This is a genomic window from Streptomyces sp. 1331.2, assembly GCF_900199205.1.
GTDB lineage: Bacteria > Actinomycetota > Actinomycetes > Streptomycetales > Streptomycetaceae > Kitasatospora.
In genome coordinates this window covers 1915822-2028769 of the sequence record NZ_OBMJ01000001.1, presented here as the reverse complement: position 1 = coordinate 2028769, position 112948 = coordinate 1915822, and the positions used below count along the sequence as shown (strand labels likewise).

The following is a 112948-nucleotide window of genomic DNA, read 5'->3' as shown; positions in this document are numbered from 1 at the left end:
CCCCGCCGGGTCGCCGCGCAACCCGTCACCGATGATCAACTGGGGGGAGAATCCGGCCGTCTTGACCGCCGATGCCGCTGCCGCGCCGACGGTGGGGTCGTACTCGATGCTGGTGAGGTTGGCGTCCCCGAGGCGGTGCGCGCCGAGGGCGGTCGAGTACCCGGTTCCGGTGCCGATCTCCAGCACGCGGTGCCCGGCCTCCGTGTCGAGTTGCTGCCACATGCGCAGCACCACGGACGGGAGGGTGGATGAGGATGACGGGATGCCCGTCACCGCTTCCCCGTTCACGTCCTCAGGCCTGATGCGGCCGTCGAGTTGGGTGACCAGCGTCTGATCGGCGTAGATCCCCTCCAGCCACCCGGGATCGCCCTCGCGGACGGGCCGGTAGCTGGTCGGAACGCTGCCGGCGACCGGAGTGAAGTAGGTTCCGACGAAGAGCTCTCGCGGAACGGCCCTCGCAGCGCTGTCCCACTCGCGTTCGGTCAGCGTGCCGTCCTCGGTGAGTCTGTCGGCCAGAGCGGTACGGAGTTCAGCCGGTGTGCTCATGCGTCACGGCCTTTCTGTAGCTGGTCGGCGAGGGCGTGGGCGATCACCTCGGTGGTCTCGGCCGGCTGCCACGCCCACTGGCCGTTCGGGTTGCATTCAAGGAAGTACCAGGCGCCCGAGGCGGTCACCGCGAAGTCGAACGCGCCGTAGACCAAACGGAATTGATCGAGGTAGGCGTTGACCGAGCGTGCGACCGGCTCGGGTACGTCGATCGGCGTGCACGTCATCCGGTCCTGGCGGCGCCGCCAGTCGAGGTCGGGGCTGTCGATCCGCACGCCGAACAGGCGGTTGCCGACGGCCGTCACCCGCGCGTCGAACACCTTCGGCACCTTCGCCTGGAAGAGGTGCGGGCAGGCGGACACGGCGTCGGTGATGTCGGCCGGATCGACCTCGCGCACCCACACGGCGTGCGGCCGTCCGTCGACCGCGTACGGGGTGTTCCACAGCGGCTTGTACACCGCCCCGGCGGTTTGGGCCGCCACGAACTCCCGTGCCTCGTCCGCGCGATTCGTGATCACCGTGTCCGGGACCGTGAACTCGAAGCGCTGCGCGGCCGCCAGCTGTGCCGGCTTGTGCTCGGCGGCGCGGTCGCGAAGGAACGGCTTGCAGGGATCGAGCACCGGAGCGTTGTCGAGGCCGTCCAGCAGACCGTTGAACGGGTCGTGGTTCTCCCTCGCCAGCCACCGGACCGTGCCGGGGTCGATCCGGTGAATTCGGGCGGTCACCCGCGCGCTGGTGGCGGGGTCGTGTCGCTCGCGGCCGGGGAGACGCCAGAAGGTGACGGCGCGGCCGCCTCCGGTCAGGGCGTCCGGGTAGCGCGGGGTGACGACGGGTACCCGGTGGCGTTCCAGCAACTGAGCGCTCCTGAGCAGCGCGCGTGCCTCGGCGACGTCCGTGTGGACGAGGACGAGCGCGTTCGAGCGGGGGAGCTCCCAGGCGTGTGTCGGGTGCTCGCTGACCAGTTCGGCCTCGACGGCGTCGTCGGCGGTGGCGACGCAGACCTGGGTCAGGGCCGAGTAGGAGGCCGTGATCGCTTGCCGGCGTGCCGTGCTGGTGGCCTTGAGCAGTGTTCTGGTGCGCGGTCCGGTGCTCACGGGCAGGGTCCTCAGCTACGGAGTCGATGGGAGGGCGGACGGCACAGGGGTGCTGGGTGTCCCCGTGCGTCAGGTGAGTCGGAGGCTGGCGTGGACGGTCTTGCCGCAGGCCTCCGGGACGATGCCCCAGCTGCCCCGGGTCAGTTTGTGGACCAGCCCGAGGCCGCGGTGGCACTCGTCGGCCTCGTCCGCCTGGAGCAGCACCGGCATGGCGCGGGAGCCGTCACGGACCGAGATGCGGATCGTCCGGGGGGTGACGCACTGGAGCCTCACGGTCATGTGCGTGAGGCAGCCGGTCTTGCAGGCGTTGGTGACCAACTCGCTGATGATCACGGCGGCGTCGTCCGACAGGTCGTCCAGCCCCCACTCCCGCAGCTGCGCGCCGACGAACCGGCGCGCAGCTGCCACCGATTCCGGCTGGTAGGGCAGCAGCAGGCTGGCGACCGGCACCGGGCTGGCGTGCGGAGGCGCATGAGCCTCCAGCAACGGATGCGGCATGGCAACTCCCTTGTGAACTGGCCCGTCCGGCCACGGGTCGAGTACCTGAGTCGGCTGAGGATCCGGGCTTTCGAGGCCGCATGCTGCTTCGTCGGAACTACGATTTCCGAGCGACATCGCGACCCCGCTTCGTATTCACGACGCTACGCCGCGTGACGCATCGTTCCGACGGACCGCCAGTACGAGTTACCCGGCCGATCAAGGCCAGGGGGAGTGCCGATGGCTGCTCAATCGCCGATCAGGCGAGAAACAACACTGACTGGGAGTCGGCCTTCGCCTGAGCGAGAACCGGAAGTGCCATCGCCGGCTATCTCTTCAAGGTCATTCGCGAGCAGATCCCGCGAACTCAGGAGGAGTTGGCGGAGGAGCTTGGCGTGGACAAGAGCACTCTTCAGGGATGGGAGTCCGGACGGCGTCCGCTGTCGTCCACCAGAGCAGGCAACCTCGTGGCGATGCGCCGCAAACTGATCCTTCTCGGTGCTCCGCCGGGCTTGGTGGACATGCTTTCCACTGCGATGGACGCTGACCTCCTCCTGGGCGAGATTCTCAGAGCGGAGCCGATCAGGGACCGACTTCTTGAACATCCGCTCGCAGGATGGGTTCTTACGCGAGACGCCACGCACATGATCGGTTGGGCGGTGAGCGGAGTCCTCCCCGGAGTGGTCGCCGCGCACTCGCAGATTCCGGCCGCGCGACGGGGGCCGGTCTCGTCGTCGCCGCTACTCGAACCGGGATTGCGGGAGCGGTTCTTCCATAGGGTTCGGACTGCCTCGGACATGGCAGGGACGGCTGGAGCGGAAGCGGCTCTTCTGCGTCGACAAGCCTGGTACCTCGCGTCGTACGACCGGCAATGGGATGCTGCGAATTGGTTTGATGCGCTGCGCCGCAAGGGTGCGTTGACTGCGAATCTCGATGGTTGGTCTCCACGGTGGGCCGAAGCGAGATCGGTGGCGGCATCGTTGGCTCGTCAGGGTGACGCGTCCTTGCTGAGGGACTTCATCAACAGATCCATCGCCGACCACGACCAGGCAGAGGCGGCCAACCTGAACTACTGGGCGCATTGGCTCGGCCTCGACCGCCGCCCTCAGACGGACGACTGCTTCATGGCTGAGCGCGACCGACCGGCCTGGGACGCCTCGGCGCTCCTACGAGAGCTCGCGGTGCGGCTCGACCGGGCCGTTGAGTACACCGATTTGTACGTTCATTCCATCTGGGCCCTGATCCTTTCTCGCCGAAACCTGCTCGACTCCGATCCCTATGTGGCACAGGAATTGGCTGGAAGAGTTGGTGTTCTGCTCGACGATGGAACTCTGTCTTCCGAGTCCCGGCGCAAGTTGGAATCTGTGTACTACGGTCTCCGGACAAGCGGTTGCGGCGTTTGAGAGAGGTCGGCCATGGCAGAGAACGGGCAGGCGAAGGGCACTGCGGGGTACCTGTTCGAAGCGGGGATGCTCAAGCGGGCGAAGCGGTCGGGCTGGTGGATCGCCGGGGTGAAGGACCCCGAGACGATCGCTGAACACTCCTTCCGCACCGGTGTTGTGGGTGCAGTCCTCGCGATGATGGAGGGTGCCGACCCGGCGAAGGTCGCCCTGCTGTGCCTCTTCCACGACACGCAGGAGACCCGCATCGGGGACATTCCGCACATCGGCCGGCGATACCTGACCGCAGCCTCAAACGAGCGAGTGACTGCCGACCAGGTCAGCGCCGCCCACCCCGCTGTCGTAACCGGGGTCAACGCCGTCATCTCCGAGTACGAGAACGGTGAGAGCCTGGAGGTGGTTGTCGCGCACGACGCCGACAAGCTCGAATGCCTCCTTCAAGCCGTCGAGTACCGGGAGCAGGGCTACCAGAACGTCCAGCCCTGGATCGACAGCAGCCTCGGCAGCCTGAAGACCGACTCCGCCCGGGAACTGGCCGAGGCAGCTCTCACGATGACCTCGCTGGCGTGGCAGAAGGTCTACCTCGGGTCTTCCGTGCATGAGTGACAGTCCCGGAGCTATCACGCCGCTCAACTCGGGCCCGTCGCTGGCGTGGTTGTGCGCGAGGCCGGGCGGGTGCTGGCGATCCGGCGGGCTGACAAGGGGAGGCGGGAGCCTCCGGGCGGCGCGACAACTGCTGTGACACGGCGAAGGCCCCCATCCAGCGGATGGGGGCCTTCGCTGAGGGTCAGACGGCGGCAGTTTGTGGGGCCTGGGTGGGCAACTTCTCGGGGGTGTCCTCGGCCTTGCGGGTGCGCAGGGCGAGGGGGATGCGGAGCGCGGCGATCCAGGTCAGGCTGGCTCCCAGCATGTGGAGGCCGACCATGAGCTCGGGGGCATCCGTGAAGTACTGGATGAAGCCGAGGACGCCCTGGAGGAGCAGCACCGCGAGGAGTTCCTTGGTGCGGGACTTGGCGGGCTGGGGGGCCTTGATCGCGGCGAAGACGAAGATCATCGCAATGGTCAGGCCGACCGAAATGAATGCGAAGTCGGCGTGGAACTGCGCCAGGCGGTCGTAGTCCAGCGGGATGCGGGGGACGATCTTGTTGTCCCTCGGGGTGCCCGGGTGGTGGCCGGCGCCGGTGACCAGGGTGCCGGCTGCGACCAGCAGGCCGATGACCGTGACCAGGACGTAGGAGAGCTGGTGGATCGGGCGGGCCACCGCGAGCTTCGGCGCGGCGTCGCCCTCCTTCGCCCGCTCCCACATCAGCAGGGCGACCCAGACCAGGGCCATCGCGGCGATCATGTGCAGCGCCACGGTGTACGGGTTGAGGCCGGTCAGCACGGTGATGCCGCCGAGGACGGCGTTGCTCATCACCAGCCAGAACTGCGCCCAGCCGAGCTTCGTCAGGCTGCGCCGCCACGGCCGGTGGCAGCGGGCGGCCAGGATGGCCCAGCCGACGGCTGCGCTCAGCACGTAGGTGAGCATCCGGTTGGTGAACTCGACGATGCCGTAGTAGCCCATCTCGGGCGTCGGCGTCAGGCTTTCCGGGGTGCAGCGGGGCCAGGTGGAACAGCCGAGGCCGGAGGCGGTGAGCCGGACGGCGCCGCCGGTGACGACGATCACCACGCTCATCACCAGCGCGGCGAACGTGGCGCGCCGGACCATTGCGGCGGAGGGCTGCCAGCGCTCGGCGAGCAGGGAGAAGGGGGTACGCACGGGGTCAATCGTAGGTGGCCTTACAGGCGATCTTGGGGCGGGGCGCGGGCGGGGGCGGCCGGGACGTAAACGGATTGTTCGGACACGCCGGTCAATGGTCTTGACCAATTGCCCGTCTGGCCGAAAGAGTGCGGATTGGTCCATACCTGTTCTGGGGCCGCTTCCACTCCTCCCGCAAGCGGAGATCCTGCACATGCGCATATCCACTTCCGCCGCCGCGCTCGCGGTCGGCGGTTCGCTCGCCCTGGCCGGCCTCGTCGCGCCGGCCGCTCAGGCCGTCGGTGCCAATCAGGAGTGCCGCGGCCTCGGGGTCGCCAACCTCTACGGCGAGTTCATCGAGGGCGACGACACCCACACCCCCGACGCCGAGGGTGCGGTCGCGGTCGGCGGCAACGCCGACTTCACCGGTGGCTTCTCGGTCGGCCAGGAACTCACCCCCGCCGAGGTCGACGCGCTGCCCGGCAAGAACGCGCTGGTCGTGGCCGGCCGCATCACCGGCCACAACACCCAGGTGATGAAGGGCAACGGCGTCTACGGCTCCAAGGCCGACGGCGCGGTCGTCCAGGCGCACGCCGGCACCGTCAGCCAGGGTGCCTCGCCGATCGACTTCAAGGCGGAGTTCGCCAAGCTGCGCGTCGCCGCCACCTCGCTGGCCGCCGTGCCGCAGACGGTCGGTGCCACCGTCCAGGCCCAGGGCCCCAAGCTGACGTTCACCGGCGGGGACGCGAAGTACAACAGCTTCACCGTCGACGCGGCGACTCTGCAGGGCGCCAAGGAGGTGTACCTCAAGGTGCCGGCCGGCGCCGTGACCGTGGTCAACGTGACCGGTGGCTCGTACGACATGGCGGCAGCCGGGACCAGTGGATTCTTCCTCTGGGACGCGGGCAAGTCGGCCTTCGTGCTGGACGACAAGGCGCAGAGCGCATCCGGCGGGGCGATCAGGGCCAGGCTGCTCTGGAACTTCCCGACCGCGACGAAGGTCGTGAAGAAGAGCGACGCCGCCTGGGCCGGCACCGTGCTCGCGCCGAACGCCGCCTTCGACCTGGGTAGCGGCGGCCCGGTCAACGGCTCGGTGATCGCGGCCTCGCTGACCGGCAAGGGCGGCGCGGAGACGCACCACTACCCGTTCACCGGCTGCCTGCCGGGCACCGTCGTCCCGACGCCGAACCCGACGCCGACCGGTACGCCGACCGTTCCGCCGGTGGTGACGCCGAGCGGTTCGGCGAGCCCGTCGGTGACGCCGAGCGGAAAGCCCAGTGCGAGTGGTTCGGCGAGCCCGTCCGCCTCCGCCTCCGCCTCGACGGCGGCGCCGGTGGCCTCCGGCTCGGCGAGCCCGTCCGCCACGGCGAACGGCGGCGGGAACCTGGCGCACACCGGCTCGGGCCCCGTGGTGCCGCTGGCGGTCGGCGGTGCGGTGGTGATCGCGGCTGGTGGCGGGATCGTGGTGGCTGCGCGGCGTAAGGCGGCCAAGAAGGCCTGACGGGAGGCCTGAATGGTCGGGAAGCGCTAATGATCGATGCGGCGCCCCGGGTGATTGAACCTGATCACCAGGGGCGCCGTTCTGTCTGAAAGGTGACGAAGTTCATTCAAGTCTGCCGAATCCGCATTCTGCGAGGTGGCGACTGTGATGGGCTGGTCATGCACATCGGAGAACGGACGGACAGACGAAATCCGGTCGTACGGCGGGGTGTGGCGGGATGCGGGAGTGCCGGTAGAGTCCCCCGGACAGTTCGTAGCGGGCCACCGCGATCCACTCAACACGCCTGCTGCGCAAGACCGTTCGGAGGGGAACAGCGTAATGGCGCGACAGCAGCGGCACATCGGGATCGGCGCGGCGGCACTTGCCGGTACAGCGGCGGCCGGTTTTCTACTTCCCTTGGCGCTGGCCACCGACGCCTCGGCGCACGTGCCGACGTGGTCGGTGACCTGCGACAAGGTCGTGGTCGATCTGATCAACTACAGCCCCAAGGCCGACGTGAAGAACACCGTCAGCCTGACCATCGACGGCGAGAAGGTCCTGGACGCCAAGACCTTCCCCGCGGAGTTCCACGGCACCTTCCCGGTGAAGGACCACGCCGCCCCGATCAAGGCGAACCTGGTGGTTTCCACCACGGAGAACCCGAACGAGAAGGGCTGGAACATCAACGAGACCAAGACCATCGAGCCGTGTCACACGCCGACTCCGACTCCGACCCCCACCAAGACCCCCACCCCCACGCCGACCCCGACCCCCACGCCGACGCCGACCGTGACGCCGACGAAGACCCCGACCCCCACGCCGACGCCGACCGGGACGCCCACCGTGAGCCCGTCGGTGCCCGCGCCGACCACCGCCGCCCCGGCGCCCACCCCCAGCGGCCCGGCGCTCGCCCAGACCGGTAGCAGCGACGCGACCCCGATGATCGCGGCGGCCGGCGGCGGCGTGCTGCTGGTCGGCGGCGCGCTCGTGGTGCTCGCCCGCAAGCGCCGCGGCGGCAGCCAGGGCTGACGCCCCGTGAGCTGAACGAGCCGAACAGCGCGACGCCCCCCGGCCTCAAGTGGCCGGGGGGCGTTGTGCGTTCGTACGTCGCCGGTCACTCCCAGCGGAAGAAGCGGGCCGCTGCGGCCAGGCCGAGCACCGACCAGCCGGCCAGGATCCCGAGGTCCGACCAGGGCACCCCGGCGCCGCTCTGCAGCACCGAGCGCAGCCCGTCCGAGAGCGCCGAGATCGGCAGCAGCTCCAGCACCGACCGTACGGCGTCGGGGAACTTGCTCAGCGGCACGATCACCCCGCCGGCGAGCAGCAGCAGGATGAAGACCAGGTTGGCGGCGGCCAGCGTGGCCTCGGCCTTCAGGGTGCCGGCCATCAGCAGGCCGAGCCCGGAGAAGGCGGCGGTGCCGAGGACCAGCAGGGCGACGACGGCGAGTGGATTCCCGTGCGGGGACCAGCCCAGCGCCAGCGCGATCACCGACAGCAGCGCGACCTGCAGCGCCTCCGTCACCAGGACGCAGCCGGTCTTGGCGGTCAGCAGCGTCCAGCGCGGCAGCGGGCTGGCGCCGAGCCGCTTCAGCACGCCGTAGCGGCGCTCGAAGCCGGTGGCGATGGCCTGCCCGGTGAAGGCGGTGGACATCACGGCCAGCGCGAGCAGGCCGGGGGCCAGGAAGTCGACCCGCTTGCCGGGGCCCTCGACCGCGACGATGTCCACGGCGGAGAACAGCACCAGCAGCACGGTCGGGATGACCACGGTGAGCAGCAGCTGTTCGCCGTTGCGCAGCAGCATCCGGGTCTCGAAGGCGGTCTGGGCGAGCAGCATCCGGCCGACCGGTGCCGCCCCCGGCTTCGGGGAGTAGTCGGTCGAGGTCACGAGCGGAGCTCCCGTCCGGTCAGGTCGAGGAAGACGTCTTCGAGGCTGCGGCGCTGGACGGACAGCCGTTCGGGCAGGACGCCGGCGGCCGCGCACCAGCCGGTGACGGTGGCCAGCAGCTTCGGGTCCACCGGCGCCTCGACGCGGTAGCTCCCGGGGGTGGTCTCCACGGCCGTGGCGCCCTCGGGCAGCTCCTTGAGCAGCGGGCCCAGGTCGAGCCCGGGCGGGCCGTCGAAGCGCAGGGAGTCCTCGGCGCCGCCGCGGCAGAGCTCCTCGGTGGTGCCCTCGGTGATCACCTTGCCGCGGTCGACGATGGCGACGCGGTCGGCGAGCTGCTCGGCCTCGTCCATGTGGTGGGTGGTGACGACCACGGTGACGCCGTCCCGGCGCAGGTCGCGGACCAGGTCCCAGGTGGCGCGGCGGGCCTGGGGGTCGAGGCCGGCGGTGGGTTCGTCCAGGAAGACCAGTTCGGGGCGGCCGACCACGGCCATGGCCAAGGCGAGCCGCTGCTGCTGGCCGCCGGAGAGCCGCCGGTAGGTGGTGCGGCCGCAGGAGCCGAGGCCGAGGCGTTCGACCAGGGCGTCCACGTCCAGTGGGTGGGCGTGCAGCTTGGCGGTGTGCCGCAGCATCTCGACCGCGCGGGCGCCCGCGTACACGCCGCCGGACTGCAGCATGACGCCGATCCGGGGGCGCAGGGCGGCGCTCTGGGTGACCGGGTCGAGGCCGAGGACGCGGACGGTGCCGGCGTCGGGGCGGCGGTAGCCCTCGCAGGTCTCGATGGTGGTGGTCTTGCCGGCGCCGTTGGGGCCGAGGACGGCGGTGATCGTGCCGGCGGCGATGGTGAGGTCGAGACCGTCCACGGCCGTCTTGTCGCCGTAGCGCTTGACCAGCCCGGCGACCTGGACCGCGGGTACGGGGTTCATACCGGCGAGTCTAAGAGGCGCTGACGCGGGGGCCGGACGGCGCCCTCGGTGATCGTTTCCGCAGGCCAGGTAAGGCTTACCTGCGTGATCGATGACACCGGTGAGGCCTGGATCACGGCTTGTCCGGACGGAAGTAATTACGCAACACTGGTGTTGTGAAAAACATGCGCGAGCACGCCACGCAGCAGGAGGCCGAGTCGGCCCCCGGCTGTGACGTGCCCGTGACGGCGGCCGAGGTGCTGCTGGAGGGCCACCGCGCCACCCGGGACCGGGTCGCCCGCTCGATCCTGGACCACGGCCCCTCCTCCGCCGCCGACCTGGCGAGCCGGCTCGGCCTCACCGCCGCCGCCGTCCGCCGCCACCTCGACGGACTGGCCGCCGCCGGCCTGGTCGAGTCCCGCGAACAGCGGGTCTACGGCAGCCGCGGCCGCGGCCGTCCGGCCAAGGTGTTCGCCCTCACCGACGGCGGGCGGGACGCCTTCTACCAGGCCTACGACCAGCTCGCGGCCGACGCGCTGCGCTGGATCTCGGACTCGGTGGGCGGCGGCAAGGCGGGCGAGGAGGCGGTCGCCGCCTTCGCCCGGGCCCGCTTCGGCAAGCAGGGCGAGAAGTACCAGGAAGCGCTGCGCCGGGCCGACGAGGCCGAGCGCACCGAGGCACTCGCCGAGGCGCTGAGCGCGGACGGGTACGCTGCCACGGTGCGGCGTGTCCCGTCGGCCGCGGCCAAGGCCCCGGCGGGCGCCCAGCTCTGCCAGCACCACTGCCCGGTTGCGCACATCGCCGAGCAGTTCCCGCAGCTCTGCGAGGCGGAGACCGAGGTCTTCTCGCGGATCCTGGGCACCCATGTGCAACGGCTGGCCACCATCGCCCACGGCGACGGGGTCTGCACCACCTATGTGCCGGCACCCGGTGCCGCATCGTCGTCCGCCCGCCACACCGCGGGCCGGAACTCCGATGCAGTGCCGACTGCCGGTACGTCCACCGAAGATTCTGCGTCCGCGCGTTAGGAAGCTCGCATGACTGACACCGTTTCGCACCCGGAGCTTGAGGGCCTGGGCAACTACGAGTACGGCTGGGCCGACCCGGACGCTGCCGGCGCCGTTGCCAAGCGCGGGCTCAGCGAGGAGGTCGTGCGCGACATCTCCGCGAAGAAGAACGAGTCCGAGTGGATGCTGAACCTGCGGCTCAAGGGCCTCAAGCTGTTCGGCAAGAAGCCCATGCCGACCTGGGGCTCCGACCTCACCGGCATCGACTTCGACAACATCAAGTACTTCGTCCGCTCCACCGAGAAGCAGGCCGAGTCCTGGGAGGACCTGCCGGCGGACATCAAGGCCACCTACGACAAGCTGGGCATCCCGGAGGCGGAGAAGCAGCGCCTGGTCGCCGGCGTCGCCGCCCAGTACGAGTCGGAGGTCGTCTACCACCAGATCCGCGAGGACCTGGAGGAGCAGGGCGTCATCTTCCTGGACACGGACACCGCGCTGCGCGAGCACCCGGAGCTGTTCAAGGAGTACTTCGGCACCGTCATCCCGGCCGGCGACAACAAGTTCGCCGCGCTGAACACGGCCGTGTGGTCCGGCGGATCGTTCATCTACGTGCCGAAGGGCGTGCACGTCGACATCCCGCTGCAGGCCTACTTCCGGATCAACACCGAGAACATGGGCCAGTTCGAGCGGACGCTGATCATCGTCGACGAGGACGCCTACGTCCACTACGTCGAGGGCTGCACCGCGCCGATCTACTCCTCCGACTCGCTGCACTCCGCGGTCGTGGAGATCATCGTCAAGAAGGGCGGCCGCTGCCGCTACACGACCATCCAGAACTGGTCGAACAACGTCTACAACCTGGTCACCAAGCGCGCCGTGGCGTACGAGGGCGCGACCATGGAGTGGATCGACGGCAACATCGGCTCCAAGGTCACCATGAAGTACCCGGCCGTCTACCTGATGGGCGAGCACGCCAAGGGCGAGACCCTGTCGATCGCCTTCGCGGGCGAGGGCCAGCACCAGGACGCCGGCGCCAAGATGGTCCACATGGCGCCGAACACCTCCTCGCACATCGTCTCCAAGTCGGTGGCGCGCGGCGGCGGCCGGACCTCCTACCGCGGTCTGATCGAGATCGGCGAGGGCTCGCACGGCGCCAAGTCCAACGTGCTCTGCGACGCGCTGCTGGTCGACACGATCTCCCGCTCGGACACCTACCCGTACGTGGACGTCCGCGAGGACGACGTGTCCATGGGCCACGAGGCGACCGTCTCCAAGGTCAGCGAGGACCAGCTGTTCTACCTGATGAGTCGCGGCCTGACCGAGACCGAGGCCATGGCGATGATCGTGCGCGGCTTCGTCGAGCCGATCGCGCGCGAGCTGCCGATGGAGTACGCGCTGGAGCTCAACCGGCTGATCGAGCTGCAGATGGAGGGCGCGGTCGGCTGACGTCCGGCCGAGCACCCGCCATCCACTGATTCCGAGGAAGAGAGCACTACGAACAGCCATGGCTGAGCAGAACACCACCGGCTCCACCACCGCCGGCTCGATCGAGGTCGGCACCGCCGGCGCGGGCGCGCAGCTCGCCGGCCCCGGCACCGGCCGTGACACGGTCAAGCAGCCGATCGACGCGCGCGTCGCGGTCAAGCCGTCCTTCGACGTGAACGACTTCCCGGTGCCCACCGGCCGCGAGGAGGACTGGCGGTTCACGCCGCTGCACCGCCTCGGCGGGCTGCACGACGGCACGGCCGCCGCCGCCGAGCGGGGCGGGACCAAGGTCGAGTTCACGCTGCCGGACGGCGTCACCGCCGAGACCGTCGGCCGGGACGACGCCCGCCTGGGCAAGGCCGGCACGCCCGTCGACCGGGTCGCCGCGCAGGCGTTCAGCGCCTTCGACGAGGCGCTCGTGGTCACCGTCCCCAAGGACGCGGTGCTCACCGAGCCGGTCAAGATCGACGTGCACGGCGAGGGCGGCGTCCGCTTCGGCCACGTGGTGATCGACGTCAAGCCGTTCGCCGAGGCCGTCGTGGTGCTCAACCACACGGGCACCGGCATCCGGGCCGCCAACGTCGAGCTGCTGGTCGGCGACGGAGCGAAGCTCACCTTCGTCTCCGTCCAGGACTGGGAGCGCGACGCCGTCCACGTCGCCCAGCACAACGCGCTGGTCGGCCGGGACGCCACGTACAAGTCCGTGGTCGTGACCTTCGGCGGCGACCTGGTCCGCCTGCACCCGCGGGTCAACTACGCGGGCCCCGGCGGCGAGGCCGAGCTGTTCGGCCTGTACTTCGCCGACGCCGGCCAGCACCTGGAGCACCGTCTGGTCATCGACCACGACACGCCGCACTGCCGCTCCAACGTGGCGTACAAGGGCGCCCTCCAGGGCCAGGACGCGCACGCCGTCTGGGTCGGCGACGTGCTGATCCGCGCCGCCGCGCTCGGCACCGACACCTACGAGCTCAACCGCAACCTGGTGCTCACCGACGGCGCCCGGGTCGACTCGATCCCGAACCTGGAGATCGAGACCGGCGAGATCGTCGGCGCCGGCCACGCCTCGGCGACCGGCCGCTTCGACGACGAGCAGCTGTTCTACCTGCAGGCCCGCGGCATTCCGGCGGACGAGGCCCGCCGCCTGGTGGTGCGCGGCTTCTTCGCCGAGCTGCTGCAGCAGATCGGCGTCGCCGAGGTCCAGGACCAGCTCATGGAGAAGATCGACGCCGAGCTCGAAGCGGCGGTCTGAACGCGATGACCTTCCTCCGTGCCTGCGCGCTCAGCGACCTCCAGGAGGACGTCCCCAAGCGCGTGGACCTCAACGGCGTGCCGGTCTCCGTCGTCCGCACCGACGAGGGGGTGTTCGCGATCAACGACATCTGCTCGCACGCGAACGTCGCACTCTCCGAGGGCGAGGTCGAGGACTGCATGATCGAGTGCTGGCTGCACGGCTCCAGCTTCGACCTGCGCACCGGCAAGCCCTCCGGCCTGCCCGCCACCAAGCCGGTCGCTGTCTACCCCGTAAAGATCGAAGGGGACGATGTGCTCGTCTCCGTCAACCAGGAGTCCTGAGTACACATGGCAACCCTTGAAATCCGCGACCTGCACGTCTCCGTCGAGGCCGAGAACGGCCCGCGCGAGATCCTGAAGGGCGTCGACCTGACCGTGAAGCAGGGCGAGACCCACGCCATCATGGGTCCGAACGGCTCCGGCAAGTCCACCCTGGCCTACTCGCTGGCCGGCCACCCCAAGTACACCGTCACCGGCGGCTCGGTGCTGCTGGACGGCGAGGACGTCCTGGAGATGTCCGTCGACGAGCGTGCCAAGGCCGGCGTCTTCCTGGCCATGCAGTACCCGGTCGAGGTCCCCGGCGTCTCGGTCAGCAACTTCCTGCGCACCGCCGCCACCGCCGTCCGCGGCGAGGCCCCGAAGCTGCGGCTGTGGGTGAAGGAGGTCAAGGAGGCGATGGCCGCCCTCCAGATGGACCCGGCCTTCGCCGAGCGCAACGTCAACGAGGGCTTCTCCGGCGGCGAGAAGAAGCGCCACGAGATCCTGCAGCTGGAGCTCCTCAAGCCGAAGATCGCGATCCTCGACGAGACCGACTCCGGCCTGGACGTCGACGCGCTGCGGATCGTCTCCGAGGGCATCAACCGGGTCCGCTCGACCGGCGAGGTCGGCACCCTGCTGGTGACCCACTACACCCGCATCCTGCGGTACATCAAGCCCGACTACGTCCACGTCTTCGCGGGCGGCCGCATCGTCGAGTCCGGCGGTGCCGAGCTGGCCGACAAGCTGGAGGACGAGGGCTACGAGTCGTACGTGAAGGGGGGCGCTTCCGAGTGACCCGTACCCCGCTGTCGGGACTGCTCGACACCGATGCGATCCGCAAGGACTTCCCGGTCCTGCAGCGGCTGCTGCACGACGACAAGCCGCTGGTCTACCTGGACAACGCGGCCACCTCGCAGAAGCCCCGCCAGGTGCTCGAAGCGCTGAACGCCTACTACGAGCGGCACAACGCCAACGTCCACCGCGGCGTGCACGTGCTCGCCGAGGAGGCCACGGCACTGTACGAGGGCGCCCGGGACAAGGTCGCGGCGTTCATCAACGCGCCGAGCCGCAACGAGGTGATCTTCACCAAGAACGCCTCGGAGTCGCTCAACCTCGTCGCCAACATGCTCGGTTGGGCCGACGAGCCGTACAAGGTGGACGCCGACTCCGAGATCGTCATCACGGAGATGGAGCACCACTCCAACATCGTCCCGTGGCAGCTGCTGTCGCAGCGCACCGGCGCGAAGCTGAAGTGGTTCGGGCTGACCGACGAGGGCCGGCTCGACCTGTCGAACATCGACGAGCTGATCACCGAGAAGACCAAGGTGGTTTCCTTCACCCTGGTCTCCAACCTGCTCGGCACCGTCAACCCGGTGGAGACGATCGTCCGCAAGGCGCAGTCGGTCGGCGCGCTGGTCGTCATCGACGCCTCGCAGGCCGCGCCGCACGCGGTGCTGGACGTGCAGGCGCTGGAGGCCGACTTCGTCGCCTTCACCGGCCACAAGATGCTCGGCCCGACCGGCATCGGCGTGCTCTGGGGCCGCCAGGAGCTGCTGGAGGACCTTCCGCCGTTCCTCGGCGGCGGCGAGATGATCGAGACCGTCACCATGGGCTCGTCCACCTACGCCCCGGCGCCGCACAAGTTCGAGGCCGGCACCCCGCCGATCGCCCAGGCGGTCGGGCTCGGCGCGGCCATCGACTACCTGACCGGCATCGGCATGGACCGGATCGCGGCGCACGAGCACGCGATCACCGAGTACGCGGTGGAGCGCCTGCTGGAGATCCCCGACCTGCGGATCATCGGCCCGCGCACGGCCGTCGACCGCGGTGCCGCGATCTCCTTCACGCTGGGTGACATCCACCCGCACGACGTGGGCCAGGTGCTGGACGAGCAGGGCATCGCCGTGCGCGTCGGCCACCACTGCGCACGGCCGGTCTGCCTGCGGTACGGAATTCCGGCGACCACGCGGGCGTCGTTCTACCTGTACTCGACGCCGGGCGAGGTCGACGCGCTGATCGACGGCCTGCACCACGTCCGGAACTTCTTCGGCTGACGGGACGGGGCAGGACGACCATGAAGCTCGACTCGATGTACCAGGACATCATCCTGGACCACTACCGCAACCCCCACGGCAAGGGACTGCGGGACGGCGACGCCGAAGTGCACCACGTCAACCCGACGTGCGGCGACGAGATCACCCTGCGGGTGAAGCTCGACGGCACGACGGTCGCCGACGTCTCGTACGAGTCCCAGGGCTGTTCGATCAGCCAGGCGAGCGCCTCGGTGCTGAACGACCTGGTCGTCGGCAAGTCCGTCGGCGAGGCGCAGGCGGTCCAGGAGGCCTTCCTGGAGCTGATGCAGAGCAAGGGCCAGGGCGAGGGCGACGAGGAGGTGCTGGAGGACGCAGTCGCGTTCGCCGGCGTCTCCAAGTACCCGGCCCGGGTCAAGTGCGCCCTGCTCAGCTGGATGGCCTGGAAGGACGCCACCGCCCAGGCGCTCGCCCAGCACCCCGCCGTGAACGACTGAACCTGCAGAGGAGGACAAACCATGAGTGACGAGAACACCACCGTCGACGCCACCGCCTCCGCTGCGGCCGACGCGACGGCTACTGCTGCGGCTTCGGCTGCCGACGAGCAGCCGGCCGGCATCATCGTCGGCACCACGGCCGGCACCGTCTCGGTCGAGGACCTGACCGAGGCCCTGATGGACGTCGTCGACCCCGAACTGGGCATCGACGTCGTCAACCTGGGCCTGATCTACGGCATCCACATCGACGAGTCCGACGTGGCCACCATCGACATGACGCTCACCTCGGCGGCCTGCCCGCTGACCGACGTCATCGAGGACCAGGCCAAGACGGCCACCGACGGCCTGGTGAAGGACCTGCGGATCAACTGGGTCTGGATGCCGCCGTGGGGCCCGGACAAGATCACCGACGACGGCCGCGAGCAGCTGCGGGCGCTGGGGTTCAACGTCTGAGGCCTTGGCTGGTCGATCGTTTTTCCGCTGCCGCGTGCACCCTTGGGGGCGCGCGGCAGCGGCGTTTCCGGGGTGAATACCCGCGCGTGATCTGCTGTGTTGGGCGGGTTCTCCGCCGTTCCCCACCATCCACCCCCCACCCGCCTGCCGGCGGGTGCCCGCCCCCTGCCTGGCCGCTTGCCGGCCGGCGCGGGGTCGGGTGTTTCAGGCGGCGACGCGTGCAGGCCGTCCACCGGTCATTGCGGAGCGCAGGGCGGTTCGGACGCGGGCGGCGCCTGCGATTGCCACGTCTGCCGACTTGTTGAGTGTGGGAGTTCGGGTGGGCAGGCCGGCACACGGGCGGCAGGTGCCCGGTCGGGGCACGGGGTCGTGGCACTTGGCGCACTCGGTGTAGCGGGTCGGTGGCTGTTCTGCGGGCCGGGCGGGCGGCATCTTGTGCTCCAGGCGGTAGCGGAGCACTGCGGATGCCGAGTGCATCGGCGTGGGCAGGCCCGGCAGCAGGGCGTGGGCCAGGTCGGCCGGGGTGCTGCCGCGGGCGAGTCACTGGGCGACGAGGGGCGCGAGTTCGCGCGCTTCGGCCTCGCCCAGGCGCAGGCGCGGTTCAGGCCGGATCACCCGGAACAGGGTGGCCACGGCTTCGCGGACCACTTCGGTCGCGGAAGCCTCCTCCTGCCCATCGGGTTCGACTTCCTCGGCCGGACTGCCGGGGAGGGTGGATTCTTGGCGCCGGTTCTTTACAACAGGCGTGCCAGCACGGCCGGTAGTCGCTCCACCGGGCGCCGGACGGGTGGCATCCGGCGCGAACCACGGAGTGTCGTACACGTGGGTCTCGGTGCGGATGGTGCCGTCCGGCAGGCGGATCTTCTCGACGCGGTAGAAGCCCGCGTCGGACAACTCTTTCAGGGCCTTGCGGATCGCGCCTCGGCCCTGCGGGCTGGTGTCGGCCATGTGCCGACCGTCCTCGCGCCAGCAGTCAGGGCGGGAGAGGAGGTCCGCGAGGAGGCCTCGGGCGGTGTAGCTCAATCGCCGGTACTGGAGCAGGGCGTTGGGCAGTACGGTGAAGTTGCGCACGTGGGCGCTACGATGGACGCGCATCGGGAGTTCTGGCTCCTGTTGCCGGACCCCGGGGTGTTGGTAGCACCGCCGGGGTCGCCTGTTTTCTGTTTGAGTACGGAACGTACCACGGCACTTGACGATGAGTCAGGTCTTTGTAGTATCCCGTACGTGATCGTCGGCGCTCGCTCTCGGCGGATCGGGTTCGATCAGCCCAGGTAGACCCAGGTCGGGCGTCGTGCGGTCGGTGTCGAGGAGGCTGCGCCTGGCGATCGGGAAGGCCCAGTTTGCGGCTAACCGGCGGCAAGGAGCTCGCCGCGTTCGAGGCCTCGCGCAGGAATCGACCAGGCTCTCGCTGGCGTGGCAACTCGGCGAGCACGCGCGCATTGCCTGACTGTCAGCGGTCGCGAAATCCCTGAACTCGGCCTTGTTCCTGGAAGCCGAGGAACTGGCCCCCGAGCAAGTCCGCTATCACTTCATCCCTCGACACCTGGTGACCAGCTGGGTGGGCAACAGCGCGGCAAGCGCAGCTACTTGCTGGCAGGCGTCGCACAGCGGCTCCAGATCGTCGCGTGACGCGGCTGGATGGCTACAGTCGTCGCCATGAGCGACTCCCACTCCCACGAGGTCGTGGCCCAGCCCCGCACCGCCGCCGGCGTGCTGTTCTTCGACGAGGACGACCGCGTCCTCCTCGTGAAGCCGACCTACAAGCCGGGCTGGGAGATCCCCGGTGGGTACCTGCATGCCGGCGAGACCCCGAGCGAGGGTGCGGCCCGGGAGGTCAAGGAGGAGCTTGGCATCACCCCGCCGATCGGTCGACTGCTCGTTGCTGACTGGGCACCCCACCCCACTGAGGGGGACAAGCTCCTCTTCGTCTTCGACGGCGGTGTCCTCCCGGCCGACGAGCTGGACCTCATCACCGTCGACCAGGTGGAGATCGGCGAGTATGCCTTCCACACCACCGACCAGCTCGACGTGCTCCTCATCCCGCGCCTGGCCCGCCGCGTCCACGCCGGCTGCGCCGCCAGGGCAAAGTCCGAGACCGTCTACCTGGAGCACGGAGCTACCCGCCCGTAGGACCCAGGGTGTCGGAGTAGACGTAGCACTCCGGCCTGCCGGCGAGGATGCCGAAGGACTTCGACACGACGGTAGTGGCTGCCGGGGTGGCTGTCGCCGATGACTTTGAAGACGACTCCGTGGTGGTCCATCAGGTAGTCGCGGTCGCGGACGGTGGGAACCGGCCTACCGGTGTTCAGCGGTGAACCGTTCCAGAGTGGGCAAGGTGCCGGTGTCGATCGTGTCGCCCGACTCATACTGATCAAGTCCCATCGTGAAGAGGGTGCGCCGGTACTGCCACTTGATGTGCTTGTCGTGCCGCGTGGGGTCGGTGGGCCGCATGAGGGCGAGGAAGAAGAAGCACTTGACGAGCAGGAAGTCGCCCAGGTGCCCGTGCACCATCGGGAGACGGGCCAGCCGGTCGAGGGCGTGCTTGACCCCTCGTGGACGCGCGGGGTGTCGAGGTCCGGCTTCTCCTCGAAGACCTCTGCCGCGAAGGCCGCCTTCTCGAACCACGGCGTGGCGGGGAGGGGGTGCCTCGCCTGGGCCTGCAGGAGCTTCGACGTGACGGCAGCTGCCGTACTGATGACCTGGTAGCTGACCCGACCGTCCCGCCCGGCGTCGGCCAGCGCCTCCTCGTGCAGCGAGGTGTCGCCGATGGCGCGTTCGACGACGAAGTAGCGCCCGTCCTCCGAGCCGCTGTCGACGATCTCCGGCACCGGGTAGCCCAGGCTCGCGGCCAGCTGCTGGAACTCGATCTCCGCCCGCAGGTCCTCGCCACCGGTCCGCTTGTAGAGCAGGCCATCGGCCGACCTCCACACCGCGCCTTGGGTGGCGGTTCTGTCCTTCACGAACTCCCAGTTGCTCATCCATCCATCCTTACGTGGGGCCGAGTTGGCGTGGAGCAGATGCGGATGTGTCGGGCAGTTCGCTTGGGGTTGGGTCGGCTGTCCCCGGGAAAAGGGCAACCGGCCCCGTCGCCGCCCGGCCGGTGTGCCCGCATCGGTACGGGCGGAGAGAACGGTTCACGGTCATGGGGTTGGACAGCAGTCAGCTGACGCAAGCTAGATTCAGCGCTCTCTGCTGCATCACCTCGGACCGGCAACCTCGATGTCCCGATTCATCAACCACAACCCGGCCATTCCACCTGTCCTGGCCGCCCTGGAGGAGCAGACGTGACACAGCAGGCTGCGGAGGAACGCGCGGGCGTTGCCGCCGCGATCGTGGTCCGCGAGGGCCGCGTTCTGATGGTCCGGCGGCGGGTGAGCGAGGGCCAGCTCTCCTGGCAGTTCCCGGCCGGCAAGATCGAGACCGGCGAGTCCCCTGAGGAGGCGGCCGTCCGTGAGACTGCAGAGGAGACCGGACTCGGCGTGGCCGCGGTCAAGCTCCTGGGCGAGCGGGTGCATCCGAAGACCGGGCGGCTGATGTCGTACACGGCCTGCGAGATCGTGAGCGGCACCGCCGAGGTGGTGGACACGGACGAGCTGGACGCCCTCGCGTGGGTGACCCTTGCCGAGATCCCCGAGTACGTGCCGTACGGGCTCTTCGAGCCGGTGCAGGCGTACCTGGACATTGCGCTGACTGCCTGACCTCCGGCTCCATGGCTGGCCACCCATGGAGCCGGAGGTCGCACCGGCGCCGCCATGGACCTTGTGCGCATCAACGCCTGGGGCGCCGACACACCCCATGCCCGCACCTCCCGGCTGGCGGCACTTTGCCCGCTGGATCACATCCAGTGGGCGGAGGCGGAACCCACCCTTTTCGAGTCGCAGCAGGTCGTCTTGACCGTAGTGTGGCGGGGCCCCTCGGGGAATCCGAGGGGCCCCGCCACACTCGTACGTCTCAGCGTGTGATCAGCTCGCGAACCGCGTCGCTCACCTCGGGCAGGTCACTGGGGAGGGCCCACTGGTGGGCGTCGTGCTCGCTGAGGACGACCGGTTCGGTCTTCTCCACGGTGACCGCGAAGTTGAACTGGCGGGTGGTGCCACCGCGGCTGTTCTCGTAGTCGAAGTGTCCGATGTAGGCGGTGACCTGGTCGATGGCCAGGCCGGTCTCCTCGGCCGTCTCCCGGTGGAGGGCGTCCAGGATGGTCTCCCCGGGCTCGACCGTTCCGGAGGGGATCTCCCACAGGCCGCCCATGTAGTCGTCGGGGTTGCGGCGCACGAGCAGGATGCGGCCCTCGTGGTTGATCACGGCGGCGGCGACGAACCCGGTGATGCCGGCGGTTTCGGCCTCGGCCGCCAGGCCGGCGGCGAACTCGGGGGAGGTGACGGTCACAGCAGCTCCTCGTGGTGGTCGCTGATCTTGATGGCCGCGCGGACGTACTGCTCGGCCAGCTCCAGATCCTGTTCACGATGCCAGACCGGGAGCTTGATCGTGTGAGCGTGGGCGTGCTCGGCGACCGGGAAGTCCCCCGGCCTGTACCGGCGGTGGGAATGCGGGTGGCCGGGGAACAGCATGCTGGGTTGTTGGTACAGCGGCAGCTGGTTCATCGGGCAGGTGGAACCGGGCTGGTCGAACTCGGTGGCGCCCTCGGCGATCAGTGCCTGGCGGAACCGCGCGATCGGCAGTCCGCCGAGCGCGTCGGGCTGGTAGGTGAGCGTCAACCCGTACCAGGACGGGACCACTCCTTCGGGCAGCTCGGTGACCTCCAGGCCCGGTATCAGGGCCAGCCGACCGGTGAGGTAGTGGGCGATCTCCGCCCGGCCGGCGAGGTAGCCGTCGAGACGGGCGAGCTGGTCGTGGGCGATGGCGGCGGCCAGCGGGTGGATGCGGAGCTTGAGGCCGGCCCCGGTGACCGCGTACCGCGCGAGCGGATGGCTTTCCGGGATCTCGGCCCTGGCCCGCTTGTTGTAGTGCGCGAACGCGATGACCCGGTGGTAGGTGTCGTCATCGTCCGTCAGGACGAACCCGCCCTCACCGCCGGACAGCGGCTTGGGACCGTTGAGGGAGAAGGCCGAGGCGAGGCCGAACGTGCCGGCCTTCTGCCCGGCGATGCTCGCGCCGTGGGCGTGGGAGCCGTCCTCCAGCACCGCCAGGTCGTGGGCGTGCGCGACGGCGACGAGGTCGGTCATGTCGGCGGGCTTGCCCCACAGGTGGGTGACCATGACAGCCCGAGTGCGGGGGGTGATCAGCTCCTCAATCCGGCTCGGGTCGATGTTGCCGTCCGGCCGGGTCTCGCACAGCACCGGCACCGCGCGGAGGTGGAACAGCGGGGAGGCGGTGGCGTGGAACGTCCACGCCGGGACGATCACCTCGTCGCCGGGCTTGATCCGCGTGGCCCAGTAGGTGGCGTGCAGGGCGGCGGTGCCGGAGCTGGTGGTGACCGCGTGCCGGACGCCGAAGTACTCCTGCAGACCGTCCTCCAGCTCGGCCACGATGCCGGACCGGCCGGGAATGGAGATCGACTCCTCCAGCTGGGCGGCGACCTTGGCGCGAGTGGTGTCGTCGATCGGCGGCCAGGTGAAGTGCGGGCCCGCGGCGGTGACGGCGGGTTTGCCACCGAGCAGGGCGAGCGTGCTGGTCACAGCATCTCCTTCGGATCGATGTAGCGCCCCACTGTCTTGGACTGGTAGCAGGAGGCGATGAACGCGGCGTGCGCGAGGTGCTGGTCGGGGCCGGACGTGTTGGGCCGCTCGCCGTCCAGGACCCGGCAGAAGTAGTCGATCTGCGTGGTCGCTGCCGAGGCGGGCGCGTGCGGTCGGGTCAGCTCCTCCACCACGGCGCCGTGCAGGTCGAGCCGCTGGACCTGGCCCTTGGCCAGCAGAACCGAGCCGCGGGTGCCGACCACGTGCAGGCGCTCGGTCTTCGGAGCCACCCACCGGGACAGCAGCACCGAGCCGTACAAGTCTGTGTCGTAGCCGAGCTGGATGACGGCGGTGTCCTCCGCGTCGTACCCGCCACCGGGGACGGCGGCGGCGGAGAACTCGGCGATGACCCGGCTGGGCAAGCCGAAGTACCACAGCAGCAGGTCGATGAGGTGGTAGCCCATGTCGATGATGCAGCCACCGCCGGCCTGTCGGGTGTCCCCGCGCCAGCCGGCACCGGGGTCGTCGGTGTGGAAGGTGTACTGGCCGTCGATCAGGAACGGGATGCCGATCTGGTCCAGCAGTCCGGCGACACTCGCGTGGATCGGGTTGAAGCGTCGCTGGAGGGTGACCATCAGCTCGACCTGCCCGTCCTGGCAGATCTGGGCGAGATCCCGGGCCTCCCACACGGATGTGGCGAACGGCTTCTCCTTGAGGACGTGGACGCCGCGGGCGGCGCACTCCTGGACGACCTCGCGGCCGGCGTGGTGCGGGACGGCGACGACCACGAAGTCCGGCGCCACGGCGTCCAATAGCTCACCGGCTCGGGTGAATCCCGGGACCTGGAGCTGTTCCTGCCGCTGCCGCAGGGTGTTGGGGTTGCTGTCGCAGATCGCGACGAGCTCGGCCCTGCTGGAGGCGAGCAGGCCGGGCAGGTGGTCCTCGATCGCCTGGTGGCCGAGGCCGATGACCGCAACACGTCGTTTCATGCGCGGACTCCTTCCGCGTCGTGAAGGAACTTGTTGGTGCATGACGAGTAGAGCCCAACTCGCGGTCACCAACCAGGCTTTGCCTGTAGTCCTGGGGTGGTCCCGGTATCGCTCGCAGTAGGCTGACGGTCACCGTCGATGATGGGATTGGCCTCGTGGACGACCAGATCCGGCACCCCCTCGCGTACGCCCGCGCGCTTCGCGGCTGGTCTCAGACCGACCTCGCGGCCCGCATCCATCACGCCGCCAGGAACAGGCCCGAAGGGCTTCGCTCCGGCACCGACAAGGCCGCCGTCAGCAAGTGGGAGAACTGGAAGAAGACCCCGAGCTTTGAGTCTCAGCTCCTGATCGCCGAAGCCTTCAACGTCCCGATCAGCGAGCTGGAAGCCTACGAATGGCCTCACTGGCTGCCCGGCCAGGAACAACCGGTGCCACTCGGATCGGCGTTCACCGTTCACGCACTTCGAGACGCACAGAGAGCCGCCATGGACCGTCGCCGCCGCACCTTCATGACCTTCAGCGCCCTCGCGCTGGCCGGGCTCTCAGCCCAGTGGGCCACCCTCGAACCCGACCGGCTCACTACCGCTCTGAACGGTAAGCACGTCGACGGCGAACTGGTCGACTGGCTGGATGGCACCAGCGCCAGGCTGACCGCCTTGCCCACCGAACAGCGGCAGCACACCGCGAAGCTGATGGACGCCCAACTGGACACGGTCACCGACCTGCTGGCACAGGGCAGGTACACCGAGCCCATCGGTCGACGGCTCCACCTGCTGGCTGCCTCCCTGGCCAGTACCTGCGGCTGGCACCGCTTCGACCAGGGGCGTCACTTCGCGGCGGGCAAGCTCTGGAACGCGGCGCTCACCAACGCGCACGCCGCCCGCGACCGCGACCTCGGCGCCGGCATCCTCTCCGACTTCGCCTACCAGTCGATCTGGCTCACCCAGCCCGACGCCGCCGTCGAACCGCTCAGCCAGGCACTCATCCACACCCGGCACCCCACCGCCCGGTCTCTGCTCTACCTCCGCCGGGCCCGCGCACACGCCGCCCTCGGCGCCGCCTCCGACTGTCACCGCGACCTCGCCGCCGCCGAGGCAGCCCTGCTCACCGACAGCCCCGACCCGGCCCCAGGCTGGTGCCGGTGGATGAGCGCGGCAGACCTGGCCGTCGACTCCGGCCAGTGCATGCTCGACCTCGGCCGTACGGACGAAGCGCACGCCCGCATCGACGAGGGCATGAGTCTGCTGCCACGCTCCCGCGACAAGACCCGCGGGATCTTCCTGACCTACGAGGCCCGCAGCCTCCTACAAGCACGCGAGGTCGAACAGGCCCTCGCCGTCACGAACCAGTCCCTCGACCTCGCCACCCGGATCGGTGCCGAGCGGTGCGTCACCCTGGTGCGCGAGCTCGCCCCGGCGTTCAAGCCCTACCGGCAAGTCGACGGTGTCGCCGACCTCATGGACCGCCTCAAGGCGAGCTGACGTTACGGGATCAGAGCCGAGACGGCGTACGCCCCGTGAGACGGCGGAGGAGACCGGGCTGGGTGTGGCCGCCGTGAAGCTCCTGGGCGAGCGGGTGCATCCGACGACCGGCCGTGCCCGCACCTCCCGGCTGGCGGCACTTTGCCCCGCTGGATCGCATCCAGTGGGCGGAGGCGGAACCCCCACCCTTTCGCCAACGGCATCTGGTAGTTGGAGCGGCCTACGGGCGTTCCTCCGACGGGCAGCTCGCCTTGCTCCGGCGTCTCCGCGCGCCGCCCTGCGGGGTGGCGCGCGGAGAGGCCCGGGGCGGGCACCCGCCGGGAGGCGGGTGGGGGGTGGATGGTGGGGAACGGCGGTAGCCCTGCTCAACGAAGCAGCTGATGCGCGGGTGTTCACCCCGGTGGCGGGAACGCCGCTGCCCGGGACTTCCCCTTCGGAAGTCCCGGGCAGCGGCGTTCGGGTGTGCGGGTCAGGCTGCCTTGGGTTTGCGGGCGACGGCGACTGCCAGGGCCGCGCACAGGACGGCCGCGAGGGTGGCGAAGCCGCTGACGGCGGGGAGGAGGCCGTAGTGCTGGACCAGGGCGCCGACGATGACGATGGGGAGGGAGCTGCCGAGGTAGACGATGACCCAGAGGGCGCTCAGTTCGGATCCGCGGCGTTCCGGGTTGAGGGCGGCGACGGCGGTGGTGAACAGGGAGCGGAAGGCCACGCCCTGGCAGGAGCCGCCGAGGACGCTGCCGATGAAGAGGAGTGCGGGGGTGCCGGTGTAGCCGGCGGCGACGACCAGGCCCAGGCCGGTGGCCAGGCCGGTCATGCCGAGGGCGATGACCAGACGGTCGGAGGTCGGGGGGACGAGCAGCTGGGCGGTGGCCGAGGAGCCGAGCAGCAGGGCGGCCACGACGGCGCCGACCAGGTGCGAGGGGGTGTGCAGCAGCTTGGCGGCGAAGGCCGGGGCCAGGCTGAGGTAGACGCCGAAGACCGCGTAGGAGATGAAGCCGGCCGTGGCGGCGAGCAGGAACTCGCGGCGGCCGGTGCGCGGCAGTCGCAGGCGCTGTGGGCGCAGGTGGGCCGGGGTGGTGATGCGGGGCGGGGAGGCCGGCGGGCGGTTGCGGCCGGGCATCCGGGGGTGGACGACGGCCAGCGGCACGCACAGCGCCAGCAGCGCGATGGCGTGCAGCAGGAAGGGGGTGAGCAGCGGGTCGGAGCCGCCGGAGAGCAGGGCGCCGACGATCGGGCCGAGGGCGACGCCTCCTGCGGAACAGGCCAGGGTGAGCTTGGCGGCGAGCGTCGGGTGGTCGGGCAGCAGGTCGCCGAGGGCGGCTCCGGCGGCGCCGGTGGAGAGGCCGACGGCGATGCCCTGGATCGCCCGGCCGGCGGCGAGCTGCCAGAAGCTGCCCGAGGTCGCGAACACCACGTCGCCGGCGGCGGCCAGGCCGACGGCAGGCAGGATCAGGGCGCGGCGGCCGAGGTGGTCGGACCAGTGGCCGACGATGGCCAGCACCGGGACCAGGGCGAACACGTAGATCGTGAAGAGGATCGTGGTGTCGAGCGGGCCGAGGCCGAGGCGCTGCTGGAGGAGCGGGTAGATCGGCGTCGCCAGGTTGGCACCGATGAGCATGAACAGCAGGGCGGCGGCCACCAGGCCGACGCGGACGCCGCGCAGCGCGTTCCAGCGGCTGATCGCGGCGAGCTGGAGCTGGGCGCGCGGCGCGAGCTCCAGGGGGAGCAGGGCCTCCGACAGTCGGCGTCCGTCGAGCTGCGCGGTGCGCAGGCCGGAGCCGGCGGGGGAGAGGTCCGCCATCTCAGGGGTCTCCTGTGGCTGGGCCCCACCGGGGCGGCAGGGTGTGCCGGCGCGCCCGTCCTGAGGCGCTGTGGTGGTGGCCGCGGTGCGGGCTCCCTGATGGAGCGGATGAGTGTGGCAGGGGGCTTCGTTGCCCGAGTGGCCCGCGCGGGGTGTGCGCGGTACCAGATCGAAGGATAAGGGGTGGGCGCACGGATACGCCGCGCGCCCCTGTGCGCGCCCCTTGAGGCCGGGCATCGGGGGTGCCCGGCCTATACGCTGAGGTGGTGGATCGGGTACGCGGCGCTGTTGGGCTGACCGCTGGCTGAGGGAGAGCGCACAACGATGGCCGGACGACGTCGGAAGAACGCCGGTGCTTCAGGGGGAGAGGGTGCGGTCGAGGCGGTCCTGCCCGCCGACCTGGAGCTCCAGGACCTCTACGGGGCCTTCGCCGCGCACGGGCTGGATGACGAGGACCTGGACGACGCGGCCGTGCTGGTACCGCCGGTGAAGCTGCCCCCGGAGGAGGAGCTGGCCGCGCAGGCGAAGGCCGTCCCGATGCTCGGGTACGCGCTGGCGCTGGCCCGCTGGGCCGCCCCGCACCGGACGGTGGACGAGTTCGGTGACCTCGTGGAGGAGGACCGGGCGCCCGCGGCCCGGCTGCTGGGCCTGGCCCCGGCCGAGGGCGAGGTGCCCGAGGAGGCCGAGGTCGAGGCCCTGCGCGCCTGGTCGCTGGCCTGCGACCTGGACCTGGTGGAGCTGGGTACGACCGCGGAGGGCGAGCACGTCGCCGTCCCCGGGCCGGACCTCGAACCCGCCGAGCAGGGCGACACCGAGACCGTCCTGGAGCTGTGGCTGACCGCTGCCGGAATCGTCCGGGAGCTCGCCGTGGAGGCGGACTCGCTGCCGGAGGAGGACGCCGAGCCCGGGGAAGCCGCAGCGGAGGAGGACGAGGACGGCCTGAACGAGGTCGAGGAGGCCCGGGACGCGGCTGCCGAACTGCTGGACGAGGCCCTGCAGGTGCTCTACGAGACCACCGCCTTTGCCGAGCCGGGCAACGAGACCGTGCCGCTGGGCGTGCTCGCCGCGCTGCTGGTGGTGCCGGAGGGCGAGGAGCCCGACGAGGAGCTGCTGGGCGACATCACCGACGTGATGGTCGCGCTCGACCCGATGCTGGGCGACCTGGCCGAGCTGGGCCTGCTGGAGTACCGCCCGATCGACCCGGAACTCTTCGACGAGGAGGACGGCGAGGAGGCCGCCGTCGTCGGCGAGGAGCCGCTGGACGAGGAGGAGTCGGCCCGCTTCGGCCTGGTCCGGCTCACCCCGCTCGGCCAGTACGGCATCCGGCAGTGGCTGCTGGAGGACGGCTACGACGCGCCGCTGGTCGGCGACCTGGCCCAGGGGGACGCGGCCGAGCTGCTGCGCGCGGTGTGCGAGTCGGCCAACGTGCTGCCGGAGGAGGAGCTGCGGGTCTGGACCGCAGGCCGGGAGCCGGTGGCGGCGGCGCGCGAGCTGCTGGCGGCCGCACGGGGCAGCGACGCGTACGGCCCGCTGCGGCGGATGCTCTGCGTCTCGGCGCTCAACCTGCTGGGGCCCGGCTCCGAGCCGGCCGTCCGGGAGGTGCTGGACGACCCGGAGCTGGGCGGCTCGGCCCGGGCCTGGCTGACCGCGCAGGGCGCGACGGACGTGCCGGTGCCGGACCGGACGATGGCGCTGTGGACGGTGGTCGACACCTTTGCGGCCCAGCTGCTGGACAACGGCGGCGACGCCGAGCTGCTGCGCGAGCTGATCACCGACCTGCCGGTGACCGACGACCCGGCGGGGTGGTTCGGCGAGCTGTGGCGGGTCGACCACCCGTACACGGCGGACGTCCTGGAGGCGATCGGGGAGCTGCACCCGGAGCGGGCGCTGGCCAAGGAGGCGCGCAAGGCGGCCTTCAAGGCGCGGTCGAAGAACTGAGCCGAGGAACCGAGTCGGCGGCGGGCAGAGCTCAGGCTCAGGGGAGGTCCAGGGAGCCGTCCTCGGTGAAGGGGAAGAACGGGTTGTGGGCCAGCTCCCAGAGGTGGCCGTCCGGGTCCTCGAAGTAGCCGGAGTAGCCGCCCCAGTCGGTCGGGACCGGCGGCTTGACCACCACGGCGCCGGCCTCGACCGCCGTCGCCAGCGCGGCGTCCACCAGCGCGGGGGACTCCAGGTTCACCGCGAGGGTGACGCCGCGGAAGGTGGGCTCGCCGGTGGCGGGGACGCCGGCGTCGGCGGCCAGCTCCTCGGTGGGGAAGAGGCCGAGCACCGAGTCGGCGGTGCGGAACCAGACGATCTCCGGGCTGGAGGCGGTGGAGCGCCGCCAGCCGAGGGCCTCGTAGAAGGCGGTGCTGCGGTCGAGGTCGGACACCCCGAGGGTGACGATGCTGATCCTGGCGGGGAAACCGGCCTGCGGCGCGGTGCCCTCCGCCGTGCTGCTCTGTGCTGTCATGCCGCCAGGTTAGGGAGGGCGGCTGACAACGGGGCCTCCTGACACGACTGTCGCCGGCATCCACCGCCCCGGTCCGGCAGCCGAGCTGATGACCCGGCAGCAGCGGGCACGTAAGGTGGCGTCAGCGGTGCGGGCGCGAGGACTCGGGGGTGCGGCACAGGATGATGCGGGAGAGCGGCGGCAGGCACCAGGAGTGGAACACCGGGCCTTCGGGCCCCGCCCCGGACGGGACGGTCCGGGAGGATCGTTTCGCCGACCAGGAGGAGTTCTCCCGCCGGACCCTCGCCGCGGCCGACTTCCCGGTGTACGGCGTGACCGACGGGCCGGCCCGTACCGGGGAGGCGCTGGCCGCCTTCGAGACCTCCAGCGGGGTGCTGCGCTGGGTCGAGGTGCAGTGCGGCGAGTGGCGCTCGGCGGCCGGGCCGTACGTGACCGTGCGCACCTACCGGCCGGGGGCCGAGCGGTGCGAGCCGCTGCCCGAGCTGGAGGACGTGGTCGAGGACGAACGGGACCGCGTGTACGAGCAGTTGGGCGTGGACGAGGGCGACGGGCCGGGCCGGGTGCGCGCGTTGCGCGAGTGGATCACGGTGGACGGCGAGCCCTGCGCGGTGGAGGTGCACGAGGACCGGCCGGTGCTGCGGCCCGGCTGCCCGGTGGGCGCCGGCGCCTCGGCGGGCGGCGCCGCCGTGGACGGCGCCGGGCCGGTGTGGGCCGGGCGGCTGCGGGTCGGCGGGCTGACCGTGACGGTGTGCGGGCGCGGGGTCGACCCGGGCCGGGTGGAGCTCGGCGGGATCACGGACTTCGAGCGGTACCTGCGCGGGCGCACCGACCTGCTGCGCGACCTCGCCACCCGGCAGGCCCGGTACGTCCCGGTCGAGGAGCGTGAACTGCCGCCCGCCGTCGGGCTGGAGACGCACCGGGCGCTGATCGCCCAGAGCATCGCGGAGACCGCCGCGATCGAGGCGCAGGTCCGGGCCGGGCGCACGCCGAGGCTGCCGCGCGGGCTGCGCGGGGACGCCTGCGCGGTGCGCTGGGAGGCGGCGGTGCGCCAGCAGATGCGGCTGGCCACCGAGACCCGGGAGGAGGCCGCGGCGGCGGTGACCTCGATGGTCAACCACCTCAACCGGCTGTCGCAGCAGACGCACTGGCTGGTCGGCACGGCGGAGGGCGAGGCGGCCGTCGAGGAGGTCGTCCGGTACACGGTGTTCGCCAGCGAGGTGGCCAGCCTGCCCGCGCAACGGGCCTGGGAGCAGCTGTGGCGGGAGCGGCCGGGCGGCGGCGGGGCGGGGGTCTGGGAGGAGCACGCGCTGGCCGAGCAGTTGTGGCTGGCGGCCTGGGAGCAGTGGCGGGCGACGCGGCGCTGACGGTCGGTACGGCGCCGACGGGCGGGACGGAGTTGCGCTGACGGCGGTCGGCGAAGCGACGGTTTGGCAAGGCCGGTTTGGCAAAGCGGAGGTCATGCGTCGGTCATCGGTTGGCAAATGGCCGCCTCGGCGTGAGGTGGACGTCATGCCGGGTTCACCCGCTCGGCGGAGCCTGCTGGGCGTCGGCATCCCGCCGATGACCTGCCCCGGACACCCCGCCCGGACACCCCGTTCATCCCCCAGGAGTTGCTGCCATGTCGCTGTCCCGCCGGGACTTCGTCAACCGTTCCACCATCGTCGGGGCCGGTGTCCTGATCGCCGGTAGTGCCGAGGCCCTGGCCAGCGCCCCCGGCGCGATCGCCGCCCCGGCCGGCGGTGAGGCCCCGGCCGCCGCGACCGCCACGGCCGCCGGGACCAACGCGGCCGGCGGCACCGCCGTCGGCTACGGCCCGCTCGTCCAGGACCCGGCCGGCCTGCTGTCGCTGCCCAAGGGCTTCGCGTACAAGGTCCTCAACCGGGCCGGCGTCACCAGGCTGCGCACCGGCGAGTTCACCCCGAGCAACCACGACGGCACCTCCGCCTTCGAGGACGAGCACGGCGGCAACTACATGGTCGTCAACCACGAGCTGTCCGGCGCCCGCGCCAACTGGCCGCACCCGGTGCCGCTGACCGAGGGCCACGTCTACGACCCGGGCGCGGCCGGCGGCTGCACCATCGTGCACGCCAAGCGGGACGGCACGGTCGAGCAGTGGGTCGGCATCGCCGGCACCGCCACCAACTGCGCCGGCGGCATCACCCCGTGGGGCACCTGGCTGTCCGGCGAGGAAACCGAGGACAAGGCCGGCAAGAACGGCTTCACCAAGGACCACGGCTACGTCTTCGAGGTCGACCCGTTCGACGACGACTACAACCGCGACCCGCAGCCGGTGAAGGCCTTCGGCCGCTACGCGCACGAGGCCGTCGTGGTGGACCCCAGGCGCGGCCACGTCTACCTGACCGAGGACGCCTCGAACCCCAACGGCCTGCTGTTCCGCTGGACCCCGCCGGCCGGCTTCGAGCACGGCCGTCACCGGCTGCGCGCGCTCGCCGCCGACGCCGGCACCCTGGAGGCCTTCAAGGTCTTCGACTCCCGGGGCAAGCTCGTCGACGACCTCTCCCGCGCCACCAAGGTCGGCACCACCTACGGCGTGGACTGGGTCAAGGTCCAGGACCGCGACGCCAGGACCGTCTCCGTCCGCAAGCAGTTCAAGGACGGCGAGGTCACCCGGGCCCGCAAGCTGGAGGGCATGTGGTGGGGTGACGGCGGCTTCTACTTCGTCTCCAGCTACGCCCGTTCGGAGAGCCCGCTGCAGCACGACGGCCAGGTCTGGTTCTTCAACCCGGCCCGCCGCACCATCACCCTGAAAGTCCTGCTGGGCGTCAACACCGACGTCTGGGGCGACCACGACAACTTCGACGGCCCGGACAACATCACCGTCTCGCCGTACGGCGGCATCGTGATCTGCGAGGACGGCGAGGGCGTCTCGCACCTGTTCGGCGCCACCGAGGACGGGCTGGTCTACCCGATCGCCCGCAACGAGCTGAACATCGGCACCGCCGAGAAGCCCGAGTTCAGCGAGTTCACCGGGGTGACCTTCTCGGACGACGGCAGGACCCTGTTCGCCAACATCCAGACGCCGGGCATCCAGCTGGCCATCACCGGCCCGTGGCACCGGCTGAACGAGCACAAGCGCGGCCAGGGCTACGGCCGGTGACCCGCTAGACCTGCGCAGGCTGCCCGCGGACCAGGGGGTGTCCTACTCGTCCGCGGGCAGCCGCAGTTGCAGCATCGCCAGCAGCCGCTGCTGCGGCTGGGCGAGGTCGATGCCGGTCAACTGCTCGGCGCGGCGCACCCGGTAGCGCAGGGTGTTGGGGTGGATGTGCAGGGCGTCGGCGGCCACCCGGACCTCGCCGAGCGCGTCCAGCCAGGCCAGCACCGACTCGGCGAGCCGGGTGCCGTGCCGGCGGTCGTACGCGGTGAGCGCGGTCAGCCGGGGGTCGCGCAGGCCCCCGCGCTCCTGCAGCAGCGCCAGCACCTCGCTGACCAGCACCTCCGCCTGGACGTCGATCAGCGCCGCGACGTCCAGGTCCACCCCGCCGCGGCCCATCGCGTCCAGGATGCGGTCCGCCTGCGCACGGGAGTCGGGCACCTGCGCCAGGCCGTCGACGGTCGAGCCGATCGCGGCGCGCAGCGGCACGCCGAGGTGCTCCCGGGCGGCCGTCACCACCTCCGAGGCCCAGCCGCGCACGGTGGCCATCGGCAGGCCGGGCGGCAGCTCGGGCAGCAGCACGTACACCCGGGACTCGATCGGGGCGAGCAGCGCGGTGCGGTGCCGGGCGGCGGTGTGCACCGAGATCAGGCCGGTGACGTCGGCGCGGTGCAGCGCCTCGGTGGTGTGCGCGCCGTACGCCAGCACGGTGGCCGGGCGGCGCACGTCCAGGCCCAGGTGGGTGGCGAGCGACTGGGGGCCGGTGGAGCCCTCCAGCAGACCGGTGAGCAGCGTCCGGGTGAGCCGGACGTCGGCGGACAGCTCCCGGCGGCGGCGCACCAGCTGGGCCGCCGCGACCCGCGCCGCACCGACCAGGGCCTGCTCCGCCAGCGGGGCCAGCGGCTGCGCGCCCTCCTGCACCCAGATGGTGCCGAGCGGCTGCGCCCCGGCCCGGATGCCGACGGCCAGCCGGCGGCGCAGGCCGAGCTCGGGGTGCGGCTCGACCGCGATCGGGGCGTCCGAGCTGCGCAGGTGCTGGAAGATGCCCCACTCGCGGAGCTTGGACAGGTACGGCTCCGGGCCCTGCCAGCCGAGGATGGAGAGCCGGCGCAGGTCGTCGACCTCGTCGGAGTCGGAGGAGCGGGAGTAGGCCAGCACCCGGCTGGAGGTGTCCTCGATCGAGACGATGCCGTTGGTGAGCACGGCGACGGTCTGGGCGAGGGAGAAGAGGTCGCCCGCGTTGGGTTCGGGGGCGCCGGGCGCGTCCGGGGCGTCCGGGCCGGCGATGATCGCCCGGGCCAGGGAGTCCAGGTGCTCCCAGCGGGTCTCGCGGCGCACCGAGAGCAGGGCCACGCCCGCCTCGGTGGCGGCTTCGCGCAGCGCGTCGGCCTGGCCCGGCCCGTCCAGCTTGACCGCGACGGCGGCCGCGCCCGCCCGGCCGGCGGCGCGCAGGGCGGGCAGGGCGGCGCGGCCGCGGGCGCCGATCGCGAGGACGAGTTCGCCGGGGGCGGCGGTCGGCGGGTCCTCCGGGTCGAGGATCGCGACGTCGCGCACCGGGACGTCCAGGCCCTGCGGGGCGGCCTGGAGTTCGACCAGGGGCTCACCGAGGGACATCAGCAGCTGGCGGAGCGGCAGGCCGGGGGTGGTCACTCCGGGGCTCCTTCATCCGCTCGGACAACGGCGTCCGGTCGATTTTAGCCGTGCGGACAGCCGTGCGGCTCGGCTTCGGCGGCCCTGGTGGTGCCGGTGCTCGTGGCCGCCCCCGTGACCGCGGCGTGACCTCCTTGGTCGGGCCGGACAACGCCGTACGGGGGAATTTAGCCGCCCGGCCAATCAAGTGGCCCGGTGGCCAGGAATAGCGTTCGTGCTGTGGCCGGCGTGCGACCCGCGCCGGCAATCCCCCCGCATTGAACGAAGGAGAGCGTGCGCTCTATGGACGCTGTGACCCAGGTCCCCGCGCCGGTGAACGAGCCGGTCCACAGCTACGCCCCCGGGAGCCCGGAACGGGCCCGTCTGGAGGCCAAGCTGAAGGAGCTGGGCGGCCAGGAGCCGGTCCAGCTGACCATGACGATCAACGGTGAGCGCCGGATGGGCGGCGGCACCGAGATCCACGTCGTCCAGCCGCACAACCACGCGGCTCGGCTCGGCACCCTGCGCAACGCCACCCAGGCCGACGCGCAGGAAGCCATCGACACTGCCCTGGCCGCTGCCCCGGCCTGGCAGGCGCTCTCCTTCGACTCCCGCGCCGCGATCTTCCTCAAGGCCGCCGACCTGCTGGCCGGCCCCTGGCGCGAGACCCTGGCCGCCGCCACCATGCTCGGCCAGTCCAAGACCGCCCAGCAGGCCGAGATCGACACCCCCTGCGAGCTGGTCGACTTCCTGCGCTTCAACGTGCACTTCGCCCGCCAGATCATGGCCGAGCAGCCGATCTCCTCGGACGGCGTGTGGAACCGCAGCGACCACCGCCCGCTGGAGGGCTTCGTCTACGCGATCACCCCGTTCAACTTCACCGCGATCGCCGGCAACCTGCCGACCGCGCCCGCGCTGATGGGCAACGTGGTGCTGTGGAAGCCGTCCCCGACCCAGCAGTACTCCGCGCACCTGCTGATGCAGCTGCTGGAGGAGGCCGGTCTGCCCAAGGGCGTCATCAACATGGTGACCGGCGACGGCCTGGCCGTCTCCGAGGTCGCGCTGAAGCACCCGGCGCTGGCCGGCATCCACTTCACCGGCTCCACCGCCACCTTCCAGCACCTGTGGCGCGAGGTCGGCAACAACATCGCCGGCTACCGCACCTACCCGCGGATCGTCGGCGAGACCGGCGGCAAGGACTTCCTGGTCGCCCACCCGTCCGCCGACCCGGCCGTGCTGAAGACCGCGATGACCCGCGGCGCCTTCGAGTTCCAGGGCCAGAAGTGCTCGGCGCTCAGCCGCGCCTACGTCCCCGCCTCGCTGTGGGCGGGCCTGAAGGACGAGTTCGCCGCCGAGGTCGACGGCCTCACCATGGGCGACGTCACCGACCTGTCCAACTTCATGTCGGCCGTCATCGACGAGCGCGCCTTCGCCAAGAACAAGGCCGCGATCGACCGCGCCCAGGCCGACCCGCAGGTCGAGGTCATCGCCGGCGGCACCTACGACGACTCCGTCGGCTACTTCGTCCGCCCGACCGTCCTGGTCTGCCAGGACCCGGCGAGCGAGTACTTCCGCGACGAGTACTTCGGCCCGATCCTCGCCGTGTACGTCTACGAGGACGAGAAGTACGAGGAGATGCTGGCTCAGATGGAGTCGGTGTCGCCGTACGGCCTGACCGGCTCGATCATCTCCCAGGACCGCGCGGCCGCCCAGGACGCGATGCAGAAGCTGCGCTTCGCGGCCGGCAACTTCTACATCAACGACAAGCCGACCGGCGCCGTCGTCGGCCAGCAGCCCTTCGGCGGCGGCCGGGCCTCCGGCACCAACGACAAGGCCGGTGCCAAGCAGAACCTGGCGCGCTGGACCTCGACCCGCTCGGTCAAGGAGACCTTCGTCCCGCCGACGGACTACCGCTACCCGCACATGGGCTGACCAGCCCCCTGAACCGTCGGCTCGCCCAGTAGCCATCGGTCACCCGCGACGCCCGGTCCCGCAGCCGGGCGTCGCCCCGCCGGGGCGGCGGCCCTTCCCACCCGTCGCCCACCGCCACCCTTCTTGGGACGCGCTACGCGCGGCACCCCTGACGCCGCCGCCCCGGCCCCCTTTCTGCCACCCTTGGAAACACCAGCTCCAGGAGTCACGATGCTCCGTTCCGCCCTTCTCGCGGCCTCCCGGTCGCCGCAGGTCCGCACCGTGGTCGAGAAGTTCCCGCCGACCCACGCGATAGTCGAGCGCTTCGTCGCCGGCGACGTCCTCGACGACGCGGTCACCGCCACCGACGACCTGATCGCCACCGGCCGCAAGGTCACCCTGGACCACCTCGGCGAGGACACCCAGGACGCCGCCCAGGCCGCCGGCACCGCCGAGGCCTACGAGCACCTGCTCAAGGCCCTCAAGGAGACCGGCCTGGCGGCCGGCGCCGAGGTGTCGGTCAAGCTTTCGGCCGTCGGCCAGTTCCTCCCGGTGGACGGCGAGAAGATCGCGCTGGAGAACGCCCGCCGCATCTGCGAGGCCGCCGCCGACGCCGGCACCACGGTGACCCTCGACATGGAGGACCACACCACCACCGACTCCACCCTCGCCATCGCGCGCGAACTGCGGGCGGACTTCCCGTGGCTGGGCGTCGTGCTGCAGGCCTACCTGCGCCGCACCGAGGCCGACTGCCGGGAGTTCTCCGGCGCCGGCTCGCGCGTGCGGCTGTGCAAGGGCGCCTACAAGGAGCCCGAGTCGGTCGCCTTCCAGGGCAAGCACGAGGTCGACCTCGCGTACGTCCGCGCGCTGAAGATCCTGATGGCGGGCGAGGGCTACCCGATGATCGCCTCGCACGACCCCAACATGATCAAGATCGCCGGCCAGCTGGCCCAGTGGAACGGCCGCAAGCGGGACTCCTTCGAGTACCAGATGCTGTTCGGCATCCGCCCCGAGGAGCAGCTGCGCCTCGCCGGCGAGGGCAACACGATGCGCGTCTACCTCCCGTACGGCCAGGAGTGGTACGGCTACTTCATGCGCCGCCTCGCCGAGCGCCCGGCCAACCTGACCTTCTTCCTGCGCGCCATGGCCACCCGCGGCTGATCCCGGCCGCACCGCGCGCGACGGCCCGCACCCCTGACGGGGGGTGCGGGCCGTTCTCGTGGTTCTAGAGGAAGTCCTTGGTGTCCAGCTCGAACTCGAAGGGGGCGGGGAGGGCCAGAGGCTCGCCGAAGGCGGCCAGGTGTACCTCGGTGTACTCCTCCCGATGGGGCTGGCTGAAGAGGCTCACCTGCGACTTCTCACGATCGACGAGGAGGTAGAGCGGGATGCCGGCGCGGGCGTAGCAGTGCCGTTTGGTGATGCGGTCCTGGTCGGGCTTGCTGGAGGTGACCTCGGCGACCAGGGCCACGCCGTCAGGCTCCATCCACGGCGGGGCGCCGCGGAAGACACGGAGGTCTCGCGGCGCGAACGTCGCATCCGGGATGACGTGGTTTTTCGGGCAGAGGCCGCCACTGACCAGGCGGAGGCCCTTTCCGCCGGACACCTGCATGTGGACCTTGGACTTGGCTTTCACCTGGTCGATCAGCAGGTCGATGTAGTCCTCGTGATCGCCGTCCGGCGGTGGTGCCACGATGATCTCTCCCTCGATGAGCTCGGCTCGGAAGCCTTCGGGGGAGTGCAGGCTCAGGAAGCTCTCCAGCAGGATGTCGGCCTGTGATGGGGAGTCCGTGATCGGTTGCTCATGCGCCACAGCACTCATGATGCCCCTCCTTCAGATGGGCGTCACGCTATTCGCTGTTTGACCGGGTTATGCCGTATGCGGCGGACTTTCACCCGATGGTGTGAGTTTGAGTCCCGTCCTAGGATCTCAGGGTGGTGAACTGGGGCGTCGGTGGGAGGAGTTGGGGATGCTGAAGGAGTTTGCCGGGCTTTCGACGGCGGTGGTGGCGGATGCCTGTGTGCGGCTCGGGGTGGGGCTGCGGGCGGCGCCGGTGGGGGTGTCGGGGGCTGTCGTGGGGGCGCGGGCCGCGGGGCGGGTGCTGCCGGTGCGGCACTACGGGAGTGTGGACGTGTTCCTGGAGGCGTACGGGGGCGCGCGGGAGGGGGACGTGCTGGTGATCGACAACGGGGGGCGGACGGACGAGGCCTGCATCGGGGACCTCGCGGTGCTGGAGGCGCGGGCCGCCGGGGTCGCCGGGATCGTGGTGTGGGGGCTGCACCGGGACACGGCCGAGCTGCAGGCGATCGGGCTACCGGTGTTCAGCTACGGTGCGCTGCCGCTCGGGCCGCTGCGGCTGGACGAGCGGGAGCCGGAGGCGCTGCTGTCGGCGCGGTTCGGGCCGCACCGGGTGAGTGCCGAGGACGTGGTGTTCGCCGACGCGGACGGGGTGGTGTTCGTCCCGGGCGAGCGGGTCGGGGAGGTGCTGGAGGCGGCCGCGGCGATCGCCCGGACCGAGCGGGCGCAGGCCCAGCGGATCGCCGCCGGGGGCACGCTGCGCCGGCAGACCGCCTTCGACGCGTACCTGGAGCGCCGCGCCGCCGACCCGTCGTACAGCTTCCGGCAGCACCTGCGGCGGGTCGGCGGGGCGATCGAGGAGTAACCGCCCTACAGCTTCCGGTACATGACGTGCAGGCCGACGTACCCGTCGACGGGGTGCCGGAAGGCCTCGGGGACGGTGCCGACGATCTCGAAGCCGAGCGACTGGTAGAGCTTCACGGCGTGGTGGTTGTTGGCGACCACCGCGTTGAACTGCATGGCGCGGAAGCCGGATCGGCGGGCCCAGTCGAGGGTGTGCTCGACCAGGGCCCGCCCGATGCCCTTGCCGTGGTGGGCCGGGGCGACCATGTAGCTGGCGCTGGCGACGTGCGCGCCGTTGCCCGGGCGGTTGCGGTTCATGTTGGCGGTGCCGACGATCCGGCCGTCCTCGTCCACCGCGACCACCGTGCGGTCGGGGGCGGCGAGCATCCACCACTCCCGGCCGAGCTCGGAGGGCATGTCGAGGGGGTACGGGAAGGTCTCGCCGGCGGCGACGATGGTCTGGAAGAACGGCCAGACGGCCGGCCAGTCCTCGGGGGTGGCTTCGCGAATGATCATCCGGACAGGATGGTCCGCGACGGGCGGCCGGTCCAGCGGTTTTCGACCGGTCCGAAGGATTTCGGTCCGCCGGTCCCTCCTCAACGGGTGCGGGGGAGCGTGCGATTCACCCCCCTGAGAGGCAATCGAGCCGGGGTGTGGACGACTTGATGCCTCAGGAGGGTGAATTCGCGGGCGTGGCCGCCGTGTCGATGGAGACAGGCGGCGCTACAGCAGGGCGGCGGCGGGCTCGATCATCGCGCGGGCGGTCTTGCCGTCCACGTACTCGCCGAGCGCCGTCATCTCCCACTCGCCGCCGGGGCGGCGGACCAGCTTGCACATCACCACGCCGGTGCGCGGCTCGGAGTGGGTGAGGTCGAAGCGGACCAGTTCCTCGTCCGTCCGGGCGTCCAGCAGGCGGCAGTAGGCGTCGCGGACGTCGGTGAACTTCTGGCCGGAGAAGGAGTTGACGACGAAGACCAGGCCGTGGACCTCGGCGGGCAGGCCGTCCAGGTGGACGGTGATCTGCTCGTCGTCGCCGCCGGCGCCGCCGATCAGGTTGTCGCCGGAGTGGGCGATCGCGCCGTTGAAGATGTTCAGCTTCATGAACCAGGCCGTCTCCAGCCGCTTGTGGCGGGCGTCGAAGGCGAGGCAGGAGGCGTCCAGGTCGATGTCGCGGCCGCGGGCGGCGGACTTCCAGCCGAGCGCCATCCGGACGGAGGAGAGGAAGGGGCGGCCGTTCTTGACGAGGGAGACGGAGCTGCCCTTGACCAGGTTGACCCGGCCCTTGTCCAGGGTGATCTTGGCGGGCGCGGCCGGGGCGGGGGGCGTGGACGGCGGCGCGGGCGGGGCCGGGGGCAGCAGGTGCGAGCCGGTGGCGAGGGCGATCCGCGGGTCCACCGGGGCGGCGGGGGGTACGGGCGGAGCTGCGGGCGGTACGGGCGGGGTGGCGAGCTGGACGGTCGGCGCGGCCGGGGCGGGGGCCGCGGCTGGAGTCGGTGCGGCGGCCGGGGCCGGGGAGTCGTCGACGGTGACGCCGAAGTCGGTGGCGATGCCCGCGAGGCCGTCGGCGTAGCCCTGGCCGACCGCGCGCACCTTCCAGGCGCCGTTGCGCAGGTAGACCTCGACCACGATCAGTGCCGTCTCCAGGCCCAGCCGGGGCGGGGTGAAGGTGGCCAGGACCTCGCCGGTGTCGGCGTCGCGGACGGTGGCGGTGGGCTCCATCCCGGCGAAGGTGGAGCTCTGGTCGGCCGGGCTGGCGGTGACCACGATCTTGGTGATCGCGGCGGGGACGGCCCGGGTGTCGACGGTGATCGCGTCGGGAGAGCCGGCGGCGGCCGGGCGGTGGCTGACGCCGGGGCCGTTCGGGGCGTTGAAGAAGACGAAGTCGTCGTCCGAGCGCACCTTTCCGGCGTCGGTCAGCAGCAGGCCGGAGACGTCCAGCGCCTTGGGCGCGGTGACCTCGACGGTCACTCGCGCGGCGGTCAGTGGTGCATTGCCGCCTTGGGTCAGGACGGTGGGCACGGACTCCTCCTCGGGTGCGGAACGACGGCCCCGGTCGGGGGCTGCGGGGGAGCCGGGCCGGGTGCTGCCCACAGTAACGAACGAGGGTGCGGGGATGCGCCCGTCGGGGCAGCTCAGCTGTCGGATCGTCGGATTGTCGAGACGTTGTCACCGTGGGGCTACAGCCGGCTGCCGGGGCGGCCGTCGGGTGGTCGGGACGGTCAGCGCGAGGCGGGGGCCTGCGGGGCGGCCGGGACCTGTGGGACGGCCGGGGCCTGTGGGACGGCCGGGGCCTGCGGGGCGGGGGCGAAGCCGCCGAGTGCGGCGACCGCGCGCGGGTGGCCGATGGCGAAGGCGGAGGCGCTCCAGCTCTCCGCCGGGGCCGCCGGGGGTGCCGGGACCGACTTGCGGACCGTGGACGGGTCGGTGGCGGCCGGGCGGGTGCCGCGCACGCCGAAGCCGTAGTGGCCGGGCCGGACGTCGGTGCCGGGCGGCGTGGTGAAGCGGTAGACCAGGGTGCCGCGCTCCTGCTGGGCGGTGACCACGGCGCCGGGCAGGTCGGTCCAGGCGGTGCCGGGGCCGGGGGCCGAGTCGCCCGGGGCGAGCCGGAACTCGGTCTGCAGCGCGGTGACCGGCTCGGTCACGGTCAGCACGAGTTCGTGCCGCAGGCCGTCGCGGCCGAGCGGGGCGACCAGGGAGGCGCCGGACAGCGCGTGGTCGGCCTCGGGGTCGGTGCCGTCGGGGAAGTCGGTTCCGGCGGGGGCCGTGGAGCAGGCGCCCGGGACGGTGGCGGCGGGCGGCGGCCCGGGGCGGGCGGGTGCGGTGGGCTTCACCCCGGGCAGGTTCGGCGACTGGCCGGGCGCGGGCTGGTCGGCGGTCGGCGCCGGAGGCTGGGCGGAGGGCGAGGGCCCGGCCGGCGCGCCCGCCTCGGTGCCGGCGAGCTGCGTGCCGGGCGGCGGGGCGTCCTGCTCACCGGAGGTCTGACCTCCGGAGGTCTGCCCTCCGGCGCTGTGACCGCCGGCCGGGGCCGACGGGTCGGCCGAGCGGTTGGCGGGCGGGGTGGCCATGACCGGCGCCGCGCCCGACGGGTGCGTGGACGGACGGCCCGAGGGGCGGGCGCCGGACGGCCCGCCGGTGGCAGAGGCGTTGGAGGAGGAGCCGGTCGGGGTCTGCGCGGCGACCGCCTCGGCCTGGTCGGTGGCGCCCGGGGTGGGCGGCGGGGTGGTGCCGACCCGGGCCACGCCGGCCCGACGGCCGATCCCCTGCTGTTCGTTGAGCAGGAGGGTGGTGGCGATGCTGATGCCGACGACGGTGGACATCGCCATCGCGGCGCCGGAGAAGCGCAGGGTGGGCAGTCGGAGCCGACCGCCGAACGGGCGGGGCCGTCCGTGTCGGCCGTGCCGTGCGGGTTCGTGCTGCACGTCCCGCGCGGTGTCCTCGCGCGCAGCCAACCGGACCCCTCCCTCCCCGAAGCCGCCGTCGCGTCGCCGTATTCTCCCACGCGCTGCCGCCGGGCCCGGCTCCGGCCGTCGGGGGCCGGTCCGCCGCGGGCCCGCGTCGGGGAGGGGGAGAGCGTACCAGCGGGCGGTCGCACCGTGGACGGGTTCCATCCATTTCGTGGACATCCGTTCGACACAAGGAAGTTGACGTTCCGTCCGACAGGCGCGGCGGGGTCGAGGGGTGCCGGACCGGGGCTGTTGCAACCCCCTTGCAACCCTTGCCCGCCCGGTCCGGGGTGGCGCAGGCTGAGTCCATCCCACGCCGTCCCGGAGAGACCGTCATGCCGCCCGACCCGCTGTCCGCAGCCTCCAGTGCACCCCTCGCCGCCACCCCCACGGGCGGCGATGGGGACGGCTCCACCGCCGCTCCGGCGGCGGTGGAGGACGTGCTGACGCTGCGGATCTCGCTGGGCGAGGAGGTCGTCGGCGAGGTGCGAACCCGGTTCCGGTACGAGACCGCCCGCCCGTACGAGGTGCTGCTGACCTTCCACCTGGGGCGTCCGGACGAGGCCGACTGGGTGTTCTCGCGCGAGCTGCTGCGCGACGGCCTGCGCATGCTGAGCGGCCAGGGCGACGTCAAGCTGTGGCCGGCGTACTGCCCGTGCCACGGCTCCACGCTGCACCTGGCCCTCGAATCCCCGCACGGCAGCGCGCTGCTGGAGGCCTCCAAGCCCCGGGTGCAGGCCTGGCTGGACCGTACCTACGCGCTGGTCTCCGAGGAGCAGGAGCGCGACTGCGGCCCCACCGACGACCAGCTGGCCGCGCTGCTCGCGGACGGCTGAGGGCGGCCGGTCGAGGGCGGCCACCGCTGACGCCCGGTCGGCTCAGCAGCCGAGCGGGCTGTCCCCGGGCGTGCGCGGCGCGGGGACGGGCGGCGCCGCGCCGGGCAGCCGGGCCGTGCCCGCGGCCAGCGCAGCCCGCAGCCGCCGGACGGCCGGGGCCGAGGAGGCGGGCAGCAGGTCGTACGGGTCGTCCGGCGCGTCCACCGTGACCAGCACCGACTCGGCGATCCGGTACGGCCGGTGGGCCAGCAGTCCGCCCAGGTAGCGGCGCAGCCGGGACAGTTCGGCGCGGACCGTCACCGTCCGGCCCGCGTCGCCGAACAGCGCCTCGGCGAGCTGGGCGGCGGTGCGGCCCTCGCGGCCGGTGGCGAGCAGGAGCAGCAGTTCGGCGTGGCGCGGGCTGAGCGGGTGGGACCAGCTGCCGACCGCGCCCCGGACGGACAGTTCGGGGCGGTCCGGGCGGCGCAGGTCGAGCCGGAGCCGGGCGCCCTCGACCTGTTCGGCGGTCACCGCGCCGGAGCCGTCCTCGCCGGGCGGGCGCACCGGGCGCACCAGCCAGCCGTCGGCCAGCGGTTCCAGCACGCACTCGCCGAGGCCGGGGACCCAGTGCACGGCTGCGGGTGCCCAGCCCTCGCTGGGCACCCGCAGCCGGTTGGGCGGCGGAAGTCCGGCTGCGGCGGCGGTCCAGCCGGCCGCGTCGACCACGAGGGCCGGGCCGCCGACCCGGGCGAGCACCGGGGCGGCCAGGGTGCGCAGCTGGTGCAGCGCCTCCAGCCGGTGGGCGCGCAGCTCGGTCTCGGCGAGCCGGGCGGCGGTGGCGGTGAGCTGGAGCAGGTAGGGGCGGATGCTGTGCGCCGGGCCGCTCAGGTTGACGGCTCCGACCAGCTGCCCGGTGCCGGGGTCGTGCACGGGCGCGGCCACGCACGTCCACGAGTGGTGGCTGCGCAGGTAGTGCTCGGCGGAGTGGACGTGCATCGGGCGCTGGGCGCGCAGGGCGACGGCGATGCCGTTGGTGCCGACGCTCTCCTCGGTCCAGCGGGCGCCGGTGATGAAGCCGATCCGGTCGGCGCTGCGGCGCAGCCCGCGCTCGCCCTCCTGCCAGAGCACGTGGCCCTCGGCGTCGGCGATGGCGAGGATCAGCGGGAGGGCGCCGGTCGGTTCCAGCAGGGTCTCGCGGAGCACCGGCATGATCGCGTCGAGTCCGCTGGTGCGGCGGCGCTGCTCGATCTCGCCCGGGCCCAGCAGCACGGTGGCGGCGCCGGTGTCCGGGTCCAGGCCGAGGCGGCGCAGCCGGGCCCAGGAGTCGTCGATCTCGGGGCGGGGCCGGAGCAGGCCGGGGGCGCCGACGTCCTCGGGGGAGGCGGGCCCGGCGAACTCGCGGGCGGCGGCGTCGGCGAGCGTGCGCTCGTGGACCTTGGCCAGCTCCGCCGCGGTCGGCGGGGTGCGGCGCTCTGGTCGTCGGGACTGCCGTCCGGTCTGCCGCACTCGGTTCGCTCCTCGCCGCCGTTCGAGGTCGCGCCGGGGTTGACGCGCTGACGAAAGAGTACGGGGGCGGTGGGCCCGTGGGGATGGGGTCTGCCAAGTCGGCATACCGGACGGTACGAACGGGCCGGGCCCGGCTCGGACCGCGCGCGGTCCGAGCCGGGCCGCGCCCCGGTCAGGGCTGTTCGCCCGTGCCCTGCTGGGCGGCCTCGACGGTGTGGTGCAGGTCGGCGGTGGCCTCCAGGGTGGCGGCCGTGCTCAGCGCCAGGCAGACGGCCAGGGCCAGCCCGACGGCCCGCAGCCCGGTGCCGGGGGCGGCGGCAGGGCGGGGCCGGAGCAGCGCGGCGACCCGGCGCGGCACCGGGCCGGAGTGGGCGGCCGGGGCCAGCCGGGGCCGGGCCGGCCAGGGGGAACGGCTCGCGGCGAGGGCGGCCCGGCCGACCGCGCGGGCGGTCACGGCGCGGTCGCCGACCCGGGCCGCCGCCACCTCGTCGGCCCAGCGCTCCAGGTGGTACCCGAGGGGCGTGCGGAGCGGGCGGAGCGCCGGGTGGACGGCGGCGGCGTGCTCGGCGAGGGCGAGGAAGACGTGGTGGCGAGCGGCCAGGTGGGCCCGCTCGTGCGCCAGCAGGGCGGAGCGCTCGGGCCCGCTGAGGGCACGCAGCATGCCGGAGGTGACCACGATCCGGCCGGGCTCGCCCGCGCGGCCGGGGCGGGGCAGGCGGCCGGGCAGGGCGAAGGCGTCGGCGCGCTCGTCGTCCAGGACGGTGAGCGGGGGCTCGCCGGGCCGCAGCAGGGCGCCGAGCGCGGCGCCGGTGCGTCGCAACGGGGTTCCGGTGGGCGGCAGTGGGGTTCCGGTGGGCCGCGGCGGGGTGAGCGGTTGCGGGGTGCGCGCCCGGCGCACATCCGGATGCCGGTCGTGCCGGTCGTGCCGGTCGTGCCGGCCAGGCCGGGCCCGGCTCGGCAGGGCGGCCCGGGCCGCGCGCAGTTCCCGCCGCCGGCGACGCGCGGTGCGCACCGCGAGGGCGGTGAGGGCGGCCAGCGCCAGGGCGGCCGCGACGGCGGCGAACGGGGCGGCCGGTGCGGCCGAGCTGAGCCAGGGCAGCGAGAGGTGGCCGAGGGCGGCGACCGGTGGCAGCTGGAGCAGTCCGGCGGCGGCGAGCAGGCCCAGTGAACAGAGCGTGCCGCCGGCCAGGACGGTGGCGCTGCCGGACAGCATCCAGGCCGCGGCCCGGGGCGACAGCGCCTCGGCGAGGCGGCGGGCCAGCGGGGCGGCCAGGAAGGGGAGCAGCAGCGGGGCCCAGACGGCGATCATCATCGGCCGGCCGCCTCCGGTGCACCCGCCTCCGGCCGGTTGCCGTTCGGGGCTCCGCCGGTACCGGGGCCGCCGTCGGTCGCGCCGTCGCCGAGCAGGTCGCGCAGCAGCTGCTCGTCCTCGGCGGAGAGGTCGGAGACGAAGCGGGCCAGCACGGTGGAGCGGTCGGCCTCGCGGCCCAGTTCGGTGTGCATCCGGCGGGCGGCCAGCCCGGCGGTGTCCTGGACGGTCGGGGTGTAGGCGTAGGCGCGGCCGGCCCGGGTGCGTTCGACCGTCCCCTTGTCGTGCAGCCGGGCCAGGATCGTCGCGATCGTGGTGCGGGCGAGGTCCCCGCCGAGTGTCGCCTGGACGTCCTGCGGCGTCATCGGCTGCCGGGTCGACCAGAGGGCGGCCAGCACCTCGGCCTCCAGCTCCCCGGCGGGCCGGCGGACGGACGGTACGTCGGACATGGCGGCGCTTCCTCCAGGTTTCGTCTACAGTCATGTAGACCGTCTACGTCACTGTAGACGGTCCGGGCGGGTTCGGCCGGGCACCGCCGGGCGGGGCGGCTCCGTGCGGAGCCCCCGGTCCGGGCGGGTCATGCCGGGAACCGCCCCCCAACGTACGGGAGGTCCGCCAGCCTTGCTCCAGTTCCCCGGCGATCCGGCCGTTCACCTCGCGGTGAACCCGCTGGACGCGTCCTCACTGCTCGCCGCGTTCGGCGCGCTCGGCATCGCCGTGGTGCTGTTCGCCGAGACCGGCCTGCTGGTGGGCTTCTTCCTGCCCGGCGACTCGCTGCTGTTCACCGCCGGACTGCTCTGCGTCCCCGGCGCCACCAAGGGCCCGCAGCTGGAACTGTGGCAGGTGCTGCCCGCCGCCCTGGTCGGGGCGCTGGCCGGCGCCCAGGTCGGCTACCTGCTCGGCCGGCGCGGCGGACGGGCGCTGCTGCGCCGCTCGCAGCGCCGCAGCCTGCGGGAAGGCGTCGCCCGGGCCGAGGAACTGCTGGCCAGGTACGGGCACGGCAAGGCGATCGTGCTCGCCCGGTTCATCCCGGTGGTCCGAACGGTGCTGAATCCGCTCTGCGGCGTGCTGGACGTGCCGGTCCGCTCGTTCACCGTCTGGCAGGTCGCCGGCGGGGCGGTCTGGACGGTCGGCGTGGTGCTCGCCGGGTACGGGCTCGGTTCGTCGATCCCCGGCATCGACCGATATCTGCTGCCGATCATCGGTCTGGTAGTAGTTGTCTCCGTGCTCCCCATTGTTCTCGAACTGTTCCGTGCCCGTCAGGCGCGCCGTCATGGAGGTGACAAGTGACGTCCTCCCGGATCCTCGCCGTCTACGACGGCAGCGGCATCGACGGCAGCCTCTACACCCAGGTGAACAAGTGGGCCGAGGCGGCCCCGCACTGGCTGGACGAAGTGATCAAGGTCTGGTCGGCGATCGGCCTCGGCCTGTTCGCGCTGTTCATGCTCTGGGCGTGGTGGCGGGCGCGCGGCGCGGACTCGACGGTGATGGCCAGGGTGCTCGCCTCGCCGGTGATCGTGGTCGTCGCGTACGCCGCCAACTCGGTGCTCAAGGGCATCGTCGAGGAGCTGCGGCCCTGCGCGCAGATCCCCGGCAGCGTCTCGCTGGAGACCTGCCCGGCCACCGGGGACTGGTCCTTCCCGAGCAACCACTCGGTGATCGCCTTCGCCGCCGCGGCCTCGCTCTGGTTCGTCAACCGGCGGCTGGGCTGGATCGCCGGGCTGTTCGCGGTGCTGATGGCCGCCTCCCGGGTCTGGGTCGGCGTGCACTACCCGCACGACGTAGCGGCGGGCGCGCTGGTCGGCGTGCTGGTCGCCGTGGTGCTGGCGCCGCTCGCCGGGCGCTGCGGGCCGCTGGTCGGCCGGATGCGGTCCGGCCCGCTGCGGCCGCTGCTCGGGCCCGGGGAGCTGCCGGCCGTCGCGCCCGGGTACGCCCCGTACGGCGCCGGGCGGCACTGACCCCCGACCCGATCGACCCCTGTCGCGACTGCCGGTACGGCCTTTGCTGCGGCCCTTGTTGCGACTCGGGTGGCGGGTAGAGCATGTGAGCCGGGCGTGGGGCCTCCCCCGGGAGGCGCCCGCCCGGCTCAGTCGTGCCCGGGGCGCGAGGGCTCCGGGGCGGTGCCAGCGGAGGGAGTGCCGAATGCCGTACAGACTCGACATCACGCAGGGGAACTGGCCGGGCGACCTGCTGCACAAGGGCGTGGAGGGGCTGCTGGCGGAGGCCATGGTGCTGACCCTCGCCACCGCCGGCCACGAGCACGGGCCGCACGCCAATCTCGCCTTCTTCGCGTACGACGACGACCTCGTCCTGTACTTCGTCAGCGAGCGCTCCACCCGGCACAGCCACCACCTGGCCGAGGAGGCCCGGGCCGCGGCCACCGTCTTCCTGCCGCCGCCGGTCTTCGGCGAGCAGCTTCGCGGGCTGCAGCTGACCGGCAGCGCGAGCGAGGCCTGGGGGCGGCAGGCGGAGGCGGCGCTGGCCGCGTACCAGGGGCGGTACCCCTCCTTCGCGCAGGACGAGGAGGTCCGGCGGCAGTTCCTCACCGGGGGCGGGGCGGCGGCGCTGTACCGGTTCCAGGTGGAGGAGCTGACGGCCGTGGACGAGCCGAACTTCGGGCGGCGCAACTACCTGCGGGCGCGGGTGGCGCGTTCGTAGCGTTCGTAGCGGGCGTGGCTGCAGGCGTCGGGCGGGCGCTCGGTTGCGGCCTCCGCCTACTCGCGGGTTGGCTATACAACTTTTCAGGTGGTTCACCTGCGGGACGGCGTTCCGACGCCCCGGGGACACCTGGGCGCACCACTCTGGCCGCATGAGAGTCATCGTCGTAGGAGCAGGCGTGCTCGGCACCATGCACGCCTGGCAGGCCGTCGAACGCGGCCACGAGGTCGTCCACCTGGAGCGCGAGACCGAGGCGCGCGGCGCCTCGGTCCGCAACTTCGGCCTGGTCTGGGTCAGCGGCCGGGCCCGGGGCGAGGAACTGGACACCGCGCTGCGCGCCCGCGAACTGTGGGAGCGCATCGGTGCCCGTGTCCCCGACCTCGGCTTCCGGGCCAACGGCTCGCTCACCGCCATCCGCACCGAGGCCGAACTCGCCGTCGCCGAGCAGGCCCTGACCCTGCCCGACGCCGCCGCCCGCGGCTACCGGCTGCTCGACGCCGACCAGGTCCGGGCCGCCGAGCCCGCCCTGCGCGGCAAGCTGCTCGGTGCCCTGCGGTGCGAGCGCGACGCCGCCGTCGAACCCCGCGCCGCCCAGCCCGCGCTGCGCGCCGCCCTCCAGGCCACCGGCCGCTACACCTTCCTGCCCGGGCGCGAGGTCCGCGACGTGATCGGCGAGAACGCCGTCCGCGACGACCACGGCGACACCCACACCGGCGACCTGGTCGTCCTCTGCACCGGCGCCTGGCTCGGCGGCCTGGTCCGCGAACTCGCCCCCGCCCTGCCCGTCCGCCGAGTCCGGCTCCAGATGATGCAGACCGACCCGCTCGGCGAAACCCTCACCGGCTCCGTCGCCGACGGCGACAGCTTCCGCTACTACCCCGCCTTCGCCGGCACCGCCCTGGACCGGCTGCGCGAGGTGCAGCCGCAGCCCGAGACCGCCGCCGAGCACAAGATGCAGCTGCTGATGGTCCAGCGGCGCGACGGCGGGCTGACCATCGGCGACACCCACGAGTACGACCAGCCCTTCGGCTTCGACGTGGTCGAGGACCCGTACGACCACCTGGTCGGCGTCGCCGAGGACCTGCTCGGCCGCCCGCTGCCGCGGATCCGCCGCCGCTGGGCCGGGGTGTACGCCCAGTGCGTCGACACCACCCGGGTCGTCCACCGCGAGCGGGTGCGCGACGGCGTCTGGCTGGTCACCGGCCCGGGCGGCCGCGGCATGACCTGCTCGCCGGCCATCGCCGAGACCACCGCCGAACTCGCCAACCTGTAAGGAACGTCGACGTGACCGATGTGACCCCTGTGACTGCTGTGACCGATGTGACTGCTGTGACCGATCCGAACCGGACGACCGCCGACATCCGGCTGGTCGTGCTCGACATGGCCGGCACCACCGTGGCCGACGGCGGCCTGGTCGAGCAGGCCTTCACCGCCGCCGCGGCGACCCTCGGCGTCGAGGCCGGCAGCCCCGACTTCGAGCCGATGCTGGCGCACGTGCGCGCCACCATGGGCGAGTCCAAGATCTCCGTCTTCCGGCACCTGTTCGGCGAGGAGGAGAAGGCCCAGCGGGCCAACACCGCCTTCGAGGCCGCCTACCACGACCTGGTCGACGCCGGCCACTGCGCCGCCCTGCCCGGCGCGGCCGAGGCCATCGCCGAACTGCGCGGCCAGGGCCGCAAGGTGGTCCTCACCACCGGCTTCTCCCGGGCCACCCAGGACCGCATCCTCACGGCCCTCGGCTGGCAGTCCGTCGCCGACCTCACCCTCTGCCCCGCCGAGGCCGGGCGCGGCCGCCCGTACCCGGACCTCGCGCTCACCGCGCTGCTGCGCACGGGCACCGAGTCGGTGCGGCAGATCGCCGTCGCCGGGGACACCGGCTACGACATGCTGACCGGCGTGCGGGCGGGCGCCGCGGTGGTCGCCGGCGTCCTCACCGGCGCCCACGACGCGGCCCGGCTGCGGGCCGACGGCGCGACCCACGTGCTCGGATCGGTGGCGGAGCTGCCGGCGCTGCTGGGGCCCGTCCGGGGCTGACCGGGGCTGACCGGGGCTGACCGGCGCAGTCCGGGCCCTGGGGGAGCAGGACGTCGGGCGGAGCAGGAAGTCGGGCCGGCCGACTTCCTGCTCCGAGTTCAGGATGACGCTTCGGTGAGCGCACCCCTGCGCCGGCGGGTGGCCTGGACGCCGAGGTAGCCCACCCCGCCCATCAGCGCCGCGTTCAGGGCGGCGGCGATCGCGAGGTCCGTCGGCAGGCTCAGGTCCTGCGGGCGGTGGACGGCCGCCCGGCGCCCGGGATCGTAGCGGACCGTCACCCGGTCGCCGACGGCCAGCGCGTGCAGGTCCTGGACCAGCACGCCCAGCGGCGCGCCGTCCACGCTCGTCACGTCGTACTCCGAACTCGGGTGCTTGCCCTCGGGGTGGTCCCACGCCGCCGTGACCACGGCGGTGGTGTCCACACCGGAGAGGTCGAGGATCACGTCGTCCCGGGCGTGCGACACCGCCGCGGTGGCGGTCGCACCCACGGCGACCGCGAAGAACGCCACGAAGCACCCGAACATCCGCCCGGCCAGCCGGACCATGCCCACCGTCCAGCCGACCACCAGTGCCACCCCGAGGGCGAAGGCGGCCGACCCCCCGAGGAAGGTGCCCGCGAGCACCAGCCCGACGCTCCCCACCGGCACCGCCGCCACCAGCGCGGCCGTCCCCCGGTGCCTTCGGATCCCGCCCATGGCGCCCCCGTTCGTACAAGCGATCGGAGGGAAGGCTACGCCGCCGCCGAAGGTGCCTTCCGGCGGGGGCGGCTGCCGAAGCGGGCGAACCAGAGGAGGAGGACGGCGATGCCCGCGTTGAGCCCGATCACCGACCACAGGGAGGCCGTGGAGCCGGCCTCGCCCGGGAGCTTGGGCGCGACGCGCCCGGCCGGGTCCATCCGGACGGTGACGGTGTCGCCGGGCCTGAACCGCTCGGAGTCCTGCGCCAGCGGCCCGCCGGGAACGCCCGCGCCGTCCGCCGACGCGAGGGCGTAGCTCCAGGTCGTCGAGCCGCGGGAGGACTTGTCGGCCTTCGCGGAGACCACCACGGCGTTCACCTCGCGGCCGGAGGAGAGCACCAGGTTCTGCCAGGCGTCCCCGCCCGCGGCGGTGGCCATGATGACGGCCAGGGCGACCAGGGCCAGCGCCCCGCCGACGTCCTTGTAACCGGGGTCGCTCCCGGGCCCTCGGAGCTTGACCAGCCCCACGCCCGCCAGCACGAGGTAGAGGACCACCAGGCCGACGACGAGGAGCGTGCCGACGTAGCCGCCGGCGAGCACGATGCCGATGAACAGGCAGGTCAGGACGGTGATCAGGGCGGCGGCCCGGCCGAGCCACGGGCGGGTGGTGCCCGTGGCCGGGGCGGACCGGGCGAAGGTCATCCGAAGGCCTTCCGGACCGGGTCCCACTCTTCGGGCGGGAGGGCGTCGAGGCTTTCGTCGCGGGGCGGGTGGAAGGAGAAGCCGCGGAAGGCGGTGGCGAGCAGCGGCAGCCACTCGTCCCAGTAGTCGAGGTCCTCGGTGGTGAAGACGGCGGCGACCACGTGCGGGCTCCACGGGTGCGGGAGCAGCAGTTCGAGCTGGCGCACGGTGCTGACGGTGGACTCGGGCACGCCCCACACCGCGCCGGGCACCGGAACGGTCAGGTCGCGGGCGGCGAGGGCGGCGCGGCCCACCGGGAGGTCGACCACGCCGACGTCGGCGTCCGGCCAGGCCTCGGCCAGCTCCTCGGCGACGCGGGCCGGGTAGCTGCCGGGCGGGCCCTGGTCCTGCGGGCGCAGGAAGACGGCGAACATGCCGTGGATCGGCTCGCCGTCCTCGGCGCGGACCAGGCAGCTGGACACGTGGACGGCGCCCTCGCGCAGTTGGGCCTGCAGGGCGGTCTCGGCGGCGATCACGGCGCTGAGCTTCTGCTCGGGGCGGGCCTCGGGGAAGAGCGCGTGGAGCTGTTCGGCCGCGCGGGCCATCCGGTCGCCCAGGTCCTCGTCCAGGTCGACGGCGGTGAACCCCGCGGGGAGGGTGAGCCAGAGCGGGGGCAGGACGGCCCCGGGGGTCTCAACGGCCATAGCCGGCCGCCCATCCGGTCACGCCGATCAGGTTGCCGACGGTGGACACGGTGCCGACGATCGCGTTGGCCTTGCCACCGCCGGTGGCGAGGCCGCCCGAGCCGAGGAGGTTGTTGCCGCCGGTGGTGTAGTTGACCGCGCTGGTCAGGCCGTTGCTCGGGTTGTCCTGGGTGAGGGCGTACGCGGTCGGGGCGTTGAGGCCGGCGGTGGTGACGGCCTGGACGCCGTCGGAGACGTTCATCGCGGTGGCCTTGGAGAGCCCGAGCTTGATGGCGGGCTTCTCGACCGCCGCGACGAAGAGCGGGTTCGCCGGGTCGACCGCCCGGGACGCGGCCCGGACCTCGGTCGAGCCGGCGGTGACCACCCCGCGCACGCCCGCACCGGCGGCGCTCGCCTCCCGGGCGGCGCTCACGCCCTTGGCGGCGACTCCCACCCCGGGGATCGCGCCGAGGACGTCGCCGCCCAGGGTCAGCCAGTTGCCGATGTTCTTCTGCGGCGGCCACAGCTGGCCCTTGGCCGCGTACTGGGCGGTGTGCGCGCCGGCGGCGGCGGCGCTGAACAGGATGGCGGGCAGGGCGAAGGCGGGGAAGAAGATCGCCGCGACGCCGCAGACGCCGGCCGCCACCGTCAGCAGGTCGGCGCCGTGGTTCTTCAGCCAGTTGCCGACCTTGCTGAGCCACCCCGGCTCGGGCGGGGCCTTGCTGTCGGCGGCCTTGCGGATGGCGTCGGCCGTCTTGTGGGCGTCCGCCTTGTGGCCCTCGGCGAGTTCGTGGGCCTGGCTCTGGAGGCCGGTGAGTTCGGCGGTCGCGTTGCCGACCAGGGTGGCGGCGGCGTCGAGGTGGCTCTTCGCCTTGTTGTAGCGCTGTTCGGCGGCGGCGAGGGAGGCGTCGTCGGGGAAGTTCTGGCCGGCCAGTTTGAGGTCGGGGGCGGCGGCCGCGGTGGCGTGGGCCTGTTCGGCCTCGGCCTTCTTCTGCTTGGCGGCGACCGCGGCGCGCGCCAACTCGGCGGCCTTGGGCTGGTGTTCGGTCAGCGCCTTGTACCAGATGTCGAGGGCCTGGTAGGCGGCGGTGATGGAGTCGGCGGCGTCCTGGAGGTAGCCGGGGAGCTTGCCGAACTGGCCGGCGAAGGCCTTGGCGGCATCGCCGGTCCACTGGCCCTGGTTGGCGCTGATCTGGGAGAGCGTGGTGTGGACGCCGCTCAGGTGCGTGCCGACCCGGCGCAGGCTTCCGCTGAGGGCGGTGACGGCGGCGGAGTCGCCGGGGGTCGGGTTGAAGCCGAGGCCGGACCAGTCGGGCGCGGCTGCGGGCGTGGGGTCGCTCATGCCTGGGCCGCCGTCGGGGTGAGGGCCTTGGTGATGCTCTGCTCGGTGCCGTCGTAGCTCTGCTGTACCTTGTCCAGGCCGTCGTCGAGGATCTTGACGCACTCGCGGACCTTCTTCAGGCCGAACGCCCACTTCTCCTTGAAGTGCCCGCAGGCCTCGTCCAGGAAGTCGTAGCCGGTGCCGCTGTGACTGGCTGCCTCGAAGGCCTTGAGCCCCTGGTCGAGTTCGTCGCCGCAGCCTTTGAGGTCCTGGGCCAACTTGGCGAGGAATTCCGTACTGACCGTGAAGTCGGCCACTTTTGCCCCCCGATGCGTCGATTGTCGGACCGGGTGAGCATAACCCTCGTGGGTGCGCGGGTGATCGGGCCGGGAGGATCAAACCCCCGTCGTTACGGGACTTTTACGGGCCGTCGACGCGCCCTTGACGTCGGCGGCCCCACGGCGAGCAGGAGGGGGCAGCGGGTTGCTTCAGTGGCGCCAGAAGCCGCGCTTCGCCGGGGTGACGAGCCGGGCGACGGCGGTGACGAACAGTTCGGCGACGGGGGAGGGCCCGGGCCCGTGGTTGAGGTGGCCCTGGGGGGTCCACTCGCCGAGGACGGTGCCGGGGCTGCCGTCGAGGGGGTGGAAGGCGTGCTCCAGGGTCAGGTAGCGGACGGTCTTGCCGCCCTTGGGGTGGACGGCGGCGACGAAGTGGGCCTCGGTGGCGCCGACCGGGGTGGGCAGGGTGACCAGCAGCAGGTGGTGGCCGTCGACCGACAGGTGGCGGCAGTCGAGGCCGTGGCCGGGCAGGCGGTCCTCGGGCGGGAGGGTCTGGGCGAGGCCGTCCCAGATCCGGGTGATGACGGGCAGCAGGCTGCCGCCGTCCGGGGCCGGGGTGGCCACTCGCGGGCCGAATTCGAGCACCTGGCGGGCGAGCTCGCGGTGGACGAAGCGGTAGTGGTGGGGCCTGGGGTCCGTCATGGGGGACACCGTAGCGAACGGCCGGGAGCGGGAAGTCGGCCCCTCCGACTTCCCGCTCCCATGCGCGAGTTGACCAGCTGTTTCACGAACTGACGATGCGTCAGATGTGCCAGATGCGTCAGATGCTTCAGATGCGTCGGATTCGCCTCAGTGGCTGCTCTTGAGGTTGATCACGACCACCCCGGCGATCACCAGCGCGATCCCCAGCCACTGCAGCCGCCCGAGCGATTCGCCGAAGGCGACCACGCCGATCCCGGCGACCGCCGCCGTCCCGGCGCCCGACCAGACCGCGTACGCGACCGAGACCGGGATGTGCTTGAGGGCGCGGCCCAGCAGCAGGAAGGAGAGCGCGTAGCCGACGCCGACCCCCAGGCTCGGCCAGAGGCGGGTGAACCCCTCGGTGAGCTTGAGGCAGCTGGTGGCGCAGACCTCGCTCAGGATGGCGAGGGCGAGCAGGACGTAGGGCATGTCAGGGTCGAACCGGCGGCGCGGCGGTGATCTTCCCGAGCAGCGCGAGGTCGGCCTGCTCCAGGCTGGCGAGCAGGGTGATCCGGTCGCCGTCCGGCATCGGGGTGGCGGTGGACGGCACGGCGAGCACGGCGCAGCCGGCCGCGCTGGCGGAGGCGACCCCGGTGGGGGTGTCCTCGACGGCGACGCAGCTGGCCGGGTCGAGGCCGAGCCGTTCGGCGGCTGCGAGGTACGGGTCGGGCGCGGGCTTGGTGCGGGCGGTGTCCTCGGCGGCGAGGGTGACGGCGAACCAGTCCCGGCCGATGGCGGACAGCACGAGGTCGACCACCCGGCGCGGGGAGGCGGAGACCAGCGCGGTGGGCACCCGGGCGTCGCGCAGGGACGCCAGCAGGGCGAGCGCGCCGGGGCGCGGAACCGTCTCGGCGGCGACCTTGCCGGCGAAGGAGTCGCCCAGCCGGGCGGCGAGTTCGGCCTCGCTGAGGGTGGTGCCGCTGACCCGGTGCAGGTGGGCGGCGGTGTGCTCGACGGCCTGGCCGAGGACTTCGGGGGCGTCCCGGTCGGTGAGCGGGTGGTGCAGCTCCTCGGCGACCTCGGCGGCGGTCTGCCACCACAGCTGCTCGGTGTCGACCAGGGTGCCGTCCATGTCGAACAGGACGGCGGCGGGGAGCCCGGGGGAGGCGGGCAGGGGGGATTCAGGCATGGCGGTACCTTCGGGGTGGTTCAGCTCGGGTGATTCTCGCAGAGCGCGTTCTGCGAGGGTCAGGCGGGCCAGGCGGGTCGGGCTGGCTACACGGGTCAGGCGGGCTACGCGGGTCAGGCGGGACGGCGGTCCACCAGCACGGGGCGCTGCGGCAGGGTGAGCTCGGCGTGCGAGCCGACCGGCAGGGCGGCGGTGGCCTCGGTGGGCAGGTCGGCCTTGACCTCGGTGCCGTCGGCGAGGCGGACGGTGATCCGGGTGACGGCGCCCAGGAAGGACGCGGAGACGACCAGCGCCGGGCCGTCCGCGGCGGGGGTCAGGGTGACGTTCTCCGGGCGGACCAGCACCTGCAGCTCGCCGTCGGCCGGGATCTCGCCGTCCACCGCGTGGCGGCGGCCGAGCACCTCGACGCCGTCCGAGGTGCGGGCGCACGGGATGCGGCTCATGGTGCCGACGAACTCGGCGACGAAGGCGGTGGCCGGCCGGCCGTACAGCTCGGACGGGGTGGCGCACTGCTCCAGCCGGCCCGCGCGCAGCACGGCGACGCGGTCGGCCATGGACAGCGCCTCCTCCTGGTCGTGGGTGACGAACAGGGTGGTGATGCCCAACTCCTGCTGCAGGCGCCGGATCTCCTCGCGCAGCTGGAGGCGGACCTTGGCGTCGAGCGCGGACAGCGGCTCGTCCAGCAGCAGCACGCGCGGCTGCAGGGCGAGCGCGCGGGCGAGCGCGATGCGCTGCTGCTGGCCGCCGGACATCTGGTGCGGGTAGTGCTCGGCGCGGTGCGGCAGGCCGACCAGCTCCAGCAGCTCGTGGGCGCGCTTGCGGCGCTCGGCCTTGCCGGCGCCGCGCATCCGCAGCCCGAAGGCGACGTTGTCCAGCGCGGTCAGGTGCGGGAAGAGGCTGTACGACTGGAACACCATGCCGGCGTCGCGCTTGTGCGCGGGGATCGCGGTGATGTCCCGGCCGTCGACCAGGACCTCGCCGGAGTCGTGCTGTTCGAAGCCGGCCAGGATGCGCAGCGCGGTGGTCTTGCCGCAGCCGGACGGGCCGAGCAGGGCGAGCAGTTCGCCCGGCCGGACGGTGAGGTCCAGGCCGTCCAGGGCGGTGGTGGCGCCGAAGGAGCGGCGCAGCGCGCGGAACTCGACGGTGGCGCTGCCGGTGGCGGTCCGGTCGGGGAGGGTGGCCGTGGTCATGGCGGGTGACTCCTGGAGAGCGTGGGGTGGTTCAGGACCGGGCGGTCTTGCGGCCGCGGCCGGCGGCGGACATCAACAGCAGGACCAGCCAGACGATCAGCAGGCTGAGCATGGAGACCGCGACGGACATCTGGCCGTCGCTCTTGCCGTTGGAGTTGATCCACACCGAGAAGGGGGCGAAGCCGAGGATGGAGGCGGTGGTGAACTCGCCGAGCACCAGGGCGACGGTGAGCACGGCCGCGTTCAGCAGCGCGCTGCGCAGGTTGGGCAGGACGACGGTGAACACCGCGCGCAGCCAGCCGGCGCCGCAGTTGCGGGCGGCCTCGACCAGGGTGACGACGTCCACGCCGCGCAGTCCGGCGTCGATCGCCCGGTAGGCGAAGGGCAGCGCCATCAGCACGTACGCGATGACCAGGACGATCGGGAAGTCCGGGTTCTGGATCGCCACGATGGTCTGGAACAGCGGGGTGTCCTGCAGGTAGTCCGGGCCCCAGCGCAGCACGCCGATGATGCCGGTGGTGAGCGCGACCACCGGGACGACCAGCGGCATGGAGCACAGCACCTCGATCACCGGGCGCAGCCTGGGCGCGCCGAGCCGGGAGGCGAGCATCGCCGGGACGAGCAGGAGCAGCAGCACCGCGACGGTGACGCCGGCCAGTTCGAGGCTGAGCACCAGGCTGTCGGTGAAGCCGGGGGCGTTCAGCAGCTCGGTGTAGGCGCGGAAGGTGGTGCCGCCCTTGTTGTCGTCGATGCTGAACCACAGCGAGGCGGCCATCGGCACGGCGAAGTAGATGCCGCAGAGCAGCAGCACCAGGCCGCGGCCGAAACGGATGCGTTCGATCAGGCGAGCCACTTGGCACTCCGGCGCTGAAGGGGCAGGTACACGGCCATCACCAGGCAGGCGACCACGATCATGTCGAGGCCGAGGGCGAGGGCGAGGTTGCCCTGGCCGACCAGGACGTTGCCGGACAGGGCGTCGCCGATCTGCATCGAGATCAGCGGCACCGAACTGCCCACCATGGCCTCGGCGGTGGCGTACGCGGCGAAGGAGGCGCCGAACAGCAGGACGAAGCCGCCGAGCAGCGAGGGCAGCAGGACGGGCAGGGCCACGTGCCGCCAGTACTGCAGGGCGGTGGCGCCGTTGTTGTAGGCGGCCTCGCGCCACTGGACGCGCAGGCCCTCCAGGGCCGGGGTGACGGTGATGACCATCAGCGGGACCAGGAAGTAGAGGTAGACCACGGACAGGCCGGAGAAGGTGTAGAGGCTCCAGCCGTGCGCGGTCAGCCCGAGCTTCTTGGTGACCTCGCCGGAGTTGCCGAGGGTGGCGACGAACATGAAGGCCAGCGGCACGCCGCCGAAGTTGGCGAGCACGCCGGAGGCGGACATCACGGCCTCGCGGAACATCCGGAACCGGGAGGTTGCCACGGCCTGGGCCAGCGGCAGGCCGACGACGGTGGCGATCAGTGCGGTCAGCAGCGAGAGCTTCACGCTGCCCCACAGGGCCGTCCAGTAGGCGCCCTGGAGGGAGCCGGTGAGGTTGTCGGTGGTGAAGGTGCCGCCGCCGTCGGGGGCGTCCGAGGAGGTGGTGAACGCGCCGATGGCGATCGCGACGGCGGGCAGGCCGAAGCCGATCACGAAGAACAGCAGCAGGGGGAGGGCGGCGAGCCAGGCGCGGCTGCCGCCGGACCGGCGCCGGCCGGGGCGGGGGGCCTTGGCGGCTTCGGCGGTGGTGGCCTTCGTGGCCTTGGTGGGCGCGGTGGTCGCGGCCGTGGTGCTGGGGGTTGCGGGGCCGGGGGCGCCCCCGCCGCGCTGGGCGGCGGAGGCGGTGGCCGGCACCGGGGTGGGAGCCGTGGTCATCTCAGGTCAGCCCGCGATCGCCTTGGCCCAGTTCTCGGTCACGGTCTTCTTGGCCGCGTCCGTCTGGTCCTGGGTCGGGAAGGTGGTGAAGGGCTTCTCGACGGCCGGGAGCTTGGCGGCGGCGGCCGCGTCGAGGGTGCCGGCGGCCTTCATGGCGTCGAACAGGGCGGGGGTGGCGTAGCCGCCGAGGAAGCCGTTCTGGCCCTGGGCGCTGTAGAGGTACTCCTCCCACAGGCGCGCGGCGGCCGGGTGCGGGGCGTCCTTGTTGATCGCCTGGTTGTAGTACTGGGCGTAGGAGCCGTCCGAGGGGATGGCCACCTGCCAGTCGATGCCCTTGTCCTTGAACTTGTCGCTGTAGCCGGCGTTCAGGTACGACCAGTCGATGCTGATCGGGGTCTCGCCCTTCTCGATGGTCGCCGGGGTGACCTCGACCGGGTTGAAGTTGCCGGCCTGCTTGACCTTGCCGAAGAAGTCGATGCCGGGCTGGATGTTGTCCAGCGAGCCGCCGTTGGCGAGCGCCGCCGCGTAGACGGCGCCGAAGGCGGCACCGGCCTTGGTCGGGTTGCCGTTGAGCGCGACCATGCCCTTGTAGTCGGGCTTCAGCAGGTCGGCGAAGGTCTTCGGGCAGACGGACACCTTCTTGGCGTCGCAGCCGATCGACATGTAGCCGCCGTAGTCGTTGTAGCGCAGGCCCGCCGGGTCCTTCATGGTGTCCGGGATCTTGTCGAAGTCGGCCACCTTGTACGGGGCCAGCAGGCCCTGCTTGGCGGCGCTGATCGCGAAGGCCGAGCCGAGGTCGACGACGTCGGGGGCGCGGTCCTGGCCCTTGCGGGAGGTGACCGCGTTGATCTCGTCCTGGCTGGAACCGTCCGGGTTCTCGTCCTCGATCTCGATGCCGTACTTGGCCTTGAAGTCGTCCATCAGCTTGCCGTAGTTCGCCCAGTCGCGCGGCAGCGTGATGGCGTGCAGCTTGCCCTCCTTCTTGGCTGCGGCGACCAGGCCGTCCATGCCGCCGAAGTCGGCGACCGAGGTGGCGGTCTTGGCGTTCTTGCCGCCCGCGGCGTCGCCGGACTTCGCGGAGGAGCCCGCGGAGCCGCAGGCGGTGAGGGAGAGCGCGGCAGCGGTCAGGACGGCCGCGAAGGCGGCGGAGCGGGCGCGGTGCACGGACACGGGTCAGTCTCCTGAGAAGGGGGAACTGCGAGTGGGCGTCTCGATCGGGGGATCTGGCGAGTGGCGGTCCGGAGTGGTCCGGGCTTCGGGGGCTGTCCGGAACCGTCCGTCGGGTTGTTTCGGAACCGTCCGTCGGGTCGGGGGGAACCGTCCGTCGGACCGTTCGGAGCCGTCCGAGTTGACTAGCCAACTTCGCTGACGGGCCTAAGTACGCCGGAGCTCGGTGACGGGAAGGTGAACGGACGGCCCAGAACCGGGGTCGGCTGCGGGAACGGTGGAATCCGGCCATCGGAGCGTGATCCGTTCGGTGCGATGCTTCGAAGACGCAGCGGGATAGGGTCGGACCGTCCGCGCCGGCACCGCTGCGCAGGACACCGCCCCAGGAGGGACATTGACTGACGTGGCAACAGAGCCCCAGCGCCCCGAGGCCGCGGAACGCCCCGCCACCGAGGGGCGCCCTGTCGCGGCCGAGGAGCGGGCCGCCGGCGCGCTGTACCGGAAGGTGGCCGCCGACCTGCGCGAGGCCATCACCACCGGCGCCTTCGGCGAGGCCGGCCGGCTGCCTGCCGAGGGCGCGCTGGCCGAGCAGTACGGCGTCTCCCGCGGCACCGTCCGCCAGGCGCTCGCGGTGCTGCGCTCCGACGGGCTGGTCACCTCCCGCCGCGGCACCCGCCGGGTGGTGCTCGGCGGCGCCCGGGTGCAGAGCTTCTCCGAACTGCTCAGCTTCACGCACTGGGCGTACTCGATGGGCGAGGAGCCCGGCGGCATCCTGGACTCGCTGGTCCGCCGCCCGGCCGACGCCGCCGAGCGCGAGCAGCTGCGCCTGGAGCCGGGCGCCGACGTGTACGTGACGGTCCGGCTGCGCACCCTGTCCGGTACGCCGGTGATGGTCGAGCGCACCGTCTACCCGCCGCGGGTCGGCGAGATCGTCGCCGAACTGCCGCCGGACGTGGTCTCGCACACCGAGGTGCTGCGCGAGCACGGCATCCTGTTCACCGACGCCGACCACACGATCGACGTGGTGGCGGCCAACGCGGAGGACGCCCGACTGCTCGGCTGCCGCCGGGGCAGCCCGCTGCTGCGCGAGCGGCGCCGGACGACCGACCCGACGGGCACACCGGTGGAGTGGTCCCAGGACCGCTACCTGCCCGGCACGGTGGCGTTCAGCGTGCACAACTCGCTGGCCACGTCGGCGCTTTCGCGGCACGCGCGGGAGATGGACTGAATATTCGCCCGCTCGCCTCCGGCGGTGCACCCGTCAACGGCCATTCGGGTGAGGGGGCTGGGGTTCAGCGCGTTGCGGCGCGGGGAGTCCGGGGTGCTGCGGCACTGTCGGGAGGATTTCCCCCACCTGAGAGGCGCTGTGCCATGGCCCATCCCAACACCACGACCCCACCCGCCGCAGGACATACCGAGCTCAAGCGCGAGGTCGGCGTCATCGGACTGCTCTGGGCCTCGGTCGGCGCGATCATCGGGTCCGGCTGGCTGTTCGGCGCGCAGAAGGCGGCGGTGGCGGCAGGACCCGCGGCGCTGGTGTCCTGGGCCATCGGCGCGGTGGCGATCATCCTGCTGGCGCTGATCCACGCCGAGCTGGGTGGGCTGTTCCCGGTGGCGGGCGGCACGGCGCGGTATCCGCACTACGCCTTCGGCGGGTTCGCGGGAATGTCGTTCGGCTGGTTCACCTGGCTCCAGGCGGCGACGATCGCGCCGATCGAGGTTCAGGCGATGATCAACTACGCCCGGCACTGGTCCTGGGCGGACGGCTTCCTGAACGAGGACCTGACGCTGACCGGGACGGGCTTCGTGGTCGCGGCCGCGCTGATGGGTTTGTTCGTCGCGATCAACTTCCTCGGCGTCCGACTGCTCGCCCACACCAACAGCGTGGCCACCGTGTGGAAGGTCGCCGTCCCGATCCTGACGATCTTCGCGCTCGGGCTCACCGAGTTCCACGGCTCCAACTTCACCGTCCACGGCTTCGCACCGGACGGCGCCAAGGGCGTGCTCGCCGCGATCAGCACCAGCGGCGTGATCTTCGCGCTGCTCGGCTTCGAACAGGCCATCCAGTGGGCGGGGGAGAGCCGCAACCCCCGTCGGGACATCCCCCGAGCCGTCCTCGGGTCGGTGGTGATCGGCACGATCGTCTACGTGATGCTCCAGGTGGTGTTCATCGGCGCCCTGCCGCCGTCGACCTTCGCGGGCGGCTGGGACACGCTGGACTACCCCGGCATCAGCGGCCCGTTCGCGGGCCTCGCGACGCTGATCGGGCTCGGCTGGCTGGCGACGATCCTCTTCATCGACGCCGTGATCTCGCCGGCCGGCACCGGGCTGGTCTACATCACCTCCAGCTCCCGGGTCACGTACGGCCTGAGCCGCAACGGCTACGCGCCGCAGGCCCTGCAGTACACCGACCGCAACTCGGTGCCATGGCTGGGCCTGATCATCGCCTGGGTCGCCGGCGTGATCTGCTTCCTGCCCTTCCCGAGCTGGCAGCGGCTGGTCGGCTTCATCACCTCGGCGGTCGTCCTGATGTACGCGGGCGCGCCGCTGGCCTTCGGCGTGCTGCGCAAGCGGCTGCCCGGGCTGGAGCGGTCGTACCACCTGCCCGGTGGCACGGTCATCTCGCCGCTGGCCTTCGCGGTGGCGAGCCTGGTCATCTACTGGTCCGGCTGGGACACCCTGTGGCGGCTGGGCCTGGCCATCGTGATCGGGTACGTGCTGCTCGGCGGGTACTCCGCGTACGCCACGTCGAAGGGGGTGCCGAACGCCCCGCGGATGGACTTCAAAGCGGGGCAGTGGCTGCCGGTCTACCTGGTCGGGATGGGGATCATCTCCTGGCAGGGCACCTTCGGCGTCGGCTCGCAGGGGAACCTGCCGCTCTGGTGGGACATCCTCGTCGTGGTGGTGTTCTCGCTGGTGATCTACTACTGGGCCCTGGCGGTCGCCCTGCCCGCGGAGGAGATCGAGCGGAACATCCGTGGTGTCGAGGTGGTGGAGGTCGAGGGGCACTGAGCACCCTGGACGGAGCGGCCCCCGAGGTGACTCGGGGGCCGCTCGGCGCTTCTAGCCGTTGACGGTCGCCGCCCAGGCCGCCTCGGCGGCCTGCAGGGCCGGCTCGGCGTCGGCGTTCGTGGCCGTCGCCAGGGCGGTCAGGCAGGCGCTGACGGTCTCCAGCGCGGCCGCCGGGCCGTAGTGGTTGACCCGCAGCATCCGCGCGGCCAGCGCGCCGCCGCCCGGCTGGACGGGCAGCGCCGGGTCGAGACGGGCGGCGAGTTCCGCCGCGTGCAGGCCGTCCGGGGTGCGCAGGGTGGTGGCGACCGGGGCCGCGTGGGCGTCCTCGGTGACGAACGGGGCCAGGGTGCCGAGGGCGCGGGCGCCGGCCCGGGTGGCGGCCGCGGCGGCGCGGTGGCGGGCGATCACGGCGGGCAGGCCGTCGGCGGCGATCCGGTCCAGGCAGGCGCCGAGCGCGAGCATCTCCAACTGGGCCGGGGCGTGCGGGAGTACGGCGCGTCCGGCGTCGGTCCAGCGCTCCTTCCAGTCGAGCAGCGACAGGTAGGAGCGGCGCGGGGCGGCCGGGTTGGCGGCGATCCGCTCCCAGGCGCGGTCCGACACCGAGACCGCGGAGACCCCGGCGGGCCCGCCCATCGCCTTCTGACCGCCGATGACGCACAGGTCGATGCCCCACTCGTCGGTGAGCAGCGGCTCGGCGGCGACGGAGGCGACCGCGTCGAGCATCAGCAGGGCGCCGTGCTCGCGGACCACCGCGCCGATCTCGGCGACCGGGTTGGTGTTGCCGGTGGCGGCCTCGGCGTGGACGAGGGAGACGAAGTCGATCGCCGGGTTCGCCTCCAGGGCCTCGGCCACCTGCTGCGCGCCGACCGCGCTGTCGAAGGGCACGGCCAGGTCGACGACCGTCGCCCCGCAGGAGCGCAGCCAGTTGCCGAAGGTCTGGCCGTACGGGCCGGTGACGATGTTGAGCGCGGTCGAGCCCGGGTGCGCGGCGCCGCGGATCGCCGCCTCCAGCGGGAGCAGCGCCTCGCCCTGGGTGACGATCACGTCGGCCTCGGTGTGCAGCAGCGCGGCCACCCCGTCCTCGATCGCCGCGAACTCGGCGGCGCTGAGCGCGGGGAGGTCGAGGAAGGGGCTCCTCTTGATGACTCGCTCGCTTCGCTCGTTCACGTCGGGTAGGGCCTCTCGCTACGGGGACGGGGGATGGTCGGTGCCGGAACGAGTCTGCCGCATCCGCACTGCTTACACGGAACCCGCCCGTCGGTAGAGTGCGGCCATGAGCGATGGCGCGGTGCTGCACGTGCGGGGTCGGGTGCTGGTCGGTCCGCAGGACGTCCGGGACGAACTCTGGGTGGTGGACGGCCGGGTGAGCTTCACCCGCCCGACGACCGCCGGGGACGTCCGGACCGTGACCGGCTGGGTGCTGCCCGGCCTGGTGGACGCGCACTGCCACGTCGGCCTGGACGCGCACGGCGCGGTGGACGCGGAGACCAGCGAGAAGCAGGCGCTCACCGACCGCGACGCCGGCACCCTGCTGATCCGCGACGCCGGCTCGGCCGCCGACACCCGGTGGATCGACGAGCGTGAGGACCTGCCCCGGATCATCCGCGCCGGCCGGCACATCGCCCGCACCCGCCGCTACATCCGCAACTACGCACACGAGATCGAGCCCGGCGACCTGGCCGCGTACGTCCGGGCCGAGGCCCGGCGCGGGGACGGCTGGGTGAAGCTGGTCGGCGACTGGATCGACCGCGAGCGCGGCGACCTCGCCGCCTGCTGGCCCGGCGACGCGCTGGCCGAGGCGATCGCGGCGGCGCACGAGGAGGGCGCGCGGGTGACCGCGCACTGCTTCGCAGCCGAGTCGCTGCCGGACCTGCTGGCGGCCGGAATCGACTGCGTCGAGCACGCCACCGGGCTGACCGAGGAGCTGATCCCGGTGTTCGCCGAGCGCGGCGTCGCCATCGTCCCGACCCTGGTCAACATCGCCACCTTCCCGGGCCTGGCGGCCGGCGGCGAGGCCAGGTTCCCGGCCTGGGCGGCGCACATGCGGCGGCTGCACGAGCGCCGGTACGACACCGTGGGCGCCGCGCACGACGCGGGCATCCCGGTGTTCGTGGGCACGGACGCGGGCGGCTCGCTCGCCCACGGACTGGTCGCGGACGAGGTGGCGGAGCTGGTGAAGGCGGGGCTGAGCCCGGCCGAGGCGCTGTCGGCGGCGAGCTGGGGGGCGCGGGAGTGGCTGGGTCGGCCGGGGCTGGAGGAGGGTGCGCCGGCGGACTTCGTGGTGTACGAGGAGGACCCGCGGGCGGACGTCCGGGTGCTCGCGGACCCGCGCCTGGTGGTGCTGCGGGGGCGCCCGGTCTCATGATCATCCGCTGAACGCCCTGTCCGTGTAGGCCGATAGGGTGGCGAGCATGGCACCGCGTCCACTGAACGAGATCGTCGAGCCCGGCTGGGCCGCCGCCCTGGAACCCGTCGCCGGACGGGTCGCCGCGATGGGCGACTTCCTGCGCACCGAACTGGCCGCCGGCCGTACGTACCTGCCCTCGGGCCCGAACGTGCTGCGGGCCTTCCAGCAGCCCTTCGCGGACGTGCGGGTGCTGATCGTCGGGCAGGACCCGTACCCGACGCCCGGCCACGCCGTCGGGCTCAGCTTCTCGGTGGGTCCGGAGGTGCGGCCGATCCCGGCCAGCCTGATCAACATCTTCCAGGAGTACGGCCAGGACCTCGGCCTGCCGCAGCCGTCCAACGGGGACCTCACGCCGTGGACGCAGCAGGGCGTGCTGCTGCTCAACCGCGCCCTGACCACCGCGCCGCGCAAGCCGGCCGCGCACCGGGGCAAGGGCTGGGAGGAGGTCACCGAGCAGGCGATCCGGGCGCTGGTGGCGCGCGGCGGGCCGCTGGTGGCGATCCTCTGGGGGCGTGACGCCCGGAACCTGAGGCCGCTGCTCGGGGAGGTCCCGGCGATCGAGTCGGCGCACCCGAGCCCGTACTCGGCGAGCGGGGGCTTCTTCGGCTCGCGGCCGTTCAGCCGGGCGAACGAGCTGCTGGTGCGGCAGGGGGCGCAGCCGGTGGACTGGCGGCTGCCGTAGGGCTGCTGTAGCAGAGTCCGGTTGTAGCAGAGTCCGGTCAGCGCGGAACGTCAATCTCACTCCAACGGGTGAAATGACTTTCCGTGTTGCTCATGTGACGGATAGTTCGAGAAGACTGGCGGCTCATCGTTTCATCTGTGTGGGGGTACCGCCTTGTCTTCTCGCCGAATCGTTTCTGCAGCTGTCGTCGTGGTGGCGAGCACCGCGCTCACCGCCGGGCCCGTCCAGGCCGGCCCGTCGACCCCGCCTTCGCCGGGGAAGGCGCGCGCCGTCACCGCCGAACTCGCCCTGGACGTCAAGCTGTTGAACAACGCCGTGGACGTCCCGGTGAACATCGCGCTCAACAAGGTGGAGACGCCCGAGCAGCGGGAGGGTTCGGTCCTCACCGCCACGGTGGCCGGAGTCGACCAGACCGGCCCGGTCACCCTGGTCAAGGCGGACATCGGCAAGTCCGTGACCCGCGCCGACGCCAAGGGCACCGCCGCCTCCGTCAAGCTGGTCAATGCCGACGTGCACGCCCCCGGCCTGCCCGCCACCGCGCTGCTCGGACTGGAGGCGATGAGCGCCGAGGCGACCTGCCCGGTCGACGGGCAGCCGACCGCGGACGTGGTCGCGCCCGCCAAGCTCACCGTCCTCGGCAAGCCGGTCACCGTCGGCCTGTACGGGCCGACCAACGTGGACGTGCCGCTGATCGGCAGCGTGTCGGTGGAGTTCTCCAAGAAGACCACCACCACGACCACCGCCGCCGCCTCGGCACTGGAGGTGCAGGTGGAGGTCAACCCGCTGAACCTGAACGTCGCCAAGGTCAGCGGGAGGATCACCGTCGCCTCGGTGAGCTGCGAGAAGCCCTCCGCGCCCACCGCCACCCCGCCCACGACCGGCACTCCCGGCACCCCCGGCACCGCGCCGACCAGCGCGCCCGCCGCCCGGCCGGTGGCCGACACCGCCGCCTCGCGCACCGCCGCCCCGCAGGCCGCGGTGGAGAAGCCCGAGCAGCCGGACAAGCTGGCCGCCACCGGCGGCAGCAGCGCCACCGGCCCGCTGGCCGCCGGAGCCGCCGCCCTGCTCGCGGGCGGGGCGGCCGCGCTCTGGGCCACCCGGCGCCGCCGGGCCGCGCACGCGCGCCGGAACTAGACATTCCGCCTGGGCACTCCATGCGGCGGGAGTGCCGTGCCCGGCACTCCCGCACCGTGACCGTGCCAATGCGGACGGTTGGTTCACATGCGCGTTACATGAGAGGAACAACCGGGAAACGGCGGCTTGCGACGCTACGCGGGCACCCACCACCCAGCAATGCGAGGGACCAGCCGTGGCAATCAAGGCCGAGTACATCTGGATCGACGGCACCAAGCCGACCGCGAAGCTCCGTTCCAAGACTCGCGTCCTGCCCAACGCCGACAAGATCCCGACCTGGGGCTTCGACGGTTCCTCGACCAACCAGGCCGAGGGCCACGCCTCGGACCGCGTGCTGGAGCCGGTGAAGGTCGTTCCGGACCCGATCCGCGGCGGCGACCACATCCTCGTCCTCTGCGAGGTCCTGGAGACGGACGGCACCCCGCACGAGTCCAACACCCGCGCCCTGCTGCGTGAGGTCCACGAGAAGTACGCCGCCCAGGAGTCGATCTTCGGCATCGAGCAGGAGTACACCTTCTTCAAGGGCTCCCGCCCGCTCGGCTTCCCGGAGGGCGGCTACCCGGCCCCGCAGGGCGGCTACTACTGCGGCGTCGGCGCCGAGGAGGTCTTCGGCCGCGAGATCGTCGAGCTGCACCTGGACCGCTGCCTCGACGCCGGCCTGGCGATCTGCGGCATCAACGCCGAGGTCATGCCCGGCCAGTGGGAGTTCCAGATCGGCCCGGTCGACTCGCTGACCGTCTCGGACGACCTGTGGATCGCCCGCTACCTGCTCTACCGCACCGCCGAGGAGTTCGGCATCGACGCCACCCTGGACGCCAAGCCGGCCCGGGGCGACTGGAACGGCGCGGGCGCCCACACCAACTTCTCCACCAAGGCGATGCGCGAGGGCTACGACGCCATCATCACGGCCTGCGAGTCGCTCGGCGCCTCCCAGGAGAAGGTGCTGGAGCACGTCAACCAGTACGGTGACGACATCCAGTCCCGCCTCACCGGCAAGCACGAGACCGCCCCGTGGAACGTCTACAGCTACGGCGTCTCCAACCGCGGTGCCTCCGTGCGCATCCCGTGGCAGGTCGAGGTGGAGCAGAAGGGCTACATCGAGGACCGCCGCCCGAACGCCAACATCGACCCGTACGTGGTCACCCGCCTCCTGATCAACACCTGCTGCGAGGCCCTGGAGAAGGCCGGCCAGGTCTGATCCGCCGCCCCCGGGCACACGGCAACACCCACCGCCGGGCCTCCCCTCCTCGTGAGGGGAGGCCCGGCGGTCTTTCCGCGTCCGGCGGTCTTTCCGCGTCCGGCGGTCCTTCCGGGTCCTGCGGACGGTGTCGAACGGGCGGTGAACTCCGGTGGCCGGGGCTGCCGTTGGTTCCGGTGAGGGCCCGCCGAGCGGGCCCGATCCGACCAGTCAGGAGCAGACCATGAACAAGATCAAGGCCGCCGTCGTGGCCGCCGCCGTCCTCGCCGGGGTCGGGCTGGCCGCGGCTCCCGCGTCGGCCGGGGTCATCACCCCCGCGCACTGCGGCAGCACGATGTTCGGCGGCGACTTCCTGTGCGGGGGCGACTACGGCACCAGCGGCCAGACCGTCGTCAACCTCAACGACGGCACCCGGCAGGTCTTCGTGGTCGGCCGCGACCACGCCATGTGGACGCGCTGGACGATCGGCAACTCCAACGGGCTGAGCGCCTGGACCTCCATGGGCGGCTACCTGACCAGCCAGGTCATCGTGGTCAAGGCGGGCTCGGACAACTCCCTCACCCTCCGCGCGCGGGGCGGCGACGACCGCGGGTGGTTCATCGACCGGTACAGCAACGGTGCCTGGAGCAGCTGGTACACCTACGGCGTGCCGAAGGGCTGACCCGGGGGCCTCGCCGGGCCGGGCGGGAGGTTCCGGCCGGGCAGGGGCCTGCAGGGCCGGTCAGGACCCGATCGTGACCGGCAAATCGCTGGTCAATCAGCGTCACCGAACCGAGAATCCCTGACATGACCCAGCAGCCCCTGCTCCTCCTCGACGTGGACGGACCACTCAACCCCTTCGCCGCCCCGAAACGGCGGCCGGACGGCTACCGGACCTACCGGCTGCGGCCCGGCTGGTGGGTGCGCAAGCAGGAGCGGATGGCGGCGGCGGAAACCAGGCTGGCGACGCGCGCGAAGCACGCGAAGCGCCCCGCCGGCCGGGTGAAGCCGCTGCGGGTGTGGCTGAACCCGGCGCACGGGCCCGAGCTGCTGGCGCTGCCCTACGAACTGGTCTGGGCCACCGGCTGGATGGGCGAGGCGAACACCCACATCGGCCCGCACCTCGGGCTGCCCGAACTCCCGTACATCGCCTGGACGGAGATGTTCGCCGAGGACCCGGACGGACTGCACTGGAAGACCCGGGACGTGGTCGCCTGGGCGGCCGGGCGCCCCTTCGTCTGGGTGGACGACGAGCTCGGGCCGCAGGACACCGCGTGGATCGCCTCGAACCACCCCGGCCCTGCGCTCACCCTGCACATCCATCCCGGCAAGGGCCTGCTGGCGGAGGACTTCGCGACCCTGCGGGAGTGGGCGGCCGCCGCATGACCGGGAAGGACGAGGGGGCGGTCCTCGGCACGGTCGAGCGGCTGCGCCGCTACCCGGTGAAGTCGCTGCTGGGGGAGGAGCTGGACGCGGCCGAGGTGACCGGGCGGGGCCTGGCCGGGGACCGCGAGCGGGCGCTGCTCGACCTGGAGACCGGCCGGGTGGCCAGCGCGAAGCACCCCCGGCTCTGGGCCGGCCTGCTGGGGTTCGCGGCGATGGTCGCGGCGGACGGCGGCGTGGCGATCACCGGGCCGGACGGGCGCGGCGCGGGTGTGGCGGACCTGTCCGAGGCGCTCGGCCGCAAGGTCGCACTGGTCGCAGAGCGCGCGGCTGGTGCGACGGTCGAGCGGGCCGTGCCCGAGGAGGTGCTGGCACACGGTATCGCCGCCGAAGTCGGCTTCACCGTCAGCGAGTTGGGCCGTGCTGCGCCCGACGGCGGCTTCTTCGACTTCGCTCCACTGCACCTGATCACCACCGCGACGCTGCGCGCCACCGGCTCCGCGGCCGAGCGCTACCGGCCGAACCTGGTGATCCGCACCGGGGGTGCGGGGTACGTCGAGAACGCCTGGGTAGGGCGGGAGTTGGCGATCGGCCCGACACTGCGCCTGCGCGTCCTGGCGGCCACCCCGCGCTGCGCCGTCCCCACCCTCCGGCACGGGCCGCTGCCCCGTCGCACCGAGGCCCTGCGCCTCCCGGCCGAGCAGAACCGGGTGGTCCCGCTGGAGGGCATGCCGGCGCTGCCCTGCGCGGGGGTGTACGCACAGGTGCTGGCGCCCGGGCGGATCCGGACCGGCGACGAGCTCAGGCTGGACCGAGGAGACTCGAACCGAGCACGGCCTCAAGGGCGTTGAGGAAGCGGTCGGTGGTCGCCTCGTCCCGGACGGCGATCCGCAGCCACTCCTCGCCCAGCCCCGGAAAGGTGTCCCCGCGCCGGACGGCGAAGCCGTGCTCGCGCAGCCGCCGCCGGACCGCTGCTGCGTCCGGCAGCCGGACCAGCACGAAGGAGGCGGCCGGTTCGCCGTACAGCCGTACGGACGGGAAAGTGGCCAGGCCCTTCACCAAGTGCTCGCGCCAGAGCGCCAGTTCGTCCGCGGCTCGGTCCGCCTCGGCGAGCGCCGCCGGGCTGCTGCAGGCCTCGGCGGCGGCCAGCGCCGGGGTGGAGACCGGCCAGAGCGGCTGGGCGGCGCCGAGTTCGGCGATCAGCGGCGCCGGGCCGAGCACGTAGCCGATCCGCAGCCCGGCCAGGCCCCAGGTCTTGGTGAGGCTGCGCAGCACGACGACCCGGCCGGGCAGGTCCCGTACCGGGGCGAGGGATTCGCGCTCGCCCGGCACGGTGTCCATGAACGCCTCGTCCACCACCAGGGTCCGCCCGGGGCGGGCGAGCGCGGCCACCGCCTCGGCGGGGTGCAGGACGGAGGTCGGGTTGGTCGGGTTGCCGAGGACGACCAGGTCCGCCTCCTCGGGGACGGCGCCCAGGCGGAACCCGTCCCCGGGGGAGAGCAGCACCCGGTGCACCCGGTGTCCGGCGTCCCGCAGCGCGGCCTCCGGCTCGGTGAACTGTGGGTGAACGACGGTGATGTGACGAGCCGTCACAACCCGGGCCAGCAGGACGAAGGCCTCCGCCGCCCCCGAGGTGAGCAGCACCTCCTCGACCGGGCGGCCGTGCCGGGCGGCCACCGCGGCGCGGGCGGCGCTCTGGTCGGGGTAGGCGGCGAGGTCGCCGAGGGTGGCGGCGAGGTGGTCGCGCAGCCAGGCCGGGGGCGTGCCGGTGCGGACGTTGACGGCGAGGTCGACCAGGCCGAGCCCGTCGGCGCGGACCTCGGCGTCGCCGTGGTGGCGCAGGTCGGGTTCGGGGGCGGTCACGCGGGGTCTCCCTGGGGGTGGGCGGGTTCGGTGGGTGAGAGGGGTGGCGCGGGCGAGAGGGGTCGGGCGATCGCCGCGGTCGCCGCCACCGCGACCGTCACCATGGCCGACTTCCGCTTGGCGACCAGGAGCCGGCCGCCCGGCGCGCTCGCCAGGGCCGCCGCCTCGGCGACGCTCGCCGTGCCGAGGGCGGCACCGACCGCGGCCGAGGGGTTGGGTACCGGTACGGCGGCCAGTTCCCGTCCCGGGTGCTCGTCCACCGGCACCCCGCCCAGCCAGTGGGCGACCCGGCGCACCGCCGGGTGGTCCGCCTTGCCGGCGACCGTGGCCAGCCGGGCCACCGCGTGCGGGGCGAGCCCGGCCTCCCGGAGCACGTCCGTCAGCAGCTGCACCGCCTCGGCGGACTCGGCGGCGCTGCTCGCGCCGATCCCGACCACCAGGGTGCGCGGGTGCACCGGTGGGTCGCCGGCGACCGGTCCGCTCATCCGCCGCACTCCTCCGTACCCGAGCCCCCGTGATCCCACCACGCACGGTCGGAACGGGTCAATCGCGGGGGGTGTGAGATCCGACGCCACCGGGCGGCAGCTGTTCGTCTGTTCTTCACCTGTCTTGTGCCGTACACGACACCGTGGCGATCCTACTGTTCTCGGCGCTCCCGCCCCGGCAGTCCCGACCTCCGGAGGACCCCATGGCCTTCGTACGACCGCGCACCCCCGGCACCCCCACCGCCGCCCCGCGCCCCGCCGCCCAGCGCCCCACCCGCCGCCGCGGGCCGCGCCCGCTCACCGCCCTGGCGAGCGGCCTCGGGCTGCTCGCCGGCTCGCTCGGCCTCTGGGCCGCCGGCGGCAGCGCCGCCGCCGACACCGCCGCCGGCCTGCCCGCCCCCGACCACGTGGTCGTCGTCGTGCTGGAGAACCACGCCTACACCCAGGTGATCGGCAGCTCCAGCGCCCCGTACATCAACGGCACCCTGGTGGCCGGCGGCGCGAAGCTGACCCGGTCCTACGCGCTCACCCACCCCAGCCAGCCCAACTACTACATGCTGTTCTCCGGCAGCTCGCAGGGCATCGTCGACGACAGCTGCGTGGACGTCGGCGCGCTGCAGGAACCCAACCTGGCCTCCGAACTGCTCGCCTCCGGCCAGACCTGGGCCAGCTACAACGAGGGCCTGCCCGCCCAGGGCGCCACCGACTGCCGGGTCGACTCCTACGCGCAGAAGCACAACCCGTGGTTCGGCTTCGGCAACGTCCCCACCGACAGCGCGTACGGCATGGACGCGTTCCCGAGCGACTACAGCACCCTGCCCAAGCTCTCCTTCGTCGTCCCGGACCTCTGCGACGACATGCACGACTGCTCCGTCGGCACCGGCGACTCCTGGCTCAGCAGCAACCTCGACGGCTACGCGCAGTGGGCCAAGAGCCACAACAGCCTGCTCGTCGTCACCTTCGACGAGGACAACAGGCTGTCCGGCAACCGCATCCCGACCTTGCTCTACGGCGCCCACGTCGCCCCGGGCAGCAGCACCGCCACCACCTACAACCACTACGACCTGCTGCACACCCTGGAGGACCTGACCGGCGTCAACGCCCACGCGGGCAACTCGTCCGGCGCCGCCGACATCACCGGCATCTGGAACTGACGCCCGTGTACGTCGCGGACTCCCGCAGCTCGAAGGCCCCCGTCGCACCGGCCACCGGCACGGTGCGGCGGGGCGCCGTGCCGGGGACGGTGCTCGCCCTGGGCACCGTCAGCCTGGTCACCGACATCTCCTCCGAGATGGTCACCGCCGTCCTCCCCCTCTACCTGCTCACCGGGCTCGGCCTCTCCCCGCTCGGCTTCGGCCTGCTCGACGGCATCCAGAACGGCTTCAGCGCCCTCGTCCGCCTGGCCGGCGGCCACCTCGCCGACCGCCGCGGCCGCGACGGCGCCGCCCGCCACAAGGCCGTCGCCGCGGTCGGGTACGGGCTGTCCGCGCTCTGCCGGCCGCTGCTGCTGTTCGTCCACACCGTGCCGCTGATCGGCGCGGTGATCGCCGTCGACCGCACCGGCAAGGGCCTGCGCACCGCGCCCCGGGACGCGATGATCTCGCTCGCCACCGAACCCGCCCACCGCGGACGGGCGTTCGGCGTGCACCGGGCGATGGACACGGCCGGCGCGCTGCTCGGACCGCTCACCGCCTTCCTGGTGCTGCGCCTGACGGGCGGCCCGCTGCTCGCCGACGGCGGCGAACACCACGGCTACGACGCGGTGTTCACGGTCAGCGCCTGCGTCGCCGCGCTCGGCGTGCTGATCCTGCTGCTGTTCGTGCCGAACCGGCAGCAGTCCGACGGTCCGTCGACTCCCGCCCCCTCACTGCGCGACAGCCTCGCCCTGCTGCGCCTGCCCGGGCTGCGCCGACTCACGCTCTGCGCCGTCCTGCTCGGGCTCACCACCGTCAGCGACTCCTTCCTCTACCTGCTCGTCCAGCGCCGACTGGAGCTGTCCGTCAGCCTGTTCCCGCTGCTGCCGCTGGGCACCGCTGCCGCCTTCCTGCTGCTCGCCGTCCCGCTCGGCATGCTGGCCGACCGGATCGGCCGCCACCGGCTCTTCCTCGCCGGGCACGGGCTGCTGCTGCTCGCGTACGGGGTGCTGCTCTCGCCGCTGCGCGGGCTGCCGGCGGCGCTCTGCGTGCTGGTGCTGCACGGCGCCTTCTACGCCGCCACCGACGGGGTGCTTGCCGCCGCGGCCGCCGACGCCGTCCCGGCCGAGCAGCGCGGCGCCGGGCTCGCCCTGGTCGGCACCGGGCAGGCGCTGGCCCGATTCGCCTGTTCGCTGCTGTTCGGCGCGCTGTGGGGCGCGGTCGGCGGCCCGGCGGCGCTGGGCTGGTCGGCGGGGGCGCTGGCGCTGTGCGTGCTGGGCGCGGCCGCGGTGCTGCGCCCGTCCGGACCCGTTGTCGCTGCCGCCGAGGAGAGGGAGAGAACGTGAACCTGCAGAACCGGACCAGGGTGCTCGTGCTGCTGGTCGCCGTCCTGGTGCTCGGCGCGGTCGGCACCGGGGCCGTCCTGTACGCGGCCGACCGCACCGCCCGCCGGGACCAGGCCCAGCCCGGCGGGCCGTCCGTCGAGTCCGGCGCCGTCTCGCTCCAAGTGACGCACGGTGGAAGACAGTTGCTGTTCCGCAACATGGCCTGGGGGCCGCACCGGGACGAGATCGTCACCGTCCCCGCCGACCACCCCGACGGCCCGCGCACCGCCTCCGGCGTCAGCTGCCTGCGCTTCCACGCCGCCGCCGGCACCGGCATCTGCCTGCAGGCCCAGCACGGCGCCCTGGAGGACACCTACCGGGCCGTCGTCCTCGACGACCACCTGCGCGAGCGGCGCTCCTTCCCGGCCGCCGGCATCCCCACCCGCTCCCGGGTGTCGCCGTCCGGGCACTTCGCCGCCTGGACCGTCTTCGTCAGCGGCGACTCGTACGCGGGCAGCGACTTCTCCACCCGCACGTCGATCGTGGACGTCCGCGACGGGAACCTCCGGGAGAACCTGGAGGACTTCGCGATCGTCCTGGACGGCCACCCGTACCAGGCGCACGACATCAACATCTGGGGCGTCACCTTCGCCGACGACAACACCTTCTACGCCACCCTCGCCAGCGCCGGGCAGACCCACCTCGTCCGCGGCGACCTCGCCGCCCGCACCCTCACCGCCCTGCACGACAACGTCGAATGCCCCTCGCTCTCACCGGACGGCACCCGCATCGCGTACAAGAAGCGCGTCCCGGGCCTCTCCCCGGACGCACCGTGGCGCCTCTACGTGCTCGACCTCGCCACCATGACCGAGACCGCCACCGCCGAGCAGCGCAACATCGACGACCAGGCGCTCTGGTCCGGCAACGGCACCCTCGTCTACGCCCTGCCCGGCGACTACGGCGCCGACCTGTGGACCGTACCGGCGGACGGCTCGGGCGCCGCGCAGCCGGTCACCAAGGCCGCGGTCGCCCCCGCCTACCTGGGCTGAGGAACTCTCGGCTACGGTCCCACGTCGAGCAGAGTGTGACGTCCTGATCGAGGGGGAGCGAAGAACCGTGGACGGCATCCCACCCGAGCGCATGGTGACCGACTCGTGGCCGGCCCTGAACGGCCGCCCGGTCCTACGGCGCACCGTCGCCGTCTCGCTGGTGCTGTGCGTGTCCGTCGCCGCCGCCCTCGTGGTGCGCGGCGTCAACGCGCTCACCCTCGGCGGCCCCGGCCACGAGACCGACCGTGACCGCGCCGAACGCCTGGCCGGCCTCCACCCCTCCCAGCACCCCGGCGTCGGCCGCTACTACGTGCCGGTCGGCGCCGTCTACACCCACACCTCCGACGGCGCCCCCGTCGCCTACCTGCACTACCGGCTCGGCGGCGGCAGGGCCCCGGGCGTCGGCGACTTCCTCAGCGCCTACGACCTGCCCGACCCCGGGCCCGCCGCGCCCCTGCCGCCCGACCTGGTCGCCGCGCTCGGCGGTGACGAGCCGGCCGAGGCGCCGGAGCTCTCGGAGGGGCCGGTGGCGTCCTCGCCGTCCTCGGCTTCCTCGGCGCCCGCCTCGCCCTCCGGCTCCCCGACGCCGCCCGAGCCGCCGGTCCCCTCCCCCGATCCCGCCGGTCCCAGCGCCCCCGGCGCTCCCGGTCTGCTCTCCGAGGACCCTCCGGACGGCCCGTCCACGACGGACGGCCCGAACTGCCCGCCCGCCACGGACGGCCCGGACGGCCCGGCTCCCGAGGCCGCGCCCTCCGCCGTCGAGGCGGCCCCCGAGGGCGAGCCAGTCGTCACCGCCCCCGCCGCCGCCGCCCCCGCCGCCGTCCCGATCCCGGCTCCCACCCTGACCCCGGGCTGGCCCGCCTCCGCGGCTCCCACCCACGCCCCCAGCGCCCGCCGCATCTACGTGGCGACCATCCCGGGCGGCCTCCCCGGCGCCGCCGACATCTACATCCGCGCCACCGGCTGACCGGCCGCAGCGCTCCGAGCCGAGGGCCGACGACGCGCCGAAGCGCCCCGCCGACCGGTGTCGGCGGGGCGCTGGCGTACCTCGGGCGGCTGTCCGTCAGGCGGCGAGGCCCGAGACGGAGGCGATCGTGACCGGGTGCCCCATGGTGGCGATGCGCCACTCGGCGAGCGCCTGGTAGGCGGGGGAGTGGTACCAGCCGTCGGCGTCGGCCTCGGCGGGGAACTCCAGGATCGCGGTCTTGGTGTACGCCGTCTCGCCCTCCAGCCGGGCCGGGGCGCCGAAGGCGAGCAGCCGGCCGCGGAAGGGTTCCATGGTGGCGCCCACGTTGGCGAGGTAGTGGCCGAGCTCGGCGTCGGAGGTGTGGTCGGTGCGGGTGATGACGATGTAGTGCACGGTGTTCTCCTCGTGGATCGGTGCGGGGGTGCTCAGCGGCCGACGGGCGCGAGCTCGGGGGTCAGGGGGGCGGTGGGGGCGGCCGGGGCCGCAGCGGGGACGGGGGGCTCGGACACCGGCGCCGGGGCGGGCTTCCGGGCGGCCGGGGCCTGGCCGACGACCAGGGCGCCGAGGGCCACCAGGAGGCCGAGGACCTGCCAGCCGGTGAGGGTCTGGCCGAGGACGACGAGGCCGCCGACGGTGGCGACGACCGGGTTGACGAGGCCGAGGAACGAGGTCGGGCCGGCGCCGAGGTGGGCGATGCCGCGGAACCAGAGCACGTAGCCGAGCGCGGTGCTGAGCAGGCCGAGGTAGGCGAAGCCGGCCAGGTTGGCGCCGCTCAGGGCCGGCGGCGCGCCCTCGACGACGGCCGCGAGCGGGACCAGGAAGACCGAGCCGGCGAGCAGTTGCCAGGCCGTGAGGTCGAGCAGGGTGGCGTCCGCGGGGCGGCCCCAGCGGCGGGCCAGCACCGTGCCCATGGCCATCAGCGCGATCGCGGTGACCATCGCGGCGATCCCGACGCCGTCGAGCCGTGCCCCACTCTTGAGCACCAGGAGTGCCACCCCGCCGACCCCGGCCAGCCCGGCGAGCAGGGTCTGCCGTCCGGGCCGGACCCGGAGGACCCCGATGGAGAACCCGGCGACGAGCAGCGGCTGGATCGCCCCGATGGTGGCCGCGACCCCGCCGGGCAGGCGGTAGGCGCCGACGAAGGTGAGCGGGAAGAACAGCCCGATGTTGAGCATCCCGAGCACGGCTGCCCGCCCCCACCAGCGTCCCTTGGGCAGCTTGCGGCCGATCAGCAGGAGCAGCAGCCCGGCCGGCAGGGCCCGCAGCGCGGCGAGCAGCAGCGGGCGGCCCTCGGGCAGCAGCTGGGTGGTGACCAGGTAGGTCGTGCCCCAGGCGGCCGGGGCCAGTGCGGCGGTGGCGGCGATCCCAGCGCGCTTGCGGTCCATGATGCCCATCCCCTCAACGTTGATTATCTGAACGTTGAGATAAGTTCTACGCCCCCAGATCGGTGAACGTCAAGTATGTGAAGGTTAAGATATTCGGGTAGGCAGCAACCGAGCAGACGGCAACCGACCCCCGGAAGGCGGCAGACCATGGAACGGCACGACACCGTGGAACAGCGCGACACCGTCGACGACATCGTCGAGCAGTGGACCAGGACCCGCCCCGACCTCGACGTGGAGGTCATCGCCCTGATCGGCCGGATGCGGCGGCTCGGCATGCGGGTCGACAACGCCCTGCGCGAGTACTTCACCTCCTGCGGCCTGGACTCCTCCGAGTTCGACGTCCTCGCCACCCTGCGCCGCTCCGGCGAGCCCTACGAGCTCAACGCCCGCGCCCTGCTCAAGTCCGCCATGGTCACCTCCGGCGCCATCACCAACCGGGTCGACCGGCTGTCCGCCAAGGGCCTGGTCGAACGCAACCCCAGCCCCACCGACCGCCGCGCCGTCCTGATCCGCCTCACCCCGGCCGGCAAGGAGCTGATCGACGCCGCCCTCGACGGCCACGTCCGCAACGAGCAGCGCATCCTCGCCCCCCTCGACCGCGACGAGCGCGCCCAGCTCGACGCCCTGCTGCGCAAACTCCTCATCGCCCACGGCGACACCGAGCCGCTGCTCGACTAGGGCTGTCCCGGCCGACCGGCTCGGGGGCGTGTCCGGCGCCCTCCCGGGTGCGTTAACCCGGGAGGACGCCGCGCCGGAGGAGAGGCCCGATGAAGGACAGGACGCCCAGGGAGATCGCCGTCCACGACCAGCTGCGGGCGGCCGGGGCCGAGGGGGCCCAGTGGCTCGCCGCCGCCGGGTGGGGCCCGCCGGTGACGGTGCCGGTGCAGCTGGCGGCCCCGTGGCAGCAGGAGGTCCGGGCCCGGATGCTGGCGGCGCAGGCGAACCGGTCCTGCACCTGGTGCGACCACCTGCTCGACGGCGGACCGCAGCCCGTCGTCGTCCACGCCGAAGACCCGACCCACCTGATCTGCCGGGCCTGCTCGGTCGCCGCCCGCCCGCACCGCCCCTGCCTGGACTGCGGCAGGCCCGCCGACTCCGCGTCCCCGCTCGACGGCCGCGAGGACGTCTGCATGGGCGCGGTCGCCATCTACACCCGCCTCCGCTGCACCGCCTGCCACCGCAACGGCCCCCGAACACCACCTTCGGCAAGAGGAGTTGACGGGACTGCTCGGGTCCGGGCGCCCGCTTCGCCGACCTCGCCGCAGACCTGCTCGCCCGGGCCGGTTCCACCGACCCGACCCCGCCGGGCCCCTATACTCCGGGTGCGCGCGGTCGGCCAAGGGGGAAGCATGAGCGTGGTTGTGATTGTCCTCGTACCGGTGCTCCTGGTGCTCCTGTTGGTGGTGCGGTCGCTGACACTGGCGCCGCTGGTGTGGCTCCAGCGGGCGACGCGCCAGCAGGCGGCGGCAGCGGTCGGCGCGGGCGCGCCGGCCGGTCGGCGGCCGTTCGTCGTCGCGTCGGCGCTGGGGCTCGGCTGCGCGGCAGGGGTGGAAGCCCTGTTGTTCCTCGGCGACGTCCGCGGCCTCCGGATGCTGCGGGCCCCGATCGACCCCTCCGACGGGCCGCGCCTGCTGGTCCAGGCATCGCACGTGCCGCTCCACACGGCGGAGCTCTGGTACCTCGTCCCGGCGATCTCGGCCCTGGTGCTCTGGCTGCTGTTCTGGTTCCTGACCCAGCGCAACCTGCTGACGATCCGCATGCCGGCGCGCGTCTGGTCGGCCCGCACCACCCGGCGCCGGGTCTTCGGTCTGCTCGCGCTCCGCGCGGTGCTGGGCGTGTTCCTCCTGCCGTACTGGCTGATCTTCGCCGTGCTGCTGTTCCAGATCGGTGCGACGGTCACCAGCAGGCGGCACGAGCCGGTCGTCGCCAGGGCGGACGCCGCGCCAGCCGTCGTGCCCGCCGTCGTGCCGACGGCTCCCGTCCCCGGCCCGGTCGCGGCCACCCCGGTGCCGCAGCCGTACGTCCCGACGCAGTTCGCGCCGCCCGTCCCGCCCGTCCCGCAGGCCCCGCCCATCGGCAAGCCGCTCAGCCCCCACGACGCCCGCACGATCGGCGGCTACCAGCTGCTCGGCCGGATCGGCTCCGGCGGCATGGGCACGGTCTACCTCGCCCAGCGCCAGGGCTCCGCCACCCAGGTCGCGCTCAAGACCATCAATCTCGAACTCCTCCACGACGCCGAGCTGTTGCGCCGCTTCCAGCGCGAGTCCGAGGTGCTGGCCATGGTGCCCGGCGCCTACACCGCCCGGGTGCTCGACACCGGCGTGGACGCCGGCCGCCCGTACCTGGCCATGGAGCTGCTGGACGGCCGTCCCCTGGACGTCCACCTGCGCGAGCAGGGGCCGATCCGCTCCGCCGAGGCGCTGCGCGCCCTCGCGCTGGCGCTGGCCGTGGCACTGTCCGGGGTGCACCGGCTGGGGCTCGTCCACCGGGACCTCAAGCCCGCCAACATCATGCTCACCTCGGCCGGCCCGCGCCTGCTCGACTTCGGCATCGCGGCGATCGTGGACGGCACCCGGCTCACCGCCACCGGCGGCGGTCCCGGCACCCTGACCTACATGGCGCCGGAGCAGTTCGGCGACGGGCGGGTCGGCACGGCCGCCGACATCTGGGCCTGGGCGTGCTGCGTGGTCTGCGCGGCGCACGGCGCCAGCCCGTTCGCGGCCACCAACACGGGCGCGGTGATCCGCCGGATCGTGGACACCGGGCCCGAACCGGCCGCGCTGGCGGCGGTCCAGGCGCTCGACCCGGCGCTCGCCGCCGTCGTCACCCACGCGCTGGCCAACGACCCGGCGCAGCGCCCGGCGGACGGCACCGGCCTGCTGGCCGCGCTCGCGGCGGCCCAGGCCACCCCGCCGGACCCGACGGCCGTCCACGACCAGATCACCCGGGGCTGGCAGACGCTCGCGCTCTGAGAGACCCCCGGGGACCGGTCAGCCGAGCGCCAGGACGCGCTCGGCGATCAGTCCGGAGCACTCCGCCGCCGAGGCCCGCGAGGTGTCCACGACCAGGTCGTACGTGACGCCCTCGTGCACCGCCTCGGCCTGCGCGGCGGCCATCCCGGTGACCCGGTCGCCACGGGCGGCCTCCCGGGCCGCGGCCACCGCCGGGTCGCAGCGTACGCCGACCCAGAGCACGGACAGGCCCTCCAGAGCGGCGCGCCAGCGGGCCTGCGAGGCGGTGGTGCCGAGGAACACCTCGTCCACCACGATCCGGGCGCCGGCGCGGGCCATCGCCGCCACCCCGAGCGTCCAGGCGGCGTCCAGCGCGGCGAAGACGGGCCCGACCTCCACCGTGCCGTCCCCGCCCTCCAGGCCGCTGATGCCGCCGCTGCCGCCGCCGTCGCCGCCGTCACCGCGCAGCGAGGGCGGCAGCGCGTCGACCATGGTGTCCGCGCCGAGGTGCAGCCACGGCTCCGGCAGCAGCTCCTGCAGGCAGCGGGCGATGCTCGACTTGCCGGAGCTGGAGCCCCCGTTGAGGACGATCACATTCATGCGCGGCATCCTAGTAGGGCTTGGTCAGGTCTGTTTTCGTGTGGGTATGTCGCGGTGGCAGGTGGGGCAGGCGCCGGCCCAGGTCGCCAGAAGGATCTGGAGCTCGCGGACGACTTGGTAGAGGCTCAGGCCGGCCCCGCGTCTTTTGGGGCGGTGGCCAGTCTGCGCAGGGTGCAGAACGCGTGGGCGAGAGAGACGAGCGTGACGTGGTGATGCCAGCCGGTGAACGTGCGGCCCTCGAAGTGGGCCAGGCCGAGGGCCTGTTTCATCTCCCGGTAGTCGTGCTCGATCCGCCAGCGGAGCTTGGCCATTCGCACCAGAGTGGTCAGCGGGGTGTCGGCGGGCAGGTTCGAGAGCCAGAACTGGACCGGCTCGGCTTCCTTGGCGGGCCATTCGGCCAGCAGCCAGCACTCGGCCAGCTCCACGCCCTCGGTGGCGTCGCGGATCTCGCGTCCGGCCGGGCGGATCCGCAGCGCCACGAAGCGCGAATACATCCGCTTGAAGCCGCTCTTCGCCTTGCCTGGGCGCGACCCCTCCCGCCACGACACCGGCCTGGCCGCTTTCGGCCCGGCAGCGATGGCCAGGTCCTTCACACTGCGGGCCTTGTCCGGGTACTTCGCCACCGGCGGCCGGCCGGTGCCGCTGTAGGCGGGCGTGACGGGCCGGGCTTCGGCAGGGTGCGCGGTCGGCGTGGTGGAGATCCCCAGCACGTAGTGCAGGCCGCGTTGCTGGAGGCCGAGGCGGAAGGCCGCGGCGTCGCCGTATCCGGCGTCGGCGATGGCGAGCGGGACGTGGACACCCCAGCACCGGGTCTCGTCGATCATGTCCAGGGCCAGCTGCCACTTCTCCACGTGGCCCAGGCCTGCGGGGATGCCGCACCGGTCTCGCCGGGCGACCTTGTCCGGGTCGGCCTTCGTCGATTCGGGGTCCCAGGACGCGGGGAGGAACAGCCGCCAGTTGACCGGCGCCGAGGCGTGGTCACGGGCCAAGTGGAGCGAGACGCCCACTTGGCAGTTGGTGACCTTGCCCGCGGTTCCGGTGTACTGCCGCGACACACACGCCGACGCGTCGCCGTCCTTGAGGAACCCCGTGTCGTCGATGATCAGCGCGGTCGGATCGATGGCGTCCTGCATCCTCCAGGACAAACGGGCCCGGACATGCGCCGGATCCCAGGGGCTTGTCGTGACGAAGTGCGCGAGAGCCTGCCGGTTTCCGTCCTCCCCGAGCCGCGCGGCCATCGGCTCCACCGACTTCCGCTTGCCGTCCAGGAGCAGCCCACGCACGTACGCCTGCCCCCAACGCCGCTGGTCAGCACGCGTGAACGCTTCGAACAACCCCGCCGTGAACGCCTCCAGGTCCTCCCGGACCTCGGCCATCTCCCCAGGTGTCACACACCAACAACGCGCCACCTACTCCCCAGGACACGCCACCACGGCACCGACCTGACCAAGCCCTACTAGGACGCACGGCTTTCAGCGGGTGCGGCTTTCGTAGTCCGCCGCAGCGGCCGCGAAGGAGGAGGCCACCCCCGGCGCCCCCGCCCAGTGCAGGTGCAGGTACGAGGCGTGCACGTTGGTGCCGGCGAAGCCCTCCGTGCGCGGGCCGGTGGGCAGGTGCCAGCCCCAGGCGGGGTGTTCGCCCGCGCCCGGTTCGCAGACCGTCCGGTGGAACTCGTGGCCGCGCAGCCGGGTGCCGGCCGCGGCGAGGGGGGAGTCGTGCAGGGCGACGGCCTCCCGGTAGCCGAGGGTGAGCCGTTCGGTCATCCGGGCGTCGGCGGCCAGTACGCCGCACATCGGCAGGCCGTCCAACTCCCGCCCCAGGTAGAGCAGTCCGGCGCACTCGGCGGCGATCGGCCCGCCCGAGGCGGCGAACGCGGCGATGGCCGAGCGCAGTTCGGCGTTGCCGCTCAACTCTCGGACGTACAGCTCGGGGAAGCCGCCGCCGATGACGAGTCCGGCCGTCCCCTCCGGGAGCGCGGAGGCGTGCAGCGGGTCGAAGGGGACCACCTCCGCCCCGGCCGCGCCGAGCAGTTCGGCGTTCTCGGCGTAGGAGAAGGAGAACGCCGCGCCGCCGGCCACGGCGATCCGCGGCCGCCCGGCCACGGGATCGACCTCGGCCGAGGGCGCCCACGGTTCGGCGTCCAACTCGGGTGCCGTGCGGGCGAGTTCCAGCACAGCTTCGAGGTCGACGGAGGAGCCGACCAGCTCGCCCATGTCGGCGACGGCCTTCAGCGCCTCCGCCGAGCGCTCCACCGCCGGGATCAGCCCGAGGTGGCGGGAGGGCGTGGCGACCGCGGCCGAGCGGCGCAGTGCGCCCAGCACCGGCACGCCGGAGCCCTCCTCCAGGGCCTCGCGCAGCAGTTGCTCGTGCCGGTCGGAGGCGACCCGGTTGAGGATCACCCCGGCGAGCCGCACCTGCGGATCCCAGGAGGCGAAGCCGTGCACGAGGGCCGCCACCGAGCGGGACTGCGAGGAGCCGTCCACCACCAGCACCACCGGCGCCCGCAGCAGCTTGGCCACGTGCGCGGTGGACGCCAGCTCCCCGCGCCCGGACGCCCCGTCGAACAGGCCCATGACGCCCTCGACGACCGCGACGTCCGCCCCCGCCGCGCCGTGCAGGAACAGCGGGGCGATCCGCTCGGGCCCGCACAGGAAGGCGTCCAGGTTGCGGCCCGGGCGCCCGGCGGCGAGTGCGTGGTAGCCCGGGTCGATGTAGTCGGGGCCGACCTTGTGCGGCGACACCGTCAGCCCGCGCGCGGCCATCGCGGCGATCAGTCCGGTGGCGACGGTGGTCTTCCCGGCGCCCGAGGAGGGCGCGGCGACGACCAGACGGGGGATGTTCACGCGGGCGTGCGCGGGGACGTTGCTCAAGGGGTCACCACTCGATACCGCGCTGGCCCTTGCGGCCGGCGTCCATGGGGTGCTTGACCTTGGTCATCTCGGTGACCAGGTCGGCGAATCCGGTCAGCGCCTCGGGCGCGTACCGGCCGGTGATGACGACGTGCTGGCTGCCCGGGCGGTCCTTGAGCACGGCCACCACCTCCTCCGGGTCGATCCACCCCCAGTGCATCGGGTAGGTGAACTCGTCGAGCACGTAGAAGCGGTAGGTCTCGGCCGCGAGGTCGCGCTTGACCTGCTCCCAGCCCTCCTTGGCCGCCTCCTGGCTGGTCATCTCCTGCTCGGCGGAGCGCTGGATCCAGGACCAGCCGGAGCCCATCTTGTGCCAGTCGACGGTGCCGCCCTCGCCGGAGGCGCCGAGGACGCGCAGCGCGTTCTCCTCGCCGACCTTCCACTTGGCGGACTTCACGAACTGGAACACCCCGACCGGCCAGCCCTGGTTCCAGGCCCGCAGCGCCATGCCGAACGCGGCCGTGGACTTGCCCTTGCCGGGGCCGGTGTGCACGGCGGTGATCGGCAGCGTACGGCGCTGGCGGGTGGTCAGGCCGTCGTCGGGAACGCTCTCGGGGACACCCTTGGGCATGTCGGCTCAGGCCGCCTTTCGCATCGAACGGGTGGGGTTCACGGAACGGTTCTCGCGGACGAGCGAGGCCACGCCCTCGGCGCGCAGCTCGTCCAGGCTGACGGCGCTGCCGCCGAGCTGCCCGGCCAGGGTGCGGGCCAGGCCCAGCCGGACCGGGCCGGACTCGCAGTCCAGCACCACGCTCGCGGTGCCCTGCGCGGCGAACAGCGCGGCCGCGCGGTGGGACTGGGCGAGCGCGTCCCGCCCGCCGGTGGCCCGGCCGTCGGTCACCACGACCAGCAACGGGCGCCGGCTGGGGTCGCGCAGCCGCTCGACCCGCAGCACCTCGTGGGCGCGCAGCAGCCCGGCGGCCAGCGGGGTCCGGCCGCCGGTGGGCAGCGACTCCAGCCGGGCCGCGCCGACCTCCACCGAGGAGGTGGGCGGCAGTGCCAGTTCGGCGCCCGAGCCGCGGAAGGTGATCATGCCGATCTTGTCGCGGCGCTGGTAGGCGTCCATCAGCAGCGACAGCACCGCGCCCTTGACGGCGGTCATCCGCTGCCGGGCGGCCATCGAGCCGGAGGCGTCGACCACGAACAGCACCAGGTTGGACTCCCGTCCCTGGCGCACCTGTTCGCGGAAGTCGTCCTTCTGCAGCACCAGCGCCCGACCGCTGCGCCCGCGCGCCACCTGGTGCGGCGCGGCGGCCTGCAGGGTGGCGGTCAGGTGCAGCCGGCCGAGCGCGCCCTGCGGCCGGCGGGCGCGGATGGTGTGCCCGCCGGTGGTCTCGGCGGGGGATCGGCGCCCCTGGGCGCCGTGGCCGGTGCCCCGGACGGTGAACAGCTTGGTCCGGTACGGGTCGCCGGCCGCGACGGGCGCCGACTCCCGTGCGGGGGCGGGCTGTTGGGCGGGTACGGGCTGCTGCGGCTGCTCGCCGGCGGAGTCGGCGGAGTCGGCGTCCGGTGCGGACGCCTCCGGGGCGCCGCCGTCGGACGGCTCGGGGGCACCCCCACCGTCCGGGCCGCCACCGTCCGGGCCGTCGTCGCCGGGACCGTCGCCGTCGCCGCCACCGTCACCGCCGCCGTCGCCCTCGGGCTCCGGCTCGGGATCGTCCTGCTGGGCGTGCTCCTCCAGCGTCCGGTCTAGCTGCTCCTCGTCCAGCCCCGGCGCGTCGAAGGGGTTGCGCCGGCGCCGGTGCGGCAGCGCCAGCTGGGCGGCCTTGCGGACGTCCTCCTCCAGCACCTCGGTGCGCCCGTCCCAGGCAGCGAGGGCCACGGCGGTGCGGGCCATCACGATGTCCGCGCGCAGCCCGTCCACCTCGAACGCCGCGCACACGGCGGTGATCTGACGCAGCGCCACCTCCGTCAGCTCGACCTTGGGCAGCAACTCCCGCGCCGCGGTGATGTGTTCGGCGAGTGCCCGCTCCTGCTCGGCGAACCGCGCGGCGAAGCCGGCCGGGTCCGCGTCGTAGGCGAGCCGGCGCCGGACCACCTCGGCCCGCTCGGCCGGATCCCGGGTGGCGGCGATCTCCACGGTCAGGCCGAAGCGGTCGAGCAGCTGCGGCCGCAGCTCGCCCTCCTCCGGGTTCATCGTGCCGACCAGCAGGAACCGGGCCGCGTGCCGCACCGAGACGCCCTCGCGCTCGACGTACGAGCGGCCCATCGCGGCGGCATCCAGCAGCAGGTCCACCACGTGGTCCTGGAGCAGGTTGACCTCGTCGATGTAGAGCACGCCGCGGTGCGCCTTGGCGAGCAGCCCGGGCTCGTACGCCTTGACACCGTCGGTCAGCGCGCGCTCCAGGTCGAGCGAGCCGACGATCCGGTCCTCGGCCACGCCGACCGGCAACTCGACCAGCTGGGACGGGCGTTGGTGTGTCCCGGAGGTGCTGTGCGGCCCGTCCGGGCACTGCGGGTCGGGCGCGGCCGGGTCGCAGGCGAAGCGGCAGCCGTCCACGGCGGCGATGGACGGCAGCAGCCCGGCCAGCGCGCGCACCATGGTCGACTTGGCGGTGCCCTTCTCGCCACGCACCAGCACGCCGCCCACGGCCGGGGAGACCGCGTTCAGCAGCAGCCCGAGCCGCAGGTCGGCCATGCCGACGATCGCGGTGAACGGATAGCGGACATCGGTCATGCGTCACTCCCAGGTGCCCCGGGCGCCAGGAACGGCAGCGATCCGGCCGCCGGCACCCCGCCCTCGATCAGCTTCCACAGCGCGTCGGTGTCCGCGTGTTCCTCGATCAGGTCGCCCAGCCGGTCCAGCCGGCCCTCGCGGGCCGCGGCGAAGCAGGTGTCCGGCGCGGGCACGAACGCCCGCCCGGCCAAATCGGCGACCTCGCGCAGGAGTTCGCGGCGGAAGCCGTCGTTCTCCAGCGCGCCGTGCCAGGTGGTGCCCCAGACCGAGCCGACCCGGCAGCCGTCCAGGAAGGCTGTACCCCCCTCCACGGTCACCACCCCGTGGTGGATCTCGTAGCCCTCGACCCGCTGCCCGTACGCCTCGCCGACCGGCCGCGCCAGCACCTTCTCGGCGCCGAACCGCACCTGCGTCGGCAGCAGGCCGAGCCCGTCCACGGCGCCCGCCTTGGACTCCACCTCGTCGACGATCCCGCGCGCCAGCATCTGGTAGCCGCCGCACACCCCGAGGATCGGCAGCCCGGCCGCCGCCCGCGCCTTCAGCGCCCGCTCCAGGTCGCGCTCGCGCAGCCAGGCGAGGTCCGCCACGGTGGCCCGGGTGCCGGGCAGCACCACCAGGTCGGCGTCGGCCAGCTCCTCCGGCCTGGTCGCCCAGCGCACCAGTACGCCCGGCTCCTGCGCCAGCGCGTCCAGGTCGGTGAAGTTGGAGAGCCGGGGGAAGCGCACCACGGCCACCCGCAGCACGTCCGCGCCGAGCGGCCCGCGGCCGTCGACCCGGTCCACCACGGTGGACAGGTCCAGCGAGTCCTCGGCGTCCAGCCAGAGCCCGGGCAGCATCGGCAGGGTGCCCAGCACCGGACGGCCGGTCAGCCCGTGCAGCATCTCCAGCCCGGGCGCGAGCAGCCGCGCGTCGCCGCGGAACTTGTTGACGAACCAGCCCGCCACGTGCCGCTGGTCCTCCGCCGACAGCAGCGCCAGCGTCCCGTACATCGCCGCGAACACGCCGCCGCGGTCGATGTCCCCGACCACCACCACCGGCAGCCCGGCGGCCGTGGCCAGGCCCATGTTGGCGATGTCGCGGTCGCGCAGGTTGATCTCGGCGGGCGAGCCCGCGCCCTCGCAGACCACCACCTCGTACCGCCGGCGCAGATCCGCCAGGCACTCCAGAGCGCGCTCCAGCAGGACGGGCTTGCGCTCGCGGTAGTCCAGCGCGCCGACCTCGGCGACCGGCCTGCCCAGCAGCACCACCTGGCTGCGGCCGTCGGCGCCGGGCTTCAGCAGCACCGGGTTCATCGCCGCCTCCGGCTCCACCCGCGCCGCCTGCGCCTGCATCGCCTGGGCGCGGCCGATCTCGGCGCCGTCGGCGGTGACGAAGGAGTTCAGCGACATGTTCTGTGCCTTGAACGGCGCGACCCGCACGCCCTGGCGGGCCAGCCAGCGGCAGATGCCGGCCGTCACCACGCTCTTGCCCGCGTCCGAGGTCGTCCCCGCGACCAGCAGCGCGTTCGTCATGCCCTTCCCCTCTTCCCCAGGAGCGCGCGCAGCAGGACGTGCCCCGCGACCGTCGTACCCAGCGCCAGCGCACCCACCCGCCGGGAGAGCGCACAGGCCCGCTCGATGTCGTCCACCGTCACCGGCCGCAGCTCCTCGCCCAGCACCGGACGGTGCTCCACCCTCTCGCCGTACCGGAGCGTCCCGCCCAGCCGCACCCCCACCGCGCCCGCGAAGGCCGACTCCGCCTGGCCCGCGTTCGGGCTCGGGTGCGCGGAGCCGTCGCGCCGCCACACCCGCCAGGCGGTCCGGGGGTGCGGGGCGGCGGCGACCGTCAGCAGGGCCGTCAGCCGGGCGCCCGGCCAGCCCGCCACGTCGTCCAGCCGGGCCGAGGCCCAGCCGAACCGGGCGTAGCGCGGCGAGCGGTGGCCCACCATGGCGTCCAGGGTGTTCACCGCGCGGAAGGCCAGCAGTCCGGGCGTGCCCGCCAGGGTGCCCCAGGCCAGGGCGTTCACCACGGCGTCGGCGGTGTTCTCGGCCACCGACTCGACCACCGCACGGGCGATCTGCTGCTCGTCCAGCGCGCTCGGATCCCGCCCGCACAGGTGCGGCAGCCGCTCCCGCGCGGCCCGCAGGTCGCCGTCCTTCAGCGAGCGGCCGATGCTGCGCGCCTCCCTGGTCAGCGAGGTGCCGCCGAGCACCGTCCAGGTCGCGGCCGCCGCCAGCGCGGCCCGGCCCAGCGGGCGCCGGCCCACCGTACGGTCCAGGGCGAGCGCGCCCGCCGCGACCGCGCCCACGCACAGCGCCGTGTACCCGGCGCCGGCCGTACGGTCGTCGCGCCACAGGCGCCGTTCCAGCCTGGTCGCGGCGCTGCCGAAGACGGCGACCGGGTGGCCCCGGCGCGGGTCGGCGAAGCGGGCGTCGGCGGCGTAGCCCGCGACGGCGCCCAGCGCGAACGCGGCGGCGCGCACCGCAGGGCGCCCGGCCCGCGGACGGACGGTCACCGGCCGCACGGCGAGAGGCAGCTCGGCGGAAGGATGCTCGGCGAGGGGCAGCCCGGCGGAAGGTGGCCAGGAGTTCGGCGGGGCGGGGCAGCCTGCATCGCGTGCGTGTCCTCACTCAGGGTCCGCGCCCTGGATCGACGTAGCGGGGGCCGAGAGTCTCCTGGCTTCCGGGTCGGACGCACCCCCGGGCCTTCCAGCGGCTTCTGACGGCCCGCCGTGGCGATAGTTCCGAGCGTGCTCCCCGGTGACAGTGGCGGGACCGCGCCGGACTCGCACCGGCTTCCTCTCCATGCCTCCGATTGGCCCCAGGATCCCATCACGCGGCCGAACCGGCCGTCAACCGAGGTCACGGAGGGGTTGGTCACACGCCGGGCGCGCCGGGCAACGCCCGATGAGCTGTGGGATCGCCCAGCGGAGCAGCGCCCCGGCAGCGGCCGCTTCGTGGGTTCGGTCGCTGGGGCCGCGCCGCGACGGGCCCCTACCGTTCGGTGGCATGCGTCGCAAAAAGTCCGCTTCCGTCCCACCTCCGGTGCCGTTCTCCCCCGCGGCCGCCCGAGCCCACCGGGCCGGGCTCGGCCTGACCCCCGAACAGGTCGCCGAGGGCATGGCGGCCCACGGCGTCCGGCTGCTGCCCGGCCACGTCCTGGCCTGGGAGAGCGGTGAGCTGCGGCCGAACGAACCGGAACTCATCGCCCTCGCCCGAGCCCTCTGGTGCCCCGCCGCCCACCTGATGGACACCCGCCCGGTGAGCCTGCGCGACCACCGGATCGCCTGCGAACTCGGCCAGGCCGCGGTCGCCGAACGCACCGGCACCACCCTCGCCGCCTACCGGCAGGCCGAACTGACCGGCCACTGGGACGGCGACGAGGACCAGACCCTCGCCCTCGCCGACGTCCTCCACCTGAGCCTGCCCGAGCTCGTCGAGGCCACCGGCCGCGGAGAAGCCCTCGACCACCTCCTCCGCCAGTGCGCGGCCGGCCGCTGGCAGCCGCAGCTGCGTGCGCTCGCCCGCATCGTCCCGGCCCCCGCCGACTCCCTCGCCGCCGTCCTCGCCGCCCTCCATCAGGAACACCACGTCCCCACCCACTGGGGCATCACCGCCCGTGCCACCCCGCCCCCCACCCTCGACACCCTCACCGACCGCTTCTGGCACCTCCTCGCCGCCGAGACCGACTGACGCCGAGACCGGCCGGGGTGTCCGGCCACGGTGACCCGGACGGCCCAGCCCGGTGGCCGGGCGGTCGGGGCACCGGTGAACTGGTGCACGAACGCCGTCCGGTCCGTGACCAACAGAGCGGGGAACGATATGCGCTGGGGTACCGCTGCCGTCGTGGCGGCCGCCGCCGTCGGGGCGGGGGCCGTCGTCCTGGTGGTCGGCCGCCGGGCCTCCGAGCGGATGGTCCGTCCGGTGGCCACCGTCCAGGAGTCCGGGCCGGTCCTGGTCCGGAGCCTGGGCGTCGGCCGGATCACGTTCAGCCGCAGCCCCGAGAGCCTGCGCCCCGGCCGCTGGGCGGTGGAGTGGGGCGAGGACGGCCACGCGGTGGTCGAGGAGGTCCTGCACAGCGACGAGCAGGGTGTCACCCGCCGGCTGGTCCGCGCCGACCAGGGCACCCTCACCCCCGGCACGGAGGTCCGCTTCACCCCCCGCGTGCACCTCGGCGACCCCACCCGGGCGCTCGGCCTCGCCTACACCGAGACGGCCGTCGACGGCGAGCTCGGCGACCTGCCCGCCTGGTACCTGGACGGCAAGCGCGGCACCTGGGTGATCCTGGTCCACGGCCCCGAGGCCGACCGCCGGCAGACCCTCCCGGTCCTCCCCGTCCTCGACCGCCTCGGCCTGCCCGCCCTCGCCGTCACCTACCGCGGCGACGAGGGCGCCCCCGCCTCCCCGGACGGCTACAGCCACTTCGGCGAGACCGAGTGGCGCGACGTCGAGGCGGCGATCCGGCTGGCGCTCGGCCACGGCGCGGGCCGGGTGATCCTGTACGGCTGGTCCGTCGGCGCCACCATGGTCCTGCAGGCGGCGGCCCGCTCCGCCTGGGCGAACGCCGTCAGCGGACTGGTCCTCGACTCGCCGGTCCTCGACCTCCCGGCCACCGCCCGCCGGGACGCCGAACGGCTGGGCTTGAAGGGCGCCGCCGCCGAACTCGGAGCCCTGGCCGCGCAGGGCCGCACCGGCGTGGACCTGGCCGACTTCGCCCGCATCGCCGAGGGCGGCGACCTGCGCGTCCCCACCCTGCTGCTGCACAGCCCGGGCGACCGGGTGTCCCCCTTCCGCAGCGCCGAACGCCTCGCCGCGGCCCGCCCCGACGTGGTCAGCCTCCAGTCCTTCCCCGGCGCCGACCACGCCACCCTCTGGAACACAGCCCCCGACCGCTACACCGAGCTCCTCCGCCGCTGGCTCACCCCGCTCCTCTAGGACGCCGGCGAACCGCCTCCGACACGCTCCGTAATCGATCGAACGGGCCCAGCGACCGTCGCCGCCGACCTGGCATGGGCAGGCCACACGTTTCCGGCCAGCCGGTTTGCCACTGTTGCCCGATCTTGCGGAGGTGCGGTCACCGGTCGTCCGGTCGTACGGACAACCGGATGTGACAGAAGGCCCGTACAAGGGGAAGACTGCTCGACGTGACGTCTCGGAACCCGCGCGACCGTGATGCCCCGCTCCCGCCGACGATCGGTACCGGTGCGACGGTGACCCGTCTCCCCGGTACGGCCCACCGGCCCGCCGGTGGCAGGCCGGCCGGGGCGGGTGTCCCCCGTAACGGCGTACCCCGGAGGCGGGGGCCCGCGCCGGCCCCCGGGCGGGGCCGGGTTCCCGTACCCGAGGGCTTCCCCGCGCCGGCCGAGCTGGCCCCGCTGGCCCGCCGGATGCTGGTGGACGCCGTCCGGATCGCCCGCTGGGCCGGGGATCTGGAGGAGGTCGACAAGCGCGGCGAGCTGCTGCCGGAGGACGCCCGTGCGGCGGGCCGGGCGCTGGCCATGACGGTCGGCGCCGCCGCCAAGGCCTGGGGTCAGGCGCTGCTGGTGGGCCTGGTGGAGGCCCGGGACGCCGGGGCCGGCCCCGGTTGGCGCCTGCACGCCTGGGAGCACGACGACGAGGCCGTGATCCGCGGTTGGTCGGCGCTGTTCGACGCCTGGACGCTGCTCGCCCCGGTGCCGCCCGCCGCGCTGCGCGGGGTGTTCGCCGTGCTGGCCGGCCAGGCCGTGGACCAGGCCCCGCAGCTGCTCTCCTTCCTGCACCTGGTGGACGGCCCGGTGGCCGAGAGCGAGCTGCTGGAGCTGCTGCGCCGGGGCCTGGACGAGCGCCGGGTCGGTGGCGGGGCCGGCGGGCCGGGCCTGTCGCCCGTGCCGCACGCCGCCTCCGCGGTGTCGGCGGTCCGCGGCACCTGCCGGGAGCCGCAGATCGACACCCCGCCGGCGCCCTCGGACGTGGCCGCGGTGCTGGACTGGATGCTGGACGGCCTGGCCGCCGTCGGCGCGCTGACGCGCAGGAACGATGCCGCCGAGCTGTCGCCGCTCGGCCACTGGGCGGTGCGGGCGAAGCTGGAGGAGATCTGCACGGTCGCGCAGACCGCGGCCGGGCACATCGAGCAGAGCGCCTTCGAGCTGCTGAACGCCTGCGCGGACTACTCGCCGGGCCCGGCCCGGGCCGAGTACCGGGCCTGGGTCGCGGCCCGTCCGGCGGACCGGGCGGTGGCCGAGCTGCTGGACGCGGCGCAGGGCGACGACGCGCTCGTGCGTGGCCTGGCCTTCGAGGCGCTGCGGGTGGCCGGCGGCCCGGCCGAGCAGGCGGTGCGCGCGGCGGTGGACGAGCCGGTGCTGCGCCCGTACGCGCTGCTGTGGCTGGCGGAGCGCTCGGACGAGGGGGTCGCCCCGGCGGACGTACTGGGCGCGGACGACGCGGCTTGGCTCTGGGTGGACACGGCCGCGGCGGTGCTCGACCACGGTGAGACGGAGCTGCTGGTGGGTCACGTCGAGGGCGCCTCGGCGGGCGATCCGGTCCGGCTGTTCGCCCGCGCGCGGCAGTCCGGGCACCCGAGAGCGGCCTCGGTGCTGACGGCGGTGTCGAGCGTGCATCCGGACCCGGGTGTGGCCCGGGCGGCCCGCCGCTCGGCCTTCAGCGTCCACAACGGCGGGGCGTGACCCCACCGAGAACGGCACGAGAGCGGCACGAGAACGACGGAAGGGCCCGGAACCGATCGGTTCCGGGCCCTTCCTCGTGCGACGGGATCAGCCGAGCCGCGACTCCGCGCGCCGGGCGCGGACGTCGCCGACCTTCTGCCCCACCTTGCGGCGGATGACCAGCAGCGGCGCCATCGCGGCGAGCGTGATCTGGGCGAACGCGCCGACGTGCATCAGCGCGTCGCCGCCCGGCAGGCCGGTGGCCCAGGCGGCCAGGCAGCCGATGGAGACGACGATCCAGCAGAGCGTGGCGGTGGCCAGCAGCCCCTGTGGCTTCGGGTACTCGATCCGGCTGACCATCAGGTACGCGGCGCCGAAGATGGCGAGCAGACCGGGCAGGAACGGCGGGTCGAGCAGCACGATCGCGATGACCGTCATCGCGCCCATCGGGCAGGGCATGCCCTGGAACACCCCCGGCCGCATCTTGACGGCCGAGAAGCGGGCCAGCCGCAGCACCACCGCGAGCAGCACGGTGATCGCGATGAGCGCCGAGAGCTTGCTGTTGGAGCCCTGGGAGACCATGCCCCAGACCGCGACGAAGTAGGCCGGCGCGATGCCGAAGCTGATCAGGTCGGCCAGGTTGTCCAGTTCCGCTCCGAGGGCGGAGGAGCGCAGCTTGCGCGCCACCAGCCCGTCGAAGAGGTCGCACATCGAGCCGATCAGCAGCAGCGTGACCGCGGTGGCCGCGCTGTGCCGGTCCGGAGCGGCGTCCGGGTTGGTGATGTGCGGGACGAGGACCCCGGTGGTGATCGAGTAGATCGCCAGGAAGCCGCAGACGGCGTTCCCCAGGGTCAGGAAGTCGGCGGTGGACAGGTGCTGGGGAGAGCGCGGGGCGCGCAGCTCGCGGTCGCGCGCCCAGCGGCGGCGGCGCAGGGCCGTCTCCTCGTCGTCCAGGCCGACGATTGTCTCAGGATCAGTCACGGTCAAGGCGCGTCACCCCGGCTGTGGTCTTCTGGCCGACCTCGACGCCGACCTCGACGCCGGCCGGCAGGTAGGTGTCGACCCGGGACCCGAACCGGATCAGACCGATCCGCTCGCCCTGCTCGACCTTGGTACCGGCGGCGACGTACGGCACGATGCGGCGGGCCACGGCCCCCGCGATCTGGACCATCTCGATGTCGCCGAGCTCGGTGTCGAAGTGCCAGACGACCCGCTCGTTCTGGTCGCTGTCCTTGTTGAACGCGGGGACGAAGCCGCCCGCGACGTGCTCGACCGACGTCACCGTGCCCGGCAGGGGCGCGCGGTTGACGTGGACGTTGAGCGGGCTCATGAAGATCGCGACCCGGGTGCGGCCGTCCGGCCAGGCGTCGATGCTCTGTACGACGCCGTCGGCGGGGGAGATCACTCTGCCGGTCCCGATCTCACGCTCGGGGTCGCGGAAGAACCACAGCATGCCCGCGCTGAGCGCACAGGCGGGTACCGCCGCCAGAGCCCACTTGCCGCTGCGCCGGGTGAGGGCGGTGGTGACGGCGGCCGTGGCGAGGGTGGGGACGAACCAGGGGGTGGCTCCGCGCGCGATGGTCACGCGGGGTCGCCGACCGGCCGTCGGGGCTGCGAGGGCATCGCGGTCCGTGACGGAAGTGCGAGGGGACGGGCTGATGGGCATCGAAGACCTTTGTCGCGGGGGATCATGGCCGCTGGACGGGGGCCACCGCGGGATCGGTAATAGAGGGACGGCTTGCTGTCCCGGTGGATGCTATCGGGAGCACACGGTGGGTGGGCAACCCGCCTGCTCGTTCATGTGTCCGGTGGGAGCGCGTCCGCGCGTCCCACCTCTACGACCGTAGCTCGACCCGGTCCGGTTCCCAAGGGACCTGACAGGGCTGGTGACTCTTGTCTCAGCGGGTGCGCCGACGGAACCCGCCGGGGGAAACGGCCGTACGCGCCGGAAGCGGGTGTGCGGAAGCGGCCGCAGGGCGCGTCGTCGCAGCTGTACGCCCTGCGGCCGCTTCCGGAGGGCCGTGCCGGACCCTGGCGGACCAGGCCGGGCCCGTGACGGGGCACGGCCCCGCGCCGGGACGGGCCCGCACGCCCGTCGACCGGCGGTTCGAGGGGGCCGCCCGGCGACGCGGTCCGTCGCCGGGCGGCCGGGGGATCACTCGGCGATCCGGTACTCCTCCAGGAGCCGGCGTCCGACGATCATCTTCTGGATCTCCGCAGTACCTTCACCGATGAGCAGCATCGGGGCCTCGCGGTAGAGGCGCTCGATCTCGTACTCCTTGGAGAAGCCGTAGCCGCCGTGGATGCGGAAGGCGTCCTCGACGACCTCCTTGCAGTACTCGGAGGCGAGGTACTTGGCCATGCCGGCTTCGAGGTCGTTGCGCTCGCCGCTGTCCTTCTTGCGGGCGGCCATGACCATCATCTGGTGGGCGGCCTCGACCTTGGTGGCCATCTCGGCGAGCTTGAACTGGATGGCCTGGTGCTCGGCGATCTTCTTGCCGAAGGTGGAGCGCTGCTGGGCGTAGGAGATGCCCAGCTCGAAGGCGCGGCGGGCGACGCCGCAGCCGCGGGCGGCGACGTTGACGCGGCCGACCTCGACGCCGTCCATCATCTGGTAGAAGCCGCGGCCCGGGACGCCGCCGAGGATGCGGTCGGCCGGGATCCGGACGTCCTGCAGCACCAGCTCGGTGGTGTCGACGCCCTTGTAGCCCATCTTCTCGATCTTGCCGGGCACGGTCAGGCCGGGAACCTTGGGGTTCGGGCCGAAACCGGCCTCCTTCTCGATCAGGAAGGTGGTCATGTTCTTGTACGGGGTGTTGCCGCCCTCGTCGGTCTTGCAGAGGACCGCGACCAGGGTGGAGGTGCCGCCGTTGGTGAGCCACATCTTCTGGCCGTTGAGGACGTAGAACTCTCCGTCCTTGACGCCCTTGGTGGAGATGGCCGAAACGTCCGAGCCGAGGCCGGGCTCGGACATCGAGAAGGCGCCGCGGATCTCGCCGGCCGCCATCTTCGGCAGGAAGTAGTCCTTCTGCTCCTGGGTGCCGTGGGCGTTGATCATGTGCGCCACGATGAAGTGGGTGTTGACGATGCCGGAGACCGACATCCAGCCGCGGGCGATCTCCTCGACCACCAGGGCGTAGGTGAGCAGGGACTCGCCGAGGCCGCCGTACTCCTCGGGGATGGTGAGCCCGAAGAGGCCGAGCTGCTTCATGCCCTCGACGATGGCGGTCGGGTACTCGTCCTTGTGCTCCAGCTCGGTGGCGACCGGGATGATCTCCTTGTCGACGAAATCCCGCACGGTGGCGAGGATGTCCCGCTGGATCTCGGTGAGGCCGTCGGTCTGTGCGAGGCGTCCCATCGTGCGGCTCCGGAAAGGTCTAAGAGGGCGGGGGGGGGGATTGCGGGGGCCCTGCCGGCGTGGCTGCGGCAGCAGGGCCCCCGTTACCGGGTGGGGGTCGGCCGATGACGGCGGCCTGCCCCTCCGGGGTCTCCAGAGAGAGGGGAGAAGTCAGGAGAGCGGGGTGGGGCGGCCGGGCTGCTCGCCGCCGCGCTCCTTGATGTACGTCTCGGTCGGCACCATCACCTTGCGGCGGAAGATGCAGACGACCGTGCCGTCCTGCTTGTACCCCTTGGTCTCGACGTAGACGATGCCGCGGTCGTCCTTGGACTTGGACGGCCACTTGTCGAGGACGGTGGTCTCGCCGTAGATCGTGTCGCCGTGGAAGGTCGGCGCGACGTGGCGCAGCGACTCGATCTCCAGGTTGGCGATCGCCTTGCCGGAGACGTCCGGGACGGACATGCCGAGCAGCAGCGAGTAGATGTAGTTGCCCACCACGACGTTCTTGCCGAAGTCCGTCGTCTTCTCCGCATAGTTGGTGTCCATGTGGAGCGGGTGGTGGTTCATGGTGAGCAGACAGAACAGGTGGTCGTCGTACTCGGTGACGGTCTTCCCGGGCCAGTGCTTGTAGACCGCGCCGACCTCGAACTCCTCGTAGGTGCGTCCGAACTGCATGGCTCAGGCCCTCAGCTTTCCGGGATCTCGAACTTGGTGGTGCGCTCCATGCCGGCGGCCCGGCCCTTGCCGGCGATGACCAGGGCCATCTTGCGGCTGGCCTCGTCGATCATCTCGTCGCCGAGCATCGCGGAGCCCTTGGCGCCGCCCGCCTCGGAGGTGCAGTAGTCGTAGGCGTCGAGGATCAGCTCGGCGTGGTCGTAGTCCTCCTGCGAGGGCGAGTAGACCTCGTTGGCGATGGCGACCTGGTCCGGGTGGAGCACCCACTTGCCGTCGAAGCCGAGGGCGGCGGAGCGGCCGGCCACCTCGCGGTAGCCCTCGGGGTTGCGGATCTGCAGGTACGGGCCGTCGATCGCCTGCAGGTCGTTGGCGCGGGCGGCCATCAGGATGCGCATCAGGATGTAGTGGTAGGCGTCGGCGTTGTAGCCGGGCGGCTGCTCGCCGACCACCAGGGACTTCATGTTGATGGAGGCCATGAAGTCGGCGGGGCCGAAGATGATGGTCTCCAGCCGGGGCGAGGCCTCGGCGATGGCGTCGACGTTGATCAGGCCCTTGGCGTTCTCGATCTGCGCCTCGATGCCGATCTTGCCGACCTCGAAGCCCATGGTCTTCTCGATCTGGGTGAGCAGCAGGTCGAGCGCCTTGACCTGCTCGGCGTCCTGGACCTTGGGCAGCATGATGCAGTCGAGGTTGGGGCCGGCGCCCTCGACCACGGTGATCACGTCGCGGTAGGTCCAGTGGGTGGTCCAGTCGTTGACCCGGACGACCTTGGTCTTGCCGCCCCAGTCGCCGTTGTTCAGCGCGTCGACGATGTTGTGGCGGGCGCTCTCCTTGACGAGGGGGGCGCAGGCGTCCTCCAGGTCGAGGAAGACCTGGTCGGCCGGGAGGCCCTGGGCCTTCTCCAGGAAGCGCGGGTTGCTGCCCGGTACGGCGAGGCAGGAGCGGCGCGGGCGCAGGCGGTTGACAGTGGTCATGAGGGTGGTTCGGTTCCTTCCCAGTGGTCAGCTGGTCAGCTGGTCAGTTCGTGGCCGCGGTCGGTGCGGGCGTCCACGGCTGGAGCTTGTTGGCCAGCCGGATCTCGTCCACGATCCGGCCGATGATGGTGGTGATGCCGAAGTCCTTCGGGGTGAACACGGCGGCGACGCCGGCGGCCTTGAGGGCCTCGCCGTCCGCTGCCGGGATGATGCCACCCACGATCACCGGGACATCCTGCACCCCGGCGCGGTCCAGCCGCTTGAGGACGTCGGGCACCAGCTCGCAGTGCGCGCCGGAGAGGATCGACAGGCCCACGCAGTGCACGTCCTCCGCGACGGCGGCGGAGACGATCTGCTCCGGGGTCAGCCGGATGCCCTGGTAGACCACCTCGAACCCGGCGTCCCGGGCCCGTACGGCGATCTGCTCGGCGCCGTTGGAGTGCCCGTCCAGGCCGGGCTTGCCGACCAGCAGGCGCAGCTTGCCGGCGCCCAGCTCCGCGGCGGTCGCGGCGACCGCGGCGCGGACCTGCTCCAGCTCGCCGCCGGGCTCCGCGGCGACGGCGACGGGCGCGCCGCCGACGCCGGTGGGGGCGCGGTACTCGCCGAAGACCTCGCGCAGGGCGAAGGACCACTCGCCGGTGGTGACACCGGCCCGGGCGCAGGCGAGGGTGGCCGGCATCAGGTTGGCCTCGGTGGCGGCGACGGCCTTGAGCCCGGCCAGCGCCTCCTGGGCGGCGGCCTCGTCGCGCCGGCCGCGCCAGGCCTCCAGGGCGGCGAGCACGGACTGCTCGGAGGCCGGGTCGACGACCATGATCGCGGTGTCGAGGTCGGCGGTGAGCGGGCTGGGCTCGGTGGTGTCGAAGCAGTTGACCCCGACGATCTTGTCCTCGCCGGACTCGATCCGGGCCCGGCGGGCGGCGTGCGAGGAGACCAGGTTGGACTTCAGGTAGCCGGACTCGACGGCCGGGATGACCCCGCCCATCTCCAGCACCTTGGCGATCTCCGCCTCCGCGCCGGCCAGCAGCGCGGCGGTCTTGGCCTCGATCACCTCGGAGCCGTTGAAGATGTCGCCGTACTCCAGCAGGTCCGACTCGTACGCCAGCACCTGCTGGATCCGCAGCGACCACTGCTGGTCCCACGGCCGCGGCAGGCCGAGCGCCTCGTTCCAGGCGGGCAGCTGGACGGCCCGGGCGCGGGCGTCCTTGGAGAGGGTGACGGCCAGCATCTCCAGGACGATCCGCTGGACGTTGTTCTCCGGCTGCGCCTCGGTCAGGCCGAGGGAGTTGACCTGGACGCCGTAGCGGAAGCGGCGCTGCTTGGGGTCGGCGACGCCGTAACGCTCCAGGGTGACCTTCTCCCAGAGCCGGGCGAAGGCGCGCATCTTGCACATCTCCTCGACGAAGCGCACGCCGGCGTTCACGAAGAAGGAGATCCGGGCGACGACCTCGCCCATCCGCTCGGCCGGCACCTGCCCGGAGTCGCGGACGGCGTCGAGCACCGAGATGGCGGTGCACATCGCGTACGCGATCTCCTGGACGGGGGTGGCCCCGGCCTCCTGCAGGTGGTAGCTGCAGATGTTGATCGGGTTCCACTTGGGGATGTTGCCGACCGTGTAGGCGATCATGTCGGTGATCAGCCGCACCGACGGGCCGGGCGGGAAGACGTGCGTCCCGCGCGACAGGTACTCCTTGACGATGTCGTTCTGGGTGGTGCCGGTGAGCTTGGCGATGTCGGCGCCCTGCTCCTCGGCGACCACCTGGTAGAGCGCCAGCAGCCACATCGCGGTGGCGTTGATCGTCATGGAGGTGTTGGTCTGTTCGAGCGGGATGCCGTCGAACAGGGCGCGCATGTCGCCGACGTGGCCGACCGGGACGCCGACCCGGCCCACCTCGCCGCGGGCGAGGACGTGGTCGGAGTCGTAGCCGGTCTGGGTCGGCAGGTCGAAGGCGACGGACAGGCCGGTCTGGCCCTTCGCCAGGTTCCGCCGGTAGAGCGCGTTGGAGTCGCTCGCGGTGGAGTGCCCGGCGTAGGTGCGCATCAGCCAGGGGCGGTCGCGCTTCTGAGGCTCGGTCATCGGGGGGCGTCCTCAGACGTTCCGGAAGCGATTGATGGCGTCGATGTGCCGGGCGCGGAACTCGGCGTCGCGCACGCCCAGGCCCTCCTCGGGGGCCAGGCAGAGCACGCCGACCTTGCCCTGGTGCTTGTTGTGGTGCACGTCGAGGGCGGCCTGGCCGGTCTCCTCCAGGGAGTAGACCTTGGACAGGGTCGGGTGGATCTTGCCCTTGGCGATCAGGCGGTTGGCCTCGAAGGCCTCGCGGTAGTTGGCGAAGTGCGAGCCGACGATGCGCTTGAGCGACATCCACAGGTAGCGGTTGTCGTACTGGTGCATGTAGCCGGAGGTGGAGGCGCAGGTGACGATGGTGCCGCCCTTGCGGGTGACGTACACCGAGGCGCCGAAGGTCTCCCGGCCCGGGTGCTCGAAGACGATGTCCACGTCCTCGCCGCCGGTGAACTCGCGGATCTTCGAGCCCAGGCGCTTCCACTCCCGCGGGTCCTGGTTGTTCTCGTCCTTCCAGAACTTGTAGCCCTCGGCGGAGCGGTCGATGATCGCCTCGGCGCCCATGGCGCGGCAGATCTCGGCCTTCTGGTCGTTGGAGACCACGCAGATCGGGGTGGCGCCGCCGGCCAGCGCGTACTGGGTGGCGTACGAGCCGAGGCCGCCGCTGGCGCCCCAGATCAGCACGTTGTCCCCCTGCTTCATGCCGGCGCCGTTGCGCGAGACCAGCTGGCGGTAGGCGGTGGAGTTGACCAGGCCGGGGGAGGCGGCCTCCTCCCAGGTGAGGTGCTTGGGCTTGGGCAGCAGCTGGTTGGTCTTCACCAGCGCGATCTGGGCCAGGCCGCCGAAGTTGGTCTCGAAGCCCCAGATGCGCTGCTCCGGGTCCATCATCGTGTCGTTGTGGCCGTCCGGGGACTCCAGCTCGACCGAGAGGCAGTGCGCGACGACCTCGTGGCCCGGCTTCCAGGAGTTCACGCCGGGGCCGGTGCGCAGCACCACGCCCGCGAGGTCGGAACCGAGCACGTGGTACGGCAGGTCGTGGCGCTTGGTGAGCGGCGACAGCCGGCCGTAGCGCTCCAGGAAGCCGAAGGTGGAGACCGGCTCGAAGATCGAGCTCCACACGGTGTTGTAGTTCACCGAGCTGGCCATGACGGCGACCAGGGCCTCGCCGGGGCCCAGCTCGGGGAGGGCGACCTCGTCGAGGTGAAGGGACTTGCGGGGGTCCTTGTCGCGGCTGTCGAGGCCCGCGAACATCTGCTCCTCGTCCTTGTGGAGCGTGACCGCCCGGTAGGACTCGGGGAGCTTGATGGCTGCGAAGTCCGCCGACGTGCTGTCGGCGCTGAGGATCGCGTCGAGGATTTCCTGCATGGCTGCCTCCGAAGGCGTACCTGTGCGAGGGTCACAGGGCGTCTGGGGGAGCCGGGAGCGGACACCGGCTTCGCTGAGGTGGGTGGTGGGCGGGGTCAGGCTGGGCGCCCGGGGTGAACCGGGCCGTGCTGGCTCTGCTCGTTGCGGGCGCTGCCCGCTACTGGCTCGGTTCCCGGGGTGTGGGAACGCCGGACGACGGCGCGCCGAGGTGGGGAGCCGCGGCGCCGCGACTGGTGAGTAACAAGGTAGTGGCACCCTGTGCCACTCGTAAAGACACCGGGTGCCAGGAATTCCGACGGTCCGAAACGGGCCGAAACGGCGCTCGACGCGCGCCCGGTGAGCATGCGGAAGGCCCGCGCCGACGAATCGGCGCGGGCCCTCAATGCTGCTCTGACCTGCGTAAATACCGGGCCGGTCAGCCCCTGGCGCCGCTCAGCGCGGCCCGGATGCTGTCCACCACGACCTCCAGCGGGGCGTCCGTCCGGGCCACTGTGATGAGCACCTCACCTCCGGGACTGGCACTCAGTGCGCTCTCGGCCAGGACGTCCCCAGCAGCCCCACTGGCACCGGGTGCCACCAGGGATCCCCGGCGTCTGGCACCGGGCGCACTGAAGCCCCAGAAGGTCCGCCGGATCACCTCGAAGGAGTGGTCCAGCTGCTCCTCCACGTCCCCGCGGCCGCCGGCCCGCAGCCAGCGCCGCAGCACGTGGTTGTGCGCCGCGACGACCGCCGCCGCCGAGACCTCGGCCAGCATCGAGTCGTCCTCGCCGCCGCGCTGCCAGCCAGACGGGATGGACTCCCCGGTGTCGAACCGGCCCAGCAGGTAGCGGGTGAACAGCCGCTCGTAGCGGGCCACCACGGCGATCTCCCGCTCGCGCAGCGCCGGGACCTGGCGGATCAGCTGGTACCGCGCGACCGACACCCCCGGGGTGGAGGCGTACATCCGCAGCACCTCCTTGATGCCGCGGCAGACCACGTCCAGCGGGTGCTCCTCCGGCTCGGCGCTGGCCAGCAGGTCCGCCACCCGGACGAGGGTGTCGTCGTGGTCCGGGAAGATCGCCTCCTCCTTCGACCGGAAGTACCGGAAGAAGGTGCGCCGGGCCACCCCGGCGGCGGCCGCGATCTGGTCGACCGTGGTCTCCTCGTAGCCCTGCGAGGCGAACAGCTCCATCGCGGCCGTGGCCAGGTCCTGGCGCATCTGCTGGCGCTGCGCCGCCGCCCGGCGGCTGCCCGGCCCGCCCTCCGGCCCGGTGCCCCCGGTCGGGGGGCCGTCCGGTCGGCGCCGTGCGAACCGGCGGGGTGCTGCGGGGAGGCTGACTGAACCCGATCCATGTCCGGAACGCTACACGGCCCCGGGGGAGCGGCTGCGGCCCTTCCCCGGCGCACCGGCTCGACCGGGCCGGTCACCGCCGGGCGCGGCCAGCGGGAGGACACCGTCCCGGGGCTCCAGCCGGGGCGTGTGGAGGGTGCGCCCCCGGGCGCCGCCGTGCCGCCCCCGGGCTGGGGCGTGGTCACCGGCGCGCGTGGTCGCGGAAGCCGCGGCCGGTCTTGCGGCCCAGGCAGCCCGCCGCGACCAGGTGCTCCAGCAGCGGTGCGGCGGCCAGGCCGGGCTCGCGGAACTCCTGGTGCAGCACCTGCTCGATGGTCAGCGAGACGTCCAGGCCGACCACGTCCAGCAGCTCGAACGGGCCCATCGGGTAGCCGCAGCCGAGCTTCATCGCGGTGTCGATGTCGTCCACCGTCGCGTAGTGCTCCTGCAGCATCCGCACCGCGTCGTTCAGGTAGGGGAAGAGCAGCGCGTTGACGATGAAGCCGGCCCGGTCGCCGCACTCCACCGGGTGCTTGCGGACCTTGGCGGTCAGCTCCAGCACCGTCGCGGTGACCTCCGGCGCGGTCAGCACGGTGGAGACCACCTCGACCAGCTTCATGGCCGGCGCCGGATTGAAGAAGTGCATGCCGATCACGTCCTGCGGCCGCGAGGTGGCGGTCGCGCAGCTGATCACCGGCAGCGAGGACGTGGTGGTGGCGAGCACCGCGCCCGGCCTGACGATCTTGTCCAGGGTGGCGAACAGTTCCCGCTTGACCGCCAGGTCCTCGGCCACCGCCTCGACCACCAGGTCGACCTCGGCCAGCTCGGCGTACTGGCCGACCGGGGTGACCAGCGCCAGCGCGGCGTCCCGCTGCTCGGCGGACATCCGGCCCCGGGTGACCGAGCGCTCCAGCGACCTGGCCAGCTGCGCCTTGGCCCGGTCGGCCTTCTCCTGGCTGCGGGCGGCCAGCAGCACCGGGTGCCCGGCCTTGGCGAACACCTCGGCGATGCCGGTGGCCATCGTGCCCGAGCCGCAGACGCCGACGGTGCGGACCTCGCGGCCCGGCACCTTCGGCAGGGCCGGCCCGGTGGCCGCGTCCACCGCCTTGGAGGAGCCCGGCGCCTCGTAGGCGTAGAAGCCGCGGCCGGTCTTGCGGCCCAGCAGCCCGGCCGCGACCAGCTGGCCGAGGATCGGGGCGGGGGCGTGCAGACGGTCCCGGGACTGCTCGTACATCGCCTCCAGGACGGTGCGGGCGGTGTCGATGCCGATCAGGTCGAGCAGCGCCAGCGGGCCCATCGGCAGGCCGCAGCCGAGCCGCATCGCGGCATCGATGTCCTCCCGCGAGGCGTACTTGGACTCGTACATCGCCGCGGCCTGGTTCAGGTAGGCGAACAGCAGGCCGTTCACCACGAAGCCGGCGCGGTCGCCGGCTGCCACCGGCTCCTTGCCGAGGTCCCGGGCGAAGGCGGCGGCGTCCTCGGCGGTCTGCGGGGAGGTCAGCACGGTGCGGACCACCTCGACCAGCTTCATGGTGTGCACCGGGTTGAAGAAGTGCAGGCCGAGCACGCGCTCCGGACGGGCGGTCGCGGCGGCGATCCGGGTCACCGAGAGCGCGGTGGTGCCGGTGGCCAGCACGGTGGCCTCCGGGCAGATCCGGTCCAGCTCGGCGAAGACCTCCCGCTTCAGCTCCAGCTGCTCGGGCACCTCCTCGATCACCAGGTCCGCCTCGGCGGCGGCCGTCAGCTCGTGCCCGACCGAGATCAGCGCGAGCAGCGCGGTGCGCTCCTCGGCGGTGATCCGCTCCCGGTCGACCGCGTGCGCGGTGGCTTCCTCGATCCGGGCCAGCGCCCGGGCGGCCGAGTCCTCGGTGGCCTCGATGCCGATCACCCGGCGACCGCTCTTGGCGACCGCCACGGCGACACCGGCACCCATCGTGCCGAGGCCGACGACGGCGACCGTGGGGAAGGGACGCTCCATTGTCCTGACTCCTAGTCATGAGAGCCCGCGCGTGCTCCGGCGGGCAGGCCGCTGCGCCCGTACGACGGGGGGCGGCCGCCGCCGGAGGAGGGTCCACGCGCGGGGGCTGGGGAGATGACGGGTTCCGGCACACCGGCAGCGGCCGGTCCGCTCCGGCCGAACTGCGGGTGTGCCGTGGTGCTCAGGCGCTCGAAGGTGAAGGAAGCGGCTCTGATACGAGGAAGAGAACCCGGCCCGCCGCGAGTCGCGGCACCGGCCGGTGAAGACGCACCGCGCGAGCGCCGCAGACACGGCGACCGCGAGCCCCGTCGGTGCGGCTCCCGAAGCCCGACGGTGGTGCGTGCGGCCACTGTAGCGAAGCTACTCGCCGGTAGGAAGGGGGCTGTGGGCGGAAAACCGTTCGGGTGCCGGGGCCGCTCTTCGCTAGGGTGATCGACGCGGGGGCGGCTCCGCGGCGTGCTTCCTTCTCACTCATCTCCAAAATGACCCGAGTGCGCCCACTCTCCGCCCCCGCTTCGTCGTACCTGCCGGGGGAAGAGCTGTGAAGAAGCCGAGCGTCGCGGAGCCCGAGACCGGGCTGGACGCCTACCTGCTGCGCCGTCACGGAATGGTCCGGGTCGAGCCCGGCGTCGCGCCCGGGGAACCACTTCCGTGGTCGGCCCAGGGGCTCGTGGCCCTGGAGGCCGACCTGGTGCAGCGCGGCTACGTCCTGACCCGCGGCCTGCGCGCCGCCCTCGGCCGACTGCGCCCGCTGGACCTGTCCGCGGCCGGCACCCGACTGCTGCTGCGGATCGACGCGCAGCTCGGCGCCAACCGCAGCCACCAGCCGCTGTTCCGCACCTTCCCCGACGGCGTCCCCTCGCACGCGCACGCCACCTACTCCGCGACCATCCGCGGCTACCTGCTCTGCCAGGCCGGCCAGATCTGCGTCCTGTGCGAGCGCAGCAGCCTGGAGGTCGGGATCGGCGCGCTGGCCCCGTGCGCCCACCTGATCTGCGGCGAGTGCTACCAGGACATGCTGCTGGAGGACGGCGACGACCGCCGCTGCCCGCTCTGCCGCACCCCGCTGGAACCCAAGCCCTACCTCTCCCCCGACACCCGGGCCGCCCGCCACGCCGCCCGCACCCTCCCGCCCGGCAGCGCGCTGCGGCCGCTGCGCCTGGCCGGCGCCGACGACCCGACCGAGCTCGCCGGCGCCGCACTGGGCGCCCTGCTCGCCCGCCACACCCCGCTGAACCCGCAGGACCGCGAGGACCTCGCGCTGCTGCTCGAGCACGCCCCCGCCGACCCGGCCGGCTGGCTGCCCGCCGAGGTCCCCGTCCGGGAGAGCCGCGCCACCGTGCTCGCCGCGCTGCTGCGCGGCGATGCCGACCGCACCCGCCCACTGCTCGCCGCCCACCTCACCACCGCCACCGACGTGCTGCGGCTGCTCTGGGCGTGGTCCGGCGCCGAGCCCGACCTGCTGCCCGAGACCGCCCGCGGGCTACGGCTGCGCAACCTGCCCCGCCCGCTGCGCCGCGAACTCCTCGCCGTCCTGGACGCGTTCCCGGTCGGCACCCTCGCCGAGGACCTGCGCCGCCACCGGCAGGCCTGGCTGCGGGCCGGCGAACTGCTGCACCCGTACGAGCACCGCGAGCGCTTCCCGTACGCGGCCGCCGCCTTCGCCGTGCTCCGGCAGAGCGACCTCGACCTGCACGGCCTCGGCCCGCAGCTGCGCGAGGCGCCCGCCCCGCTGCGGGTGCGCGAGACGCCCGGCGGACACACCCGGCTGACCGTCGAGACTTTCGCCGCCGCCGTCGAACACGCCCTCGGGCAGGGCGACCTGCCCGCCGCCGTCCGACTGCTGGCCCGCCGCCCGGGCGAACTGGTGCGCCGGCTGCACCACCTGCTGCGGGTGCACCAGACCTGGTGCCGCGACGAGCCGCTGCCCGCCGCGCTCGCCGAGGCGCTGCCGGGGGCACTGCGCGCCGTCGCGCCCTGCCCGCTGCTCGGCGCGTACGGGCGGCTGCGCGCACCGCGCGCGTACGGCGAGCGGCGGCTGTACTTCCCGCGCGGCCGGGTCGCCTCGGCGCACGCCCGCTCCGACCGGGGCACGCCCGTCCCGGCCGCGCTCAGCGCGCCGGTCTGCGCCCTGATCGAGGCCGAACTGCTGCGCCGCGCCGGGCAGTCGGCGCGGGAGGCGGGGCGCCACGAGGTGGCGGTGCTGGACGCCGGGCTGGCCGACCTGGTCGTCCCCTTCGCCGAGCGCGCCGGCGCCAAGACCCTGGTCGCCGTGCCGCGCGGCAGCGTGCAGCGGATCCCGGACGGGCAGTACCTGCGGCTGTTCGTGCACTGGATGCAGCGCCCGCACCAGCGGGTCGACCTCGACCTCTCGGTCGCCTTCTACGACGAGGAGTGGCAGTTCACCGGCCTGTGCGACTACACCCGGCTGGTCATGGGCCCGCGCGCCGCCGTCCATTCCGGGGACTTCACCACCGCCCCGCCGCCGCACGGCGCCACCGAGTTCGTCGACCTCGACCTGCCGGCGCTGGGCAAGGCCGGTGCCCGGTACGCCGTGGTGGTGGTGTTCAGCTACAACGACGTCCCCTTCGAGGACCTCACCGACGCCTTCGCCGGCTTCATGGCGCTGACCCCGTCCGAGGCGGCCCGCCAGGGCACCGGCAGCTTCCACCCCGGGAGCGTGCGCCAGCGGCTGGACCTCGCCGGGGACGCCAGGATCTGCGTGCCGATGATCGTCGACCTCGGGACCCGCCGGCACACCTGGACCGACCTCAACGTCGGCTCCGGCAGCGGCTTCCACAGCATCCACCGGCACCACGAGCGGATCGGCGCGCTGGCCGAGGACGTGCTGGCGTACTTCGCCGCCGGCTCCCGGGCCACCCTCTGGGACCTCGCCTGCGCCGCCGCCGCGGCCGGCAGCGACGAGGTGCTGGTGCGCGACCGGAAGGGCCTCGGGCTGGACACCTACCACCGGGGCGCGGACGAGCCGGTGGCCGACTTCTTCGAGCGGCTGCGCGGGCGCCACGTGAGCGACCGGCGCACCGAGCAGCGGCCGGACGACACCGCCCGGCTGATCGCCGAACGCCTCACCGGCGCCCGGGCGTTCACGGCGCTGGTGCACGCCGACGTGCCCGCCCCGGCCGGTGCACGCGGGACGTTCTACCGGCTCTACCCCGGCCCGACGGACGCCGCCCCGGACACCCTGGAGCGGATCACCGCGGGGGACCTGGTCGCGCGCTTCGCCCCGAACGGGTGAACGGGCGGACGGTCGTCCGTTTGGACCACCCGATAGGGGAGTTACACCACCCCAACCGCCGGGGCAGCATGGTGACATGACCATCGGAACCGGCACCGCCGGCCCCACCGCCTCCGGTCCCGCCCGGCCGTCCGGCTCCGCCGAGCCGACCGGCCCGGCCGGCGCCGCGGCCGCCGTCGCGCTGCCCCCGCGCGCCGAACGGGCCGAGCGCGCCGACGCCGCCGCCGCCCGGCTGCGCACCGCCGCGGTCGAGGCGGTGGCCGTCACCTGGGTGGACAACGCGGGCGTCACCCGGGTCAAGGCCGTACCGCTGGCCGGCCTGCAGCACGCCGCGCAGTGGGGCGTCGGCACCGCGCCCTGCTTCGACGTCTTCCTCGCCGACGACGCGATCACCACCAGCCCGATCATCGGCGGCCCCACCGGGGACCTCAGGCTCTACCCCGACCTGGAGCGGGTCGTCCCGCTGGCCGGCCAGCCCGGCTGGGCCTGGGCCCCGGGGGACAGGTACACCCAGACCGGCGCCCCGCACCCGGGCTGCCAGCGGCTGTTCGCCCGCCGGATGGAGGCCGCGGCGGCCGGGCGCGGGCTGAGCCTCAAGGCCGGCATCGAGGTCGAGTGGGTGGTCGCCCTGGCCGGCACCCCGCAGGAGGAGCCGCAGTACCCCACGCACGGCCCCGCGTACGGGATGCACCGGCTCACCGACCTCTCCGACTACCTGCGGGACGTCCTGCGCGCCCTCGGCGAGCAGGGGTTGGCCGTCCTGCAGATCCACCCCGAGTACTCCCCGGGCCAGTTCGAGGTCTCGGTCGCCCCCGAGGGCCCGGTCGGCGCCGCGGACACCTCCGTCCTGGTCCGGCACACCATCCGGGCGGTGTCCGCCCGGCACGGCCTGCGGGTCTCCTTCGCGCCGTTGGTCGAGCCGGGCGCGGTCGGCAACGGCGGCCACCTGCACCTCAGCCTCTGGCGCGGCGAGCGCAACCTCGGCCACGGCGGCTCCGGGCCGCACGGCCTGACGGCCGAGGCCGAGGGCTTCCTCGCCGGCGTCCTGGAGGCGCTGCCCGAGCTCCTGGTGCTGGGCTGTTCCAGTCCGGCCGGGTACCTGCGGCTGGTGCCCTCGCACTGGGCCGGCGCCTACCAGTGCTGGGGCCTGGAGAACCGCGAGGCCGCGCTGCGCCTGGTGACGGGGTCCACCGGGGAGCGGGCCGCCGCCGCCAATGCCGAGGTCAAGTGCTTCGACGCCAGCGCCAATCCGTACCTCGCGGTCGGTGCGGTGATCGCGGCCGGTCTCGCCGGGCTGGACCAACGCCGGGCGCTGCCACCGGAGTTCACCGGGGATCCGGCGGCCGCCGAGCCCGGCACGGTGCCCCGGCTGCCGGAGGGCCCGGCCGAGGCGCTGGCCGCGTACGAGCGCTCGGCGGTGCTGCGCGAGGCGCTGGGCGAGCCGCTGTACCAGGCGGTGCTGGCGGTGCGCCGAGCGGAGGGCGAGCAGTTCGCCGCGGCCACGCCCGAGGAGGCGGTCGCGGCGGCACGCTGGCGGTACTGACCGATGGCCGGGCCGCAGTTCGCACCGTCCGCAGGGGCGCTCGCGCTGGTCGACCACCACTGCCACAGCGTGGTGGCGGCCGAGTTGGCCGACGACGCCCTGGCCGGGCTGCTCACCGAGTCCGACCGACCGCCCGCGCCCGGCTGTTCGCCCTTCGACAGCGCGCTGGGCCTCGCCGTACGGCGCTGGTGCCCGCCGGTGCTCGGCCTGCCCGCGCACGCCCCGGCCGCCGACTACCTGGCCCGGCGGCGGGAGTTGGGCGCCGCCGAGGCGACGGCCCGGTTGCTCACCGCGGCCGGGCTGGACACCTGCCTGGTGGACACGGGCCTGACGGCCGCCGCGGGCCTGCCGCTGCTGCCGCTCGGCGAACTGGCCGAGGCCGCGGGCGCCTCGGTGCGCGAGGTGGTCCGGCTGGAGACGGTCGCCGAGCGGGTGACGGCCGGCGCCGAGGACTGGCCGCGGGCGGTGGCCGAGGCACTGGCGGAGGCCGCCGGCGGGGCCGTCGCGGTCAAGTCGGTGCTCGCCTACCGGCACGGCCTGGCCGCCCCGGCCGAACGGCCCGCCCGCTCGGCCGTGGTGGCCGCGGCCGGCGCCCGGCTGCGCGGCGGGCCGGAGCGGCTGACCGACCCGGTCCTGCTGCACCACCTGCTCTGGACGGCCGTGGACGTCTGCGCAGAGCTGGGCCTGCCGCTCCAGCTCCACACCGGCTTCGGCGATCCGGACCTCACCCTGCACCGGGCCGACCCCGCCCTGCTGGCGGACTTCGTGCGCGCCGCTGAGCCCAGCGGCGTCCCGCTGGTGCTGCTGCACTGCTACCCGTACCACCGGCAGGCCGCCTGGCTGGCCCAGGCCTTCCCGACGGTCCACACCGACCTCGGATTGACGGCCTCCTACACCGGCCCGCAAGTCGCGGCGGTGCTGGGCGAGATGCTGGAACTGGCACCGTTCGGAAAATTGCTGTTCTCCACCGACGCTTACGGGCTACCCGAACTTTTCTTGGTGGGCACCTGTCAGTTCCGGTACGGACTCGGCGCGTTGCTGGATCGTTGGCAGGCGGACAGTGCGTGTTCCGCAGCCGACGCCGAGCGGCTGACCCGGCTGATCGCCGCCGACAACGCCCGGCGGCTGTACGCGTTGTAGCTGCACCGCGGTGGTGCGGCCCGGCGCCCGATCGCCGTTTCCACGTGCACGGCCGCACGTCGGCAAAGCATCACTTTTTAACAATCTTGGCCCTGTTTCCCTTGTTCACCTGCCGACTTCTCGGCTTCGTTGCCGATCCAGGGCTGATCTAGTTGTGACGATTAGATGACTACCTCTTGCGCATCTCATCGAATATTCATTAACGTCCCGGTCATTCTCAGTGCACCTGCCAACCGCAGCTGCCGCATGACGACTCGGGAGGGCCAACCCCAATGAGAGTTCCTCGGATCAGCCGGACCCGGTACGCGGCGGTGGGCCTCGTGCTCGCCACCGCCGGCGCCGTCGCGCTCCCGGCCGGCAACGCCGTGGCGGCCCCCTCCGCCGACCCGACGACCGGTCCGCTGCTCAGCTACGTCGTCAACACCAAGGCCAACCACGGCCAGGTGCAGAAGGTCGAGCAGGCCGTCAAGGGCCTCGGCGGGACGGTCGTCTACTCCTACGACCAGATCGGCGTCGTCATCGCGCGCTCGACGGACACCAAGTTCGCCGAGAAGCTGCGCCTGGCCAAGGGCGTCGAGTCCGTCGGTGCCAGCCGCACCAAGGGCATCACGGCCGCCGACCAGCAGCAGGCCGAGGTCGCTGCCGAGCCCACCGCCGCGCCGGCCCCCGGCGAGGAGCCGTACGAGGCCAACCAGTGGGACATGCGCCAGATCGGTGTCGACAAGGCGCACAAGATCTCGCTCGGCAGCCGCAACGTCACCGTCGGCGTGCTGGACTCCGGCATCGACGCCACCCACGAGGACCTGGCCGCCAACGTGGACGCCTCGCAGTCGGTCTCCTGCATCGACGGCGGCAAGCCGAACACCGACTGGCAGGCCTGGCAGCCGGGCAAGGACGGTGCCCACGGCACCCACGTGGCCGGCACCATCGCCGCCGCCAAGAACGGCAAGGGCATCGTCGGCATCGCCCCGAACGTCAAGCTGGCCGCGGTCCGGGTCGTGGACGACGGCGGGTTCATCTACCCGGAGTACGCGATCTGCGGCTTCGTGTGGGCCGGTGAGCACCAGTTCAAGGTGACGAACAACAGCTACTACATCGACCCGTGGATGTTCAACTGCCCGAACGACAAGGACCAGGCCGCGATCACCGCCGCCGTCCGCAAGGCCGTCGCGTTCTCGCAGCGCAAGGGCGTCCTCAACGTCGCCGCCGCGGGCAACGAGAACATCGACCTGGCGCACAAGACCACTGACGTCTCCAGCCCGGACGACACCACCCCCGGCACCCGCCCGGTCACCAACGACTGCCTGTCGCTCCCGACCGAGCTGCCGGGCGTCGTCGTGGTCTCCTCGGTCGGCGTCAACGGCGAGAAGTCGTACTACTCCAGCTACGGCAAGGGCGTCGTGACCGTCGCCGCGCCGGGTGGCGACAAGCGCTACCAGATCCCGAACACCCCGGACAAGGACGGCCGCATCCTGTCCACCATCCCCGGTGGCAAGTACGGCTACATGCAGGGCACCTCGATGGCCTCGCCGCACACCACCGGCGTGCTCGCCCTGCTCGCCAGCACCTTCCCGTGGGCCAGCCCCGACGAGCTGACCGAGATGCTCACCAACCAGGCCGAGTCCCACGCCTGCCCGACCGGGGAGTTCAACCCGGGCGGCGTCGGCCAGTGGAAGGCCACCTGTGAGGGCGGCGCGGACGACAACGGCTTCTACGGCGCCGGCATCATCAACGCCGAGAAGGCGGTCCAGTGGTGGCGCTGACGTGCTGACCGCGGCGACACCTGATCGCTGAGCCGGGGAGCGGGGCCACCGGGCCCCGCTCCCCGGTCGCGTTTGAGTACCCGTACTCAGGCCGCCGCCGCGCCCGCCGCACAGG

Annotated in this window: 103 protein-coding genes and 1 riboswitch (1 of these 104 cut by a window edge); of the genes, 49 read left to right on the top strand and 54 right to left on the bottom strand. The window is 72.9% G+C overall.

Features of this window, described 5'->3' with window-relative positions:
* The 3 genes from tgmC to CRP52_RS08505 form a co-directional block, all read right to left on the bottom strand.
* On the bottom strand, nucleotides 1-546 hold the beginning of the coding sequence (gene tgmC, locus CRP52_RS08515; protein WP_097235842.1) for an ATP-grasp peptide maturase system methyltransferase. It extends 597 nt beyond the left edge of the window; the window shows 546 of its 1143 coding nt (coding positions 1-546); its start codon is at nucleotides 544-546; its stop codon lies off the left edge, out of view.
* Entirely contained in the window at nucleotides 543-1640 is a 1098-nt protein-coding gene (locus CRP52_RS39360) for a hypothetical protein (protein ID WP_257032365.1), read from the bottom strand. Before CRP52_RS39360 ends, tgmC begins: the two co-directional genes overlap by 4 nt.
* Before the next feature lie 69 nt (nucleotides 1641-1709).
* The gene (locus CRP52_RS08505) at nucleotides 1710-2138 is read right to left on the bottom strand and encodes an ATP-binding protein (protein WP_179852726.1); all 429 of its coding nucleotides are present in this window, start codon (nucleotides 2136-2138) and stop codon (nucleotides 1710-1712) included.
* 299 nt (nucleotides 2139-2437) lie between these two features.
* On the opposite strand from CRP52_RS08505, the gene CRP52_RS08500 reads away from it, so the two are divergent.
* Nucleotides 2438-3520: a helix-turn-helix domain-containing protein gene (locus tag CRP52_RS08500; RefSeq protein ID WP_097235840.1), complete on the top strand. Its 1083-nt coding sequence runs from the start codon at nucleotides 2438-2440 to the stop codon at nucleotides 3518-3520.
* Nucleotides 3521-3532: 12 nt separating this feature from the next.
* Nucleotides 3533-4123: an HD domain-containing protein gene (locus tag CRP52_RS08495; RefSeq protein WP_097235839.1), complete on the top strand. Its 591-nt coding sequence runs from the start codon at nucleotides 3533-3535 to the stop codon at nucleotides 4121-4123.
* A gap of 181 nt (nucleotides 4124-4304) precedes the next feature.
* Here the strand turns inward: CRP52_RS08495 and CRP52_RS08490 are convergent, their stop codons facing one another.
* Nucleotides 4305-5285, bottom strand: coding sequence for a COX15/CtaA family protein (locus CRP52_RS08490; protein ID WP_373560548.1), 981 nt, complete (start codon nucleotides 5283-5285; stop codon nucleotides 4305-4307).
* 184 nt (nucleotides 5286-5469) lie between these two features.
* On the opposite strand from CRP52_RS08490, the gene CRP52_RS08485 reads away from it, so the two are divergent.
* Nucleotides 5470-6756 (top strand): choice-of-anchor A family protein, encoded by a 1287-nt coding sequence (locus CRP52_RS08485; protein ID WP_097235837.1) that lies wholly within the window; start codon nucleotides 5470-5472, stop codon nucleotides 6754-6756.
* A gap of 318 nt (nucleotides 6757-7074) precedes the next feature.
* Nucleotides 7075-7764, top strand: coding sequence for an LAETG motif-containing sortase-dependent surface protein (locus tag CRP52_RS08480; RefSeq protein WP_097235836.1), 690 nt, complete (start codon nucleotides 7075-7077; stop codon nucleotides 7762-7764).
* An 85-nt stretch (nucleotides 7765-7849) separates the two neighbouring features.
* On the opposite strand, the gene CRP52_RS08475 is transcribed toward CRP52_RS08480, so the two are convergent.
* Both CRP52_RS08475 and CRP52_RS08470 read right to left on the bottom strand, forming a co-directional pair.
* Nucleotides 7850-8569: an ABC transporter permease gene (locus tag CRP52_RS08475; protein ID WP_373560547.1), complete on the bottom strand. Its 720-nt coding sequence runs from the start codon at nucleotides 8567-8569 to the stop codon at nucleotides 7850-7852.
* 47 nt (nucleotides 8570-8616) lie between these two features.
* Nucleotides 8617-9543 (bottom strand): ABC transporter ATP-binding protein, encoded by a 927-nt coding sequence (locus CRP52_RS08470; protein ID WP_097235834.1) that lies wholly within the window; start codon nucleotides 9541-9543, stop codon nucleotides 8617-8619.
* Between the two features lie 164 nt (nucleotides 9544-9707).
* Between CRP52_RS08470 and CRP52_RS08465 the strand changes: the two genes are divergently transcribed.
* From CRP52_RS08465 to CRP52_RS08430, 8 genes are all read left to right on the top strand, one after another.
* Nucleotides 9708-10550, top strand: coding sequence for a helix-turn-helix transcriptional regulator (locus CRP52_RS08465; protein WP_097235833.1), 843 nt, complete (start codon nucleotides 9708-9710; stop codon nucleotides 10548-10550).
* Between the two features lie 9 nt (nucleotides 10551-10559).
* A complete protein-coding gene (gene sufB, locus CRP52_RS08460) occupies nucleotides 10560-11975 on the top strand; it encodes a Fe-S cluster assembly protein SufB (protein ID WP_097235832.1) in 1416 nt (471 codons plus the stop codon).
* A gap of 58 nt (nucleotides 11976-12033) precedes the next feature.
* Complete coding sequence (gene sufD, locus CRP52_RS08455; RefSeq protein WP_097235831.1) at nucleotides 12034-13263, top strand: Fe-S cluster assembly protein SufD; 1230 nt, start codon at nucleotides 12034-12036, stop codon at nucleotides 13261-13263.
* Between the two features lie 5 nt (nucleotides 13264-13268).
* Nucleotides 13269-13586 (top strand): non-heme iron oxygenase ferredoxin subunit, encoded by a 318-nt coding sequence (locus CRP52_RS08450; RefSeq protein ID WP_030055938.1) that lies wholly within the window; start codon nucleotides 13269-13271, stop codon nucleotides 13584-13586.
* Between the two features lie 6 nt (nucleotides 13587-13592).
* The gene (gene sufC, locus CRP52_RS08445; RefSeq protein WP_097235830.1) at nucleotides 13593-14357 is read left to right on the top strand and encodes a Fe-S cluster assembly ATPase SufC; all 765 of its coding nucleotides are present in this window, start codon (nucleotides 13593-13595) and stop codon (nucleotides 14355-14357) included.
* Complete coding sequence (locus CRP52_RS08440) at nucleotides 14354-15616, top strand: cysteine desulfurase (RefSeq protein ID WP_257032364.1); 1263 nt, start codon at nucleotides 14354-14356, stop codon at nucleotides 15614-15616. The genes sufC and CRP52_RS08440 overlap by 4 nt, the downstream gene beginning before the upstream one ends.
* 20 nt (nucleotides 15617-15636) lie before the next feature.
* Nucleotides 15637-16089 (top strand): Fe-S cluster assembly sulfur transfer protein SufU, encoded by a 453-nt coding sequence (gene sufU, locus CRP52_RS08435; protein WP_097235829.1) that lies wholly within the window; start codon nucleotides 15637-15639, stop codon nucleotides 16087-16089.
* A gap of 120 nt (nucleotides 16090-16209) precedes the next feature.
* Nucleotides 16210-16542 carry a metal-sulfur cluster assembly factor gene (locus CRP52_RS08430; RefSeq protein WP_097239936.1) on the top strand — a complete coding sequence of 111 codons (333 nt, stop codon included), beginning with the start codon at nucleotides 16210-16212 and terminating at the stop codon, nucleotides 16540-16542.
* Between the two features lie 540 nt (nucleotides 16543-17082).
* On the opposite strand, the gene CRP52_RS39345 is transcribed toward CRP52_RS08430, so the two are convergent.
* The gene (locus CRP52_RS39345; RefSeq protein WP_257032363.1) at nucleotides 17083-17613 is read right to left on the bottom strand and encodes a hypothetical protein; all 531 of its coding nucleotides are present in this window, start codon (nucleotides 17611-17613) and stop codon (nucleotides 17083-17085) included.
* A 585-nt stretch (nucleotides 17614-18198) separates the two neighbouring features.
* Here CRP52_RS39345 and CRP52_RS08420 point away from each other — a divergent pair.
* Complete coding sequence (locus CRP52_RS08420; RefSeq protein WP_097235828.1) at nucleotides 18199-18672, top strand: NUDIX domain-containing protein; 474 nt, start codon at nucleotides 18199-18201, stop codon at nucleotides 18670-18672.
* Here CRP52_RS08420 and CRP52_RS08415 read toward each other — a convergent pair.
* The gene (locus CRP52_RS08415; protein ID WP_257032362.1) at nucleotides 18642-19520 is read right to left on the bottom strand and encodes a hypothetical protein; all 879 of its coding nucleotides are present in this window, start codon (nucleotides 19518-19520) and stop codon (nucleotides 18642-18644) included. The two genes, CRP52_RS08420 and CRP52_RS08415, sit on opposite strands and share 31 nt — an antisense overlap.
* Nucleotides 19521-19826: 306 nt before the next feature.
* On the opposite strand from CRP52_RS08415, the gene CRP52_RS08410 reads away from it, so the two are divergent.
* Nucleotides 19827-20240 carry an NUDIX hydrolase gene (locus CRP52_RS08410; RefSeq protein WP_097235827.1) on the top strand — a complete coding sequence of 138 codons (414 nt, stop codon included), beginning with the start codon at nucleotides 19827-19829 and terminating at the stop codon, nucleotides 20238-20240.
* A gap of 253 nt (nucleotides 20241-20493) precedes the next feature.
* Here the strand turns inward: CRP52_RS08410 and CRP52_RS08400 are convergent, their stop codons facing one another.
* The 3 genes from CRP52_RS08400 to CRP52_RS08390 are packed head-to-tail and all read right to left on the bottom strand — an operon-like array spanning nucleotide 20494 to nucleotide 23167.
* Entirely contained in the window at nucleotides 20494-20928 is a 435-nt protein-coding gene (locus CRP52_RS08400) for an NUDIX hydrolase (protein ID WP_097235825.1), read from the bottom strand.
* The gene (locus tag CRP52_RS08395) at nucleotides 20925-22178 is read right to left on the bottom strand and encodes a DegT/DnrJ/EryC1/StrS family aminotransferase (protein ID WP_097235824.1); all 1254 of its coding nucleotides are present in this window, start codon (nucleotides 22176-22178) and stop codon (nucleotides 20925-20927) included. Before CRP52_RS08395 ends, CRP52_RS08400 begins: the two co-directional genes overlap by 4 nt.
* Nucleotides 22175-23167, bottom strand: a complete 993-nt coding sequence (locus CRP52_RS08390) for a Gfo/Idh/MocA family protein (RefSeq protein WP_097235823.1) — start codon at nucleotides 23165-23167, stop codon at nucleotides 22175-22177. Before CRP52_RS08390 ends, CRP52_RS08395 begins: the two co-directional genes overlap by 4 nt.
* Nucleotides 23168-23322: 155 nt before the next feature.
* Here CRP52_RS08390 and CRP52_RS08385 point away from each other — a divergent pair, with 155 nt between their 5' ends.
* Nucleotides 23323-24648: a helix-turn-helix domain-containing protein gene (locus CRP52_RS08385; RefSeq protein WP_097235822.1), complete on the top strand. Its 1326-nt coding sequence runs from the start codon at nucleotides 23323-23325 to the stop codon at nucleotides 24646-24648.
* A 469-nt stretch (nucleotides 24649-25117) separates the two neighbouring features.
* On the opposite strand, the gene CRP52_RS08380 is transcribed toward CRP52_RS08385, so the two are convergent.
* A complete protein-coding gene (locus CRP52_RS08380; RefSeq protein WP_179852724.1) occupies nucleotides 25118-26449 on the bottom strand; it encodes an MFS transporter in 1332 nt (443 codons plus the stop codon).
* A 324-nt stretch (nucleotides 26450-26773) separates the two neighbouring features.
* Here CRP52_RS08380 and CRP52_RS08375 point away from each other — a divergent pair, with 324 nt between their 5' ends.
* The gene (locus CRP52_RS08375; RefSeq protein ID WP_257032361.1) at nucleotides 26774-28387 is read left to right on the top strand and encodes a hypothetical protein; all 1614 of its coding nucleotides are present in this window, start codon (nucleotides 26774-26776) and stop codon (nucleotides 28385-28387) included.
* 37 nt (nucleotides 28388-28424) lie between these two features.
* Here the strand turns inward: CRP52_RS08375 and CRP52_RS08370 are convergent, their stop codons facing one another.
* Entirely contained in the window at nucleotides 28425-28898 is a 474-nt protein-coding gene (locus CRP52_RS08370; RefSeq protein ID WP_097235820.1) for a VOC family protein, read from the bottom strand.
* Between the two features lie 149 nt (nucleotides 28899-29047).
* On the opposite strand from CRP52_RS08370, the gene CRP52_RS08365 reads away from it, so the two are divergent.
* Both CRP52_RS08365 and CRP52_RS08360 read left to right on the top strand, forming a co-directional pair.
* On the top strand, nucleotides 29048-30262 hold the full coding sequence (locus CRP52_RS08365) for a hypothetical protein (RefSeq protein WP_143685689.1): 1215 nt from the start codon (nucleotides 29048-29050) through the stop codon (nucleotides 30260-30262).
* Between the two features lie 254 nt (nucleotides 30263-30516).
* Nucleotides 30517-32016, top strand: coding sequence for an alkaline phosphatase PhoX (locus tag CRP52_RS08360; RefSeq protein ID WP_097235818.1), 1500 nt, complete (start codon nucleotides 30517-30519; stop codon nucleotides 32014-32016).
* A gap of 42 nt (nucleotides 32017-32058) precedes the next feature.
* Here CRP52_RS08360 and CRP52_RS08355 read toward each other — a convergent pair whose 3' ends face one another.
* Nucleotides 32059-33660, bottom strand: coding sequence for a PucR family transcriptional regulator (locus CRP52_RS08355; RefSeq protein ID WP_257032360.1), 1602 nt, complete (start codon nucleotides 33658-33660; stop codon nucleotides 32059-32061).
* A 282-nt stretch (nucleotides 33661-33942) separates the two neighbouring features.
* On the opposite strand from CRP52_RS08355, the gene pruA reads away from it, so the two are divergent.
* Both pruA and CRP52_RS08345 read left to right on the top strand, forming a co-directional pair.
* Nucleotides 33943-35571: an L-glutamate gamma-semialdehyde dehydrogenase gene (gene pruA / locus CRP52_RS08350; protein ID WP_097235817.1), complete on the top strand. Its 1629-nt coding sequence runs from the start codon at nucleotides 33943-33945 to the stop codon at nucleotides 35569-35571.
* Between the two features lie 210 nt (nucleotides 35572-35781).
* Nucleotides 35782-36711 carry a proline dehydrogenase family protein gene (locus CRP52_RS08345; RefSeq protein WP_097235816.1) on the top strand — a complete coding sequence of 310 codons (930 nt, stop codon included), beginning with the start codon at nucleotides 35782-35784 and terminating at the stop codon, nucleotides 36709-36711.
* A gap of 64 nt (nucleotides 36712-36775) precedes the next feature.
* Here CRP52_RS08345 and CRP52_RS08340 read toward each other — a convergent pair whose 3' ends face one another.
* Entirely contained in the window at nucleotides 36776-37369 is a 594-nt protein-coding gene (locus CRP52_RS08340) for a Uma2 family endonuclease (RefSeq protein WP_097235815.1), read from the bottom strand.
* Nucleotides 37370-37517: 148 nt separating this feature from the next.
* Between CRP52_RS08340 and CRP52_RS08335 the strand changes: the two genes are divergently transcribed.
* Entirely contained in the window at nucleotides 37518-38210 is a 693-nt protein-coding gene (locus CRP52_RS08335; RefSeq protein ID WP_097235814.1) for an RraA family protein, read from the top strand.
* 5 nt (nucleotides 38211-38215) lie between these two features.
* Here the strand turns inward: CRP52_RS08335 and CRP52_RS08330 are convergent, their stop codons facing one another.
* The 3 genes from CRP52_RS08330 to CRP52_RS38110 form a co-directional block, all read right to left on the bottom strand.
* Nucleotides 38216-38704 (bottom strand): GNAT family N-acetyltransferase, encoded by a 489-nt coding sequence (locus CRP52_RS08330; protein WP_097235813.1) that lies wholly within the window; start codon nucleotides 38702-38704, stop codon nucleotides 38216-38218.
* 207 nt (nucleotides 38705-38911) lie between these two features.
* Complete coding sequence (locus CRP52_RS08325; RefSeq protein ID WP_257032359.1) at nucleotides 38912-40207, bottom strand: TerD family protein; 1296 nt, start codon at nucleotides 40205-40207, stop codon at nucleotides 38912-38914.
* A gap of 200 nt (nucleotides 40208-40407) precedes the next feature.
* Nucleotides 40408-41637, bottom strand: a complete 1230-nt coding sequence (locus tag CRP52_RS38110) for a hypothetical protein (protein ID WP_097235812.1) — start codon at nucleotides 41635-41637, stop codon at nucleotides 40408-40410.
* A 329-nt stretch (nucleotides 41638-41966) separates the two neighbouring features.
* Here CRP52_RS38110 and CRP52_RS08315 point away from each other — a divergent pair, with 329 nt between their 5' ends.
* Nucleotides 41967-42467, top strand: coding sequence for an SsgA family sporulation/cell division regulator (locus tag CRP52_RS08315; RefSeq protein WP_097235811.1), 501 nt, complete (start codon nucleotides 41967-41969; stop codon nucleotides 42465-42467).
* Between the two features lie 42 nt (nucleotides 42468-42509).
* Here the strand turns inward: CRP52_RS08315 and CRP52_RS08310 are convergent, their stop codons facing one another.
* The 3 genes from CRP52_RS08310 to CRP52_RS08300 all read right to left on the bottom strand — a co-directional run bounded on the left by CRP52_RS08310 (nucleotide 42510) and on the right by CRP52_RS08300 (nucleotide 45710).
* Nucleotides 42510-43952, bottom strand: a complete 1443-nt coding sequence (locus tag CRP52_RS08310; RefSeq protein WP_218893080.1) for a helix-turn-helix domain-containing protein — start codon at nucleotides 43950-43952, stop codon at nucleotides 42510-42512.
* A gap of 172 nt (nucleotides 43953-44124) precedes the next feature.
* Nucleotides 44125-45264: a M56 family metallopeptidase gene (locus CRP52_RS08305; RefSeq protein ID WP_257032358.1), complete on the bottom strand. Its 1140-nt coding sequence runs from the start codon at nucleotides 45262-45264 to the stop codon at nucleotides 44125-44127.
* Nucleotides 45261-45710 carry a BlaI/MecI/CopY family transcriptional regulator gene (locus CRP52_RS08300; RefSeq protein WP_097235809.1) on the bottom strand — a complete coding sequence of 150 codons (450 nt, stop codon included), beginning with the start codon at nucleotides 45708-45710 and terminating at the stop codon, nucleotides 45261-45263. The genes CRP52_RS08305 and CRP52_RS08300 overlap by 4 nt, the downstream gene beginning before the upstream one ends.
* A 172-nt stretch (nucleotides 45711-45882) precedes the next feature.
* Between CRP52_RS08300 and CRP52_RS08295 the strand changes: the two genes are divergently transcribed.
* From CRP52_RS08295 to CRP52_RS08275, 5 genes are all read left to right on the top strand, one after another.
* Nucleotides 45883-46551 carry a DedA family protein gene (locus CRP52_RS08295; protein WP_143685687.1) on the top strand — a complete coding sequence of 223 codons (669 nt, stop codon included), beginning with the start codon at nucleotides 45883-45885 and terminating at the stop codon, nucleotides 46549-46551.
* Nucleotides 46548-47219 carry a phosphatase PAP2 family protein gene (locus CRP52_RS08290; protein WP_257032357.1) on the top strand — a complete coding sequence of 224 codons (672 nt, stop codon included), beginning with the start codon at nucleotides 46548-46550 and terminating at the stop codon, nucleotides 47217-47219. Before CRP52_RS08295 ends, CRP52_RS08290 begins: the two co-directional genes overlap by 4 nt.
* 184 nt (nucleotides 47220-47403) lie before the next feature.
* Complete coding sequence (locus CRP52_RS08285; protein WP_097235807.1) at nucleotides 47404-47919, top strand: pyridoxamine 5'-phosphate oxidase family protein; 516 nt, start codon at nucleotides 47404-47406, stop codon at nucleotides 47917-47919.
* Nucleotides 47920-48070: 151 nt separating this feature from the next.
* On the top strand, nucleotides 48071-49192 hold the full coding sequence (locus tag CRP52_RS08280; protein ID WP_097235806.1) for a TIGR03364 family FAD-dependent oxidoreductase: 1122 nt from the start codon (nucleotides 48071-48073) through the stop codon (nucleotides 49190-49192).
* Nucleotides 49193-49248: 56 nt separating this feature from the next.
* Nucleotides 49249-49953: a phosphonatase-like hydrolase gene (locus CRP52_RS08275; protein WP_097235805.1), complete on the top strand. Its 705-nt coding sequence runs from the start codon at nucleotides 49249-49251 to the stop codon at nucleotides 49951-49953.
* Between the two features lie 98 nt (nucleotides 49954-50051).
* Here the strand turns inward: CRP52_RS08275 and CRP52_RS08270 are convergent, their stop codons facing one another.
* The 12 genes from CRP52_RS08270 to CRP52_RS08215 form a co-directional block, all read right to left on the bottom strand.
* The gene (locus tag CRP52_RS08270; RefSeq protein ID WP_097235804.1) at nucleotides 50052-50648 is read right to left on the bottom strand and encodes a hypothetical protein; all 597 of its coding nucleotides are present in this window, start codon (nucleotides 50646-50648) and stop codon (nucleotides 50052-50054) included.
* Nucleotides 50649-50683: 35 nt separating this feature from the next.
* Nucleotides 50684-51331 carry a hypothetical protein gene (locus CRP52_RS08265; protein WP_097235803.1) on the bottom strand — a complete coding sequence of 216 codons (648 nt, stop codon included), beginning with the start codon at nucleotides 51329-51331 and terminating at the stop codon, nucleotides 50684-50686.
* Entirely contained in the window at nucleotides 51328-52014 is a 687-nt protein-coding gene (locus CRP52_RS08260) for a hypothetical protein (protein WP_097235802.1), read from the bottom strand. Before CRP52_RS08260 ends, CRP52_RS08265 begins: the two co-directional genes overlap by 4 nt.
* Nucleotides 52004-53335 (bottom strand): hypothetical protein, encoded by a 1332-nt coding sequence (locus tag CRP52_RS08255; RefSeq protein ID WP_097235801.1) that lies wholly within the window; start codon nucleotides 53333-53335, stop codon nucleotides 52004-52006. Before CRP52_RS08255 ends, CRP52_RS08260 begins: the two co-directional genes overlap by 11 nt.
* Entirely contained in the window at nucleotides 53332-53631 is a 300-nt protein-coding gene (locus CRP52_RS08250; protein WP_097235800.1) for a hypothetical protein, read from the bottom strand. The genes CRP52_RS08255 and CRP52_RS08250 overlap by 4 nt, the downstream gene beginning before the upstream one ends.
* Nucleotides 53632-53802: 171 nt before the next feature.
* A complete protein-coding gene (locus tag CRP52_RS08245; protein WP_097235799.1) occupies nucleotides 53803-54294 on the bottom strand; it encodes a hypothetical protein in 492 nt (163 codons plus the stop codon).
* A 147-nt stretch (nucleotides 54295-54441) separates the two neighbouring features.
* Entirely contained in the window at nucleotides 54442-54762 is a 321-nt protein-coding gene (locus CRP52_RS08240; protein ID WP_097235798.1) for a DMT family transporter, read from the bottom strand.
* Nucleotide 54763: 1 nt separating this feature from the next.
* Nucleotides 54764-55462, bottom strand: a complete 699-nt coding sequence (locus CRP52_RS08235) for an HAD family hydrolase (protein WP_097235797.1) — start codon at nucleotides 55460-55462, stop codon at nucleotides 54764-54766.
* 113 nt (nucleotides 55463-55575) lie between these two features.
* The gene (locus tag CRP52_RS08230) at nucleotides 55576-56652 is read right to left on the bottom strand and encodes an ABC transporter ATP-binding protein (protein ID WP_097235796.1); all 1077 of its coding nucleotides are present in this window, start codon (nucleotides 56650-56652) and stop codon (nucleotides 55576-55578) included.
* A 31-nt stretch (nucleotides 56653-56683) separates the two neighbouring features.
* On the bottom strand, nucleotides 56684-57493 hold the full coding sequence (locus tag CRP52_RS08225; RefSeq protein ID WP_373560546.1) for an ABC transporter permease: 810 nt from the start codon (nucleotides 57491-57493) through the stop codon (nucleotides 56684-56686).
* Nucleotides 57493-58509 (bottom strand): ABC transporter permease, encoded by a 1017-nt coding sequence (locus tag CRP52_RS08220; protein ID WP_097235795.1) that lies wholly within the window; start codon nucleotides 58507-58509, stop codon nucleotides 57493-57495. Before CRP52_RS08220 ends, CRP52_RS08225 begins: the two co-directional genes overlap by 1 nt.
* A gap of 6 nt (nucleotides 58510-58515) precedes the next feature.
* Complete coding sequence (locus CRP52_RS08215) at nucleotides 58516-59679, bottom strand: ABC transporter substrate-binding protein (protein ID WP_097235794.1); 1164 nt, start codon at nucleotides 59677-59679, stop codon at nucleotides 58516-58518.
* 490 nt (nucleotides 59680-60169) lie between these two features.
* Between CRP52_RS08215 and CRP52_RS08210 the strand changes: the two genes are divergently transcribed.
* Nucleotides 60170-60904, top strand: coding sequence for a GntR family transcriptional regulator (locus tag CRP52_RS08210; protein ID WP_097239929.1), 735 nt, complete (start codon nucleotides 60170-60172; stop codon nucleotides 60902-60904).
* 143 nt (nucleotides 60905-61047) lie between these two features.
* On the top strand, nucleotides 61048-62688 hold the full coding sequence (locus tag CRP52_RS08205) for an APC family permease (RefSeq protein WP_097235793.1): 1641 nt from the start codon (nucleotides 61048-61050) through the stop codon (nucleotides 62686-62688).
* A gap of 51 nt (nucleotides 62689-62739) precedes the next feature.
* Here the strand turns inward: CRP52_RS08205 and CRP52_RS08200 are convergent, their stop codons facing one another.
* The gene (locus tag CRP52_RS08200) at nucleotides 62740-63855 is read right to left on the bottom strand and encodes a pyridoxal-phosphate-dependent aminotransferase family protein (RefSeq protein ID WP_257032356.1); all 1116 of its coding nucleotides are present in this window, start codon (nucleotides 63853-63855) and stop codon (nucleotides 62740-62742) included.
* Between the two features lie 106 nt (nucleotides 63856-63961).
* Between CRP52_RS08200 and CRP52_RS08195 the strand changes: the two genes are divergently transcribed.
* From CRP52_RS08195 to CRP52_RS08165, 7 genes are all read left to right on the top strand, one after another.
* A complete protein-coding gene (locus tag CRP52_RS08195) occupies nucleotides 63962-65053 on the top strand; it encodes an amidohydrolase family protein (RefSeq protein ID WP_097235792.1) in 1092 nt (363 codons plus the stop codon).
* 46 nt (nucleotides 65054-65099) lie between these two features.
* Complete coding sequence (locus CRP52_RS08190) at nucleotides 65100-65777, top strand: uracil-DNA glycosylase (protein WP_097235791.1); 678 nt, start codon at nucleotides 65100-65102, stop codon at nucleotides 65775-65777.
* Nucleotides 65778-65930: 153 nt separating this feature from the next.
* Nucleotides 65931-66911, top strand: a complete 981-nt coding sequence (locus CRP52_RS08185) for an SCO1860 family LAETG-anchored protein (protein ID WP_306458845.1) — start codon at nucleotides 65931-65933, stop codon at nucleotides 66909-66911.
* Between the two features lie 175 nt (nucleotides 66912-67086).
* The gene (gene glnII / locus CRP52_RS08180) at nucleotides 67087-68109 is read left to right on the top strand and encodes a glutamine synthetase (RefSeq protein WP_097235789.1); all 1023 of its coding nucleotides are present in this window, start codon (nucleotides 67087-67089) and stop codon (nucleotides 68107-68109) included.
* 223 nt (nucleotides 68110-68332) lie between these two features.
* Entirely contained in the window at nucleotides 68333-68770 is a 438-nt protein-coding gene (locus tag CRP52_RS08175) for a hypothetical protein (RefSeq protein WP_097235788.1), read from the top strand.
* 125 nt (nucleotides 68771-68895) lie between these two features.
* Nucleotides 68896-69474, top strand: coding sequence for a hypothetical protein (locus CRP52_RS08170; RefSeq protein ID WP_097235787.1), 579 nt, complete (start codon nucleotides 68896-68898; stop codon nucleotides 69472-69474).
* Nucleotides 69471-70322: an MOSC domain-containing protein gene (locus tag CRP52_RS08165; RefSeq protein ID WP_097239927.1), complete on the top strand. Its 852-nt coding sequence runs from the start codon at nucleotides 69471-69473 to the stop codon at nucleotides 70320-70322. The genes CRP52_RS08170 and CRP52_RS08165 overlap by 4 nt, the downstream gene beginning before the upstream one ends.
* Here the strand turns inward: CRP52_RS08165 and cobC are convergent.
* Both cobC and CRP52_RS08155 read right to left on the bottom strand, forming a co-directional pair.
* Nucleotides 70273-71334 carry an Rv2231c family pyridoxal phosphate-dependent protein CobC gene (gene cobC, locus CRP52_RS08160; protein ID WP_097235786.1) on the bottom strand — a complete coding sequence of 354 codons (1062 nt, stop codon included), beginning with the start codon at nucleotides 71332-71334 and terminating at the stop codon, nucleotides 70273-70275. The two genes, CRP52_RS08165 and cobC, sit on opposite strands and share 50 nt — an antisense overlap.
* The gene (locus CRP52_RS08155) at nucleotides 71331-71819 is read right to left on the bottom strand and encodes a cobalamin biosynthesis protein (protein WP_097235785.1); all 489 of its coding nucleotides are present in this window, start codon (nucleotides 71817-71819) and stop codon (nucleotides 71331-71333) included. Before CRP52_RS08155 ends, cobC begins: the two co-directional genes overlap by 4 nt.
* Before the next feature lie 203 nt (nucleotides 71820-72022).
* Here CRP52_RS08155 and CRP52_RS08150 point away from each other — a divergent pair, with 203 nt between their 5' ends.
* The 4 genes from CRP52_RS08150 to CRP52_RS08135 all read left to right on the top strand — a co-directional run bounded on the left by CRP52_RS08150 (nucleotide 72023) and on the right by CRP52_RS08135 (nucleotide 76293).
* On the top strand, nucleotides 72023-72973 hold the full coding sequence (locus tag CRP52_RS08150; RefSeq protein WP_097235784.1) for an alkaline phosphatase family protein: 951 nt from the start codon (nucleotides 72023-72025) through the stop codon (nucleotides 72971-72973).
* 5 nt (nucleotides 72974-72978) lie between these two features.
* Nucleotides 72979-74298 carry an MFS transporter gene (locus CRP52_RS08145; RefSeq protein ID WP_097235783.1) on the top strand — a complete coding sequence of 440 codons (1320 nt, stop codon included), beginning with the start codon at nucleotides 72979-72981 and terminating at the stop codon, nucleotides 74296-74298.
* A 2-nt stretch (nucleotides 74299-74300) separates the two neighbouring features.
* The gene (locus CRP52_RS08140; RefSeq protein ID WP_097239926.1) at nucleotides 74301-75326 is read left to right on the top strand and encodes a TolB family protein; all 1026 of its coding nucleotides are present in this window, start codon (nucleotides 74301-74303) and stop codon (nucleotides 75324-75326) included.
* A 67-nt stretch (nucleotides 75327-75393) separates the two neighbouring features.
* The gene (locus CRP52_RS08135; RefSeq protein ID WP_097235782.1) at nucleotides 75394-76293 is read left to right on the top strand and encodes a hypothetical protein; all 900 of its coding nucleotides are present in this window, start codon (nucleotides 75394-75396) and stop codon (nucleotides 76291-76293) included.
* Nucleotides 76294-76389: 96 nt separating this feature from the next.
* On the opposite strand, the gene CRP52_RS38105 is transcribed toward CRP52_RS08135, so the two are convergent.
* Together CRP52_RS38105 and CRP52_RS08125 are read right to left on the bottom strand one after the other, a co-directional pair.
* Nucleotides 76390-76686, bottom strand: a complete 297-nt coding sequence (locus CRP52_RS38105; RefSeq protein ID WP_179852723.1) for a DUF1330 domain-containing protein — start codon at nucleotides 76684-76686, stop codon at nucleotides 76390-76392.
* 32 nt (nucleotides 76687-76718) lie between these two features.
* Nucleotides 76719-77687, bottom strand: a complete 969-nt coding sequence (locus tag CRP52_RS08125) for an EamA family transporter (protein ID WP_257032355.1) — start codon at nucleotides 77685-77687, stop codon at nucleotides 76719-76721.
* A gap of 138 nt (nucleotides 77688-77825) precedes the next feature.
* Between CRP52_RS08125 and CRP52_RS08120 the strand changes: the two genes are divergently transcribed.
* Together CRP52_RS08120 and CRP52_RS08115 are read left to right on the top strand one after the other, a co-directional pair.
* Nucleotides 77826-78356 carry a MarR family winged helix-turn-helix transcriptional regulator gene (locus CRP52_RS08120; RefSeq protein WP_097235781.1) on the top strand — a complete coding sequence of 177 codons (531 nt, stop codon included), beginning with the start codon at nucleotides 77826-77828 and terminating at the stop codon, nucleotides 78354-78356.
* An 89-nt stretch (nucleotides 78357-78445) separates the two neighbouring features.
* Nucleotides 78446-80650 (top strand): serine/threonine-protein kinase, encoded by a 2205-nt coding sequence (locus CRP52_RS08115; protein WP_097235780.1) that lies wholly within the window; start codon nucleotides 78446-78448, stop codon nucleotides 80648-80650.
* Nucleotides 80651-80668: 18 nt separating this feature from the next.
* On the opposite strand, the gene cpt is transcribed toward CRP52_RS08115, so the two are convergent.
* From cpt to CRP52_RS08080, 7 genes are all read right to left on the bottom strand, one after another.
* On the bottom strand, nucleotides 80669-81229 hold the full coding sequence (cpt, locus tag CRP52_RS08110; RefSeq protein WP_179852722.1) for a chloramphenicol phosphotransferase CPT: 561 nt from the start codon (nucleotides 81227-81229) through the stop codon (nucleotides 80669-80671).
* A 125-nt stretch (nucleotides 81230-81354) separates the two neighbouring features.
* Nucleotides 81355-82605, bottom strand: coding sequence for an IS701 family transposase (locus CRP52_RS08105; protein WP_179852681.1), 1251 nt, complete (start codon nucleotides 82603-82605; stop codon nucleotides 81355-81357).
* 96 nt (nucleotides 82606-82701) lie between these two features.
* The gene (locus tag CRP52_RS08100; protein ID WP_218893079.1) at nucleotides 82702-84099 is read right to left on the bottom strand and encodes a cobyrinate a,c-diamide synthase; all 1398 of its coding nucleotides are present in this window, start codon (nucleotides 84097-84099) and stop codon (nucleotides 82702-82704) included.
* Between the two features lie 4 nt (nucleotides 84100-84103).
* Nucleotides 84104-84709: a cob(I)yrinic acid a,c-diamide adenosyltransferase gene (gene cobO / locus CRP52_RS08095; protein WP_097235779.1), complete on the bottom strand. Its 606-nt coding sequence runs from the start codon at nucleotides 84707-84709 to the stop codon at nucleotides 84104-84106.
* A gap of 6 nt (nucleotides 84710-84715) precedes the next feature.
* A complete protein-coding gene (locus tag CRP52_RS08090; RefSeq protein WP_097235778.1) occupies nucleotides 84716-86815 on the bottom strand; it encodes a putative cobaltochelatase in 2100 nt (699 codons plus the stop codon).
* The gene (locus CRP52_RS08085) at nucleotides 86812-88326 is read right to left on the bottom strand and encodes a cobyric acid synthase (protein WP_097235777.1); all 1515 of its coding nucleotides are present in this window, start codon (nucleotides 88324-88326) and stop codon (nucleotides 86812-86814) included. Before CRP52_RS08085 ends, CRP52_RS08090 begins: the two co-directional genes overlap by 4 nt.
* Entirely contained in the window at nucleotides 88323-89276 is a 954-nt protein-coding gene (locus CRP52_RS08080) for a cobalamin biosynthesis protein (protein ID WP_097239921.1), read from the bottom strand. The genes CRP52_RS08085 and CRP52_RS08080 overlap by 4 nt, the downstream gene beginning before the upstream one ends.
* 187 nt (nucleotides 89277-89463) lie before the next feature.
* Nucleotides 89464-89594: riboswitch (cobalamin riboswitch) on the bottom strand.
* A 208-nt stretch (nucleotides 89595-89802) separates the two neighbouring features.
* Between CRP52_RS08080 and CRP52_RS08075 the strand changes: the two genes are divergently transcribed.
* The 3 genes from CRP52_RS08075 to CRP52_RS08065 all read left to right on the top strand — a co-directional run bounded on the left by CRP52_RS08075 (nucleotide 89803) and on the right by CRP52_RS08065 (nucleotide 93455).
* Nucleotides 89803-90486 (top strand): transcriptional regulator, encoded by a 684-nt coding sequence (locus CRP52_RS08075; RefSeq protein ID WP_143685685.1) that lies wholly within the window; start codon nucleotides 89803-89805, stop codon nucleotides 90484-90486.
* Between the two features lie 129 nt (nucleotides 90487-90615).
* Entirely contained in the window at nucleotides 90616-91728 is a 1113-nt protein-coding gene (locus tag CRP52_RS08070; protein WP_097235775.1) for an alpha/beta hydrolase, read from the top strand.
* 275 nt (nucleotides 91729-92003) lie between these two features.
* Entirely contained in the window at nucleotides 92004-93455 is a 1452-nt protein-coding gene (locus CRP52_RS08065; RefSeq protein ID WP_257032354.1) for a hypothetical protein, read from the top strand.
* 87 nt (nucleotides 93456-93542) lie between these two features.
* Here CRP52_RS08065 and CRP52_RS08060 read toward each other — a convergent pair whose 3' ends face one another.
* The 9 genes from CRP52_RS08060 to CRP52_RS08020 all read right to left on the bottom strand — a co-directional run bounded on the left by CRP52_RS08060 (nucleotide 93543) and on the right by CRP52_RS08020 (nucleotide 105131).
* On the bottom strand, nucleotides 93543-94421 hold the full coding sequence (locus CRP52_RS08060; RefSeq protein WP_030059975.1) for a CDP-alcohol phosphatidyltransferase family protein: 879 nt from the start codon (nucleotides 94419-94421) through the stop codon (nucleotides 93543-93545).
* On the bottom strand, nucleotides 94408-95100 hold the full coding sequence (locus CRP52_RS08055; protein ID WP_179852721.1) for a phosphatidylserine decarboxylase: 693 nt from the start codon (nucleotides 95098-95100) through the stop codon (nucleotides 94408-94410). Before CRP52_RS08055 ends, CRP52_RS08060 begins: the two co-directional genes overlap by 14 nt.
* Nucleotides 95101-95589: 489 nt before the next feature.
* A complete protein-coding gene (locus tag CRP52_RS08050; protein WP_097235773.1) occupies nucleotides 95590-96792 on the bottom strand; it encodes an acyl-CoA dehydrogenase family protein in 1203 nt (400 codons plus the stop codon).
* Nucleotides 96793-96942: 150 nt separating this feature from the next.
* Nucleotides 96943-97446, bottom strand: a complete 504-nt coding sequence (locus CRP52_RS08045; protein WP_045704019.1) for a MaoC family dehydratase — start codon at nucleotides 97444-97446, stop codon at nucleotides 96943-96945.
* An 11-nt stretch (nucleotides 97447-97457) separates the two neighbouring features.
* Entirely contained in the window at nucleotides 97458-98420 is a 963-nt protein-coding gene (locus CRP52_RS08040) for an HpcH/HpaI aldolase/citrate lyase family protein (protein WP_097235772.1), read from the bottom strand.
* A gap of 43 nt (nucleotides 98421-98463) precedes the next feature.
* Entirely contained in the window at nucleotides 98464-100494 is a 2031-nt protein-coding gene (locus CRP52_RS08035; protein ID WP_097235771.1) for a protein meaA, read from the bottom strand.
* A 12-nt stretch (nucleotides 100495-100506) separates the two neighbouring features.
* Nucleotides 100507-101844 (bottom strand): crotonyl-CoA carboxylase/reductase, encoded by a 1338-nt coding sequence (ccrA, locus tag CRP52_RS08030; protein WP_097235770.1) that lies wholly within the window; start codon nucleotides 101842-101844, stop codon nucleotides 100507-100509.
* A gap of 415 nt (nucleotides 101845-102259) precedes the next feature.
* A complete protein-coding gene (locus CRP52_RS08025; RefSeq protein ID WP_097235769.1) occupies nucleotides 102260-103042 on the bottom strand; it encodes a TetR family transcriptional regulator in 783 nt (260 codons plus the stop codon).
* Between the two features lie 313 nt (nucleotides 103043-103355).
* A complete protein-coding gene (locus tag CRP52_RS08020; protein WP_097235768.1) occupies nucleotides 103356-105131 on the bottom strand; it encodes a 3-hydroxyacyl-CoA dehydrogenase family protein in 1776 nt (591 codons plus the stop codon).
* A 541-nt stretch (nucleotides 105132-105672) separates the two neighbouring features.
* Between CRP52_RS08020 and CRP52_RS08015 the strand changes: the two genes are divergently transcribed.
* The 4 genes from CRP52_RS08015 (at nucleotide 105673) to CRP52_RS08000 (ending at nucleotide 112833) form a co-directional block, all read left to right on the top strand.
* Nucleotides 105673-108387 (top strand): MXAN_6230/SCO0854 family RING domain-containing protein, encoded by a 2715-nt coding sequence (locus CRP52_RS08015; protein WP_257032353.1) that lies wholly within the window; start codon nucleotides 105673-105675, stop codon nucleotides 108385-108387.
* A gap of 76 nt (nucleotides 108388-108463) precedes the next feature.
* Nucleotides 108464-109930, top strand: coding sequence for a glutamine synthetase family protein (locus CRP52_RS08010; RefSeq protein WP_097235767.1), 1467 nt, complete (start codon nucleotides 108464-108466; stop codon nucleotides 109928-109930).
* A gap of 3 nt (nucleotides 109931-109933) precedes the next feature.
* Entirely contained in the window at nucleotides 109934-111070 is a 1137-nt protein-coding gene (locus CRP52_RS08005) for an amidohydrolase family protein (RefSeq protein WP_097235766.1), read from the top strand.
* Nucleotides 111071-111342: 272 nt separating this feature from the next.
* Nucleotides 111343-112833, top strand: coding sequence for a S8 family peptidase (locus CRP52_RS08000; RefSeq protein WP_097235765.1), 1491 nt, complete (start codon nucleotides 111343-111345; stop codon nucleotides 112831-112833).
* The last annotated feature ends 115 nt before the right edge of the window (nucleotides 112834-112948 follow it).

Excerpts from the sequence above, each read along its gene's own strand:
- CRP52_RS08175 (WP_097235788.1), top strand. The coding sequence starts at position 68,333 with ATGAACAAGATCAAGGCCGCCGTCGTGGCCGCCGCCGTCCTCGCCGGG.
- CRP52_RS08155 (WP_097235785.1), bottom strand. The coding sequence starts at position 71,819 with ATGAGCGGACCGGTCGCCGGCGACCCACCGGTGCACCCGCGCACCCTG.
- CRP52_RS08345 (WP_097235816.1), top strand. The coding sequence starts at position 35,782 with ATGCTCCGTTCCGCCCTTCTCGCGGCCTCCCGGTCGCCGCAGGTCCGC.
- CRP52_RS08330 (WP_097235813.1), bottom strand. The coding sequence starts at position 38,704 with ATGATCATTCGCGAAGCCACCCCCGAGGACTGGCCGGCCGTCTGGCCG.
- ccrA (WP_097235770.1), bottom strand. The coding sequence starts at position 101,844 with ATGCAGGAAATCCTCGACGCGATCCTCAGCGCCGACAGCACGTCGGCG.
- cpt (WP_179852722.1), bottom strand. The coding sequence starts at position 81,229 with ATGAATGTGATCGTCCTCAACGGGGGCTCCAGCTCCGGCAAGTCGAGC.
- CRP52_RS08070 (WP_097235775.1), top strand. The coding sequence starts at position 90,616 with ATGCGCTGGGGTACCGCTGCCGTCGTGGCGGCCGCCGCCGTCGGGGCG.
- CRP52_RS08255 (WP_097235801.1), bottom strand. The coding sequence starts at position 53,335 with ATGAGCGACCCCACGCCCGCAGCCGCGCCCGACTGGTCCGGCCTCGGC.
- CRP52_RS08465 (WP_097235833.1), top strand. The coding sequence starts at position 9,708 with ATGCGCGAGCACGCCACGCAGCAGGAGGCCGAGTCGGCCCCCGGCTGT.
- CRP52_RS08220 (WP_097235795.1), bottom strand. The coding sequence starts at position 58,509 with ATGACCACGGCTCCCACCCCGGTGCCGGCCACCGCCTCCGCCGCCCAG.
- CRP52_RS08495 (WP_097235839.1), top strand. The coding sequence starts at position 3,533 with ATGGCAGAGAACGGGCAGGCGAAGGGCACTGCGGGGTACCTGTTCGAA.
- CRP52_RS08050 (WP_097235773.1), bottom strand. The coding sequence starts at position 96,792 with ATGGGACGCCTCGCACAGACCGACGGCCTCACCGAGATCCAGCGGGAC.
- CRP52_RS08415 (WP_257032362.1), bottom strand. The coding sequence starts at position 19,520 with ATGAGCAACTGGGAGTTCGTGAAGGACAGAACCGCCACCCAAGGCGCG.
- CRP52_RS08125 (WP_257032355.1), bottom strand. The coding sequence starts at position 77,687 with ATGGGCATCATGGACCGCAAGCGCGCTGGGATCGCCGCCACCGCCGCA.
- CRP52_RS08230 (WP_097235796.1), bottom strand. The coding sequence starts at position 56,652 with ATGACCACGGCCACCCTCCCCGACCGGACCGCCACCGGCAGCGCCACC.
- CRP52_RS08475 (WP_373560547.1), bottom strand. The coding sequence starts at position 8,569 with ATGCTGCTCGCCCAGACCGCCTTCGAGACCCGGATGCTGCTGCGCAAC.
- CRP52_RS08035 (WP_097235771.1), bottom strand. The coding sequence starts at position 100,494 with ATGACCGAGCCTCAGAAGCGCGACCGCCCCTGGCTGATGCGCACCTAC.
- CRP52_RS08375 (WP_257032361.1), top strand. The coding sequence starts at position 26,774 with ATGGCCGGACGACGTCGGAAGAACGCCGGTGCTTCAGGGGGAGAGGGT.
- CRP52_RS08120 (WP_097235781.1), top strand. The coding sequence starts at position 77,826 with ATGGAACGGCACGACACCGTGGAACAGCGCGACACCGTCGACGACATC.
- pruA (WP_097235817.1), top strand. The coding sequence starts at position 33,943 with ATGGACGCTGTGACCCAGGTCCCCGCGCCGGTGAACGAGCCGGTCCAC.
- CRP52_RS08265 (WP_097235803.1), bottom strand. The coding sequence starts at position 51,331 with ATGACCTTCGCCCGGTCCGCCCCGGCCACGGGCACCACCCGCCCGTGG.
- CRP52_RS08505 (WP_179852726.1), bottom strand. The coding sequence starts at position 2,138 with ATGCCGCATCCGTTGCTGGAGGCTCATGCGCCTCCGCACGCCAGCCCG.
- CRP52_RS08075 (WP_143685685.1), top strand. The coding sequence starts at position 89,803 with ATGCGTCGCAAAAAGTCCGCTTCCGTCCCACCTCCGGTGCCGTTCTCC.
- CRP52_RS08335 (WP_097235814.1), top strand. The coding sequence starts at position 37,518 with ATGCTGAAGGAGTTTGCCGGGCTTTCGACGGCGGTGGTGGCGGATGCC.
- CRP52_RS08280 (WP_097235806.1), top strand. The coding sequence starts at position 48,071 with ATGAGAGTCATCGTCGTAGGAGCAGGCGTGCTCGGCACCATGCACGCC.
- CRP52_RS08115 (WP_097235780.1), top strand. The coding sequence starts at position 78,446 with ATGAAGGACAGGACGCCCAGGGAGATCGCCGTCCACGACCAGCTGCGG.
- CRP52_RS08000 (WP_097235765.1), top strand. The coding sequence starts at position 111,343 with ATGAGAGTTCCTCGGATCAGCCGGACCCGGTACGCGGCGGTGGGCCTC.
- CRP52_RS08450 (WP_030055938.1), top strand. The coding sequence starts at position 13,269 with ATGACCTTCCTCCGTGCCTGCGCGCTCAGCGACCTCCAGGAGGACGTC.
- CRP52_RS08380 (WP_179852724.1), bottom strand. The coding sequence starts at position 26,449 with ATGGCGGACCTCTCCCCCGCCGGCTCCGGCCTGCGCACCGCGCAGCTC.
- CRP52_RS08235 (WP_097235797.1), bottom strand. The coding sequence starts at position 55,462 with ATGCCTGAATCCCCCCTGCCCGCCTCCCCCGGGCTCCCCGCCGCCGTC.
- sufU (WP_097235829.1), top strand. The coding sequence starts at position 15,637 with ATGAAGCTCGACTCGATGTACCAGGACATCATCCTGGACCACTACCGC.
- CRP52_RS08420 (WP_097235828.1), top strand. The coding sequence starts at position 18,199 with ATGAGCGACTCCCACTCCCACGAGGTCGTGGCCCAGCCCCGCACCGCC.
- CRP52_RS08470 (WP_097235834.1), bottom strand. The coding sequence starts at position 9,543 with ATGAACCCCGTACCCGCGGTCCAGGTCGCCGGGCTGGTCAAGCGCTAC.
- CRP52_RS08260 (WP_097235802.1), bottom strand. The coding sequence starts at position 52,014 with ATGGCCGTTGAGACCCCCGGGGCCGTCCTGCCCCCGCTCTGGCTCACC.
- CRP52_RS08020 (WP_097235768.1), bottom strand. The coding sequence starts at position 105,131 with ATGGAGCGTCCCTTCCCCACGGTCGCCGTCGTCGGCCTCGGCACGATG.
- CRP52_RS08150 (WP_097235784.1), top strand. The coding sequence starts at position 72,023 with ATGGCCTTCGTACGACCGCGCACCCCCGGCACCCCCACCGCCGCCCCG.
- CRP52_RS08190 (WP_097235791.1), top strand. The coding sequence starts at position 65,100 with ATGGCACCGCGTCCACTGAACGAGATCGTCGAGCCCGGCTGGGCCGCC.
- CRP52_RS08105 (WP_179852681.1), bottom strand. The coding sequence starts at position 82,605 with ATGGCCGAGGTCCGGGAGGACCTGGAGGCGTTCACGGCGGGGTTGTTC.
- CRP52_RS08390 (WP_097235823.1), bottom strand. The coding sequence starts at position 23,167 with ATGAAACGACGTGTTGCGGTCATCGGCCTCGGCCACCAGGCGATCGAG.
- CRP52_RS08285 (WP_097235807.1), top strand. The coding sequence starts at position 47,404 with ATGCCGTACAGACTCGACATCACGCAGGGGAACTGGCCGGGCGACCTG.
- CRP52_RS08270 (WP_097235804.1), bottom strand. The coding sequence starts at position 50,648 with ATGGGCGGGATCCGAAGGCACCGGGGGACGGCCGCGCTGGTGGCGGCG.
- CRP52_RS08240 (WP_097235798.1), bottom strand. The coding sequence starts at position 54,762 with ATGCCCTACGTCCTGCTCGCCCTCGCCATCCTGAGCGAGGTCTGCGCC.
- CRP52_RS08315 (WP_097235811.1), top strand. The coding sequence starts at position 41,967 with ATGCCGCCCGACCCGCTGTCCGCAGCCTCCAGTGCACCCCTCGCCGCC.
- CRP52_RS08340 (WP_097235815.1), bottom strand. The coding sequence starts at position 37,369 with ATGAGTGCTGTGGCGCATGAGCAACCGATCACGGACTCCCCATCACAG.
- CRP52_RS08485 (WP_097235837.1), top strand. The coding sequence starts at position 5,470 with ATGCGCATATCCACTTCCGCCGCCGCGCTCGCGGTCGGCGGTTCGCTC.
- CRP52_RS08085 (WP_097235777.1), bottom strand. The coding sequence starts at position 88,326 with ATGACGAACGCGCTGCTGGTCGCGGGGACGACCTCGGACGCGGGCAAG.
- sufD (WP_097235831.1), top strand. The coding sequence starts at position 12,034 with ATGGCTGAGCAGAACACCACCGGCTCCACCACCGCCGGCTCGATCGAG.
- CRP52_RS08055 (WP_179852721.1), bottom strand. The coding sequence starts at position 95,100 with ATGCCCATCAGCCCGTCCCCTCGCACTTCCGTCACGGACCGCGATGCC.
- sufC (WP_097235830.1), top strand. The coding sequence starts at position 13,593 with ATGGCAACCCTTGAAATCCGCGACCTGCACGTCTCCGTCGAGGCCGAG.
- cobO (WP_097235779.1), bottom strand. The coding sequence starts at position 84,709 with ATGCCCAAGGGTGTCCCCGAGAGCGTTCCCGACGACGGCCTGACCACC.
- CRP52_RS08245 (WP_097235799.1), bottom strand. The coding sequence starts at position 54,294 with ATGACGGACCCCAGGCCCCACCACTACCGCTTCGTCCACCGCGAGCTC.
- CRP52_RS08165 (WP_097239927.1), top strand. The coding sequence starts at position 69,471 with ATGACCGGGAAGGACGAGGGGGCGGTCCTCGGCACGGTCGAGCGGCTG.
- CRP52_RS08010 (WP_097235767.1), top strand. The coding sequence starts at position 108,464 with ATGACCATCGGAACCGGCACCGCCGGCCCCACCGCCTCCGGTCCCGCC.
- CRP52_RS08205 (WP_097235793.1), top strand. The coding sequence starts at position 61,048 with ATGGCCCATCCCAACACCACGACCCCACCCGCCGCAGGACATACCGAG.
- CRP52_RS08300 (WP_097235809.1), bottom strand. The coding sequence starts at position 45,710 with ATGTCCGACGTACCGTCCGTCCGCCGGCCCGCCGGGGAGCTGGAGGCC.
- CRP52_RS08090 (WP_097235778.1), bottom strand. The coding sequence starts at position 86,815 with ATGACCGATGTCCGCTATCCGTTCACCGCGATCGTCGGCATGGCCGAC.
- CRP52_RS08040 (WP_097235772.1), bottom strand. The coding sequence starts at position 98,420 with ATGACCACTGTCAACCGCCTGCGCCCGCGCCGCTCCTGCCTCGCCGTA.
- CRP52_RS08360 (WP_097235818.1), top strand. The coding sequence starts at position 30,517 with ATGTCGCTGTCCCGCCGGGACTTCGTCAACCGTTCCACCATCGTCGGG.
- CRP52_RS08025 (WP_097235769.1), bottom strand. The coding sequence starts at position 103,042 with ATGCGCCAGGACCTGGCCACGGCCGCGATGGAGCTGTTCGCCTCGCAG.
- CRP52_RS08195 (WP_097235792.1), top strand. The coding sequence starts at position 63,962 with ATGAGCGATGGCGCGGTGCTGCACGTGCGGGGTCGGGTGCTGGTCGGT.
- CRP52_RS08480 (WP_097235836.1), top strand. The coding sequence starts at position 7,075 with ATGGCGCGACAGCAGCGGCACATCGGGATCGGCGCGGCGGCACTTGCC.
- CRP52_RS08170 (WP_097235787.1), top strand. The coding sequence starts at position 68,896 with ATGACCCAGCAGCCCCTGCTCCTCCTCGACGTGGACGGACCACTCAAC.
- CRP52_RS08305 (WP_257032358.1), bottom strand. The coding sequence starts at position 45,264 with ATGATGATCGCCGTCTGGGCCCCGCTGCTGCTCCCCTTCCTGGCCGCC.
- CRP52_RS08005 (WP_097235766.1), top strand. The coding sequence starts at position 109,934 with ATGGCCGGGCCGCAGTTCGCACCGTCCGCAGGGGCGCTCGCGCTGGTC.
- sufB (WP_097235832.1), top strand. The coding sequence starts at position 10,560 with ATGACTGACACCGTTTCGCACCCGGAGCTTGAGGGCCTGGGCAACTAC.
- CRP52_RS08370 (WP_097235820.1), bottom strand. The coding sequence starts at position 28,898 with ATGACAGCACAGAGCAGCACGGCGGAGGGCACCGCGCCGCAGGCCGGT.
- CRP52_RS08045 (WP_045704019.1), bottom strand. The coding sequence starts at position 97,446 with ATGCAGTTCGGACGCACCTACGAGGAGTTCGAGGTCGGCGCGGTCTAC.